At 72.9% G+C, this 115,016-nt stretch carries 95 protein-coding genes, 3 tRNA genes, 1 other RNA gene and 2 pseudogenes (1 of these 101 running past the window's edge); 46 read left to right on the top strand and 55 right to left on the bottom strand.

From position 1 onward, the window contains the following. The 3 genes from tilS to dacB all read right to left on the bottom strand — a co-directional run. Window positions 1-545 carry the 5' portion of a tRNA lysidine(34) synthetase TilS gene (tilS, locus tag V6U82_RS13720; protein WP_334461390.1) on the bottom strand. The gene continues 385 nt to the left of window position 1, outside the view, so only the first 545 of its 930 coding nucleotides appear in the window; the start codon lies at window positions 543-545; the stop codon falls past the left edge of the window. Window positions 546-630: 85 nt separating this feature from the next. Next, complete coding sequence (locus V6U82_RS13715) at window positions 631-1,698, bottom strand: zinc-dependent metalloprotease (protein WP_334461162.1); 1,068 nt, start codon at window positions 1,696-1,698, stop codon at window positions 631-633. Between the two features lie 66 nt (window positions 1,699-1,764). After that, entirely contained in the window at window positions 1,765-3,195 is a 1,431-nt protein-coding gene (gene dacB, locus V6U82_RS13710) for a D-alanyl-D-alanine carboxypeptidase/D-alanyl-D-alanine endopeptidase (RefSeq protein ID WP_334461389.1), read from the bottom strand. A 490-nt stretch (window positions 3,196-3,685) separates the two neighbouring features. Here dacB and V6U82_RS13705 point away from each other — a divergent pair, with 490 nt between their 5' ends. Then, window positions 3,686-4,192 carry an inorganic diphosphatase gene (locus tag V6U82_RS13705; protein ID WP_013288994.1) on the top strand — a complete coding sequence of 169 codons (507 nt, stop codon included), beginning with the start codon at window positions 3,686-3,688 and terminating at the stop codon, window positions 4,190-4,192. A gap of 55 nt (window positions 4,193-4,247) precedes the next feature. Here V6U82_RS13705 and eccD read toward each other — a convergent pair whose 3' ends face one another. Continuing rightward, the gene (gene eccD, locus V6U82_RS13700) at window positions 4,248-5,630 is read right to left on the bottom strand and encodes a type VII secretion integral membrane protein EccD (RefSeq protein ID WP_334461158.1); all 1,383 of its coding nucleotides are present in this window, start codon (window positions 5,628-5,630) and stop codon (window positions 4,248-4,250) included. 105 nt (window positions 5,631-5,735) lie between these two features. On the opposite strand from eccD, the gene eccCa reads away from it, so the two are divergent. From eccCa to V6U82_RS13680, 4 genes are all read left to right on the top strand, one after another. After that, window positions 5,736-9,674 carry a type VII secretion protein EccCa gene (eccCa, locus tag V6U82_RS13695; RefSeq protein ID WP_334461157.1) on the top strand — a complete coding sequence of 1,313 codons (3,939 nt, stop codon included), beginning with the start codon at window positions 5,736-5,738 and terminating at the stop codon, window positions 9,672-9,674. Between the two features lie 88 nt (window positions 9,675-9,762). Continuing rightward, a complete protein-coding gene (gene mycP, locus V6U82_RS13690; protein WP_334461155.1) occupies window positions 9,763-11,076 on the top strand; it encodes a type VII secretion-associated serine protease mycosin in 1,314 nt (437 codons plus the stop codon). A gap of 40 nt (window positions 11,077-11,116) precedes the next feature. Beyond that, window positions 11,117-11,908, top strand: coding sequence for a phosphatase PAP2 family protein (locus V6U82_RS13685; protein WP_128137691.1), 792 nt, complete (start codon window positions 11,117-11,119; stop codon window positions 11,906-11,908). A gap of 30 nt (window positions 11,909-11,938) precedes the next feature. Beyond that, the gene (locus V6U82_RS13680) at window positions 11,939-12,664 is read left to right on the top strand and encodes a phosphatase PAP2 family protein (protein WP_128137690.1); all 726 of its coding nucleotides are present in this window, start codon (window positions 11,939-11,941) and stop codon (window positions 12,662-12,664) included. Between the two features lie 15 nt (window positions 12,665-12,679). Here the strand turns inward: V6U82_RS13680 and V6U82_RS13675 are convergent, their stop codons facing one another. The 6 genes from V6U82_RS13675 to V6U82_RS13650 form a co-directional block, all read right to left on the bottom strand. Beyond that, window positions 12,680-13,858, bottom strand: coding sequence for a MarP family serine protease (locus tag V6U82_RS13675; protein WP_120572775.1), 1,179 nt, complete (start codon window positions 13,856-13,858; stop codon window positions 12,680-12,682). Window positions 13,859-13,934: 76 nt separating this feature from the next. Further along, window positions 13,935-14,627 (bottom strand): NUDIX hydrolase, encoded by a 693-nt coding sequence (locus V6U82_RS13670; RefSeq protein WP_334461153.1) that lies wholly within the window; start codon window positions 14,625-14,627, stop codon window positions 13,935-13,937. Then, window positions 14,624-15,226 carry a TlpA family protein disulfide reductase gene (locus tag V6U82_RS13665; protein ID WP_334461152.1) on the bottom strand — a complete coding sequence of 201 codons (603 nt, stop codon included), beginning with the start codon at window positions 15,224-15,226 and terminating at the stop codon, window positions 14,624-14,626. The genes V6U82_RS13670 and V6U82_RS13665 overlap by 4 nt, the downstream gene beginning before the upstream one ends. Continuing rightward, window positions 15,226-16,068 (bottom strand): endonuclease III, encoded by an 843-nt coding sequence (gene nth, locus V6U82_RS13660; protein ID WP_442933438.1) that lies wholly within the window; start codon window positions 16,066-16,068, stop codon window positions 15,226-15,228. The genes V6U82_RS13665 and nth overlap by 1 nt, the downstream gene beginning before the upstream one ends. Next, window positions 16,065-17,276, bottom strand: coding sequence for a CapA family protein (locus V6U82_RS13655; protein WP_334461150.1), 1,212 nt, complete (start codon window positions 17,274-17,276; stop codon window positions 16,065-16,067). Before V6U82_RS13655 ends, nth begins: the two co-directional genes overlap by 4 nt. 106 nt (window positions 17,277-17,382) lie before the next feature. After that, window positions 17,383-18,069: an adenosylcobinamide amidohydrolase gene (locus V6U82_RS13650; protein WP_334461149.1), complete on the bottom strand. Its 687-nt coding sequence runs from the start codon at window positions 18,067-18,069 to the stop codon at window positions 17,383-17,385. Between the two features lie 219 nt (window positions 18,070-18,288). On the opposite strand from V6U82_RS13650, the gene V6U82_RS13645 reads away from it, so the two are divergent. From V6U82_RS13645 to V6U82_RS13605, 9 genes are all read left to right on the top strand, one after another. Beyond that, entirely contained in the window at window positions 18,289-18,966 is a 678-nt protein-coding gene (locus V6U82_RS13645; protein WP_007466162.1) for a Crp/Fnr family transcriptional regulator, read from the top strand. A gap of 114 nt (window positions 18,967-19,080) precedes the next feature. Beyond that, entirely contained in the window at window positions 19,081-19,824 is a 744-nt protein-coding gene (locus V6U82_RS13640; protein ID WP_334461147.1) for a metallophosphoesterase family protein, read from the top strand. Window positions 19,825-19,993: 169 nt separating this feature from the next. After that, window positions 19,994-20,605 (top strand): TetR/AcrR family transcriptional regulator, encoded by a 612-nt coding sequence (locus V6U82_RS13635; RefSeq protein ID WP_334461146.1) that lies wholly within the window; start codon window positions 19,994-19,996, stop codon window positions 20,603-20,605. A 33-nt stretch (window positions 20,606-20,638) separates the two neighbouring features. After that, a complete protein-coding gene (locus V6U82_RS13630) occupies window positions 20,639-21,430 on the top strand; it encodes a TIGR03084 family metal-binding protein (RefSeq protein ID WP_334461145.1) in 792 nt (263 codons plus the stop codon). Beyond that, a complete protein-coding gene (locus tag V6U82_RS13625) occupies window positions 21,427-23,097 on the top strand; it encodes an acyclic terpene utilization AtuA family protein (protein WP_334461144.1) in 1,671 nt (556 codons plus the stop codon). The genes V6U82_RS13630 and V6U82_RS13625 overlap by 4 nt, the downstream gene beginning before the upstream one ends. After that, window positions 23,094-24,233, top strand: a complete 1,140-nt coding sequence (locus tag V6U82_RS13620; RefSeq protein WP_334461143.1) for an acyl-CoA dehydrogenase family protein — start codon at window positions 23,094-23,096, stop codon at window positions 24,231-24,233. The genes V6U82_RS13625 and V6U82_RS13620 overlap by 4 nt, the downstream gene beginning before the upstream one ends. After that, window positions 24,230-25,837 carry an acyl-CoA carboxylase subunit beta gene (locus V6U82_RS13615; RefSeq protein ID WP_128138827.1) on the top strand — a complete coding sequence of 536 codons (1,608 nt, stop codon included), beginning with the start codon at window positions 24,230-24,232 and terminating at the stop codon, window positions 25,835-25,837. Before V6U82_RS13620 ends, V6U82_RS13615 begins: the two co-directional genes overlap by 4 nt. Before the next feature lie 68 nt (window positions 25,838-25,905). After that, a complete protein-coding gene (locus V6U82_RS13610; RefSeq protein ID WP_334461141.1) occupies window positions 25,906-27,882 on the top strand; it encodes an ATP-binding protein in 1,977 nt (658 codons plus the stop codon). Next, window positions 27,879-29,042, top strand: coding sequence for an acyl-CoA dehydrogenase family protein (locus V6U82_RS13605; protein ID WP_334461140.1), 1,164 nt, complete (start codon window positions 27,879-27,881; stop codon window positions 29,040-29,042). The genes V6U82_RS13610 and V6U82_RS13605 overlap by 4 nt, the downstream gene beginning before the upstream one ends. Before the next feature lie 244 nt (window positions 29,043-29,286). Here the strand turns inward: V6U82_RS13605 and V6U82_RS13600 are convergent, their stop codons facing one another. Continuing rightward, the gene (locus tag V6U82_RS13600) at window positions 29,287-31,065 is read right to left on the bottom strand and encodes an alpha/beta hydrolase (RefSeq protein ID WP_334461139.1); all 1,779 of its coding nucleotides are present in this window, start codon (window positions 31,063-31,065) and stop codon (window positions 29,287-29,289) included. A gap of 235 nt (window positions 31,066-31,300) precedes the next feature. On the opposite strand from V6U82_RS13600, the gene V6U82_RS13595 reads away from it, so the two are divergent. Continuing rightward, window positions 31,301-31,765 (top strand): hypothetical protein, encoded by a 465-nt coding sequence (locus V6U82_RS13595; RefSeq protein WP_128138335.1) that lies wholly within the window; start codon window positions 31,301-31,303, stop codon window positions 31,763-31,765. Here the strand turns inward: V6U82_RS13595 and V6U82_RS13590 are convergent. The 7 genes from V6U82_RS13590 to V6U82_RS13560 form a co-directional block, all read right to left on the bottom strand. Continuing rightward, entirely contained in the window at window positions 31,752-33,227 is a 1,476-nt protein-coding gene (locus V6U82_RS13590; protein ID WP_334461138.1) for a protein kinase domain-containing protein, read from the bottom strand. The two genes, V6U82_RS13595 and V6U82_RS13590, sit on opposite strands and share 14 nt — an antisense overlap. A gap of 30 nt (window positions 33,228-33,257) precedes the next feature. Next, the gene (locus V6U82_RS13585) at window positions 33,258-33,716 is read right to left on the bottom strand and encodes a hypothetical protein (RefSeq protein ID WP_091425823.1); all 459 of its coding nucleotides are present in this window, start codon (window positions 33,714-33,716) and stop codon (window positions 33,258-33,260) included. Between the two features lie 134 nt (window positions 33,717-33,850). After that, the gene (locus V6U82_RS13580) at window positions 33,851-37,432 is read right to left on the bottom strand and encodes an adenylate/guanylate cyclase domain-containing protein (RefSeq protein WP_334461137.1); all 3,582 of its coding nucleotides are present in this window, start codon (window positions 37,430-37,432) and stop codon (window positions 33,851-33,853) included. Further along, entirely contained in the window at window positions 37,429-38,223 is a 795-nt protein-coding gene (locus V6U82_RS13575; RefSeq protein WP_442933437.1) for an MBL fold metallo-hydrolase, read from the bottom strand. The genes V6U82_RS13580 and V6U82_RS13575 overlap by 4 nt, the downstream gene beginning before the upstream one ends. Before the next feature lie 130 nt (window positions 38,224-38,353). Further along, window positions 38,354-38,815 (bottom strand): RidA family protein, encoded by a 462-nt coding sequence (locus V6U82_RS13570; RefSeq protein WP_120572751.1) that lies wholly within the window; start codon window positions 38,813-38,815, stop codon window positions 38,354-38,356. A gap of 5 nt (window positions 38,816-38,820) precedes the next feature. Further along, window positions 38,821-38,976 (bottom strand): DUF4177 domain-containing protein, encoded by a 156-nt coding sequence (locus tag V6U82_RS13565; protein WP_013289021.1) that lies wholly within the window; start codon window positions 38,974-38,976, stop codon window positions 38,821-38,823. A gap of 62 nt (window positions 38,977-39,038) precedes the next feature. Beyond that, window positions 39,039-39,479, bottom strand: a complete 441-nt coding sequence (locus V6U82_RS13560; protein ID WP_128136522.1) for a hypothetical protein — start codon at window positions 39,477-39,479, stop codon at window positions 39,039-39,041. A gap of 336 nt (window positions 39,480-39,815) precedes the next feature. Here V6U82_RS13560 and V6U82_RS13555 point away from each other — a divergent pair, with 336 nt between their 5' ends. From V6U82_RS13555 to V6U82_RS13545, 3 genes are all read left to right on the top strand, one after another. Next, window positions 39,816-40,406, top strand: coding sequence for an Rv0361 family membrane protein (locus V6U82_RS13555; RefSeq protein ID WP_334461134.1), 591 nt, complete (start codon window positions 39,816-39,818; stop codon window positions 40,404-40,406). 72 nt (window positions 40,407-40,478) lie between these two features. Further along, the gene (locus tag V6U82_RS13550) at window positions 40,479-41,453 is read left to right on the top strand and encodes an ArsA-related P-loop ATPase (protein ID WP_030273789.1); all 975 of its coding nucleotides are present in this window, start codon (window positions 40,479-40,481) and stop codon (window positions 41,451-41,453) included. 54 nt (window positions 41,454-41,507) lie between these two features. Beyond that, on the top strand, window positions 41,508-42,656 hold the full coding sequence (locus V6U82_RS13545) for an ArsA family ATPase (RefSeq protein ID WP_334461133.1): 1,149 nt from the start codon (window positions 41,508-41,510) through the stop codon (window positions 42,654-42,656). A gap of 9 nt (window positions 42,657-42,665) precedes the next feature. Here V6U82_RS13545 and V6U82_RS13540 read toward each other — a convergent pair whose 3' ends face one another. Beyond that, entirely contained in the window at window positions 42,666-42,986 is a 321-nt protein-coding gene (locus tag V6U82_RS13540; protein ID WP_128136524.1) for a WhiB family transcriptional regulator, read from the bottom strand. 403 nt (window positions 42,987-43,389) lie between these two features. Between V6U82_RS13540 and V6U82_RS13535 the strand changes: the two genes are divergently transcribed. Continuing rightward, the gene (locus V6U82_RS13535; protein ID WP_334461132.1) at window positions 43,390-45,831 is read left to right on the top strand and encodes a transglycosylase domain-containing protein; all 2,442 of its coding nucleotides are present in this window, start codon (window positions 43,390-43,392) and stop codon (window positions 45,829-45,831) included. Between the two features lie 76 nt (window positions 45,832-45,907). On the opposite strand, the gene V6U82_RS13530 is transcribed toward V6U82_RS13535, so the two are convergent. Then, on the bottom strand, window positions 45,908-46,363 hold the full coding sequence (locus V6U82_RS13530) for a GatB/YqeY domain-containing protein (RefSeq protein ID WP_334461131.1): 456 nt from the start codon (window positions 46,361-46,363) through the stop codon (window positions 45,908-45,910). Between the two features lie 25 nt (window positions 46,364-46,388). On the opposite strand from V6U82_RS13530, the gene V6U82_RS13525 reads away from it, so the two are divergent. The 4 genes from V6U82_RS13525 to V6U82_RS13510 all read left to right on the top strand — a co-directional run bounded on the left by V6U82_RS13525 (window position 46,389) and on the right by V6U82_RS13510 (window position 49,441). Then, the gene (locus V6U82_RS13525) at window positions 46,389-47,282 is read left to right on the top strand and encodes a metallophosphoesterase (RefSeq protein ID WP_151500623.1); all 894 of its coding nucleotides are present in this window, start codon (window positions 46,389-46,391) and stop codon (window positions 47,280-47,282) included. A gap of 147 nt (window positions 47,283-47,429) precedes the next feature. Further along, window positions 47,430-47,506, top strand: a tRNA-Pro gene (locus V6U82_RS13520). An 80-nt stretch (window positions 47,507-47,586) separates the two neighbouring features. Then, window positions 47,587-48,303, top strand: coding sequence for an HAD family hydrolase (locus tag V6U82_RS13515; protein WP_334461127.1), 717 nt, complete (start codon window positions 47,587-47,589; stop codon window positions 48,301-48,303). Between the two features lie 34 nt (window positions 48,304-48,337). Further along, on the top strand, window positions 48,338-49,441 hold the full coding sequence (locus tag V6U82_RS13510) for a calcium:proton antiporter (protein WP_128136534.1): 1,104 nt from the start codon (window positions 48,338-48,340) through the stop codon (window positions 49,439-49,441). Window positions 49,442-49,490: 49 nt separating this feature from the next. Here the strand turns inward: V6U82_RS13510 and V6U82_RS13505 are convergent, their stop codons facing one another. Further along, the gene (locus V6U82_RS13505; protein WP_334461125.1) at window positions 49,491-49,964 is read right to left on the bottom strand and encodes a hypothetical protein; all 474 of its coding nucleotides are present in this window, start codon (window positions 49,962-49,964) and stop codon (window positions 49,491-49,493) included. A 109-nt stretch (window positions 49,965-50,073) separates the two neighbouring features. Between V6U82_RS13505 and V6U82_RS13500 the strand changes: the two genes are divergently transcribed. Then, window positions 50,074-51,363 carry an MFS transporter gene (locus V6U82_RS13500; protein ID WP_334461124.1) on the top strand — a complete coding sequence of 430 codons (1,290 nt, stop codon included), beginning with the start codon at window positions 50,074-50,076 and terminating at the stop codon, window positions 51,361-51,363. Window positions 51,364-51,444: 81 nt separating this feature from the next. On the opposite strand, the gene V6U82_RS13495 is transcribed toward V6U82_RS13500, so the two are convergent. The 3 genes from V6U82_RS13495 to V6U82_RS13485 form a co-directional block, all read right to left on the bottom strand. Then, complete coding sequence (locus tag V6U82_RS13495) at window positions 51,445-53,187, bottom strand: bifunctional metallophosphatase/5'-nucleotidase (protein WP_334461123.1); 1,743 nt, start codon at window positions 53,185-53,187, stop codon at window positions 51,445-51,447. 401 nt (window positions 53,188-53,588) lie between these two features. Beyond that, entirely contained in the window at window positions 53,589-54,281 is a 693-nt protein-coding gene (locus tag V6U82_RS13490) for a histone deacetylase (RefSeq protein ID WP_334461122.1), read from the bottom strand. Between the two features lie 12 nt (window positions 54,282-54,293). Next, on the bottom strand, window positions 54,294-55,073 hold the full coding sequence (locus V6U82_RS13485; RefSeq protein WP_128138617.1) for a phosphodiesterase: 780 nt from the start codon (window positions 55,071-55,073) through the stop codon (window positions 54,294-54,296). 178 nt (window positions 55,074-55,251) lie between these two features. Between V6U82_RS13485 and V6U82_RS13480 the strand changes: the two genes are divergently transcribed. Next, window positions 55,252-56,709, top strand: a complete 1,458-nt coding sequence (locus V6U82_RS13480) for a GGDEF domain-containing protein (protein WP_334461120.1) — start codon at window positions 55,252-55,254, stop codon at window positions 56,707-56,709. 147 nt (window positions 56,710-56,856) lie between these two features. On the opposite strand, the gene V6U82_RS13475 is transcribed toward V6U82_RS13480, so the two are convergent. Beyond that, window positions 56,857-57,918, bottom strand: coding sequence for an aspartate-semialdehyde dehydrogenase (locus V6U82_RS13475; protein WP_334461119.1), 1,062 nt, complete (start codon window positions 57,916-57,918; stop codon window positions 56,857-56,859). 6 nt (window positions 57,919-57,924) lie between these two features. Then, on the bottom strand, window positions 57,925-59,190 hold the full coding sequence (locus tag V6U82_RS13470) for an aspartate kinase (RefSeq protein ID WP_128138643.1): 1,266 nt from the start codon (window positions 59,188-59,190) through the stop codon (window positions 57,925-57,927). A 238-nt stretch (window positions 59,191-59,428) separates the two neighbouring features. Between V6U82_RS13470 and V6U82_RS13465 the strand changes: the two genes are divergently transcribed. Beyond that, window positions 59,429-60,190, top strand: coding sequence for a hypothetical protein (locus tag V6U82_RS13465; RefSeq protein ID WP_334461118.1), 762 nt, complete (start codon window positions 59,429-59,431; stop codon window positions 60,188-60,190). Window positions 60,191-60,200: 10 nt separating this feature from the next. Here the strand turns inward: V6U82_RS13465 and V6U82_RS13460 are convergent, their stop codons facing one another. Next, window positions 60,201-61,187 carry an ArsR/SmtB family transcription factor gene (locus V6U82_RS13460; RefSeq protein WP_334461117.1) on the bottom strand — a complete coding sequence of 329 codons (987 nt, stop codon included), beginning with the start codon at window positions 61,185-61,187 and terminating at the stop codon, window positions 60,201-60,203. A 78-nt stretch (window positions 61,188-61,265) separates the two neighbouring features. On the opposite strand from V6U82_RS13460, the gene V6U82_RS13455 reads away from it, so the two are divergent. Together V6U82_RS13455 and leuA are read left to right on the top strand one after the other, a co-directional pair. Next, the gene (locus tag V6U82_RS13455) at window positions 61,266-62,540 is read left to right on the top strand and encodes an MFS transporter (RefSeq protein WP_334461116.1); all 1,275 of its coding nucleotides are present in this window, start codon (window positions 61,266-61,268) and stop codon (window positions 62,538-62,540) included. Between the two features lie 238 nt (window positions 62,541-62,778). Continuing rightward, complete coding sequence (gene leuA, locus V6U82_RS13450) at window positions 62,779-64,524, top strand: 2-isopropylmalate synthase (protein ID WP_334461115.1); 1,746 nt, start codon at window positions 62,779-62,781, stop codon at window positions 64,522-64,524. A 24-nt stretch (window positions 64,525-64,548) separates the two neighbouring features. On the opposite strand, the gene V6U82_RS13445 is transcribed toward leuA, so the two are convergent. Then, entirely contained in the window at window positions 64,549-65,988 is a 1,440-nt protein-coding gene (locus tag V6U82_RS13445) for an MFS transporter (protein ID WP_334461114.1), read from the bottom strand. Between the two features lie 108 nt (window positions 65,989-66,096). On the opposite strand from V6U82_RS13445, the gene V6U82_RS13440 reads away from it, so the two are divergent. Both V6U82_RS13440 and V6U82_RS13435 read left to right on the top strand, forming a co-directional pair. Beyond that, window positions 66,097-66,756, top strand: a complete 660-nt coding sequence (locus V6U82_RS13440) for an HNH endonuclease family protein (RefSeq protein WP_128138141.1) — start codon at window positions 66,097-66,099, stop codon at window positions 66,754-66,756. Continuing rightward, window positions 66,738-67,190, top strand: coding sequence for a hypothetical protein (locus V6U82_RS13435; protein ID WP_334461113.1), 453 nt, complete (start codon window positions 66,738-66,740; stop codon window positions 67,188-67,190). The genes V6U82_RS13440 and V6U82_RS13435 overlap by 19 nt, the downstream gene beginning before the upstream one ends. 53 nt (window positions 67,191-67,243) lie before the next feature. Here the strand turns inward: V6U82_RS13435 and V6U82_RS13430 are convergent, their stop codons facing one another. The 9 genes from V6U82_RS13430 to ffs form a co-directional block, all read right to left on the bottom strand. Further along, a complete protein-coding gene (locus tag V6U82_RS13430; RefSeq protein ID WP_128137906.1) occupies window positions 67,244-68,347 on the bottom strand; it encodes an ABC transporter ATP-binding protein in 1,104 nt (367 codons plus the stop codon). Beyond that, entirely contained in the window at window positions 68,344-69,459 is a 1,116-nt protein-coding gene (locus V6U82_RS13425) for an ABC transporter ATP-binding protein (RefSeq protein WP_128137905.1), read from the bottom strand. Before V6U82_RS13425 ends, V6U82_RS13430 begins: the two co-directional genes overlap by 4 nt. 7 nt (window positions 69,460-69,466) lie before the next feature. Continuing rightward, complete coding sequence (locus V6U82_RS13420; protein ID WP_128137904.1) at window positions 69,467-70,435, bottom strand: ABC transporter permease; 969 nt, start codon at window positions 70,433-70,435, stop codon at window positions 69,467-69,469. Then, window positions 70,432-71,436 carry an ABC transporter permease gene (locus V6U82_RS13415; protein ID WP_194803309.1) on the bottom strand — a complete coding sequence of 335 codons (1,005 nt, stop codon included), beginning with the start codon at window positions 71,434-71,436 and terminating at the stop codon, window positions 70,432-70,434. Before V6U82_RS13415 ends, V6U82_RS13420 begins: the two co-directional genes overlap by 4 nt. A gap of 78 nt (window positions 71,437-71,514) precedes the next feature. Continuing rightward, entirely contained in the window at window positions 71,515-73,176 is a 1,662-nt protein-coding gene (locus V6U82_RS13410) for an ABC transporter substrate-binding protein (RefSeq protein WP_128137903.1), read from the bottom strand. Between the two features lie 322 nt (window positions 73,177-73,498). Beyond that, window positions 73,499-74,092, bottom strand: coding sequence for a recombination mediator RecR (recR, locus tag V6U82_RS13405; RefSeq protein WP_334461112.1), 594 nt, complete (start codon window positions 74,090-74,092; stop codon window positions 73,499-73,501). 8 nt (window positions 74,093-74,100) lie between these two features. Further along, window positions 74,101-74,409, bottom strand: a complete 309-nt coding sequence (locus V6U82_RS13400; RefSeq protein WP_030502117.1) for a YbaB/EbfC family nucleoid-associated protein — start codon at window positions 74,407-74,409, stop codon at window positions 74,101-74,103. A 108-nt stretch (window positions 74,410-74,517) separates the two neighbouring features. Then, window positions 74,518-77,505: a DNA polymerase III subunit gamma and tau gene (locus V6U82_RS13395; RefSeq protein ID WP_334461111.1), complete on the bottom strand. Its 2,988-nt coding sequence runs from the start codon at window positions 77,503-77,505 to the stop codon at window positions 74,518-74,520. Window positions 77,506-77,612: 107 nt separating this feature from the next. Next, window positions 77,613-77,702: signal recognition particle sRNA small type (gene ffs, locus V6U82_RS13390), an RNA gene on the bottom strand. An 81-nt stretch (window positions 77,703-77,783) separates the two neighbouring features. Here ffs and V6U82_RS13385 point away from each other — a divergent pair. Continuing rightward, a tRNA-Ser gene (locus V6U82_RS13385) sits at window positions 77,784-77,868 on the top strand. Window positions 77,869-77,931: 63 nt separating this feature from the next. Here the strand turns inward: V6U82_RS13385 and V6U82_RS13380 are convergent. Together V6U82_RS13380 and V6U82_RS13375 are read right to left on the bottom strand one after the other, a co-directional pair. Next, on the bottom strand, window positions 77,932-79,152 hold the full coding sequence (locus tag V6U82_RS13380; protein ID WP_334461110.1) for an RNA polymerase sigma factor: 1,221 nt from the start codon (window positions 79,150-79,152) through the stop codon (window positions 77,932-77,934). Continuing rightward, window positions 79,149-79,481, bottom strand: coding sequence for a YciI family protein (locus tag V6U82_RS13375; RefSeq protein WP_334461109.1), 333 nt, complete (start codon window positions 79,479-79,481; stop codon window positions 79,149-79,151). Before V6U82_RS13375 ends, V6U82_RS13380 begins: the two co-directional genes overlap by 4 nt. Window positions 79,482-80,158: 677 nt before the next feature. Between V6U82_RS13375 and V6U82_RS13370 the strand changes: the two genes are divergently transcribed. Genes V6U82_RS13370 through V6U82_RS13360 form a run of 3 tightly spaced genes read left to right on the top strand, consistent with a single transcriptional unit; the run spans window position 80,159 to window position 81,855 of the window. Next, window positions 80,159-80,671, top strand: coding sequence for an NUDIX hydrolase (locus V6U82_RS13370; RefSeq protein WP_334461108.1), 513 nt, complete (start codon window positions 80,159-80,161; stop codon window positions 80,669-80,671). A 51-nt stretch (window positions 80,672-80,722) separates the two neighbouring features. Beyond that, window positions 80,723-81,337, top strand: a complete 615-nt coding sequence (locus V6U82_RS13365) for a hypothetical protein (protein ID WP_128136444.1) — start codon at window positions 80,723-80,725, stop codon at window positions 81,335-81,337. After that, on the top strand, window positions 81,334-81,855 hold the full coding sequence (locus tag V6U82_RS13360) for a hypothetical protein (RefSeq protein ID WP_128136443.1): 522 nt from the start codon (window positions 81,334-81,336) through the stop codon (window positions 81,853-81,855). The genes V6U82_RS13365 and V6U82_RS13360 overlap by 4 nt, the downstream gene beginning before the upstream one ends. A gap of 710 nt (window positions 81,856-82,565) precedes the next feature. On the opposite strand, the gene V6U82_RS13355 is transcribed toward V6U82_RS13360, so the two are convergent. Next, on the bottom strand, window positions 82,566-85,061 hold the full coding sequence (locus V6U82_RS13355) for a hypothetical protein (protein WP_334461107.1): 2,496 nt from the start codon (window positions 85,059-85,061) through the stop codon (window positions 82,566-82,568). Then, window positions 85,062-85,826 (bottom strand): MrcB family domain-containing protein, encoded by a 765-nt coding sequence (locus V6U82_RS13350; protein WP_334461106.1) that lies wholly within the window; start codon window positions 85,824-85,826, stop codon window positions 85,062-85,064. Here V6U82_RS13350 and V6U82_RS13345 point away from each other — a divergent pair. Further along, a pseudogene (locus V6U82_RS13345) lies at window positions 85,823-86,086 on the top strand (tyrosine-type recombinase/integrase); the annotation flags it as partial. The gene V6U82_RS13350 and the pseudogene V6U82_RS13345 sit on opposite strands and share 4 nt — an antisense overlap. Before the next feature lie 91 nt (window positions 86,087-86,177). Here the strand turns inward: V6U82_RS13345 and V6U82_RS13340 are convergent. Continuing rightward, window positions 86,178-86,264: transfer RNA gene (locus V6U82_RS13340), tRNA-Ser, on the bottom strand. Window positions 86,265-86,339: 75 nt separating this feature from the next. Here V6U82_RS13340 and deoD point away from each other — a divergent pair. From deoD to V6U82_RS13325, 3 genes are all read left to right on the top strand, one after another. Next, on the top strand, window positions 86,340-87,047 hold the full coding sequence (gene deoD, locus V6U82_RS13335; protein WP_043327826.1) for a purine-nucleoside phosphorylase: 708 nt from the start codon (window positions 86,340-86,342) through the stop codon (window positions 87,045-87,047). A 111-nt stretch (window positions 87,048-87,158) separates the two neighbouring features. Continuing rightward, complete coding sequence (locus tag V6U82_RS13330) at window positions 87,159-87,797, top strand: TetR/AcrR family transcriptional regulator (protein WP_334461103.1); 639 nt, start codon at window positions 87,159-87,161, stop codon at window positions 87,795-87,797. Beyond that, entirely contained in the window at window positions 87,794-88,261 is a 468-nt protein-coding gene (locus V6U82_RS13325) for an acyl-CoA thioesterase (RefSeq protein ID WP_128137523.1), read from the top strand. Before V6U82_RS13330 ends, V6U82_RS13325 begins: the two co-directional genes overlap by 4 nt. Window positions 88,262-88,278: 17 nt before the next feature. Here the strand turns inward: V6U82_RS13325 and V6U82_RS13320 are convergent, their stop codons facing one another. The 4 genes from V6U82_RS13320 to V6U82_RS13305 form a co-directional block, all read right to left on the bottom strand. After that, a complete protein-coding gene (locus tag V6U82_RS13320; protein WP_334461384.1) occupies window positions 88,279-88,746 on the bottom strand; it encodes a nucleoside deaminase in 468 nt (155 codons plus the stop codon). 148 nt (window positions 88,747-88,894) lie between these two features. Further along, a complete protein-coding gene (locus V6U82_RS13315) occupies window positions 88,895-89,416 on the bottom strand; it encodes a tRNA adenosine deaminase-associated protein (protein WP_334461102.1) in 522 nt (173 codons plus the stop codon). A gap of 122 nt (window positions 89,417-89,538) precedes the next feature. Next, entirely contained in the window at window positions 89,539-89,709 is a 171-nt protein-coding gene (locus V6U82_RS13310) for a hypothetical protein (protein WP_018786529.1), read from the bottom strand. Window positions 89,710-89,781: 72 nt separating this feature from the next. Beyond that, a complete protein-coding gene (locus tag V6U82_RS13305; protein WP_334461101.1) occupies window positions 89,782-90,078 on the bottom strand; it encodes a hypothetical protein in 297 nt (98 codons plus the stop codon). 175 nt (window positions 90,079-90,253) lie between these two features. On the opposite strand from V6U82_RS13305, the gene V6U82_RS13300 reads away from it, so the two are divergent. Next, entirely contained in the window at window positions 90,254-90,994 is a 741-nt protein-coding gene (locus V6U82_RS13300; RefSeq protein WP_334461099.1) for a M23 family metallopeptidase, read from the top strand. A 56-nt stretch (window positions 90,995-91,050) separates the two neighbouring features. Then, window positions 91,051-92,121, top strand: a complete 1,071-nt coding sequence (locus V6U82_RS13295) for a PHP domain-containing protein (RefSeq protein WP_334461098.1) — start codon at window positions 91,051-91,053, stop codon at window positions 92,119-92,121. Between the two features lie 3 nt (window positions 92,122-92,124). Here V6U82_RS13295 and V6U82_RS13290 read toward each other — a convergent pair whose 3' ends face one another. Then, the gene (locus tag V6U82_RS13290; RefSeq protein ID WP_334461097.1) at window positions 92,125-93,099 is read right to left on the bottom strand and encodes a DMT family transporter; all 975 of its coding nucleotides are present in this window, start codon (window positions 93,097-93,099) and stop codon (window positions 92,125-92,127) included. Between the two features lie 73 nt (window positions 93,100-93,172). Here V6U82_RS13290 and V6U82_RS13285 point away from each other — a divergent pair, with 73 nt between their 5' ends. Next, window positions 93,173-94,843 (top strand): DUF885 domain-containing protein, encoded by a 1,671-nt coding sequence (locus V6U82_RS13285; RefSeq protein ID WP_334461095.1) that lies wholly within the window; start codon window positions 93,173-93,175, stop codon window positions 94,841-94,843. A 46-nt stretch (window positions 94,844-94,889) separates the two neighbouring features. On the opposite strand, the gene V6U82_RS13280 is transcribed toward V6U82_RS13285, so the two are convergent. From V6U82_RS13280 to V6U82_RS13270, 3 genes are all read right to left on the bottom strand, one after another. Continuing rightward, window positions 94,890-96,485 (bottom strand): DUF6114 domain-containing protein, encoded by a 1,596-nt coding sequence (locus tag V6U82_RS13280; RefSeq protein WP_334461094.1) that lies wholly within the window; start codon window positions 96,483-96,485, stop codon window positions 94,890-94,892. Between the two features lie 77 nt (window positions 96,486-96,562). Next, entirely contained in the window at window positions 96,563-97,186 is a 624-nt protein-coding gene (locus tag V6U82_RS13275) for a DUF6230 family protein (RefSeq protein ID WP_128138136.1), read from the bottom strand. 394 nt (window positions 97,187-97,580) lie between these two features. Continuing rightward, window positions 97,581-98,738 carry a DUF3068 domain-containing protein gene (locus tag V6U82_RS13270; RefSeq protein ID WP_128138135.1) on the bottom strand — a complete coding sequence of 386 codons (1,158 nt, stop codon included), beginning with the start codon at window positions 98,736-98,738 and terminating at the stop codon, window positions 97,581-97,583. Window positions 98,739-98,851: 113 nt separating this feature from the next. On the opposite strand from V6U82_RS13270, the gene V6U82_RS13265 reads away from it, so the two are divergent. Together V6U82_RS13265 and V6U82_RS13260 are read left to right on the top strand one after the other, a co-directional pair. Further along, window positions 98,852-100,081, top strand: coding sequence for an acyltransferase family protein (locus V6U82_RS13265; protein ID WP_128138134.1), 1,230 nt, complete (start codon window positions 98,852-98,854; stop codon window positions 100,079-100,081). 152 nt (window positions 100,082-100,233) lie between these two features. Then, window positions 100,234-101,412 carry a glycosyltransferase family 4 protein gene (locus V6U82_RS13260; protein ID WP_334461383.1) on the top strand — a complete coding sequence of 393 codons (1,179 nt, stop codon included), beginning with the start codon at window positions 100,234-100,236 and terminating at the stop codon, window positions 101,410-101,412. On the opposite strand, the gene V6U82_RS13255 is transcribed toward V6U82_RS13260, so the two are convergent. Genes V6U82_RS13255 through V6U82_RS13245 form a run of 3 tightly spaced genes read right to left on the bottom strand, consistent with a single transcriptional unit; the run spans window position 101,397 to window position 105,213 of the window. Next, entirely contained in the window at window positions 101,397-101,591 is a 195-nt protein-coding gene (locus tag V6U82_RS13255; protein WP_091425994.1) for a hypothetical protein, read from the bottom strand. The two genes, V6U82_RS13260 and V6U82_RS13255, sit on opposite strands and share 16 nt — an antisense overlap. A 35-nt stretch (window positions 101,592-101,626) precedes the next feature. After that, complete coding sequence (locus V6U82_RS13250) at window positions 101,627-103,336, bottom strand: hypothetical protein (RefSeq protein ID WP_334461090.1); 1,710 nt, start codon at window positions 103,334-103,336, stop codon at window positions 101,627-101,629. Beyond that, complete coding sequence (locus tag V6U82_RS13245; protein ID WP_435122981.1) at window positions 103,336-105,213, bottom strand: hypothetical protein; 1,878 nt, start codon at window positions 105,211-105,213, stop codon at window positions 103,336-103,338. Before V6U82_RS13245 ends, V6U82_RS13250 begins: the two co-directional genes overlap by 1 nt. A gap of 168 nt (window positions 105,214-105,381) precedes the next feature. Between V6U82_RS13245 and V6U82_RS13240 the strand changes: the two genes are divergently transcribed. Both V6U82_RS13240 and V6U82_RS13235 read left to right on the top strand, forming a co-directional pair. Continuing rightward, a complete protein-coding gene (locus tag V6U82_RS13240) occupies window positions 105,382-109,905 on the top strand; it encodes an alpha-(1->3)-arabinofuranosyltransferase (protein WP_334461088.1) in 4,524 nt (1,507 codons plus the stop codon). After that, window positions 109,902-111,191 carry a lipopolysaccharide biosynthesis protein gene (locus V6U82_RS13235; protein ID WP_334461087.1) on the top strand — a complete coding sequence of 430 codons (1,290 nt, stop codon included), beginning with the start codon at window positions 109,902-109,904 and terminating at the stop codon, window positions 111,189-111,191. The genes V6U82_RS13240 and V6U82_RS13235 overlap by 4 nt, the downstream gene beginning before the upstream one ends. Here V6U82_RS13235 and nudC read toward each other — a convergent pair. Further along, window positions 111,082-112,005, bottom strand: a pseudogene (gene nudC / locus V6U82_RS13230) (NAD(+) diphosphatase); the annotation flags it as partial. The gene V6U82_RS13235 and the pseudogene nudC sit on opposite strands and share 110 nt — an antisense overlap. Window positions 112,006-112,191: 186 nt before the next feature. On the opposite strand from nudC, the gene V6U82_RS13225 reads away from it, so the two are divergent. Then, on the top strand, window positions 112,192-114,009 hold the full coding sequence (locus V6U82_RS13225; RefSeq protein ID WP_334461381.1) for a VanW family protein: 1,818 nt from the start codon (window positions 112,192-112,194) through the stop codon (window positions 114,007-114,009). 58 nt (window positions 114,010-114,067) lie between these two features. Here V6U82_RS13225 and V6U82_RS13220 read toward each other — a convergent pair whose 3' ends face one another. After that, complete coding sequence (locus tag V6U82_RS13220) at window positions 114,068-114,694, bottom strand: NADPH-dependent F420 reductase (RefSeq protein WP_334461086.1); 627 nt, start codon at window positions 114,692-114,694, stop codon at window positions 114,068-114,070. Window positions 114,695-115,016: the final 322 nt, after the last annotated feature.

The raw sequence follows: 115,016 nt of genomic DNA, 5'->3' as shown, positions 1-115,016 counted from the left end.
GCGGGGTCGGCGTTGTGCGGGTCCGCCCACGGGTCGAGCCCGAGCGCGGCGCAGGCGGCCCGGGTGTCGGCGCGCGTGACGTCGAGCAGCGGCCGCAGCAGGGGCACCCCGTCGACGTCGCGCCGCTCCGGCATCCCGGACAGCCCGCGCGGTCCGGCGCCCCGGGCCAGCGCCAGCAGGACGGTCTCGGCCTGGTCGTCGCGTGTGTGCCCGAGCAGCACCCCGGCTGCGTCGTACCGGTGGGCGGCGGCGGTCAGCGCCTCGTACCGGGCCTCGCGGGCGGCCGCCTCCGGACCACCGGGCCGGCCGTCCACGCGTACCGGAAGCACGTCGACCGGGTCGAGCCCTTCGGCGCGGGCCCAGCCGGCGACCGCCTCGGCCCGTTCCGCGGACCCGGCCTGCAGGCCGTGGTCGACCGTCACCAGGCCGGCCGGGCGCCCGAGCCGGGGGGCCACGAACGCGGTGGCGGCGGCGAGCGCGAGCGAGTCGGCCCCGCCGGAGCAGGCCACCAGCACCGGGCCGTCACCCGGCAGGCCGGTCAGCATCCGGCGGACGGCCAGCCGCACCGCGGCGACGGCGGGAGCGGGCGACGGCGAGCGGCGCGGGACGGAGCCGTCCGAGCCGGGCGGATCAGCCGACGGGCGGGGTGGCACCGGCGGGCCCGTGTACGCGGGACACCCAGGCGTCCGGGTCGCCCAGCTCGTCCAGGCGGGGCAGCGTCAGGGGGGACGAGAAGATCTTGTTGAAGCCCGCCATCCCCACCCGGTCGACCACGCCGTGCACGAACTTGCGGCCCTCGGCGTACTGGCGCATCTTGACCTCGATGCCGAGCAGCCGACGGATCGCCTTCTCCAGCGGGTTGCCGGACTCGCGGCGACGGTTGAACGCCGCCCGGATCGTCTCGACGCTGGGGATGACCTGCGGTCCCACGCCGTCCATCACGAACTCGGCGTGGCCCTCCAGCAGCGTCATCAGCGCGGTCAGCCGGTCCAGCACGGCGCGCTGGGCCGGGGTCTGCACGATGTCCAGCACGCTGGCCCGGCTCTCCGGGTCCTTGACCGCGTCGGAGAGCGTCGCGACGCCACGCCGGAGCCGTTCCAGCAGGTGCTCGCCGCCCTGGGAGGCGTCCACGAACGCCTGCACCTCGCCGAGGAAGTACGCGCGCATCCACGGCACGGCGGTGAACTGGGTGCGGTGGGTGACCTCGTGCAGGCACACCCAGAGCCGGAAGTCGCGCGAGTCGGCGCCGAGCTTCCGTTCGACCTCGAGGATGTTCGGCGCCACCAGCAGCAGCTGGCCGGGGTCGCCGGCGAAGACCTCGTACTGGCCGAGCACGCGACCGGAGAGGTACGCCAGCACGGTGCCGGCCTGCACACCGGTCACCCGGGAGCCGATCGCCTCGGTGAGCGCACCCGGCCGCTTGTCGCCGGAGAGACGCTCGACCAGCGGGGAGACCACCTCACGCAGCCCGGCGATGTTCGCCGCCGCCCAGTCCCGGCGGTCGACCACGCGTACCGGCGGGTGCGCGACCTGCGCCCGCAGGCCGGTGTAGTCGGCGACGTGACCGGCCGCCTCCTCGGTCAGCCGGCGCAGGTCGCCGACCACGTCGGTGGCCTCGGCGTACGACACCCGGGGGCCCGACTTGCTCAGCGCCCCCGCGGTAGCGGCGGCCAGATCCCAGTCCACGAACTGCGCCATGAACCCACCGTACCCGCGCCGGAACACCCCCACCCGGGCTCGCACCGGCCGATCGACGCCCGTCGGTCAGCGGCAGCCGCACCCGGCCAGCGCGGAGCTGATCCGGTCCAGGGCCGCCCGGGTCTCGTCCAGCGAGCCCTGCGTGCGGTCGGTGAGCACCGCGAACGTGAGCAGTCGGCCGTCGGCCGTGGTCACCGTGCCGGCGATCGCGTTGACGCCGCTCAGCGTGCCGGTCTTGGCCCGGACGACGCCCGCTCCGGCGCGGGTCGCCGCCGCCCGGTAGCGCTCGTCGAGCGTGCCGGACCAGCCGCCGACCGGCAGGCCGCCGAAGATCGCCGCGAGTTCGGGGTGGCTGCCGTTGCCGGCGAGCGTGATCAGGTCGGTGAGCAGCGAAGGGCTGATCCGGTTGGTGCGGGACAGCCCGCTGCCGTCGGCCAGGCTGATCTCGCCCGCCGGCAGGCCCAGCTCGCCGAGGACCTGGTCGGTGGCCGCCGCGCCGCCGGCGAACGAGCCGGGCTTGCCCTTGGCGAGCGCCACCTGGCGGGCCATCGCCTCGGCGATCACGTTGTCGCTGTCGCTGATCATGATGTCGACCAGCCGGATCATCGGCAGGGACTCGACCTTCCCCAGCTCGGCGCCGGGGGCCGTACCCGTGGCGCCGGACGCCGCCGGCGCGGTGCCCCGGGTGACCTGGGCGGCGCCGCCGGTCAGGCCGAGCAGCTTGGCGAACTGCCGGCCGGCGGTCAGGTCGGGCTGCGGCACCCGCTCGGCGGCGTGGTTCGTCTGCTCGGCGGTACGCCGCGCCTCCGCCGCGTTCTTGCGGGCGCCGTCGGTCATCAGCGCGGTGATCGCCGCGCCGAAGCCGCCGGTGGGGATGTCGGAGTCCCAGCCGGGCTCGAAGACGGGGCCGCTGAACAGCGACGAGTCGACGATCACCTTGGTCGGCGCGGTGCCGCCGAGCGCGTCGCGCACCTGGGCGGCGAGGTCGTCCAGGCGGGCCGCGCCCGGGTAGAAGCCGTTCTTGTCCACGGCGAGCGTGGGGTCACCGCCGCCGACCAGGACCACCTCACCCGGGTTGGCCCCGGCCACCGCCCGGGTCGGGATCCGGTGGGCCGGCCCGCGCGCCGCGAGCACCGCCACTCCGGTCGCCAGCTTGGTCACCGAGGCGGGCACGGTGGGGGTGTCCTGGCCGCTGCCGTAGAGCGCCTGGCCGGTGCTCACGTCGGCCACCGACACGTGCACCCGGTCGCCGAGCGCGGCGGCGCGGACCAGCGGGTCCAGGGCGGCGCGGATGCCGGCCTCGGTGGGCAGCGGGGCGTTGCCGTCCGGCCCGCCGAGCACGGCCGCCGGGGACGGCTCGGGCGGCGCGGCGACCGGCGTACCCGTGCTGTCGTCGTCGCCCAGCCACCCGGCGACCGGGCCGGGGCGCAGCACGGCGAGCCCGGCCACCGCCAGGGCCAGCACGAGCACGCAGGCGAGCGCCGCGACGAGCCGCAGGCGGCGTCGCGGTCGAGCCGGGGGCGGCCCGGAGGGTACGGGCGGCGCGGCGCCGACCGGCGGGACCGGCGGGCTGACCGGGGCCGGGTCCGGCGCGCCGGGCCAGTTCAGCGGGGCCGTCGGGTCGTGCGGCGGGCCGACGCGGGCCGAGCCGCTCGCCGGGCCGGAGCCGTGGTGCGGCGGGCCCACGCGGGCGGATCCGGTGGCCGGAGAGGGACGATGAGGGACGTTCGCCCCCGGGACGGACACCCGCCCGGTGGCCCCGCCGGAACCGGAACCGGCGGACCCGCGCCCGTCAACCCTCTCGGGGCGGTAGTGTGAATCTTCCCTCCCCACGGCCCCCTCCTCCCCGCTCGAAATCGCCTTGGGCGACACTACTTCGGTCCGAACACTATGCGGCGGCCGGAGCCGACGGGGGGCGTTCACCCCGCGCCGGGGGTGAGCCGCTGGTTTCCGTTAGCCAGCGTGGGCAAACGAGGGAGCGTGGAAGATGGATTTCGACGTCACGGTTGAGATCCCCAAGGGTCACCGCAACAAGTACGAGGTAGACCACGCGACCGGCCGCATCCGGCTGGACCGCACCCTCTTCACCTCCACGCAGTACCCGGCCGACTACGGGTTCATCGAGGGCACCCTGGGCGAGGACGGCGACCCGCTGGACGCGCTGGTGCTGGTGCCCGAGCCGACGTTCCCGGGCTGCCTGATCCGCTGCCGCACCATCGGCATGTTCCGGATGACGGACGAGAAGGGCGGCGACGACAAGGTCCTCTGCGTGCCCTACGAGGACCCGCGTCAGGAGCACCTGCGCGACATCCACCACCTGGGCGAGTTCGACCGGCTGGAGATCCAGCACTTCTTCGAGGTCTACAAGGACCTGGAGCCGGGCAAGTCGGTCGAGGGCGCGACCTGGGTGGGCCGGGTCGAGGCCGAGGCGGAGATCGCCGCCTCGTACCGGCGCGCCAAGGAGGCCGAGGAGCGCGGCGAGACGCTGCACTGACGATCACGCGTGCTTGAGGCCCGGGTCGCGCTTCGCGACCCGGGCCTCCGCGTGTTCAGGCGAGCAGGTCGCGGGCCCGGTCGTAGAGGCCGAGCACCGCGCAGGCCACCGGCACGACAGCGACCACGAGCGCGGTGTCGGTCAGGTCGGCCAGGCGGCCGAGGTACGGGGAGACCGGGCGCCGGGCGTACGTGGCGCCGGCGGTGACCGCCGTCAGGGCCAGGGCCAGCCCGCCCACTGTCAGCGCGAGCCGGCCACCCGGACCGGCCCGGTCGGCCAGTACCACGCCGAGCAGGGCGAACCCGGTCAGCCCGGCGACGATCGCGGGCGCCCGGTGCCGTACCGCCACGAACAGGCGGGAGCGCAGCAGCAACACTCCGCAGCCGACGGCGGCGAGCAGCAGCCCGGCGGTCCGGCCGACGGAGACGAGCACCGCGATCGCGCCGACCGCGAGCACCGCGTGACCGAGCAGCATCCCGGTGAGCACCTCCTCGGCGCGGGCCACCGCCGCGTGCACCCGGCCCCGGTCCGGCAGGTCGCGGGTGCCGGCCGGGCTGGGCAGGGTGAGCGGCGGCAGCGGCAGCTTGCCGACCCGGATCGCCAGCAGCGGCAGCCCGCCGAGCGCGAACACCAGCACGGCGAGCAGGACGGCGGCGGTGCCGTCCGGGTCGAGCGGCAGCCCGCCGAGCGCCGCTGCCACGCCGGCCACGCCGACCGTCACCCCGGCCACGAAGACGCGGGACCGGCTGGCCACGCCGAGCAGGCCGAGCACCGCCACCAGCAGCAGCGCCACCGAGCCGACGAGCAGTTCCGGGGCGCCCACCCAGCGCAGGCCGGGGACCGGGCCGACCGGATCGCCGGAGGCGACCGCCAGCGCACCGGCCACCGCGGCCCAGGGCAGCGCGTACCCGCCGAGCGTGGCGCCGACCGGGCCGTCCCCGTACGCCCGGGACGCGGCGGTGGCGGTGAGCACCAGGATCAGGGCGACCGCCGCGGCGACCGGCCAGCCACGCGCGCCCGGACCGGCGGCGACCACGGCTACCAGCCCGACCGCGAGGGGCACGGCGGCGCCCGCGAGCGCGGCGGCCCGGGTGGCCTGGCCCGACCAGGCGGTGCCCCGGCGCCGGGCCCCGTCCACTATCGCCTCGACCACGTCGTCGTACTCCAGCTCGGGCCACTGCGCGCGGGCCGGCACCAGGTGCAGCACCTCGCCGTCGCGGACGCCCTGGGGCAGCAGCGCCTGGGCGGTGGCGAGCACCGCGCCGTCGGTGCGGCGCAGCACCCATCCGCCGTGCCGTTCCCCGTCGTCGGCCAGTCCCTCACCGGCGTGCCGGAGCACCTCGGGCAGCAGCTCGGCCAGGGGCACCTGCTCCGGTAGGGCCACGTCCACCCGTCGGCCGGGCGCGCTGATCGTGACCCGGGCGAGCCCGCTTGTCATCGAGGTATCTCCATATCGGGCGGAGGGAGTGGGCTGACGGACGAGAGGACTTTACCTACGATGAGCCAGGCTCGGGTTACCCAGAGCCACTTCCGGGGAGGGTGAGTGTCCACTGTCGTCATCAAGCGGCCGCCACGCCGCCCGGCGCCGGAGATCCCGGTCGGTGAGCTGCCCGTCGAGGCGCCGCCGGAGATCCCCGCCGCTGCCGGTGGGCGCTGGCAGCAGGCGCTGATGGTGCTGCCGATGCTCGGCGGGACGGTGGCCATGGCGATGATGTTCGGCCGCGGCGGCGGGGCCTACTCGTACGTGGTGGGCGGCATGTTCGGTCTCTCCTCGCTGGCGATGCTGGTGACCACCTGGGGCAGCGCCGGGCCGAAGAAGTCCGAGCTGATGGCCGCGCGCCGGGAGTACCTGCGCCACCTCGCCACGCTCCGGCGCCGGGTGCGGGAGACCGCCGGCGCCCAGCGGGCCGGGCTGTCCTACCGCCATCCCGAGCCGGGGCGGCTCTGGTCGACAGTCGACAGTCACCGGGTCTGGGAACGCCGGCCGGGCGACCCGGACTTCGCCGTGGTCCGGGTCGGTGTGGGGCCGCAGACGCTGGCCACCCCGCTGGTCCCGCCGGTCACCCGCCCGCTGGAGGAGCTGGAGCCGATGACGGCCGGGGCGCTGCGGCGTTTCCTGGACGCGTACTCGGTGGTGCCGGACCTGCCGGTGGCGTTGTCGCTGCGCAGTTTCGCCCGGGTCTTCGTGCGCGGGCCGGCCGGCCCGGTACGCGGCGCCGGATCGCCCGCCGCACAGGCACTGGCCCGGGCGGTGCTCACCCAGCTCGCCGTCTTCCACGCGCCGGACGAGCTGCTGATCGCGGTCTGCGCCGGGCCGGAACGCCGGAATGCCTGGGAGTGGGTGAAGTGGCTGCCGCACGCCCACCATCCGGCGCGTATCGACGCGCTGGGCCCGGTGCGGCTGGTCACCAGTTCCGCCGCCGACCTGGAACGGCTGCTCGACGACGTGCTCGGCGCCCGGTCCCGGTTCAGCCCGCACGGCACCGCGACCGACGGGCCACACGTCGTGGTGGTGCTCGACGGCGGTGACCTGACCGGCGCGACCGACCTGGCCGGTGACGGCGGCATCGACGCGGTCACCGTGCTCGACCTGGACACCCCGCCGCCCCGGCTGCTCGACCGGTACGCGCTCCTGCTCGACCTGGTCGACGGACGGCTGCACTCGCACTCCGCGGAGGGGCACGCCGAGGTGGGCGCCGCCGACGCGCTGGCGCCCGCCGACGCCGAGGCGGTGGCCCGGCGGCTCGCGCCGCTGCGGCTCGCCGGCCCGGTACGCGGACCGGACGCGCCGCCCGGCGCCGAGCTGGGCCTGCCCGAGCTGCTGGGTCTCGGCGACCCGGAGAGCTTCACCGCCGAGCAGGGCTGGGCGCCCCGGGCCGCGCGGGACCGGCTGCGGGTGCCGATCGGGGTGGGCGCCGACGGCGGGGCGATCGACCTCGACCTGAAGGAGTCGGCGCAGGACGGCATGGGCCCGCACGGCCTGCTGATCGGCGCGACCGGCTCGGGCAAGTCGGAGCTGTTGCGCACGCTGGTGCTCGGGCTGGCCGCCACGCACAGCTCGGAGCAGCTCAACTTCGTGCTCGTCGACTTCAAGGGCGGCGCCACGTTCGCGCCGTTCGGGCGGCTGCCGCACACCGCCGCCGTGATCACCAACCTGGCCGACGCGCTGCCGCTGGTGGACCGGATGGTGGACGCGATCAACGGTGAGCTGATGCGCCGGCAGGAACTGCTGCGCCGGGCCGGCAACTTCGCGAGCGTGCGCGACTACGAGCGGGCCCGGGCGGCCGGCTCGCCGCTGGCCCCGCTGCCGTCGCTGCTGCTGATCTGCGACGAGTTCTCCGAGCTGCTGTCCGCCAAGCCCGACTTCATCGACCTGTTCGTGCAGATCGGGCGGCTGGGCCGGTCGCTCGGGGTGCACCTGCTGCTGGCGAGCCAGCGGCTGGAGGAGGGGCGGCTGCGCGGGCTGGACACGCACCTGTCGTACCGGATCGGGTTGCGCACGTTCTCGGCGCTGGAGTCCCGGACGGTGCTGGGCGTGCCGGACGCGCACGAGTTGCCGCGCAGTCCCGGGCACGGATACCTGCGCTCGGGCACCGACCCGCTGGTCCGGTTCAAGGCCGCGTACGTCTCCGGGGCGGTCCGCCGCCGCGGCGGCGCGGCGGGCGCGTCCGGCGCCGGTGAGGCGCGCGTGCTCGCGTTCTCCACCCACCTGGTCCCGGTACCCGAGCCGCCCGCGCCCGTCGCCCTGCCCTCCGAGGACGACGGCGGCGAGACGCTCCTCGACCTGCTCGTGGACCGGCTGGCCGGGCAGGGCCCGCCGGCGCACCAGGTGTGGCTGCCGCCGCTGGACGCCTCGCCCGCCCTGGACGAGCTGCTCGGCCCGGTCGGCGCCGACCCGGCACGCGGGCTCACGGTGGCGAATCCGGAGCTGCACGGGGCGCTCCAGGTGCCGGTGGCGGTGGTGGACAAGCCGTTCGAGCAGCGGCGTGACCTGCTCTGGCTCGCGCTGGACGGCGCGGCCGGGCACGTCGCGGTGGTCGGCACCACCCGCAGTGGGCGGTCCAGCCTGCTGCGCACGCTGGTCTGCGCGCTCGCGCTCACCCACACCCCGGCCGAGGTGCAGGTCTACTGCCTCGACTTCGGCAGCGGGACGCTCGGCACGCTGCGCGACCTGCCCCACGTGGGCGGCGTCAGCGGGCGGACCGACGGCACCGCCGTACGCCGTACCGTCGGCGAGGTCGCCGGCCTGCTGTCCGAGCGGGAACGGCGTTTCGCCGAGGCCGGCGTGGAGTCGATGGCCGCGTGGCGACGGCGGCGGGCGGCGGGCGCGCCGGACCCGTTCGGGGACGTGTTCCTGGTGGTGGACGGCTGGAACACGCTGCGCGGCGAGTACGAGGATCTGGAACCGCTGGTCACCGAACTCGCCGTCCGGGGCCTGGCGTACGGGGTGCACGTGGTGGCGAGCGCCCTGCGCTGGTCGGACTTCCGCCCGGCGATCCGTGACCTGTTCGGCTCCCGGCTGGAGTTGCGTCTCGGCGACCCGGCCGACTCGGTGGTGGTCAAGCGGGCGCTGGCGGCCACCGTGCCGGAGGAGCGTCCGGGGCGCGGAATCACGGCGGGCGGACTGCACTTCCTCACCGCCGAACCCCGTGTCGAGGCGCTCGGTGCGGAAACCGCCGATCTGGTCAAGGCGGTCGCCGGCGCGTGGACCGGCCCGTCCGCGCCCCGGGTGCGGCTGCTTCCGCCGGTGCTGCCGTACGCCGAGCTGGACCAGAGCGCGACGAGCGGGCTGGCGTTCCCGATCGGCGTGGCCGAGGCGGACCTGTCCCCGGTGGTGCTGGACTTCGCCACCGAGCCGAACTTCGTGGTCTTCGGCGACGCCGAGTGCGGCAAGTCGTCGTTCCTGCGCGCGCTCGCCACCTCGATCGTCAACCGGTTCACCCCGGAGCAGGCCCGGGTGATGCTTGTGGACTACCGGCGCAGCCTGATGGGCGTGATCGAGACGCCGCACCTGATCGGGTACGGCACTGCCGCGCCGCACACCGCCGAGCTGATCGAGTCGGCCGCCGGCTACCTCCAGGGGCGGCAGCCGGGGCCGGAGGTGACCCCGGCGCAGCTTCGCAGCCGGTCGTGGTGGCAGGGCCCGGAGCTGTTCGTGCTCGTGGACGACTACGACCTGGTGGCCGGCGGGCCGACGAACCCGTTGCGGGCGCTGGAGGAGCACCTGCCGCACGCGCGGGACGTCGGGCTGCACCTGGTGCTGGCGCGGCGTACCGGCGGTGCCGGGCGGACCGCGTACGAGCCGATCGTGCAACGGCTGCGGGAGCTGTCCACGGCCGGGCTGGTGATGTCGGGCGGCCCGGAGGAGGGCGCGCTCGTCGGTCAGGTCAAGGCCGGGCCGCTGCCCCCGGGGCGGGCGCGTCTGGTCACGCGCCGGGAGGGGGTGCGCCTGGTGCAGTTGGCGCATCTCCCGCCCGGGTGATCCGCCTCGCGGAGTTGCCCCGTGACGGTCGGGACAACCGGTAATCTCCGTGCAGCATGTGTCTGACGCGACCGAACGGCTGGGGAATGTGACAGGGGATCGGCAGGGACCGCCCGGTGGGCCGCCCCGGCGTCTCGCCGGACGCGCGTTGCTCGCCGCCGCGTCGGCACTGGTCACCGTGGCCGGTCCGCTGGCGCCGCCGGCCCATGCCGCTCCCGCCGCCCCGGCCACACTGGCGCGGCCGTGGGTGACCCCCGACCGTGTGCTGCGCACCGACCAGGTACGCGACGAGCAGTGGCAACTGGAGGAGTTGCGGGCGAAGACCGCGTGGCGCACCTCGACCGGGCGCGGCGTGGTGGTCGCGGTGATCGACTCCGGTGTGGACGGCACCCACCCCGACCTGGCCGGTCAGGTGCTGCCCGGCCTGGACCTGGTGACGCCGGACGGCTCGGACGGCCCGGACCCGGTGGGGCACGGCACCACGGTGGCCGGGCTGATCGCCGGGCGCGCCGATGACGACCGGGGCGTGCTGGGGCTGGCGCCGGACGCCAAGATCCTTCCGGTCCGGGTCCTCGACGCCGAGAACCGCTACGACGACGCGCTGATCATCGCCAGGGCGGTGCGCTGGGCGGTCGACAACGGCGCCCAGGTGGTCAACCTGTCGCTCGGCGGCAGCAGCGACAATCCGGCGCTGGCCGCGGCGCTCGACTACGCGTTCGCCCGGGACGTGGTGGTCGTCGCCTGCACCGGCAACCTGGCCACCTCGACGACCACCGAGGTCTGGTACCCGGCCCGGGAGCCGGGTGTGCTCGCGGTCGCCGGGCTGGAGCGGACCAGCGAGAACCTCTGGTCCGGCTCGATCACGGGCCACGAGACGGTGCTCAGCGCCCCGGCCACCGGGCTCTACGGCGCCCGGCCGGAGGGTTACTGGCGGGTGCAGGGGACGAGCTTCGCCGCGCCGCTCGTCGCCGCGACGGCCGCCCTGGTCCGGGCGCGTTATCCGAAGATGTCGGCCGGCGACGTGGTCAACCGGCTGATCACCACCGCCCGGGATCTGGGTCCGACCGGCCGGGACGACCGGTTCGGCTACGGCCTGGTGGACCCGGTGGCCGCGCTCACCGCCGACGTGCCGTCGGTGGGCCACAACCCGCTCGACGACAACGCCTCCCCCGGCGTGGTGGGCTTCGGGCCCGCGCCCGGCGACACGCGGGACACCCGGGCCGCCGCGGCGGGCCGGGGCGGCGACCCGCTCGGGCGTACGGCGGAGGGCTGGAACGCCCGGCCGGCGGGACAGACGGACGTCTCCGCCCCGGAGCGGCTCTGGACCGGCCTGGCCCTGTTCGTCGCGCTCGTCACCGGCACCGCGTTGATGGTTCGCCGATTCCGGCAGACCCGTCGCTGAACCGGTCTGATCCCGCCCCCGGATGGGTAGGGGAAGCCTCATGGAGACCACCGGGGCGACGGTCACGCACCGGTCGTGGCGGAGCCGCCGCCTCGACCCCGAGCACTCGCTGGGCCTGCGGCTCACCCTGACCGTGCTCGCGGCGTTCCTGGTGCTGGTGCCGTTCGCCCTGCTCGCGCTGCTGGTGCTCGGCGCCTGGCCGCCCCTGCTGCGGCTGGATGCCTCGATCACCGACGCGTTCCACGGGTACGCGCAGGACCGTCCCGCCTGGGCCGGTGTGATGACGGTCTGGACGCACGTGTTCGGGCCCGGCCCGCTGCGGGTGGCAGCGGTCGTGGTGGTGGTGTGGCTGGTCCGGCGCGGCGCGCCCCGGCTCGCGGTCTGGGTGGTGGTCACCATGGTCGCCGGCGGGCTGCTCGGCGCGCTGCTCAAGCTGCTCGTCGGCCGGGACCGGCCGGATCTGCTGGACCCGGTGGCCCGGGCCGCCGGCTACTCCTTCCCGTCCGGTCACGCGCTCAACGCCACGCTGGCGGCGGGTGTGCTGCTGCTGGTGTTCCTGCCGTTCGTGCGGGACAGCCGCCGGGGCCGGGTCGCGCTGTGGACGGCTGCCCTGCTGGTCACAGTGGTGACCGGGCTCAGCCGGATCGCGCTCGGCGTGCACTGGACCAGCGACGTGGTGGGCGGCTGGGTGCTCGGGGTGGCGGTGGTGGCCGCGACCTCGGCCGCCTTCGCCACCTGGCGCAGCGGATCCGGGCGGCCGTCCGCGCGCCCGCTCCGCGAGGGGGTCGAGCCGGAGCTGGCCGACCAGCGGCCGGAGGGCGGCCGGGCGTAGCCGGACTCTCGCCGGGGTACAGGCGAGCCCATGTCCGACGTCGTGATCCGAGTCACCCGGCGTGTCCTGCTGCCGCTGGCCCTGCTCTTCGCGCTGATGGTGGGCCTGGGCCTGCTGGTGACCCGGGTGCTGGCCCGCACCTGGCCGTTCACCGTGGAGGACACGGTCAACCGGGAGCTGGCCGGCGACCGGACGCCGGGTTGGAACGACGTCTCGCTGGTGTTCAGCACGCTCGCCAGCACCCAGATGATCGTCGTGGTGACGGTGCTGGCGGCGCTGGTGCTGCGGCTGGTGCTGCACCGCTGGCGGGAGCCGCTGTTCCTGTGCGCGGCGGTGACCGCACAGGCGCTGATCTTCCTGTTCACCACGATGGCCATCGACCGGAACCGCCCGGCCGTCGCGCACATGGACGCCTCCCCGCCCACGTCCAGCTTCCCGTCCGGGCACACCTCGGCGGCGACCGCGCTCTACGTCGGCCTCGCGGTGCTGCTGGCGCTGCGGGCGCGCAGCACCCCGGCCAAGGTCGGCTGGTGGGCGCTGCTGGTGCTGGTGCCGCTCGGCGTGGCGCTGACCCGGATGTACCGGGGCATGCACCACCCCAGCGACGTGGTCGCCTCGTTCCTCAACGGCGGCGCGTGCGTGGCGATCATGGCGCGGGCGGTGCTCGACCGCACGCTCACCTGGGGCCGCGCCCGGCTGCCGCTGTCCCGCTCCGGCGACGAGGCGACACCGGCGGGAGCAACGGCGGGTGGCTGAGCACCGCCGGCCGGCTCAGGTGCAGTCGCCGGTGGCCACTCCCCGGGTACGCTCCGCGCCCGCCAGCGCCACCGGTCGCGCCTCGGCCGCGGTCACCGCGAAACCGGTGTTCGGGTCGTCCGCCGCCGCCGCGAAGATCACCCCGAGCACCAGACCGTTCGAGGAGACGAGCGGGCCGCCGGAGTTGCCGCTGCGCACCAGCGCCCGGATCGTGTAGATCTCCCGGTTGACGTCACCGGCCGAGTAGATGTCCGGGCCGGTGATCCGGTCGACGTCCCGGATCCGGGCCGGGCGGGCGTCGTACGGGCCGTCGAGCGGGAAGCCGAGCACGATCGCGTCAGCGCCGGTGGCGGCCGGGCCGGCGGCGAAGCGCAGCGACGGTCCGGGCAGTCCGGGTACGTAGAGCACCGCGAGGTCCCGGTCCGGGTCGTAGACGACGACCTCGCCGTCGTACCGCTCGCCGCGCAGCTCCACGGCCACCGACCGGGTGCCGGCGACCACGTGCGCGTTGGTCATCACCCGGTCGTCGGCGTACACGAAGCCGGAGCCCTCGATGCGGCGCGAGCAGCTCGGCGCGGAGCCGAGCACCTTCACCACCGACCGCCTGCTGTTCTGCACCACCTGGGAGTTGGCCAGCGCCGGGTCGGGCGGGGCGACCTGCCGGGCGCGGGTCGGGGCGAGGTCGCCGAACACGTCCGGGAAGCCGTTGGTGTCGACCGTGTCGCGCAGCGCCGTGGACAGATCCTGTGCCTTGTCCGGCAGCACCTGGTCGACGACGGTGAGCAGCGCGCTGTTGCGCACCGAGGAGGCCAGCCACGGCACCGAGGAGGAGCCGAGCGGCACGGCGACCAGCCACGCCACGAGCATGACCGCGACGACCGAGATGAACGCGCCGCCGACGTCGTCGATCTTCCGCCCGGCCGGCCCGGTGATGGCGGCCCGGAGATTGGAGCCGAGCCAGCCGGCCAGCGCCTGCCCCAGCACCGCGAGCCCGAAGATCGCCACCAGGGAGATCAGCACGCGTGTGCCGCTCGTTGCGAACTGCTGCGCGATCAGCGGCCCGACCTGGAGGCCGAGCAGCGCGCCCAGGAAGAAGCCGGAGAACGACAGGGCCCCGATGACGAAGCCCTGACGGTATCCGCTGATCGCGAACACGAGCATGAGCAGAAGGAGGACGAGATCCACGGCGGACACGCCCCAAGGGTACGGGCACCGGGCCCGCGCTCGGCTCAGCGCTCGCGGAACGTGACCCGGGGATGCGTACGGGTGATCACCGCACCGGGCTCTCGTCGGCCGGTTCGGTGCCCGCCGACGGAGCGGGCGTGGCGTCGACGGGCGGCAGCTCCACCACGCGCGAGTGCGGCCAGGGCCGGGACCAGCCGCCCATCTCCAGCAGCCGGTCGATCACGCCCGCGGTGAAGCCCCAGACGAGCATGCCGCGCGCCGAGAACGCGGGACCGATCCAGCCGCTCGGGTGGCGTACCCGCATGCGGTTGTCCGGGTCGACCAGCTCGGTGACCGGCAGCCGGGCCACGTGCGCGACCTCGGCCGGCTCGCGGGGGTGCACCGGGTGCGGGTCGTGCCACCAGGCGAGCACCGGGGTGACCACGAAGTCGCTGACCGGGATCCAGAGCCGGGGCAGCTCGGCCAGCACGGTGACGCTGCCGGGGTCGAGGCCGACCTCCTCGTTCGCCTCGCGCAGCGCGGTGGCGCGGGCGTCGGCGTCCTCCGGATCGGCCGCCCCGCCCGGGAAGGCCGGCTGCCCGGCGTGGTTGCGCAGCGTCGCGGCGCGCTGGAGGACCAGCACGTCCGGCCCGGCGCCGGGCTCCTCACCGAGCAGCACCAGCACGGCGCTCTCCCGGCCGCCGCTGGACGGCGTGACGATGCGGGTGAAGTCCTCCGCCCGCGCGGTGCCGAGCCGGCCCAGCAGCGGGTCGAACCACACCGGTGGCCGTCGGGTCATACCCGCACCCCGAGGTGACGTTCGAGCAGCGCGGCGAGGCGGGCGTCGTCGAGCGCGCCGGTCGCGTCGGTGTGCCGGATCCGGCCGTCGGCGTCGACGAGCACCGTCAGCGGGAACGCGTTGCGTTCGAGCGCGCGCTGGAACGCGTCGCCCTGGTCGAGCAGCATCGGGAAGTCGACGCCGTAGTCCTCGCCGATGGACTGCGCGCCGCCGCGGCTGTCCCGGCTGTTCACGCCGATCACCTGGAACCGGCCGTCGGCCCGCTCGGCCAGCCGCTGGAACGCGGGCAGTTCCTTGCGGCACGGCGGGCACCAGGACGCCCAGACGTTGATCACCGCCGGGCCCTTGACGTCGCGCAGGTTCACCGGCGTGCCGCCGGTGAAGCAGTTGAGCGTCAGGTCGGGAAGCTGGTCTCCGGCCTTTCCAGCAGGCGCCGGCGACGCGGCGGCGGGCGCGACGGTCAGCGGGGTGCAGTCGGCGAACGGCGAGGGACGCTCGGCCCGGGTCGCCGGCGCCGGACGTTCCGGCTCCTCGGTCGTGGCGGTGCAGCCCGCCGCCGCCAGCAGCAGCGGGACGAGGAGACAGGCGAGCCGGCGCATCACGGCACGTCCGCCGCGGCGGCCTGCTGCGGCACCAGGTCGGGGTCGAGGCCGACGGCCACCGCCAGGTCACGGGCGCGAGGGCCCTTGAGCAGCTTGGCCGCGGCGACCGGCTCGGTCGGCCCGGTGCCGTACGCGGGGCACAGCTTCGCCAGCGTGCACGCGCCGCAGGCGGGCTTGCGGGCGTGGCAGACCCGGCGGCCGTGGAAGATCACCCGGTGCGACAGCATCGTCCAGTCGCGCTTGGGATAGAGCGCGCCGATCGCGTGCTCGATCTTCACCGGGTCGGTCTCGGCGGTGAGCTGCCACCGCTGCACCAGCCGCTGGAAGTGGGTGTCGACGGTGATGCCGGGGACGCCGAAGGCGTTGCCGAGGATGACGTTCGCGGTCTTGCGGCCGATCCCCGGCAGCGTCACCAGGTCGTCCAGCCGGCCGGGCACCTCGCCGTCGTACCGCTCGCAGAGCGCACGCCCGAGGTTGATCAGGGAGCTGGTCTTGTTGCGGTAGAACCCGGTGGGCCGGATCAGCTCCTCCAGCTCGGCGCGGTCCGCCCCGGCGTAGTCGGCGGCGGTGCGGTAGCGGGCGAACAGCTTCGGCGTGACCTCGTTGACCTTCTTGTCGGTGCACTGGGCGGACAGGATCGTCGCCACTGCGAGCTCCAGCGCGTTGGAGTGGTCGAGTTCACAGTGCGCGTCGGGGTGCGTCTCGGTCAGCACGCGGCCGATGCGCCGGGCGCGGCGCGTACGGCCGAGGTCGGTCTCGGGGGAGCGCGTGGTCACGTCGGCCAGCCTACGTCGCGGGGCCGACGCTCCGGCGGCTCGGCGCGGCCGGGGTGCGCTCAGCCACCCGCCGGTGCGGTGATCTTGCCGGTCCCGTCGAGCTTCGCGCCGGTGTCCGGGAAGTCGGACCGGTTCAGGTCGCGGACCAGTCCCAGGCCGCGGTTCTGCCGGTCCACCGACGGACGGCCCACGCCGTTCATCACGGTGGAGGTGAACGTGCCGCCGGCGAACGTCCCGTCGGCGGTGAGCGACACCTTGAGCACGCCGCCCCAGCCGAGCCGGCCCGAGCTGTTCAGCGACTTGCCGCCACCGGCGAAGTTGCCGAGGCTGTACGCGATCAGCCGCCCCTTGTAGAACTCCATCCCGCGCAGCACGTGCGGGCCGTGCCCGATGACCAGGTCCGCGCCGGCGTCGATGACGGTCCGGGAGAAGCGGATCGGGTCGCCGCGGTTCTCGCCGAAGAACATCTCGGTGCCCGGCTTCACCCGGGTCTTGTCCGCCCCCTCGGCGCCCATGTGCACCTGCACCACCACGATCTGGGCCGACTCCTTGGCCATCTCGATCACCTGCTTGGCGGCGTTCAGGTCGACCAGGCTGTTGGACCAGGGGTACGACGAGAAGCCCACCACGGCGACCTTGATGCCCTTGACGTCCACCACGGTGATCTCGCCCGGCGCGCCGGTGTGCTTGAGCCCGTGCGCCTCCAGCGCCGACTGGGTGTTCTCGTAGCCCTGGCGGCCGTAGTCGTAGCCGTGGTTGTTGGCCTGGTTGAGCAGCTGGAACCCGGCCGACCGCAGGTGCGCGGCATAGCCGGGCGGCGCACGGAACTGGTAGCAGTTCTTCGGCTCCGGGCCGCACTTGCCGGCGCCGGTGTCGTCGGTGAGCGGCTCCTCCAGGTTGCCCATCACCAGGTCGCCCTTGAGCGCCGACTTCACGTCGTCGAAGAAGCCCTTGCCGCCGTTGGGCGGCAGCCGGTCCGGCGCGTTGCCCATGATCACGTCGCCGGTCGCGGTGAGCGAGATCGACGGCTCCTTCGCCGGGTCCGACGCGGCGGGCTGCTCGCCGGTGGCCGGTCCGGTCGCACCACCGCCCTGTCCCGCCTGCCACCGGGGGTCGCCGCCGGACCCGCCGGCGTCGCCGCCGCAGCCGGCGACGAACAGGACGGCGACGAGCGCGGCGAACGCGGCCAGGCGCTTGCCGGGCACGGCGCGACGCGGGCCGGGAGCGGCGGTGGGCGGTCCGGCGACAGCGGCGCGGAGGATACGGGGCACAGAACGGGCGGGAGCGTACATCGTCGGCGACGCTACCGTCCCCGGGACGCCGCGACGAGGGCCGATCGGTCGGAAAACCCGGCGCGCCGGACATGGCCGGCGCATGTCAGCCCGCCCGCCGGTCGGACCAGGGCACGACGGTCCCGGCGCCGCCGGAGCGGACTGCGGCGTGCACGGCCCGGGCCAGGGGCGCGCCCCACGCCGACCGGGGACCGCCGTACGGGGCCGGATCGCCGTCGGCCGGGCAGAGGACCGTCACGGCGTCGGTGGGTGTGCCGGTGGCCGGCAGTCCCAGTTCCCAGATCGCCTGCGCCTTCGCCTCGGTGGCGGTGGCCACGGCGTTGACCAGGGCGGCGTCGCCGAGACGCACCGGCACGTACGCGACGATGTTGACGGTGCCGACGCGCTGCGCGGGCCGGGCCGGCTCGGGCGCGGCGGACGATGCCGGCTCGGGCGCGGCGGCCCAGACCGGGGTGCCCAGGCCGACCGTCGCCCAGACCCGGACGCCGCCGTCGGTCCGGCGGACCACCTCGGTCACGTCCACGCCGGTCAGCAGCCCGACCCCGGGGCCGTCCAGGTCGAGGCCGTGCGCCAGTTCGGCCAGGTGCGCGGCGGGGTCGTCACGGTCGTACGACATCGGCACCGTCGCGTTCAGCACCCACCCGCGGACGCCGATCCCCCCGCCCAGCGGCGCGGAGCCGACCGCCAGCAGCGGCGCCTCGGCCCGCCAGGCCAGCATGGGGATGTCCCACCCGGATTCGGACCGGCTGGTCAGGAACGGCTCACACAGCACGCCGGTCACCCTACGATCACAGGAGGGAACGGGTGGCGCCGGGCCGGGCCGGAGGCGGGATCTTAGCTGCTCACCGGGTCGGGCGGGTTACGCCCAACGATCAAGATTCCAGGGGTGCACCTCTGATTCCTACTCATGTGCGCCTAGACTGGCGGCGCGCGAGGGATCAGCGGACGGCGGACCCGGCCGACGGACGGCACGCGCAGGCGGAGGTGCGCGATGGACGAGGTACTGGCCCGCAGCGGGATCTTCCAGGGTGTCGACCCGGAGGCTGCCGAGGCGCTCGCCAAGGAGATGGAGACGATCGAGGTCCGCAAGGGCGAGATCGTGTTCAACGAGGGCGAGCCCGGCGACAGTCTCTACATCCTCCTGTCCGGCAAGATCAAGGTGGGTCGCCGCGCGGCGGACGGCCGGCAGAACCTGATCGCCGTGATGGGCCCGTCGGACATGGTCGGTGAGCTGTCGCTCTTCGACCCCGGTCCGCGTACGGCGACGGCCACGGCGGTCACCGACACCCGCCTGGTCCGGCTGCGCAAGCAGGCGCTGCGGCCGTGGCTGAACAACCGGCCCGAGATCGCCGAGCAGCTGCTGCGGGTGCTGGCCCGCCGGCTGCGCCGGACCAACGACTCGCTCGCCGACCTGATCTTCACTGACGTGCCGGGCCGGGTCGCCAAGAACCTGCTCCAGATGGCCGGCCGGTTCGGCACCCGCGACGGCGGCGTGCTGCGCGTGACGCACGACCTCACCCAGGAGGAGATCGCCCAGCTCGTCGGCGCCTCCCGGGAGACCGTCAACAAGGCGCTGGCCGACTTCGCCTCGCGCGGCTGGCTGCGGCTGGACGGCAAGAGCATCATCATCCTCGACCCGGAGCGCCTGGCCCGCCGCGCGCGGGTCTGATCCTCCGTACCGGCTTCCCGGCCCGGCCCGCCTCGGTGCGAGCCGGGCCGGCGCCGTCTCTGCCCGCCGCAGAATCGCTTGGCCCTCCCGGACCGGTGCCGCCAGGCTGGGACGATGCCTGATCGCGTCGCCGTCCTCTCCGACATCCACGGTGTGCTGCCCGCGCTGGCGGCAGTCCTGGCCGAGCCGGACGTGGCAGCCGCCGACCGGATCGTCCTCACCGGTGACCTGGCGGCCGGTCCGCAGCCGGTCGAGGTGCTGGACCGGTTGGCCGCGCTCGGCGACCGGGCCTGCTGGGTCGGCGGGAACGCCGACCGGGAGCTGGTGCAGGCGCGGGCCGGGAAGGCTTCCCCGATCGAGGTCTCGAACTGGGCCGCCGGTCAGCTCCGCGACGACCAGGTGGCCCGGCTGGCGGCGCTGCCGCCGTCCGTCACGCTGCCGGTCACCGGTCTGGGCGACGTGCTGTTCTGCCACGCGACCCCACGCGACGACGAGGAGGTCGTGCTCGTCGACTCGCGGCTCGACCGCTGGGCCGAGGTCTTCGCCGGTCTCCCGGCCGAGGTCGGCACCGTCGTCTGCGGGCACACGCACATGCCGTTCACCCGCCTGGTCGACCGCCGGCTGGTGGTCAACCCGGGCAGTGTCGGCATGCCGTACGGGGGCGCGGGCGCCTGGTGGGCGCTGCTGGGCCCGGGTGTGCAGTTGCGCCGGACGCGCTTCGACGTGGACGCCGCCTGCGCCCGGATCGCCGCCGGGTCCACGTTCCCGGACGCGGCGGCCTGGGCCGACGAGTACGTCCGCTCCCGCCACTCCGACGCCGACGCCCTCACGGTCTTCGCCCCCCGAGACGGCCGCTGACCCACCCGCCTCCGGACGCCGACCGCCCGCCCGGCCGCTTCCGGGTTGATCAAGGAGTTCGCGTCCGAGAACGGTGCCCGCACGGACACCAACTCCTTGATCAACGCGATGGCGGCGGGCGGAAAAAGTCAGGCTTGACTGCTTGTTTTGGGCGGGGGACGCTGTCAGCGTGTCGAGCCGAGTTCCGCAGCAGGAGCGCAGCCGCGCCACCCAGGCCCGGCTGCTGGAGGCGACTGTCGAGTGCCTGGTGGAGCACGGCTGGTCCGGCACCACGACCACTGTGGTGGCAGCTCACGCCGGCGTCTCCCGGGGTGCCCAGCTGCACCACTACCCCACCAAGACCGCACTGGTGACCGCCGCCGTCACGCACCTGACCGAGCGCCGGGCGGCCGAGCTGCGCGCCGAGGCGGCGGCCCTGCCGTCCGGCCCGCAGCGGCTCGACGGGGTGGTCGACCTGCTCGCCGCCTCCTTCACCGGCCCGCTGTTCGTGGCCGCGCTGGAGCTGTGGGTGGCCGCCCGGACCGACGCCGAGCTGCGGGCCGCGCTGGTGCCGCTGGAGGCGCGGATCGGCCGCGAGATGCACCGGCTCACCGTCGAGCTGCTCGGCGTGGATGAGCGCAAGCCGGGCGTACGCGAGTCGGTGCAGGCCACCCTCGACCTGCTGCGCGGTCTCGGCGTGGCCAACCTGCTCAGCGACGACTCGCCCCGCCGCGCCGCCCTGCTGCACACCTGGAAACGCCAGCTCGCCGCGCTGCTCACCCCCGAGAGCGAGCGGCACTGATCCCCTGACGCCCCAACCCCGCCCGGAGGCACGATGGTCGACCTGACAGCCCTGCTCGCGGATCTGGCCGCCGAGTCCGAACAGCTCGACGCGCTCGTCGCGGACCTGCCGCCGGAGGGATGGGAGCAGCCGACGCCGGCCCCGGGCTGGACCGTCGCGCACCAGGTCGCGCACCTGGCCTGGACCGACCACGTCGCCTACCTGGCGGCCACCGACGAGTCCGCGTTCTTCGCCTCGGTGATGGCCGCGCCGGACCCGTCGCGCCTGGTCGAGGACGGCGCCGAGTCCTTCCTCGCGCCGCCGCCCGCACTGCTGGCCCGCTGGCGTGCCGGCCGGTCGGCGCTCGCCGGGGCGCTCGCCGCCGTGCCGGCCGGGCAGAAGCTTCCCTGGTACGGCACCAGCATGTCGCCCACGTCGATGGCGACCGCCCGCCTGATGGAGACGTGGGCGCACGGCGAGGACGTGGCCGACGCGCTCGGCGTCAGCCGTACCCCGACCGAACGGCTGCGGCACATCGCGCACCTCGGCTTCCGTACCCTCGGGCACGGTTTCGCGGCCCACGGCCGCGAGGTGCCCACGGCGCCGGTGCGGGTCGAGCTGACCGCGCCCGCGGGCGATGCGGTGTGGGAGTTCGGGCCGGCGGAGGCGGCCGACCGGGTGACCGGCCCGGCGCTCGACTTCTGCCTGCTCGTCACGCAGCGCCGGCACCGCGCGGACCTGGCCCTGACCGCCACCGGGCCGGTCGCCGACGAGTGGCTGGACGTGGCCCAGGCGTTCGCCGGCCCGCCCGGCGGCAAGCGTGAGCCGGACGGAGCCTCCTCGTGAGCGTGCTGCGGATCGGGAACGCGTCGGGCTTCTACGGCGACCGCTTCACCGCCTGGCGGGAGATGCTCGACGGCGGCGAGCTGGACGTGCTGACCGGTGACTACCTGGCCGAACTGACCATGCTCATCCTCGGCCGGGACCGGATGCGCGACCCGTCGCTCGGTTACGCGAAGACGTTCCTGCGCCAGGCGGAGGGCGTGCTCGGCACCGCGCTGGAGCGCGGCGTCACGCTTGTCACCAACGCGGGCGGCCTCAACCCGGCCGGGCTGGCCGACGCGATCCGGTCGCTCGGCGACCGGCTCGGCCTCCAGGTCCGGGTCGGGTACGTCGAGGGCGACGCGATCCAGCGGCCGGACGCGCTGACCGCGAACGCCTACCTGGGCGCGTTCGGGATCGCGGCCTGCCTCGACGCGGGCGCGGACGTGGTGGTCACCGGGCGGGTCACCGACGCCTCACTGGTGGTCGGCCCGGCGGTGGCCCGCTTCGGGTGGACCCGCGACGACCTCGACGCGCTGGCCGGCGCCACTGTGGCCGGGCACCTGATCGAGTGCGGCGCGCAGGTCACCGGCGGCAACTTCAGCTTCTTCACCGAGCTGCCGGACGGCGGGCACCGGCCTGGCTTTCCGATCGCCGAGCTGCACCCGGACGGCTCGTCGGTGCTCACCAAGCACACCGGCACCGGCGGCGCGGTCACTGTGGAGACGGTCACCGCCCAGTTGCTGTACGAGGTCGGCGGGCCGGACTACCTCGGGCCGGACGTGGTGACGCGGCTGGACACGGTGCGGCTGGAGCAGGAGGGCCCGGACCGGGTACGCGTGTCCGGGGTGCGCGGCACGCCGCCGCCGGGCACGCTCAAGGTGGGCGTCAACAACCTGGGCGGCTTCCGCAACTCGATGACGTTCGTGCTGTGCGGGCTGGACATCCCGGCCAAGGCGGCACTGGTCCGGGGCCAGATCGAGGAGTCGGTCGGCACGGAAGGGCTGGAGTTCACGCTGGCCCGCACCGACCACCCGGACACCGGCGACACCGAGGCGGCGAGCGCGCTGCTGCACGTGCACCTGCGCGACGGCGACAAGTCGCGGGCCGGGCGGGCGTTCTCGGCGGCGGCGGTGGAGCTGGCGCTCGCCTCCTATCCGGGCTGCACGCTCACCACGCTGCCCGGCGACGCGACGCCGTACGGGGTGTTCACCGCGGACACGATCGCGCAGGACGAGGTCGGGCACGTGGCGGTGCTGCCCTCCGGCGAGCGGGTGCCGATCGCCCCGCCGACGGTCACGGCGACGCCGGTCGAAGCGCCGCCACGGGAGGCCGGCGCCGTACCGGCTCCGGCCGCCACCCGGCGCGGGCCGCTCGGTGAGCTGGTCGGCGCGCGGTCGGGCGACAAGGGCGGCGACGCCAACCTGGGCGTCTGGGCCCGCACCGACGCGACCTGGCCCTGGCTGCGCGACTGGCTGACGGTGGAGCGGCTGGCCGAGCTGCTGCCGGAGACCGCCGCGCTCACTGTCGAGCGGTACGAGCTGCCGAACCTGCGCGCGGTCAACTTCGTGATCCGAGGGCTGCTCGGGCAGGGTGTGGCCGCCTCCACCCGGTTCGACCCCCAGGCCAAGGCGCTCGGCGAGCTGCTGCGCTCGCGGGTGGTCGATCTACCGACGGAGGTACCGGCATGACCATCGTGGACACGCCGGAACGCCGGCAACTGCGCGAGCTGACCCGCTCGTTCGTCACCCGGGAGGTGCTGCCGCACCTGTCCGACTGGGAGCGGGCCGGCGAGGTGCCCCGGTCGCTGCACGAGACCGCGGCGAAGATCGGCCTGCTCGGCGTCGGCTTCCCGGAGTCGGTCGGCGGCAGCGGCGGCGACCTGCTCGACTCGATGGTGGTCACCGAGGAGATCATCCGCTCGGGCGGGTCGTCCGGGCTGGTCGCCGCGCTGTTCACGCACGGGATCGCGCTGCCGCACATGGTGGGCACGCAGGACGAGGCGCTGATCGAGAAGTACGTCCGGCCGGCGCTCGCCGGGACGATGATCGGCGCGCTCGCGATCACCGAGCCGGACGGCGGCTCGGACGTGGCGGGCATCCGCACCTGCGCGGTCCGCGACGGCGACCACTACGTCGTCAACGGCGCCAAGACGTACATCACCAGCGGGGTCCGCGCCGACTTCGTCACCACCGCGGTCTGCACCGACTTCCCCGGATCGGGCTCGGTCAGCCTGCTGGTCATCGACAAGGGCTCACCCGGGTTCACAGTGGGGCGTCGGCTGGAGAAGCTGGGCTGGCACTGCTCGGACACCGCCGAACTGTCCTTCGTCGACGTCCGGGTGCCGGGGACGAACCGGGTCGGGCCGGAGGACACCGGATTCCTCGCCATCATGCAGCAGTTCGCCAACGAGCGGCTGTCGCTCGCCACCCAGGCGTACGCGACCGCGCAGCGCTGCGTGGACCTGGCGGTGCAATGGTGCCGGGACCGCCAGACGTTCGGCCGTCCGCTCGTCGGGCGCCAGGTCGTCCGGCACAGGCTGGCCGAGATGCACAGCCGCACCGACGCGGCGCGGGCGTACGTCCACGACGTCGCCGAGCGGGTGGCCGCCGGGCAGCCGGTGGTGACCGAGGTGGCGATCGCGAAGAACGTGGCGGTGTCCGCGTGCGACTTCGTCGTCGACGCGGCGCTGCAACTGCACGGTGGCTTCGGCTACATGCGCGACGCCGAGGTGGAGCGGCACTACCGCGACGCCCGCCTGCTCGGCATCGGCGGCGGCACCACCGAGATCATGAACGAGATCATCGCGAAGGGCATGGGCCTGTGAGTACGACAGTCCTGCAGAGCACGATCGACCCGTCCGCGCCCGCCTTCACCGCCAACCGGGAGGCGCTGCTGGAGCGCCTGGCCGAGCTGGAGGAGGCGCTCGACCAGGCCCGGGGTGGTGGCGGCGAGAAGTACGTGACCCGCCACCACGGTCGCGGCAAGCTGCTCCCCCGGGAACGCATCGAGCTGCTGCTCGACCCGGACAGCCCGTTCCTGGAGCTGTCGTCGGTGGCCGCGTACGGCACGGACTTCCCGGTCGGCGCCAGCACCGTGACCGGTATCGGCGTGGTCGAGGGCGTCGAGTGCCTGATCGTGGCGAACGACCCGACGGTACGCGGCGGCGCGATCAACCCGTGGTCGCTGGCGAAGACCCGGCGGGCGGGTGAGATCGCGGCGGCCAACCGGCTGCCGATGGTGAACCTGGTCGAGTCGGCCGGCGCGGACCTGCCCACCCAGGCGGAGATCTTCATTCCCGGCGGCCGGGTGTTCCGTGATCTGACCCGGCTCTCCGCGCAGCGGATCCCGACCGTGAGCGTGGTCTTCGGCAACGCCACAGCCGGTGGTGCGTACGTGCCGGGCATGTCCGACTTCACCATCATGATCCGGGACCGTTCGCAGGTCTACCTGGCCGGGCCGCCGCTGGTGAAGATGGCCACCGGCGAGGTCACCGACGACGAGTCGCTCGGTGGCGCGTCGATGCACGCCACCACGTCCGGCCTGGCCGACTTCCTCGCCTCCGACGAGCGCGACGGCATCCGGCTGGCCCGGCAGTGCGTCCGCCGGCTCAACTGGCGCAAGCACGGCCCTCCGCCACGCAACCCGCACCCGCTGCCACCCCGGTACGACCCGGAGGAGCTGCTCGGCATCGCCAGCGCCGACCTGAAGGTGCCGTTCGACCCGCGCGAGGTGCTGGCCCGGGTGCTCGACGACAGCGCGTTCGACGAGTTCAAGCCCGGCTACGGCACCGCGCTGGTCACCGGCTGGGGTGAGCTGCACGGCTACCCGGTCGGTGTGCTGGCGAACGCCCGGGGCGTGCTGTTCAGCGAGGAGGCGCAGAAGGCGGCCCAGTTCATCCAGCTCGCCAACGCGGCGGACACGCCGCTGGTCTTCCTCCAGAACACCACCGGCTACATGGTCGGCACCGAGTACGAGCAGCGCGGCATCATCAAGCACGGCGCCCTGATGATCAACGCGGTGTCGAACTCGACGGTGCCGCACCTGACCGTCAACCTGGGCGCCTCCTACGGCGCCGGCAACTACGGCATGTGCGGCCGGGCGTACGAGCCACGGTTCCTGTTCACCTGGCCGAACGCGAAGTCGGCGGTGATGGGCCCGGCGCAGCTCGCCGGGGTGCTGTCCATCGTGGCCCGGCAGGCCGCCGCCGCCCGGGGACGCGAGTACGACGAGGACACCGACGCCGCCATGCGGATGATGGTCGAGCAGCAGATCGAGTCGCAGTCCGGCGCGCTGTTCCTGTCCGGGCGGCTCTACGACGACGGGGTGATCGACCCCCGGGACACCCGTACCGTCCTCGGGCTCTGCCTGTCGGCGATCCACAACGGACCGGTGAGGGGCGCCGACGGTTTCGGCGTCTTCCGGATGTGACCTGTGAGCGCGAGGAACGCAGCGAAGCGGAGTCCCGCAGTCGCGAACGAAAGGCAGGCTCAGCGCGCATGATTTCGAAACTTCTGGTCGCGAACCGGGGCGAGATCGCCCGCCGGGTCTTCGCCACCTGCCGCGCCCTCGGCGTGGCCACCGTGGCCGTGCACTCCGACGCGGACGCCGACGCACCGTTCGTCGCCGACGCCGACCAGGCCGTGCGACTGCCCGGTAACACGCCGGCCGAGACGTACCTGCGCATCGACGCCGTCCTGGACGCGGCCCGGCGCTCCGGCGCTGACGCCGTCCACCCGGGCTACGGGTTCCTCGCGGAGAACGCCGAGTTCGCGGCGGCGGTGACCGACGCGGGCCTGACCTGGGTCGGTCCGTCCGCCAAGGCGATCGCGGCGATGGGCGACAAGATGGCCGCCAAGGCACTGCTCGCCGACGCGGGCGTGCCGATGCTGCCCACCTGGACCGACCCGGCCGAGGTCACCGCCTTCCCGGTGCTGGTCAAGGCATCGGCAGGCGGCGGCGGCCGGGGCATGCGGATCGTCCGCGACGCCGCCGGGCTGGCCGAGGCCGTCGCGGGCGCGCGCCGCGAGGCGGCGGCGGCGTTCGGCGACGGCACCGTCTTCATCGAGCGGTACGTGGAACGCGGCCGCCACGTCGAGGTGCAGATCTTCGGCGACACCCACGGCACCGTCGTGGCCCTCGGGGTACGCGACTGCTCGATCCAGCGCCGCCACCAGAAGATCGTCGAGGAGGCGCCCGGTGTGCTGCCCGACGACGTGCGCGCGGCGCTGCACGAGGCGGCGGTGGCGGCCGGGCGGGCCGTCGACTACGTCGGCGCGGGAACCGTGGAGTTCCTGCTCGCGCCGGACGGGCAGGTGCACTTCCTGGAGATGAACACCCGCCTCCAGGTGGAACACCCGGTGACCGAGCTGACCACCGGGCTGGACCTGGTCCGGCTGCAACTGCTCGTCGCCGAGGGTGAGCCGCTGCCGGTCACCGCCACGCCGCCCGCCGACGGCCACGCCATCGAGGTACGGCTGTGCGCCGAGGACCCGGCCCAGGGTTTCCGTCCGGCCACCGGCACGCTGCACCGGTTCGCGATCCCCGGGGTCGCCGCCGAGTTCGGCCCGGCGCGTGGGCTGCGCCTGGACTCCGGTGTGGTGGACGGCTCGGCGGTCAGCGTGCACTACGACTCGATGCTGGCGAAGCTCGTCGCCTGGGCGCCCACCCGCACCGAGGCGGCCCGTGCCCTGGCCGGCGCGCTCGCCCGCGCCGAACTGCACGGCGTGGCGACCAACCGGGATCTGCTGGTCCGCGTGCTGCGCAGCGCGGAGTTCGCCGCCGTCGACGTGGACACCGGCTTCCTGGATCGGCACCCGGAGGTGTTCGCGCCGCTGCTGCCGGCCGGGCAGCTTCCGGTGGCGGCGCTGGCGGCGGCGCTGTCCGGGGCCGCCGCGCGCCGGGCCGCCGCGCCGGTGCTGGCCGGGTTGCCGTCGGGCTGGCGCAACGTGCCGGCTTTCCCGCAGGTCACCCGGTTCACCGGCCCGGGCGACGAGGAGATCGAGGTCCGGTACCGGCTCGACCGCACCGGTGGCCTCGCCGAATGGTCGGTGTCCCCGTCCGACGCCGCGCCGGTCGTGACGGTCGTCGACGCCGCCCCGGACCGGGTGCTGCTCGACGTGGACGGGGTGCGGCGGGCTTTCCGCGTACACCGGGTGGGGTCTTCGGTCTTCGTGGACGGCCCGGACGGGGCGGCGAGCCTCACCGAGCTGCCCCGCCTTCCCCTGCCCACCGCGGAGCTGGCGGCCGGGTCGCTGCTCGCGCCGCTACCCGGCGCGGTGACCCGGGTGCATGTGGCGGTCGGTCAGCGGGTCGCCGCCGGTGACCTGCTGCTGACGCTGGAAGCGATGAAGCTCGAACATCCCGTGCTCGCTCCCGCCGACGGCGTGGTGACGGAGCTGCCGGTGCCGGCCGGCGGCCAGGTCGAGACGGGTGCCGTACTTGCCGTGGTGGACCCCGAGGAGGACCCGCAGTGAACTTCGACCTGACCCCCGAGCAGGACCAGCTCCGCGACGCCGTACGGGCGTTGGGCCGCAAGTACGGCCACTCCTACTTCGTCGAGAAGGCCAAGTCCGGTGAGCACACGACCGAGCTGTGGCACGAGGCCGGCCGGCTGGGCTACCTGGGCGTGAACATCCCCACGGAGTACGGCGGCGGGGGCGGCGGCATCACCGAGCTGGCGCTGGTGTGCGAGGAGCTCGCCGCGGCGGGCTGCCCGCTGCTGCTGCTCGTGGTCTCCCCCGCCATCGCCGCCACCGTGATCAACAAGCACGGTACGGAGGAGCAGCGCAAGAAGCACCTTCCCGGTCTCGCCGACGGCTCCCAGAAGATCGTTTTCGCGATCACCGAGCCGGACGCGGGCTCGAACTTCCACCGCCTCGCCACCGTGGCCCGCCGCGACGGCGACGACTGGCTGCTCAGCGGCCGGAAGATCTACATCTCCGGGGTGGACGAGGCCGGGCACGTGCTGGTGGTGGCACGCACCGAGGACTCCTCCACCGGAAAGCTGAAGCCGGCGCTGTTCATCGTGCCGACCGACGCGCCCGGCCTGGAGAAGTCCAAGCTGGACATGGAGATCCTGTCGCCGGAGAACCAGTTCCTGCTCTTCCTCGACGACGTCCGGCTGCCCGCCGACGCGCTCGTCGGCGAGTCGCTCGACGCCGGGCTGCCCGCGCTGTTCGCCGGACTCAATCCGGAGCGCATCACGGTGGCCGCGATGGGCGCGGGCACCGGCCGCTACGCCATCGAGAAGGCGTCCGACTACACCGCCACCCGAAAGGTGTGGGGCGGGCGCTCGATCGGCTCCCACCAGGGGGTGGCGCACCCGCTGGCGCACGCGGCAGTGCAGGTCGAGCTGGCCCGGCTGATGATCCACAAGGCGGCGACGCTCTACGACGCGGGCCGCGACCTGGAAGCCGGCATCTCCGGCAACATGGCCAAGTACGCGGCGGGCGAGGCCGCCGCGCTCGCCGTCGACACCGCCGTCCAGGCGCTCGGCGGGGCCGGCATGACCACCGAGTACGGCGTGGCGACGCTGCTCGGTGCGGTACGCGCGGGACGGATCGCCCCGGTCAGCCGGGAGATGATCCTCAACTTCGTCGCCCAGCACGTCCTGAGCCAGGACAAGTCCTACTGACTCGCGCCGCCCCGCTCGCGCCGCCCGGCCGGGGGCGATCAGTCGACGGTGCGGCAGGCGGCGTCGATGCGGTGGACCGGACGGACCCGCCGGCCCAGCCCTTCCAGCAGCGGACCGGCACGTACCGCACACCACGCGTTCCTGGAGCAGCACCACGTCCACGTCGTCGACAGTGACCACGTGGCCGCGGACGCGACCCGGGGTACGGCGGGTGCCCGATCACCCGCCGTACCCCGGGGGTCCGTCAGCGGACGGTCAGCGTGCCGACCGCCGGGCGCGGCGTCGCCACCGGCGGCAGCCGCTTCGGCTCGCCCCGGCTCGGCTCGCCCGCCCGGGCCAGCGCGCTCTTCGACGCGTCCGCCCGGCTTGCCGCCGCGTCCTCCTGGAACGGCTGCGCGTCACCGACGCAGAGCGTGCCCTTGGCCGGCAGCTTGCCGGTGAGCAGGTACGCGTCGATCCGGCCGGTCGCGCACGCCGACGTGCCGTACGCGGTGTGGCCCCAGCTGTCGCTGCTCAGCAGGCGGCTGTTCGGCAGCAGCCTGGCCGAGCTGACCGCGCCCTGGTAGTTGGTCGCCGGATCCCAGTAGTTGCCGACCACCAGCACCGGGGCGGCGGTGACCCGGTTGAACGGCCCGGTCCACGCGTCCTCGTCCCGCACCGTCCAGGTGTTGCGGGCGCAGGGCGAGGTGCCCCAGGCCCACGCCCGCCCGAAGTAGGGCGCCCGCTTGTCCTCCTTCGCCGACAGCGCCGGCCAGGCGTCGGCGCTCTTCGGGTGGTACGCGTCGGTGCAGTCGACGGTCAGGAACGTCTCCAGCCCGTTGTCGTACGGGAAGTCGTACCCCCGCTGTTGCCGGGCCTGCGCGGCGCGGGCGGCGAGCGCCTTGCGGGCCGGTGCGGTGGCGGCCCTGCCGGCGGCCGGGTCGGTCGCGGCCAGGAGCTGCACGGTGATGTCGACGACCGACTGCCAGCCGTACGGGTCGTAGAGCGCGCCGAGCGTGGCGCCGACGAAGTCCGCGTAGCTGACCGTGAAGGAGCCGAAGTCCGGGTCCTCGATCACCACCGGCTTCTTGCGCAGCCGCTTCGCGACCGTGTCGTACGCGGCGAGCGGATCGCCGGCGGCGGCCAGCGCGCACTGATCGGCGCCGGCCCCGCCGCACCGGGCCAGGATCTCCCGCAGCGCCCGGTAGGCCCCGTCGGCGCTGCGCAGTCGCGTCTCCTGGAGCTGGTTGCGGGCACTGCCCTGGCCGACCCAGGCGTTCGGGTCGAGCACGCCGTCGACGACGAGCGCGCGGAAGCGGTCCGGGAACATGTTGGCGTAGTACTGGCCCAGCGCGGTGCCGTAGCTGAACCCGAGGTAGCTGAGCTTCTTGTCGCCGACCGCGCGGCGCAGCACGTCCATGTCGCGGGCCACCTCGGCGGTGGACGACGCGCCGGTCAGCGGCTTGCCGGTGGTGGAGCACGCCTTGCCGACCGCCTTCGACGCGGCGACGTACGCCTTCTCCTCCGCCCTGGTCGACGGGAACGCGACGTTGAGGCCGGCGTACGCCCGGGTCTGGTCCTTCACCGACCGGAAGCACTTGATGTTCTCGCTGGCCCCGACGCCGCGCGGGTCGACGCCGACGATGTCGAAGCGGTCGAGCAGGTCGTCGCCGAGGAAGTAGGGCGCGGCGAGCGCGATGCTCGTGCCGGAACCACCCGGACCACCCGGGTTGAGGAACAGGCTGCCCAACTTGCGCTGCTGGTCGCGGGCCTTCACCCGGAGCAGCGCGACCTCGGTGGTGGCGCCCTTCGGGTTGTCGTAGTCCAGCGGCAGCCGGACCGTGGCGCACTCGGCGTAGTCGTAGCAGGCGTACCAGTCGAGCTTCGGCGTCGGCACGCGGTCCACCCGGCGCGCCTCGGCGGCGCTGGTGCGGTCGTGCGCGGGTGGTTGCGGAGTCGCCGCCGCGGCGGGCGCGACGGCCGGTACGGCGAGGAGGACGCCGGCGATCCCGGTTGCGGCCAGGGATCGGATTGAACGGGGCATGGAGCTGCCTTCCGTCGGGGAACAGTTCCGTCGAGGAGACCTCGACCCCCGTCACTTTAGGGATCGACGCCCACGTTAGCGGCCCCCAAACCCGGATCGATACGGCAAACAACCAGATGATGTAACGATTTTTTCTCGATCGTCGCTACCCGCGCCTCCGAAGTGGAGGGTCGGTGACGGGAAGCCGTCTCATCCCGCCGGTTGACAGGTGGACGCGCTGGGCCATGCTTGTCGGGTGAGATCGTTCCCGAAGCCCGATGCGCGGGCGAAGGCCGTCGTCGCGTCCTTGGCGACGGTGGCGGCGGTGGTGACCCTCGCCGTGTGGCGTCCGCCCGGCATCCTGTCGGTCGTGCTGGCCCTGGTCTGCGTCCTGCTCGCCATGATCACGGGAGTGACGATCACCGCCGCGCGCCAGTCCGGCGCCGCCGGCGGGCCCGCACCGCAGGCCGAGAACTGGCCGATCCCCCACCAGGGGTACGGAGTGGACGCCGACACGCTGGAGGCCATCGACCCGCGCGCGGTGCGGAACCTGCGCACCCCGGCGGGCCAGCCGATCGACGCGGACACGCTGGAGACGCTGGACCCGCGGGTGGTACGCGGCATGCGGTCGACGACAGCGGTGGACGCCGACACGCTGGAGACGCTCGACCCGCGGTCGGTGCGGCAGGGCCGGACCGCGAACGGGCTCAGCGACCGGTGAGCGTCGGGCCGGCGAGCGCGTTGACGCCCCGGCCGGCCAGGCAACGGTAGGTGCGGTCCGTCTCGGCCTCCGGCGGCAGCACCTCCAGGTTCCACCCGCTCGCCGACTTGCCGCCGCTGACCAGCCGGAACGTGTCGGCGTTGCACACCCGCCCGACGGCCGGGTCGGCCGCCACCGTCTCGTGCCTGGCACCGGCGAGACCGGCCGGCAGGTCACCGGCGGCGTAGGTCTCCCAGGTGTGCTGGCCGTCGCACGGCACCCGGCTCGCCTCGGCCCGGTCGCGGCGCAGCCGTACCGGACCGAAGCACTCCAGCTCCGTCGCGCAGCGGGCCCCGGCGGGCAGCCGCACGTCGGCGGACGCGCAGCCGGGCACCGGCGCCACCCCGGCCACGCCGCTGGGCGCCGGCGTCGGCACGACGGCCGGCGCGTGCCCGGCAGCCACCCAGCCACCCCCGGCCGAGGCGGCGAGCGCCAGCACCCCGGCGCCGCCGAGGAACCAGCGCTTCGGCCAGCGCCGGGCACGCGAGGCAACCGTCGGGTGGTCGTCGTCCGCAGGCGGTCGCGGATTCGGCCCGCCGGTGCGGTGGAGACGGTCCCCGGTGGCACCGTCGTACACACCGCCGGTCGCCGGAGCGCCGTCCAGCGGCAGCGAGGCGAGCAGGCCACGCAGTTCGACCGCGGAGGGCCGCGCACCCGGGTCGTTCGACATGCCCAACCGGAGTACGTCGATCAGCTCACCGGGCACGCCGGGCAGGCCCGGGATCGGCTGCTGGAACATCTCCAGCACGGTGACCAGGCTCGGGTTGCGTTCGGAGTGCCAGCGCGGTGGGCGGCCGTACATCACCGCGTAGAGCGTGGCGCACAGCGAGTAGACGTCGACCGCGGGCGTGGGCGGGCTGTGGTTGAACGTCTCCGGTGGCGCGTACGCCGGGGTGAGCGCCTCCAGCATCACCGAGGAGTCACGGAACTCGGCGAGCACCGCCAGGCCGAAGTCGGCCAGGACGGCCGAGTTGAACTCGGAGTGCAGGATGTTCGCCGGCTTGACGTCGCGGTGCAGGACGCCCGCCGCGTGCGAGTGGGCCAGCGCGTCGGCGATCTTCACGCCCAGGTCGCGGGTCTCCGCCGGGCCCAGCGGCGAGGTGCGCATCCGCTCGGCGTACGAGCCGTCACACAGCTCCATGATGAGGTAGGGGTGCTGGTCGACGGTGACCCCGACGTCGAACAGGTCCACCACGTGCGGGTGCGACGACATCCGCCCGGCGGCACGGGCCTCGCGCAGGAAGCGAGCCTGGTCGCGCTCGCTGTCCAGTGTGCGGTTCTCGATCTTGACCGCGACCTCGCGCCCCACCGAGATCTGGGTGGCCCGGTAGATGGTGGCGTAGCCGCCCCGGGCGAACACCTGCAGATCGGTCAGACCGGGCACGATGGGCAGCCGCAGGGCGCCGGGCGGGGTCTCGGTCACGACTCGAAAATACCCAACGATCCGGACCCGTCAGCGCGCCGCGTCGGTGGCCGGCACCGGACCCGGGACGGAGTCGTCGGTGGCGGCGCCCGCCCGGCGGGCGTCCCACCACAGGCCGGCAGCTGTCGCGACAGCGCCCAGCCCCTCCCACGCGGCGACCGCGAAGAAGCGGTCCGGCGCGACGTCGGAGAGCACCGCGATGGTGAACACGGTGAAGGTGACCAGGCGGAACCACACGGTGAACCGGTAGAACGGCCGCCACTCGGTGGCGACGGCGAGCAGGTAGTAGACCCCCATGTTGAACGAGGCCATCGAGGACGCGGTGAGGAACGTGCCGGTGTAGTCGCCCGGCGCGCGCTCGGCCGGCACCTCGAAGCCGAGCAGGCGCAGCTGCGTCTCCGGCCAGATCAGACCGAGCGCGCCGAGCAGCAGCGCGAGGAGCCCGAAGACCGCGATCGTCCAGCCGGCGCCCGAGCGCGGCAGCCTCATCGTTCCTCCCCAGCGTGGTCTGCCGGTGACGCAGGCGCGCACCGGGAGGCGACAGTCGATCCACGACTGTCGCCGCCCCACGCTAACCGGCCCCACCGACGAACACATCCCCGGAACCGTCAGAACAAGGGCGATCAGCCGCCGGAGAGGCGGACCCGCAACGCGTCCGCAACGATCCGCTCACTGCGCTGCTCGGTGGCGTACGCGAGGCGTACCGCCTCCTCCGCGTTCGTCAGCGCCTCGGCCCGGCGACCGCAGGCGTCGAGCGCCTCGGCCAGCACCAGCAGCGCCACCACCTGGCTGCGCACGTCCTCGGCCGGCGCGGTGACCGACCGCTGCGCCCAGTCGAGCGCCTGCTCGCGCTGGCCGTGGGCGAGCAGCGCGGCGGCGTACCGGGCCATCGTCTGCCGCCGCGAGAACAGCAGCGAGGGCGCGTTCGCAGCGCCGGTGGCCACCGGGGCGAGCAGCCCCACCGCGGTGCCCGGATCCCCCGCCGCGAGGCGGGCCATGGCGAGCAGCACCCGCGGCGCGACCTGGGCCGGCGCCTGCGGGTTGTGCGGTTCCACCCGGGTCAGCACCGACCGCGCCTCCCGCTCGGCGGTCTCGTGGTCGCCCATGTCCAGCGCCACGAAGCCGCGCAGCGTGCCGGCCATGCCGGTGAGCAGCGGGTGGGTGGTCCGGTCGGCGTACTCGAGCGCCTCGGTGAACAGGTCGGCCGCATGTTCCGGCTCGCCCAGCCCGCGCGCCACGACGCCGCGCACCACAAGCGCGAAGCCCTGCCCCCAGTCGTCGCCCACCTCGGCGAAGTCCCGGTACGCGCGCCTCGCCGCCCGGTCCGCCTCGGCCAGGTCGCCCAGTTCGGCGGTGGCGTACGCCTCGACCGCGCGCAGCGTCCCCACCGCCCACGCCTCGCCGACCCGCTCCCCGAACGGCAGGAACACCCGCGCCATCCGGCACGCCTCGCGCAGCCGCCCGGCCAGCAGCCGGGCGAACGCGGTGGTGCCGCGCAGCCAGGCCCGCCCGTACGGGTCCTTCAGCTCGGCGAAGAGCCGGGCGGCCCGGCCGAGCACCGCGTCGGTGCCGGCGAAGTCGCCCCGGGTGGTGGTCACCCAGGCCAGGTTCTGCAACGACCAGGCCTGCCCGCGGGGATCCCGCGCGGCGAGGCTGACCTGGTAGGACGCGGCCAGCCGGCTGCTCGCCTGCCCGAGCCGGCCGGCGATGAAGTCGGCCATGCCGAGCCGCCGCATCGCCGCGGCCCGCAGGGTGGGCAGGTCGGCGTCGGTGGCCACCTGCAGCGCCTCCTGCCAGTTGCACTCGGCCCGCCCGGCGTCGCCGAGGGTCTGCTGGGCCTGCCCGGCGAGCAGCAGCGCCGCGGTCCGGGTGGCCGGGTCGCCGGTGTTCGCGGCGATCTTCTCGGCGAACGCGAGCGCGTCGGCCGGGCGGCCGACCTGGAGCAGCGCCCGGGCGTGCACCACCCGGTCGGCCGGTGGCACCCCGTCGCGGGCCAGCTCGGCCGCGCGCTCGGCGTACTCGACGGCGAGAGCCGGCTCCCCCGACCGCAGCGACCGGCGCGCGGCCCGGCCCAGCGCGGCCACGCCCAGCGGGGTGACCGCCCGGGCCGGCGCGTCCGGGCGCAGCTTGACCGCGTCGGCGAGCGCTGTGGCCCGCTCCACGTGCTCGGCGACGAAGTCGTCCCGGGCCGCCTCGGTGAAGGCGCCGCCGGGGGCGCCGCCGGTCTCGTCAACGCTCTCCGGCGCGGCCCAGCGGGCCAGCGCCGCGTGCCGCTCGGCCAGCTCGGCCTTGCTCACCCCGGCGTACGCGGCCTCCCGCATCAGCGGGGTGGCGAAGGCGAACCCGCTGCGGGTGCGGTGCAGCATGCGCCGTTGCAGCAGCTCCTCCACGGCCCGGTCCAGCTCGACGGCGGCCACCGCGGCGGGCCGTCCGTCCTGTCCGACCCGCTGTTCCCGAAGCGCCTCCAGCGCGCCCGCCGGCACGGTGTCGCCCACCACCGCGGCGTCGCGCAGCGCCGAGCGGGCGTTCGGCGGCAGCGCGTCGATACGCGCCGCGAGCACCGCGGCCAGGTCCCGGGAGAGCAGCCGGCTGCCGAGCGATCCGGGGGCGAGGCGCCAGCCGACGTCAGCGCCCCGGCCCGGACCGGCGGTGAGCGCGCCGCGTTCCATCAGCAGCGTGACCAGCTCGGCCAGGTAGAACGGGTTGCCCTGCGCGGTGGCGAGCAGCCGGTCCGCGTCGGCCTGGGGCATGCGGCCACCGGACAGGTAGCTGGTGAGCAGCCGGGACGCGTCCGCGCCGCGCAGCGGCGGCAGCGCGTGCACCTCGGCGTCCGCGACGCGGGTCAGCGCGCCGGCGGTCCGTACCAGCTCGGGGCGGCCGAGCAGCAGCACCAGCACCGGCCCGCTGAGCCGGTTGAGGGTCAGCGCCAGCGCCTTGAGCGTCTCGGCGGTCGCGTCGTGCAGGTCGTCCACCACGATCACCAGCGGCGCCTCCACGGCGAGCGCGCTGAGCAGGTCCGCGACAGCCGTCGGCACCGCTTCGTCGTCCGGCGGTGGTCCGGCCGCGTTCCACTCGCCGTTCTCCGTGGCGGGCGGGAGTTCGGCGTACCCGAGCAGGGCCAGGAGCTGGTCCGCGGCGATCGGCGGCGGGTCGCCGGGGAGCCGGGACAGGCGCTGGCCGAGGCGGCGCAGCCGCTCCTCGACGGCCGGCCGGGTGACGGCGGTGGCCGCGTCGCCGGGCAGGCCGACGGCGGCCCGGACCAGGTCGGCCAGCGGCGCCAGCCGACGACGCTCGCCGAACGCCGCGCAGCGCACCGAGAGCACCCGGGCGCCGGTGTGCGCCGCGTACCGGCCGGCGCCGACGTCGTAACCGGCGGCGAGGCGTTCCACCTCGGCCGCGAACCGGGACTTGCCGATCCCCGCCTCGGCGGTCATCAGCAGCACCCGGGGCTCACCCCGGTCGATCACCTCGGCGAGCCGGCCGGCCACCCGGCCGATCTCGGTCTCCCGGCCCACGAACGGCGCCTCGTCACCGAGGCCGGACCGGGTGCCGGGCGCGTCGAGCAGGCCCAGCAGCTCGTACGCCTCGACCGGTTCCCGCTTGCCCTTGAGCCGCAGCGGGCGCAGCGCCCGCCAGGAGGCGACGTGCCGGGTGGCGGCGGAGGTCCGCGCCCCGGCGTAGACCGCGCCGACCGCGGCGGCGTCGGCCAGCCGCGCGGCGGTGTTCACCGTGTCGCCGATGACTGTGTACTCGATCGCCGCCTGGATGCCGGCGATCACGTCTCCGGTGTTGAGGCCGACGCGCAGGCCCAGCGGCGCGCCGCCGCCGCGCTCGTCGTCGAGCACCCGCCGCACCGCGCGCTGCATGGACAGCGCCGCGCGGACCGCCCGCTCGGCGTCGTCCTCGTGCGCGACCGGCGCGCCGAAGACCGCCATGATCCCGTCGCCGGTGAGCTTGTCGACGTGCCCGCCGAACGTCTTGACCGCGCCCGCGAGGGCGGCGAGCACCCGGTCGGTGACCGCGCCGACCCGTTCCGGGTCCAGGTCCTCCGACCAGGAGGTGAAGTCGGACAGGTCGCCGAAGAGCACGGTCACCACGCGGCGCTCGGCGGCGGGCAGCGTGGCGGCAGCCGGCAGCGCCGCCCCGCAGTTGTGGCAGAACCGCGCCCCGGGCACGGCTACGGTTCCGCACACCGGGCAGGTCACGGCTGCTCCACCCCGAGGTGTTCGAGCTGGGCCCGGACCGACCACTCGGCGGCCCACCACAGCGACCTGTCGACGTCGGCGTAGACCACGGCGACCACCTCGGCGGCGGTGGTGGCGCCCGCGGCGACGGCGGCGCGCACCTGGTCCAGCCGGGCCCGCCGGTGGGCCAGGTAGAAGTCGGCCGCCACACCGCAGTCGGCCAGCGCCGGGCCGTGGCCCGGCAGCGCCGGGATCCCCCGGTACGCGGAGAGCAGCTCCAGGCTCGACAGGTAGTCGCCGAGGTGCCCGTCCGGGTGGGCGACCACTGTGGTGCCCCGGCCGAGGATGGTGTCACCGGTCAGCACGACGCGCTCGCCGTCGTGCGCGGCGACGAGGCAGACCGAGTCGGCGGTGTGCCCGGGGGTGGGCAGCAGCCGCAGGTCGAGCCCCAGGTCGAAGGTGGTGTCGGCGGTGAGCGGCTGACCTCCGGCGGTGTGCGCCGGGTCGGCGGCGAGCACCGGTACGCCGTCGAGCAGCTCGCGCAGCCGGGGTGCACCCTCGGTGTGGTCGGCGTGCCCGTGCGTGATCAGCACGCACCCGATGCCTCCCTGCGCCGCGACGGCGGCCAGGTGCCCCTCGTCGGCGGGCCCCGGGTCGACCACGACGGCGGGCGCGCCGGGCCCGGCCCGCAGCACCCACGTGTTCGTCCCGTCGAGGGTCATCGGCCCCGGGTTCGGCGCACGCAGCAACGTCACCCACCCCGGCAGCCCGTCCGCGAGTGCCCCCGCCGCACCGGCCATACGCCCACCCATGGCTGCGATCGTACGACTCCGCCCGCCACTCCCCGCGATCTTGCAGTTCCGGCCCGGGGTTTGTCCCCGTCTGGGGCTTCTGCCAGGGCCACAACCGCAAGATCGCGGGCTTCAGCGGCGGGCGGGCGCGTTACGCGACCTCGACGATGACCTCTACCTCTACCGGGGCGTCGAGGGGGAGTTCGGCTACGCCCACGGCGCTGCGGGCGTGGCGGCCGGCCTCGCCGAACACGGCGCCGAACAGGTCGGAGGCGCCGTTGATCACGCCGGGCTGGCCGGTGAAGCCGGGTGCGCTGGCCACGAAGCCGGTCAGCTTCACGACCTTGACCACGTTCTCCAGCCCGACCAGCGCGTCGATCGCGGCGAGCGCGTTGAGCGCGCACCGCTCCGCCAGGTCCTTCGCCTGCTCGGCCGAGACGCCGTTGCCGACCTTCCCGGTGGCGAGCAGCTTGCCCTCGGCCATCGGCAGCTGGCCGGACACGTAGACGTGCTGCCCGGACTGGACGGCCGGCACGTAGCTGGCCACCGGCGGCACCACCTCGGGCAGTGCGAGGCCGAGCTCGGCGAGCTTCGCGTGGGGTCCGTTGCTCATGGAGGTCAGCCCTTCGGACGCTTCAGGTACGCGACGAGCTGCTCCGGGTTCGGGCCGGGTACCACGGAGACCAGTTCCCAGCCGTCCTCGCCCCAGTTGTCGAGGATCTGCTTGGTCGCGTGGACCAGCAGCGGCACCGTGGCGTATTCCCACTTCTGCATCGGAGGAGGGCTCCCTTGCCTGACTTGGACTTCGGTCAGGCACAGCCTACGGTCCGCCGCGGTCACCAGGACGCGGGACGCGGCTCCGGCGCCGGCGGCGGCTCGCCGCACGGGCCCTCGTGCTCGAAGCGCTGCGGGCACCGGCTGCGGTCGGGCAGCAGCAGGTCGCAGAAGACCCGGTGCCTGTTGTTCTGGTCGTCGGCGGTGGAGACGGTGGTCTCGCCCGCGTCCAGCTCCATCAGAAAGCCCAGCGAGGTGGCGACGGTGCCGGCGAGCGCGGTGGCCGCCGCCAGGTCGGGCACCCGGACCTGGAGGTGGATGACGTAGCCGGGCTCGTCCTCGTCCCGCCCCTTCCCGCCGGAACGGGGAAGCGTCCGGATCCCCTCGGCCGCCGAGCCGTAGGAGCGCTCGTTGAACGGCGCACCCGGACCCTCGGCCTCACCCGGCCGTCCGGCCCGGTCACCGGGGAACTGGCCTCGGGGACTGTTCTCCGCGTCGCGCATCCTTCGCCTCCGGGCGTCGTACCTGTTCAACAAACACCGCCATCCGGCTCGGAGCCGTCCCCGGCCCGGCTCTCCGCGTCGGGGACGAACGTAGATCCTGCGACGAGTCCCGGCAACGGGACGCGCACGCCTCGTCACGTCCAGTCACATTTGCGACACAACGCTGGTCGGAAACGCGGTGGCCGCCTTCGTCCGGCGGGGCACGTACGCGGGGCTGGCAAGTGCCCCGCCGACCGCTACCCTTCCGGACTGGACGCGCGCCGACGCGCGCCCGCACACCTCGACCCGTGCCCGTCGCCTGGGGCGGCGACGGGAGCCGCAACCCGGGGGAGACAGATGACCCAACCGCCCGTCGGTGGCGACACCGGCACGCCCGGCGACCCGAATCCGCAACCGCCGCCCACCGGCGGCGCGCCGCCGGGATCCGCACCCACAGCCGGCCCGCCGGCGTACCCGTCCGGCACACAGCCGTATCCGCAGCCGCGCAAGCGACCGGCGGTGCTGATCGTCTCGCTGGTGCTGGCCGCCGCGGTCCTGCTCTGCGGCGGTGGGGGCACGGCCGCGTTCCTCGCGCTGCGCGACAGCGAGGACGGCCAGGGCGCGAAGGAGCCGCAGGTCGCGGTGGACGGCTTCCTCAAGGCCGTCTACCAGGAGCGCGACGCCGAGAAGGCGGCCGCGTTCGTCTGCTCCGCGGCCCGAGACGACGAGAGGATCGCCACCAAGATCACCGAGGTGCAGAAGTACGCCGCGCAGTACCAGAACCCCCGGTTCCGCTGGCCCACCCCGACCGTCGACAACCAGACCGGGGACCGGGCCACCGTCTCCGCCCGGGTGACCATGACCACCGCCGACGAGAAGGTCGCCGAGCAGGCGCTGCGTTTCACGGTGGTGCGGAAGACGGGTTGGTGGGTCTGCGAGGTCGGCTGATCCCACCGGCCGGACAGGGCTGATCCCACCGGCCGGACAGGGCTGGTCCCAACGGCTGGTTAGGCTCGACGGGTGGCAGCGAGTGAGCAGCCGGCCGAGTCCGCCGGCAGATGGCCGGCCCGCCTGCACGTGGTGACCGGCAAGGGTGGCACGGGAAAGACCAGCGTGGCCGCCGCGCTGGCCCTCGGCCTGGCCGCCGGGGGCCGGCGCACCCTGCTGGTGGAGGTGGAGGGCCGGCAGGGCATCGCCCAGCTCTTCGGCACCGATCCGCTGCCGTACGAGGAGCGGCACCTCGCCGACGCGCCCGGCGGCGGTGAGGTGCGGGCGCTGGCGGTCGACGCCGAGGAGGCGCTCCTCGAATACCTGGACATGTTCTACAAGCTCGGCGCCGCCGGCCGGGCGCTGCGCAAGCTCGGCGCGATCGACTTCGCCACCACGATCGCGCCGGGCCTGCGCGACGTGCTGCTCACCGGCAAGGTCAAGGAGGCGACCACCCGGACGAGCGGGTCGCGCCGGACGTACGACGCGGTGGTGCTGGACGCGCCGCCGACCGGGCGGATCGGCCGCTTCCTGAACGTGACGGCGGAGACCGCCCGGCTGGCGAAGGTCGGCCCGATCAAGACCCAGAGCGAGGGCGTCTCCGCGCTGCTCCGGTCGCCGATGACCGCTGTGCACGTGGTCACGCTGCTGGAGGAGATGCCGGTCCAGGAGACGCTCGACGCGGTGGCGGAGCTGACCCAGCTCGGTTTCCCGGTCGGCCGCGTGATCGTCAACGGCGTCCGCCCGCCGGTGCCGGCCGGGCGGGCGGTGACGGCGGCCGAGCTGAAGCGCGGGCTGGCCGCCGCCGGCCTGCCGACCGACGGCCCGACCGTGGCCGGGCTCGTCGAGGAGGCCCGTGACCAGCAGGTACGCCGCGAGCTGGAGGACTCCCTCCGGGGTGACCTGGTGGATCTCGGCCTGCCCCTGGTCGAGTTGCCGCTGCTGCCCGAGGGGGTCGACCGGGCCGGGCTGGAGACGCTCGCCGAGGCCCTCGTCCGGGCGGATTGACTCACACCTGCGGCCGGCACGGAGCAGAGTGCCCCTCGGGACCGATACGCTCGATTGGTGCCTTCCGAAGACGCGGCGCCTCCGCTTGACGTCGACCAGATCCTCGCCGACGACGGCGTACGGATCGTGGTCTGCTGCGGGGCGGGCGGCGTGGGCAAGACGACCACGGCGGCGGCGCTGGCGCTGCGGGCGGCCGAGCGGCACGGCCGGCGCACGGTGGTGCTCACCATCGACCCGGCCCGCCGGCTGGCCCAGTCGCTCGGCCTGACCGAGCTGGACAACACACCCCGGCAGGTCAAGGGCATCGACGTCGAGGCCAGCGGCGGCGAACTGCACGCCATGATGCTCGACATGAAGCGCACGTTCGACGACGTGGTGCTCCAGCACACCGACCCGGCGAAGGCGGCGGAGATCTTCGCCAACCCCTTCTACCAGGCCATGAGTTCCACCTTCGCCGGCACGCAGGAGTACATGGCGATGGAGAAGCTGGGCCAGTTGCACGCCCGGGGCGAGTGGGACCTGATCGTGGTGGACACGCCGCCGTCGCGCTCCGCGCTCGACTTCCTGGACGCGCCGGCCCGGCTGTCCCGGTTCCTCGACGGCCGGATGCTGCGGCTGCTGCTGGCCCCGGCACGCAGCGGCGGGCGGAGCATGTTCAGCCTGGTGACGGCCAGCTTCGGGATGTTCTCGAAGGTGGTGCAGAAGGTGATCGGCGCCCAGCTGCTCACCGACCTGTCCGGCTTCGTGGCCGCCCTCGACTCGATGTTCGGCGGGTTCCGGCAGCGCGCCGAGCAGACGTACCGGATCCTCCAGGCCCGCGAGACGGCGTTCCTGCTGGTCGCGGCGCCGGAGCCGGACGCGGTCCGGGAGGCCGCCTACTTCGCGGGCCGCCTGCGCGAGGAGCGGATGCCGCTGGCCGGGCTGGTGCTCAACCGGGTGCACCGGCCGGCGGCGGGCCTGTCCGCGGCGGAGAGCCTGGCCGCCGCGGAGCGGCTGGCGGGCGTGGGCGGGCACGAGGGCACCGTCGAGGTGTTGCGCGCGCACGCCGCGCTGGCTCAGCAGGCGGTACGCGAGGAGCAGGTGGCGGCCCGGTTCACCGAGGCGTTCCCGGCGGTGCCGGCGGTGTCGGTGACGGCGCAGCCCGCCGACGTGCACGACGTCGACGGGCTGCGGACGATCGGCGAGGCGATCAGCCGGAACTGACCGGAGCGGTCAGTTGGCCGTGGTGACCAGGATCTTGTCCTTGCCGGACTTCTCCTTGGCGTTCTTCTTCATGGCCGCCTCGAACATCTTGCGCCAGCTGGTGACCTGCGGGTGACGGCGCAGCAACGCCCGGCGCTCGCGCTCGGTCATGCCACCCCACACGCCGAACTCGATCCGGTTGTCGAGCGCGTCGGCCAGGCACTCGTACCGAACTGGGCAGCTCCGGCAGATCCTCTTCGCCACGTTCTGTTCGGCGCCCTGTACGAACAACGCGTCCGGGTCTCCGTTCTGACACGCCGCCAGTGACGGCCAGTCAGTGATCATGCCCATCTGTACACGTCCCCCCTTGCAGTACCTACCGACTTCGCGCGTGCAGCCCTCGTACTTCCCCCCGGTCGTTCGCGCCGGCCTCCCCAGGGCGGCACGAACGACTCATGGCTGCGGTCGCCGCCACCATCATGCTGTGTAGTCGCCCGATTACGCAACGTTGTCGGCGAAATCCATCATTCCGGACACTCCCGGCTTCCCGGGCTTTCGCCCCGCGACTACCCCGCCCGAGTACGTGAAAACGCTGCGCCACTCCCGGACTTCGGAGAGACTTCCGCCGGATCTCACGCAACCCCGGACCAGGGCTCGTGCGTTTAGCACAACGAGGCCGGCGCATGCAGGAAATGGGGAAACTTCCCCGCGCGCCCGCCGATTCCTACTCGCGTACCCTGTCGAGGTGACCTGGATGCGGAAACGTGACCACAACGTGCTGACCAACGCCGCATCGCTGCTGATCTGCGGCCTCTTGGCCGGAGTGGTGGTCGCCGCGGCGGCCTTCCCCGTGGCAGCGATGTCCGGCCTGGCCGCCAAGGCCGGGGCGGAGACGTTCGAGGCGCTGCCCAAGGAGCTGACAGTCGCCCGGGCCCCGCAGATCACCAAGCTGCTCGCGTCCGACGGCAAGACGGTGCTGGCCACGATGTACGACGAGAACCGCAAGGACGTCCAGCTCAAGGACATCTCGCCGTACATGCAGAAGGCCATCATCGCGGCCGAGGACCACGACTTCTACAAGCACAACGGCGTGGACATCAACGGTGTGGCGCGGGCCTTCGTCAACAACCAGGCCTCCGGCGCCTCCCGGCAGGGCGCGTCGACGCTCACCATGCAGTACGTCCGCCTGGCCATCTCCTACTCGGCCACGCACCCGGCCGACGTGGTCGCCGCGACCGAGGACACCAGCGGCCGCAAGCTGCGCGAGATGAGCCTCGCGCTCCAGGTCGACAAGGAGCTCTCCAAGGACGAGATCCTGGAGCGCTACCTGAACATCGCCGCGTTCGGCAACGGCGCGTACGGCATCTGGGCGGCCAGCCAGGTCTACTTCAACAAGCCGCCGAGCAAGCTCGACATCCAGGAGTCGGCGATGCTCGCCGGCATGGTGAAGGCACCCACCGCGTTCGACCCCACCACCAAGGCGGGCTACCCGGAGGCGGTCGGCCGGCGCGACTACGTCATCCAGAACATGGTGCAGATCGGCGCGGTCACCCAGCAGGAGGCGGACGCCGCCAAGAAGATCAAGCTCGTGGTCAAGGGCAAGCGCACCCCGAACGGCTGCACCCAGACCACCACCCGCTCCTGGGGCTTCTTCTGCGACTACCTCTACCGCTGGTGGCTCCAGCAGGAGACGTTCGGCGCCACCTCGTACGACCGTGAGCGGCGGCTCAAGAGCGGTGGCTACACCATCGTCTCCACGCTGGACGTCCAGGCGCAGAAGGGCGCCGACAAGGCCGTCCGCAACAAGCTCGGTGAGAGCAGCAAGGCGGCCCGGATGGTGGCCGCCGTCGAACCGGGCACCGGCCGCGTCCGCGCCGTGGCGGTGAACCGGAACTTCAAGCTCGACGACCCGGCCGACCCGCAGAACAAGATCTCCAGCGATCCGAAGAAGGCCAAGAAGAAGATCCGGGGCAACTACCCCAACACGGTGAACCCGCTGGTCACCGGCGGTCCCGGCATCGCCGGCTACCAGGCCGGCTCGACCTTCAAGATCTTCACGCTGGTGGCCGCGCTGGAGAAGGGCTACCCGCTCAGCTACCCCATCAACGCGCAGCCGGTGTTCAAGTCCGACTACCCGGTCGAGTTCAACTCGCCCGCCGCCTGCCCGGGCACCAGCAAGTACTGCCCGAAGAACGCCAACCCGGCGATGGCCGGCATGCACAACATGTGGAGCGGCTTCGGCTACTCCGTCAACACGTTCTTCATCGACCTCCAGCAGCGGGTCGGCGCGGAGAACGTGGTCAAGGCCGCGCAGAAGCTCGGCATCACCTTCCGCTCGTCCAGCGACGCGCAGCTCGCCGCCAACCCGCACCAGTGGGGCGCGTTCAGCCTCGGCGTCTCCCAGACCACCCCGCTGGAGCTGGCGAACGCGTACGCCACGCTCGCCGCCGACGGCAAGTACTGCGAGCCGATCCCGGTGCAGGAGATCCGCGGCCCGGACGGCGAGAAGCTGGACGTCGCCAACCCCCGCTGCGAGCAGCGGGTCAGCACCGAGGTCGCCCGCGCCGCCGTCGACGCCGCGCGCTGCCCGGTCGGTGACCGCTCCTCCACCACCAAGTGCGGCCCCGCCACCGCCGGCAACGTCCGCAACATCGTCGACGCGCCGGTGGCCGGCAAGTCCGGCACCACCGACTCCGACCGCACCTCCGCACTGGTCGCGATGACCAAGCAGTACGCGGTGGCCGGCATCATGGCCGACCCGGACTGGCCGCAGACCAACCAGAAGATGGGCCACGACGAGACGCCCCAGGGCATCAACCCGGCGGTCTACCAGACGCTGCGCGACGCCATGAAGGGCAAGGAGCGGAAGAACTTCACCCCGCCCAGCGGCAAGATCGTCCTGGGCGACCAGCGCTCCATCCCGGGCGTGAAGTGCGAGTCGATCGACACCGCGAAGTCCCGGCTGAAGGGTGCCGGCTTCGAGCCGGTGGTCTCCAGCAACAAGGTGCCGTCGGAGTGCCCGGCCGGCACCGCGGCCGGCACCAGCCCCGACGGGCGCACCATCAAGGGTGGCGTGGTGATGATCGAGGTCAGCTCCGGCCAGGGCACCCCGGAGCAGGGTGGCACCGCGACACCGGACCGGCCGGGTGGCCCGGGCGGACGGGGTAGCGGCAGACGGGGCGGACCGGGGACCTGACCCCGGACAGCAGACAGCGACGGCCACCCCCCGCGGGAGGTGCCCGTCGTCGTTTCCGCGCTACGGGAGCGCCGGGTCAGAGGCCGAGCTGGCGGCGTACCTCGGCGGCGACCCGACCACCCTCGGCCCGGCCGGCCACCGCGGCCTGGGCCGCCTTCATGGCCGGGCCCATCTGCGCCTTGCCGGTGAAGCCGCCCGCGGCGAGCGCCCCCGAGACCAGCTCGGTCAGCTCCTCGTCGGAGAGCTGCTTGGGCAGGTAGCGCTCCAGCACCTCACCCTCGGCGGTCTCCTTGCCGGCCTGCTCGGCGCGCCCCGCGTCGGCGAACGCCACCGCCGCCTCGCGGCGCTTCTTCGCCTCCTTGGTCAGCACGGCGAGCACCTCGTCGTCGCTGAGCTCGCGCTTTTCCCGGCCGGCGACCTCGGCGTTGCCCACGGCGGCCAGGGCCATCCGCAGCGTGGAGGTGGTCAGCTCGTCGCGCGCCTTGAGAGCGGCGCGCATGTCGGCGGTGAGACGGTCCTTCAGCGTGCTCATGGACGGTGAAACTACCCTGAACGCCATGCGAAAGCGCACACTATTCCGGCTCGCGGCCGGAACCGTCGCCGCCGGCGCGGCCACCCTGGCGTACGCGTCGCTCGTCGAGCGCAACATGTTCACCCTTCGCCGGTACGACGTGCCGGTGCTCCCGACCGACGCCGAACCGCTGCGGGTGCTGCACCTCTCCGACCTGCACATGATGCCCGGCCAGCGACGCAAGCAGGACTGGGTGGCCTCGCTGGCCGCACTCGACCCCGACCTGGTCGTGGTCACCGGCGACAACATGGCGCACCCCGAGTCGGTGCCGGGCGTGCTGCGCGCCCTGCAACCGCTGCTCGACCTGCCCGGCGCGTTCGTCTTCGGCTCCAACGACTACACCGGTCCGGTCCTGAAGAACCCCTTCACCTACTTCCTGCCCGACCGGGAGTACACCGAGGGCGTGCCGCTGCCGTACGAGGAACTGCGCGACATCCTCACCGGCGCCGGCTGGGCCGACCTGAACAACGCCCGCACCACGCTCAAGGCCGGCGGGCGGGAGATCGAGCTGGCAGGCGTGGACGACCCGCACATCGAACGGGACGACTACGACGCCGTGGCCGGTCCGGTCAGTGGCGACGCGGCGCTGTCGATCGCGTTGTCCCACTCCCCCGAGCCCGTGGTGCTGGACCGGATGGCCGCCGACGGCTTCGGCCTGCTGCTCGCCGGGCACACCCACGGCGGCCAGGTCTGCGTGCCCGGGTACGGCGCGCTGGTGACCAACTGCGGGCTGCCCCGCTCGATGGCGCGCGGGCTGCACCGCTGGCCCGGCTCGGACTCCTGGCTGCACGTCTCCGCCGGCCTCGGCACCCACCCCACCGCCCCGATCCGCTTCGCCTGCCCGCCCGAGGCCAGCATCCTGACCCTGATCTCCCGCTGACCGCGCGCCGCTCCGGCTGCCCGGCAGATCTTGGTACGCGCCCGCCCCTCGGAGGGCTGATCGGCACCGAGATCTGCCGGGTACGCGGGGCGGGGGGTACCGAGTTTGACCGTGGGGGCGGGTGGGCTACTATTTGTCGGCACGCCTCGGGGTGTGGCGCAGCTTGGTAGCGCGCTTCGTTCGGGACGAAGAGGTCGTCGGTTCGAATCCGGCCACCCCGACCAGAGGTAAGAGGGCACATCCGATCATCGGATGTGCCCTCTGCGTTTCACCGGCCCCGTCACTGTCGCAGTAGGATCCCGCCATGCCTCGGCCGGTCGTCTTCGACCTCTTCCACACCCTGGTCCACGGCGCCGACGACGAGCGGGACCGCGTGGTCGGCGAGATGGCGCTCGTCGTCGGGGTGGATCCGGCGGCGCTCGTCGCCGCGTACCACGCCACCTGGCGGGACCGCCTGGTCCGGTGGAACGCGGCGGAGACCGTACGCATCCTCGCGGCCCGCCTCGGCGGCTCGCCGACCGATGAGCAGGTGGACCGGGCCGCGGCACACCGCCGCGCGCTCGCCCACCGGGTGCTGGGCCGTGTCTCGCCCGCCACGCTGGACGTGCTCGACGCGCTGCGCGAGCGCGGGCACCGGCTGGCCCTGATCAGCAACGCCACCTCCGAGACGGCCGAGGCGTGGGCAGGTGGCCCGCTCGCCCGGCGCTTCGACGTCGCGGTCTTCTCCTGTGCTGTCGGGCTGGCCAAGCCGGACCCGGCGATCTACCGCACCGCCGCGCAGCGGCTGGGCGTCGCGCCGGCCGACTGCGTGTACGTGGGCGACGGCGCGGACGGCGAACTGGTCGGCGCGGCAGCGGCCGGCATGACGGTGCTCCGGACCACGGAACACCAGGACACCGATCCGGGCTGGGTCGGAACCGTGATCGCGAACCTCCGTGAGGTGCTCGCCCACGTGGAGCAACCGGCCTCGATCGAAGAGATCGACGGAACTGCCCGAAGCCACCCCGCCACGCGGCGTTGACGCTGCCCCCTGGCAAAGTATGCGCATGCCGCCGATGATCCGATCCCGCCTGACCGATTGGACCACCGTCGCGCCCCTGGTCGCCGTGCTCGTACTCGTGATGACCTGGGGACGGGAGTTGCCCGGCCCGCTCATCTTCGTGGTGGCGGCCCTGCTCGCGGCGGCTGTGCTGGCCGCGGTGCACCACGCCGAGGTGGTCGCGCACAAGGTCGGTGAACCGTACGGGTCACTCGTGCTCGCGGTGGCGGTCACCGTGATCGAAGTCGGTCTGATCGTCACGCTGATGATCAGCGGTGGCGACAAGACGCAGGCGCTGGCGCGGGACACGGTCTTCGCCGCCGTCATGATCACCTGTAACGGCATCCTCGGCCTGTCGCTGCTGCTCGGCGCACTGCGCCGGCAGGTGGCGGTGTTCAATCCGGAGGGCACCGGCGGGGCGCTCGCCACTGTGGCCACGCTCGCCACGCTCAGCATGGTGGTGCCGACGTTCACCACGAGCCGGCCGGGGCCGGAGTTCTCGCCCGCACAGCTCGCCTTCGCGGCGGTCGCCTCGCTGGCGCTCTACCTGCTGTTCGTCATGGTGCAGACCGGCCGGCACCGCGACTACTTCCTCCCGGTCACCCAGGAGGGCAGCATCCTCGCCGAGGACAAGACCGGCGACGGGCACGCCGAGCCGCCGTCCACGCGTACCGCGCTGGCCAGCCTGGCCCTGCTCGTGGTGGCGCTGGTCGCGGTGGTCGGCGACGCGAAGACCATCTCCCCGGCGATCGAGACGGCGGTCGGCGCGGCCAACCTGCCGCAGGCGTTCGTCGGCGTGATCATCGCGCTGCTGGTGCTGCTGCCGGAGACGCTCGCCGCGGCACGGGCGGCACGGCGGGACCGCGTGCAGATCAGCCTGAATCTCGCGCTCGGCTCGGCCATGGCCAGCATCGGCCTGACCATCCCGGCCATCGCGATCGCCTCGATCTGGCTGGACGGGCCGCTGGTGCTGGGTCTGGGCGGCACCCAGATGACGCTGCTGGCGCTGACCGCGGTGACGGCGGTGCTCACGGTGGTGCCGGGCCGGGCGACTGTGCTCCAGGGCGGCGTGCACCTGGTGCTGCTCGCCGCGTTCGTCTTCCTGGCCGCCAGCCCGTAAGCAAGGCGCGCCCGCAGCCAGCCCGTAAGCCGCCGGACAACAAGGACCGTCAGTCGTGCAGCTCGGTCCGGGCCACCTCGGCGAACGCGGCGGTCAGGTACTCGGCGAACGGGCGCCCGGTGACCGCCAGCAGATCGGCCACCAGCAGCGGCGCGTGCCAGGCGATCGCCGCCGGGTCGGGCGGACTCTCGTCGTCGCCCGGGTCGTAGACGCCGAGCGCACCGGCCAGCAGCACCAGCAGCACGTGCGGGTCGACGTCGGGCCACCACGACGCCGCCGACCGGACGCACTGTTCCAGCACCTGCCGTACGTCGTCGCCGTCCAGCCCGTCCGGGTGCCCCTCCTCCAGCAGCAGCCGGACCACGCCGCCGAGCACCAGCCCGGCCCGGTCGGCGGTGGCCAGCCGTTCGACGGCCGGGGCGTACGCCTCGGCGTCGCGGGCACGCGCGGCGGTCACCGCGTCGGTGGCCGTCTCGGCGATCTCGCGGGCCGGTGCGGGCAGGTGCCGCCAGGTCGTCGTCACCGGGTCAGCATGGCAGAGCACGTGTGATCGCTCACCTTCCGGCCCGGCGACCGCGTCGGTAAGGGGTAAACGGGTCGCGAGAGTCGTACCCGCCGAACAGAATCCCAGCATGCTGCGCCGCGCCCTGCCCGCCCGTCCCGAAGCCCGCCGGATCCTCCTGGGCACGCTGTTCTCCGCTGTCGGGCGCGGCCTCACCCTGCCGTTCCTGTTCATCTACCTCACCGACGTACGCGGTCTGACCGACACCCGGGCCGGGCTGGTGATCGGCTGGTTCGGCGCGGTCACGCTGGCTCTCTCGCCGCTGGCCGGCACGTTCATCGACCGGTTCGGCGCGCGCCGGGTGGTGTTGCCCTGCCTGGTGATCGAGGCGATCGGCACCGGCTCGCTGGCGCTGGTCGACTCGACGGCCTCGGCGTTCGGCGTGATGACGCTCGTCGCCGTCGGCAGCTCGGCGATCTGGGCCGGGCAGAACACGATCCTCGCCTCGCTGACCGACGACGGCGAGCGGCAGCGGGTCTTCGGGCTCAACTTCGCGCTGCTCAACCTCGGTATCGGCACCGGCGGCCTGATCTCCGGCGCGGTGGTCGACGTGGCCCGTCCGATCACCTTCGAGGTGATCTACCTGCTGGACGCGGTGAGCTACCTGACGCCCGCGCTGATCCTGCTGAGCCTGCCGCACGTCGGGCGCCGGCCGGCCGTGGCGACGGGCGCGAAGGCCGACGACCGGAGGACCGGCGGCTACCTGACGGTGCTGCGGGACCGGCCGTTCCGCCGCCTGGTCATCTTCGGCCTGGTGCTCACCACCTGCGGGTACGCGCAGATCGAGGTGGGCTTCGCGGCGTACTCGGTGCGGGTGGTCGAGGTGACGCCCCGGGTGGTGGCGTGGGCGCTGGCCGCGAACACCGTGATGATCGTGCTGTCGCAGCTGCTGGTGATCCGGCGGCTGGAGGGGCGCAGCCGTACCCGTGCACTCGCCGCTGTCGGCGCGGTCTTCGCCGGCGCCTGGCTGGTGCTCGGCGCGGCGGGCGTGGTGGGCAGCGGCAACGCGGTGCTCGCGGCGCTCGGCGTGGTGGCCTGCTCGGCGATCTTCGGGTTCGGCGAGACGATGCTGTCGCCGGTCATGCCGGCCCTGACCAACGCGCTGGCCACCGACGAGCTGCGCGGCCGGTACAACGCGATGAGCTCGATGATCTTCGGGATCAGCGGGGTGGTCGGCCCGGTGACCGCCGGCCCGCTGATCGGCGCGGCGAACGGGCGGGTGTGGGTCGCCGTCGTGGTGGGCGGCTGCCTGGCCGCCTCGGTGCTCGCACTGTCGCTGCGTCCGCTGCTCACCGCCGTGCAGGACGGCCGCCCGGCAACCGCCGCGACGCCGGAGCCCGAGCCCGCGCGGGCGACCTGACACGGAGCGGCAGCCTGAGACGAAGCGCGAACGGGCCCCGGAGCGTCGCTCCGGGGCCCGTTCGGCGGTGCGGGTCGGCCGTCAGCCGACCGCGACCTCGGCGGTCGTGCGGATCCGGTCCAGCGCCGGCGGGGAGACCGGCGACTTCTCGGTCAGGTACGCGGTGAAGGCGTCCAGGTCGATCTGGCCGGTCACCGCGTTGGTGCCACCGGTCAGGACGCTGAAGCCGTCGCCGCCACCGGCGAGGAAGTTGTTCACGGTGACCCGGTAGGTGGTGGTGTCGGTCACCGGGGTGCCGTTGATGGTGAGGCTGCCCCGGACCACCCGGGTGCCGGCGCACGGCGTGCCGGCCGGTGCGGTGGTGCCGTTGACGTCCACGACGTAATTAACCGTCGAGGACGCGTAGAGCACGCGCGCCACAGTGAACTGCTGCTCCAGCATGCAGTAGAGCTGCGCGCCGGTCAGGTCGAGCGTCACCAGGTTGTTGGCGAACGGCTGCACGGTGAACGCCTCGGCGTAGGTGACCGGGCCGGCGTCGAGGTCGGCGCGTACGCCACCGGGGTTCATGAACGCGGCGACCGCGTTCTGCTCGGTGTCGGTCGCGGCGAGCTGCGCGTCGGCGATCAGGTTGCCCAGCGGCGACTCACCGGTCTGGTACGTCGGCTTGCCGTTGGCGTCGACCCCGGTCTGGTACAGGTTCTCCTGGGTCTTGGTGATCGCGGCGGTGGTCTCGCCGACCACCCGGTCGGCCACCGGGCCGAGCGCGGTCTTGTACCGGTTGATCAGGTCGGTCGAGGGCCGGTCCGGCTCGACGTCCCGGGTGACCACCACGTTGTTCGCGGACGCGGTGACCACGTCGCGGGTACGCGGGTCGATCTTCAGGTCGATCTGGGTGACCAGGCGACCGAACGAGCTGGCGCTGGTGACCAGCTTGCCGTTGATGTTGCAGTTGTACGCGGCGTGGGTGTGCCCGCTCACGATCACGTCGATGGACGGGTCCATCCGGTTGGCGATGTCCACGATCGGGCCGCTGAAGCCGGTGCAGTCGTTGATGCCGCCACCGTTCTGCACACCGCCCTCGTGCAGCAGCACGACGATGCTCTTGACCCCGAGCAGGCGCAGGATCTTGGCGTACTTGTTGGCGGTGTCGGCCTCGTCGGTGAACCGCAGGCCGGCGACACCCTGCTGGCTGACGATGTTCGGGGTGCCCTCCAGGGTCATCCCGATGAAGCCGATCGGGACACCCTTGACGATCTTGATGCCGAACGGCTGCATCAGCGGCAGACCGGTGGAGGTCTTGAAGGCGTTCGCCGAGAGGTACGTGAACTTGGCGCCACCGAACGGGGTGCCGTCGGCGCAGCCGTCCACCGGGTGGCAGCCGCCGCGCTGCATGCGCAGCAGCTCGGACGCGCCCTCGTCGAACTCGTGGTTGCCGACGCTCGCGAATTCCAGCCCGACGAGGTTCATCTCCTCGATGGTGGGCTCGTCGTGGAACGCGGCGGACAGCAGCGGCGAGGCGCCGATCAGGTCACCGGCGGCGACGGTGACGGTGCCCTTGCCCTGCTGCTTGGCGGCGGCGCGCATCGACTTCAGGTGGCTGGCCAGGTATTCCGCGCCACCGGCCGGCTGGCCGTCGATGCTGCCGCTGGAACCGGTCGGCGGCTCCAGGTTGCCGTGGAAGTCGTTGATCGCGAGCAACTGGACGTCGACCGGCTTCGGGCGGGCCTCGGCCTGGTCGGGGGTGACGGCGACCGCGGTGAACGCGGTCGCGGCGAGTGCGGCCAGGCCGACGGCGGCCCGGCGTCGCATCCCGGTGACGGACATGGAACTCCTCGTGAGATGCCGGTATGTGGCGTCCGGGCGATGGTTCGCCCGGCGACCCTGATCCGTGCCGTGACAGGTGTCGATCGCGGAGGGCGGTACTCGGGGGAACGCCGCCCCGCCGGGGTAGCTTCTCATCCACCGGCCGCCAGGTCGAACGGGGCGGCATCAGGAATCGTCGTTGCCTCGGGCGGCCCGTACCGGTCTGCCGGACGAGTCGGACATGACGGTCAGGTGAAATTCCGCGCGGCGCACGCTGTCGATGCCGCCCGTCGTCGAAGGCGCCGGCTCCCAGGGACAGGGAGCCGGCGCCGACGCTCATGTCACGCGGAATTCCTTGCGCTGGCAACCGTCCTTGCCGGAATCACCCCCTGCCGGACACCCATCGCGGACCGAACGGTCGTTCATGTCCGACGGCCCGGCACATCGCGCAAACTGTCCGAACTCGACTCATTGCCGGGCGTGCCGGTTGGAGATCCGCTGTGGGCGGCGCAGACCAGCCTGCGCAACGCCGGCCGCGTCCACCGCCCGGCGACCCCCGGCCGGCCCGCCAGGTAGCCGACCGTCCGCGCGGCGTCCCAGCCGTGCGCCTCGCGCAGTCCGCGCGCCAGCATTCCGAGATAGACCGGGGCGGGCCGGGTCCACTGCACCTCCACCGCCCGGTGCGGCGCGGTGAACGTGAGCATCGGCAGGCCCTCGTGGACGCCGACGCGCAGCAGCGTCTCGTAGCGGCCCGGCCCGAGCCTCGCCCGCCCGGTCTCGACCGCCGTGAGGATCCCGGCCAGGTCGGCGCCGGGCGGCCGGTACATCTCCTGCGCGGCGATGTCCGCGAACTGCTCGACGGTCACCAGGTAGCCGCGCGCCGCGGCGCGCCCGGGCAGCAGCGGGTCGTAGAACGCCATGCCGCCGGTCCAGGCCCGCGACTCCCCGGCGAAGTAGACGCCGCCGGGGATCAGCACCGGGACCGTCCGGCGCGGTGGCCGGTGGTCCCGGCAGCCGGGGTACGTGCGCAGCCCGCCCGGTGGACACCCGCCACGCAGGTACCAGTCGAGCCGGGCGGCGTGCAGATTCGAGCCGTACGCGACGTACCAGAGCATCGGCGGTGCGGCTCAGAACCAGCAGGTGCGCCCGGCGGCATGGCTGACCTGGACGGTGTGCGTCACGCAGCCGCCGTCGGCGACGCGGTGCAGCAGGAAGGCGGTGGGCTCGGCGACGAACCCCGGCTCCTCCTCGTCGGTCATGGTCAGGCTCACCTGGATCCAGGTGCTCGGCGCGGTGGTCAGCACCGTACCGGCGAACGCGCTCGTCACCTGGCGGTGCAGGTGGCCCGCGGCGACGCGTACGACATGGGGGTGACGGCCGACCACGGCGGCGAGCGCGTCGGCGTCGGCGAGACCCATCGCGTCCATGCCCGGCACGCCCACCGCGACCGGCGGATGGTGCAGGCACACGACGGCGGGCGCGTCGGTACGCCCGGCGAGCACCCCGTCCAGCCAGGCGAGCTGCTCGTCGCCGAGCCGTCCGCCCGGGCTGCCCGGGGTGAGCGAGTCGAGCACCACGAGCGTCGCGTCCGGCAGGTCGACGTGGTAGTGCGCCGAGAAACCACCGGCCAGGTAGGGGGTGCCGCCGAACGTGTCGAGCAGCGACTCGCGGTCGTCGTGGTTGCCGGTCACCAGGTGCACCGGCAGCGGGAACGCGCCGACGATCTCGCGCAGGGCGAGGTATTCGTCCGGCCGCCCGTTGGCGGTGAGGTCACCGGTGATCACCACGCAGTCGGGCCGGGGACGCAGCGCGAGCACCGTGCCGAGCGCCCGGTGCAGTCCGGACGCCGGGTCGGCCGCGAGCGGGCCGGTGGTCACGTGGGGGTCGCTGAGCTGGGCGATGAGCATCGGCCGCCTCCTCGGGTGCCCGGGCCCTCACGCTATCGCCGCGCACCCTCCCCGCGCAGGCCCGCTCTCGCCCACAGGCTGCGTCCACAGCCTGTGGATAGCACATGTGTACGAAGGTCGGCGGCGGGCGCGCTGAGTACCCTTGATCGCGACCCGACCCCCTCCGAGCAGGAACGACGTGGATCACGAGCGAGTCCTCCGCGACGTCACGGTGCGCCTCCCCACGGCGTCCACCGTCCCGGAGGCGTGCCAGTGGACCGTCGCCGCGCTCGCCCGGCACACCCCGGCGACCGCCACCGTCCTGCTCCGCGTCCACGACCGTCTGCGCTGCGTCGCCGCGACCGGCGCCTGGCAGGTGTTCTCGCACGTGCCGGCGACCGCCGACGGCACCCCGCCGGGCCGGCACCGGCCCGAACCCTCGGTGGTGCGGCGGGTCTACGCCTCCGGGATCACCGCCGCCGTGCCCGACGTCGCCGCCGACCCCGACTACCTCGAGGTCCGCCCGGACGTCACCGCCGAACTCTGTGTGCCGGTACGCGACCCGGACGGCCGTCCGATCGGGGTGCTCGACCTGCAGTGGAGCGAGCCGGTCGTGCTCGCCGCGTGGCGGGAGACCGCCGAACTGGTGGCCGACCGCCTCGGCGGGCGGATCGCCGCGCTCGGCGGGCCACCGGCCGAGAGCCGCAGCGAGAAGCTGCTCCGGCACGCCGCCGCGTTCACCGCCGCCCCGACCGACTGGGACCTGATGACCGCCGCGCTGGCCGCGGCCCGGGACGTGTCGGCGCTCTCCGCCGCCGTGCTGGTGCTCACCGGCCGGCGCGGCCCCCGCCTCGGCGCGCCCACCGGCACCCCGGGTGATCTGGAGGCGCGGATCCGGGCCGAGCTGGACGAGGCCGGACCGGCCGCGCTCGACCGCATGATCGACAGGGCCCACCGGTACGGGTCGGCGTACACGCTGGGCGAGGCGGGCCATCCGCCCACCGAGGAGTACCTGCCGCTGACCCGGGCCGGCGCGCGCACGCTGGTGGCGGTGCCGGTCGGCACAGCGGCCTCCGGCGGCGTACTGCTCGTCGCCGACGAGCAGCGCCTGCGGCCCGACCCGACCACTGTCAACCTGATCGAGCTGCTCGCCGGGCAGGCGTGGACCTGCCTGGACCGGCTGCGTACGCTCGCCCGGCTGCGCGAGCAGGCCAGCTCGGACCCGCTCACCGGACTGCGGCACACCGGCCCGTTCGGGCAGCGGATCGCCACCGCGACGCCGGGGCGTACCGCGCTGCTGGCGATCGACGTGGACGGGTTCAAGGACGTCAACGACACGTACGGCCACCAGGCCGGTGACCGGCTGCTGGTGGGGCTGGCCCGGGCGCTGGAGGGCGCGTTGCGCCAGGGCGACGAGCTGTACCGGACCGGTGGCGACGAGTTCGTGGCGGTGATCGAGGTGAGCCGCCCGGAGGAGGCGGTGCGCATCGCCGAACGGCTCACCGAGGCGGCCCGCCGCACCGGCCGGACGATCAGCGTCGGCGTCGCCCTGCCGAGACCCGGCGAGTCCCCCGAACGCACCCTGCACCGAGCCGACCAGGCCCTCTACGCGGTCAAGCGCCACGGCCGCGACGGAGTCCACCTCAGCGCCGCCTGACCCACCCCCGCCCTCCCTCCTCTCTCCCCCGCGATCTTGCACTTCGGGCCCTGGCAAATGCCGCACATGTCCCACGAGCGGGGCCGAAAGTGCAAGATCAACGCAGCGAGGGCGGCGCCCCCGAGAGAGGGAGGGCGGGACGGCGCGTTATGGGCGGGTCAGGTCCTTGGCCAGGAGTTCGGCGATCTGGGCCGTGTTGAGGGCGGCGCCCTTGCGGAGGTTGTCGCCGGTCACGAACAAATCCAGGGCGCGGGGGTCGTCCACCGCACGGCGGATCCGGCCCACCCAGGACGGGTCGGTGCCGACCGCGTCGATCGGCATCGGGAACTCCCCCGCCGCCGGGTCGTCGACCAGGATCACGCCCGGGGCGTTGCGCAGCACCTCGCGGGCGCCCTCGGCGTCCACCTCGGTGGCGAAGACCGCGTGCACGGCGACCGAGTGACCGGTCACCACCGGCACCCGTACGCAGGTGGCGGACACCTTGAGGTCGGGCAGCCCGAGGATCTTGCGCGACTCGTTGCGCAGCTTCATCTCCTCGGACGACCAGCCGCCGTCGGCGAGCGAGCCCGCCCACGGTACGACGTTGAGCGCCAGCGGCGCCGGGAACGGACCCAGCTCGTCGCCGACGGCCTGTCGCACGTCACCGGCGCGGGAGCCGAGCACCCGGTCGCCGGCGATCTTGCCGAGCTGGAGGTGCAGCGCGTCCACGCCGGCCTGACCCGCCCCGGAGACCGCCTGGTACGACGCGAGCACCAGCTCGCGCAGGCCGTACTCGCGGTGCAGCGGCGCGACCGCCACGATCATCGCCAGCGTCGTGCAGTTGGCGTTGGCGATGATGCCCTTGGGCCGGTTCCGCACCTGCTCGGGGTTGATCTCGGGGACCACGAGCGGCACGTCGCGGTCCATCCGGAAGGCGCCGGAGTTGTCCACCACCACCGCGCCGCGCGCGGCGGCGACCGGGGCCCACTGCGCGGAGACGTCGTCCGGCACGTCGAACATCGCCACGTCGACGCCGTCGAGCGCGTCGGCGGTGAGCGCCTGGACGGTCAGCTCCTCGCCCCGGCACTGCACGCGCCGGCCCGCCGACCGCTCGGAGGCGAGCAGCCGGATCTCGCCCCACACGTTGCGCCGGGAGGAGAGGATCTGGCACATCACCGTACCGACGGCACCTGTCGCCCCGACCACGGCGAGGGTGGGCAGCGACGCCATGACGCGCTACCGCCCGGTGCCGGCGTAGACGACGGCTTCGGTGTCACCACCCAGCTCGAAGGCGTCGTGGATGGCCCGGACCGCCTTGTCGAGGTCGGTGTCGCGGCAGACCACGGAGACCCGGATCTCCGACGTGGAGATCATCTCGATGTTCACACCGGCCGCGCCGAGGGCGGCGAAGAAGCCGGCGGCCACGCCCGGGTGCGAGCGCATGCCCGCGCCGATCAGCGAGACCTTGCCGACGTGGTCGTCGTACAGCAGGCCCTTGAACTTGACCGACTCCTGGATCTTGCTGAGCGCGGTCATCGCGGTCGGACCGTCGGCCTTGGGCAGCGTGAAGGAGATGTCCGTGCGGCCGGTGCCCTCGGTGGACACGTTCTGCACGATCATGTCGATGTTGATCTCCGCGCCGGCCACGGTGTCGAAGATCGACGCGGCGGCGCCCGGCTCGTCGGGCACGCCGACGATCGTGATCTTCGCTTCGCTGCGGTCGTGGGCGACCCCGGTGATCAGTGCCTGTTCCACAGGAAGGTCCTCCATCGATCCGGTGACCATCGTGCCGGTGTTGGTCGAGTATGACGAACGGACGTGGATCGGCAAGCCCGCGCGCCGCGCGTACTCGACGCTGCGCAGGTGCAGCACCTTCGCGCCGCAGGCGGCCAGCTCCAGCATCTCCTCGTAGGTGATCTGCCTGATGTGCCGGGCGTTCGGCACGATGCGCGGGTCGGCGGTGAAGATGCCGTCCACGTCGGTGTAGATCTCGCAGACGTCCGCCTCCAGCGCGGCGGCGAGCGCCACGGCGGTGGTGTCCGAGCCGCCCCGCCCGAGCGTGGTCACGTCCTTGGTGTCCTGCGAGACGCCCTGGAAGCCGGCCACGATGACCACCGCGCCCTCGTCCAGCGCGCCCTTGAGCCGACCCGGGGTCACGTCGATGATCCGGGCCCGGCCGTGCACCGAGGTGGTGATCACGCCGGCCTGCGAACCGGTGAACGAGCGGGCCTCGTACCCCAGGTTGTGGATGGCCATGGCGAGCAGCGCCATGGAGATCCGCTCCCCGGCGGTGAGCAGCATGTCCAGCTCGCGGCCCGGCGGCAGCGGGCTGACCTGGTTGGCCAGGTCGAGCAGCTCGTCGGTGGTGTCGCCCATGGCGGACACCACCACCACCACGTCGTCGCCGGCCTTGCGCGCGGCCACGATGCGCTCGGCCACCCGCTTGATCCGCTCGGCGTTGGCGACGGAGGACCCGCCGTACTTCTGCACCACGAGTGCCACGACGGTGCACTCCCTCCCAGCGACGACCCTGAGCGTGCCGACGCCGCCGGGTCTCTCGGTCCGGCGGCGCGTGTCAGACCGCCTCAGCCTATCGGGCGGGCCGCGACGCCGGGTCGGGTGATCCCACCATCCGGCCCCGGCGTGGGGCGGCTCACCAGCCCGGAAGTACGCGACACGCCAAGCGGTACAGCCGTACGGTGGGCTGACCGGAACCGTGTCCACGACGCAGAATGAGCCGGTGCACGCTCATCGACGTGCGGCCCGCCTGACCGGCGTGGTCGCGCTCACCCTGCCGGTACTGCTGGCCGCCTGCGACGGCGGCCGTCCCGAGGCGGCGCCCACCGGCACCGCCGACCCGGTCCCGGTGCAGGTCGACGCCGCCCGCGAGGAACTGGCCGGGCTGGCCGCCGCGGCGCAGGACCGCCACCTCACCGCCACGTACGCGTTCGCGCCCGCCGACGGCACGCCCCGCACTGTGGCCTTCACCAGCGCCAACGACGGCAGCTGGCGGGTCGACGTGCCCGGCTGGGGGCACGCCGGCACGGTGGACGTCTCGCTCGCCGGCACCTCCGACGGGCTGTTCCAGTGCGCGTTGCCCTCGGCCGGCTGGGCGCAGGCGGCGGCCTGCGTCCGCCTCGGCGACGCCGACGACGCGGTGCCGCGCCGGCTCGACCCCCGCGTTCAGCACCCGTTCACCGACTGGCTGGAGGTGCTGACCGACAGGCGTGCGCCGCTCGCCGTCTCCCCCGCCGAGCCGCTGCCGGGCGCCGACGGCCCGTGCTACACCGTCGACAGCACCTCGGCGTCGCTGAACGCGCCGCTCGACGTGGGCATCTACTGCTTCCGCGAGGACGGCACACCGGCGGCGGTACGGGCCGGATTCGGCACCCTGACGCTGACCGGCGAGCCCGGCGCCGCGCCGGGCACCGTCGAGCTGGCCGGCGCGGTGACCGACGGCGAGCCGGTGAGCCGGGACGCCCCGAGCCCGGCCGCGCCGTGACGCGTCCCGCTCAGCCGCCCCGCGCCGCGCGCAGCAACGCGGCACCGACCTCGGTGTTGCGGTAGAGCACGTGCCGCCCGGACCGGGACCGGACGACGAGACCAGCGGCGTGCAACGCGGAGAGGTGCTGGGACACGTTCCCGGCGGACATCCCGGTGAGCCGGGCGAGGTCCGTGGTGGTCGTCGCCGCGTCGAGCAGGTTCAGCAGGGCGGCCCGGCCGCCGCCGACCACCCGGGCGAGCGCGTCGCCGGCCGGTTCGGGTACGCGTTCCCACAGCGTCCCGACCGCCCGCACCGGGTACGCCCCGGCGGGCATCGAGTCCTCCAGCAGGTTCCACAGCACCCGCCGGTCGGTGAACACGCTCGGGTTCAGCGCCAGTCCCCGCCCCCGCAGGTCGAAGTCCCGCTCGAACGGGTCGTCGCTCACCACGCGGTCGCCGAGCCAGCGCAGGCTCGGGTGCAGCTGCTCGAACAGCCGGCCGGCGCCGCCCTCGGCGAGCTGGGCCGCCCGGTACGCCACATCGGCGTCGAGCAGCGCCCGCATGCGCGGCCAGTCGGGCGCGATCGCCTCCTCGTACCAGACCCGGAGCGCCTCCACCAACTGCGGCAGCAGCCCGCGCGGATCGGCGAGCAGCGCCTGCCCGAACGGGCTCAGTGGACGGCTCGGAACGGTGGCCAGCAGGTCCTGCACCACCACGTCGGGCGGCGTCGCCGCGATCTGGTCGAGCTGGTCCGCCATGTCGGCGTCCGGGCGGGCGGCCGGGGTCAGGAAGTCGGGTAGCCAGCGGCGCGGCCGGGTCAGATCCGTCAACGGGCGGACCCGGTCGGCCACCTCGGGGCGGCGCAGCGTCGTCCGGGCGCGGTCGATCCACTGCAGGTGCACCGCGTAGCGGACCGGCTCGGCCAGCGCCCACATGCTCATCACGGTCTCGTTGGCCGGCGACACCGCGAACCGCACCCCCGCCACGTCGGCCAGGTTGAACCGCAACTCGGACACGCGCACCCCCGGACGCCGGATTCGGCCCACACTAAAAGGTTCGACCGGAGCGCGGGGGGCACGGTTTGCTCACCGGTCATGGGGGCCAGAGAGAGCATCCGCACCGCCGTCCGCGACGTCGTACCACCGGCCGGGCTGACCCGCGCCCTGGCCGTGCAGGCGATGGTCTACGCCGTCGGCACCGGCCTGTTCCAGGCGGGCAGCGCCGTCTTCTTCACCCGGGCGCTCGGGCTGAGCCCGGCCCAGGTGGGGCTCGGCCTCTCACTCGCCGCCGGGGCGTCCCTGCTCGGCACCGTGCCGCTGGGCGGGTTCACCGACCGGTACGGGCCGCAGCGGGTGTGGATCGTCTGCCTGCTGCTCGACGCGGCGCTGTTCGCCGCGTACCCGTTCGTCGGCGGCTTCGCCGGGTTCCTCGCGGTGGTGATCGCGCTGGCCGTGACGGGCGCGGCGACCGGCGTGGCCCGCCAGGTCTACTCGATCAACGTGCTGCGCCCGGAGGAACGGGTCACCGCGATGGCCTACCAGCGCTCCTCGCTGAACGTCGGCTTCGGGATCGGCGCCCTGATCAGCGGCCTGGTGCTGGCCGTCGACACGATCTGGGCGTACCGCGGGATGGTCTGGTTCATCGCCGTGGTCTTCCTGGTGACCGCCGGTTTCGTCCGCCGCCTGCCCCGGCTGCCGGAGGTGACCCGCCCCGCCGAGCCGATGAGCCGGCTGGCGGTGCTGCGGGACCGACCCTTCATGGCCGTCGCGCTGCTCTCCGGGCTGCTCACCGCGCACCAGACGCTCTACCTGACGGTGATGCCGCTGTGGATCCTCACCCACACCGACGCGCCGAAGACGATCATCGCCGGGCTGGTGCTGCTCAACACCGTGCTGATCGTGCTGTTCCAGGTACGCGCCAGCCGGGGCGCGGACGACGCGCCGGGCGCGGCTCGGGCGTCCCGCCGGGGCGCGGTGCTGATCGCCGGGTTCTGCCTGGTCCTGCCGGTTTCCGGTGCGACTCGGGGACCGCTCACCGTGGCGGTGCTGGTGGCCGCCGCGACGCTGCTCATCCTGGCGGAACTGATCGAGTCGGCGGGCGCCTGGGGGCTCACCGCAACGCTGCCGCCCGCAGCCCAGCGCGGCGCGTACGTCGGCGCGTTCGGGCTCGGCTCCCAGTTGCAGTTCCTGATCGCTCCGGCCGGGCTGACCGCGCTCGGCGTGAGCACCGGGGGCTGGGGCTGGTACCCGGCTGCGGCGCTGTTCGTCCTGGTCGGGCTGGTGATCGTGCCCGCGGTGGCCCGGGCCGAGCGGACACCTCGGCTACCGGGCGTGGCGACGTCCACCGACTCGGTGACTCCGGTCCCATAGTCCGGACCAGCCTTCCCACGGCACGTCCCACCACGTAGGGTGACCCTGTCATGTGGCGCGCGTACCTTCTCCTTGGCTGCCGCGACGAGGCCTGACCGGCCGGCACCTCGTCGCGGAGTCGCTACGCGCCGTCCAGCACATCCGATCTTCTTCTCGGCACCGCCGCGCACCGTCGCCCGGCATCCCGCCGACACCTTTCCGATCTGCTGACGCCACATGTTCCAGGGAGCACTCCGAGATGGCTCAACCTGTCACCGAGACCGATCCGTTCGCCCGCCAGCGCCCCAGCCGGATGCCGGTCCACCGCTACGTTCCGTACGACCGTGAGTTCGGCGTCGACCTGCCGGACCGCGCCTGGCCGACCCGCCGCGTCGAGGCCGCGCCCCGCTGGTGCGCAGTCGACCTCCGCGACGGCAACCAGGCCCTGATCGACCCGATGTCGCCCGAGCGCAAGCGGCGGATGTTCCAGCTCCTGGTGCAGATGGGCTACAAGGAGATCGAGGTCGGTTTCCCGTCGGCGAGCCAGACCGACTACGACTTCGTACGGCAGCTGATCGAGCAGGACCTGATCCCCGAGGACGTCACCATCCAGGTGCTGACCCAGTGCCGGGAGCACCTGATCGAGCGGACCTTCGAGTCGCTGCGCGGCGCCCACCGGGCCATCGTGCACTTCTACAACTCCACCTCGACGCTGCAACGCCGGGTGGTCTTCGGCCTGGACCGCGACGGCATCACCGACATCGCCACGCAGGGCGCGCGGCTGTGCCAGAAGTACGCGGAGATCCACACCCCGGACACCGACATCCACTACGAGTACTCGCCGGAGTCGTACACGGGCACCGAGCTGGAGTACGCGCTGGAGGTCTGCTCGGCGGTCATCGACGTGATCGACCCGACGCCGGACCGGAAGCTGATCATCAACCTGCCGGCCACCGTCGAGATGGCGATGCCGAACGTCTACGCCGACTCGATCGAGTGGATGCACCGGCGCCTGCCGCGGCGGGACAGCCTGGTGCTGAGCCTGCACCCGCACAACGACCGGGGCACCGGCGTGGCCGCCGCCGAGCTGGGCCTGCTGGCCGGCGCCGACCGGATCGAGGGCTGCCTGTTCGGCAACGGCGAGCGCACCGGCAACGTCGACCTGGTGACGCTGGGCCTGAACATGTTCTCCCAGGGCATCGACCCGATGATCGACTTCTCGAACATCGACGAGATCAAGCGCGCCGTCGAGTACTGCAACCAGCTGCCGGTGCACGAGCGCCACCCGTACGCGGGCGACCTGGTCTACACCGCGTTCTCCGGCTCGCACCAGGACGCGATCAACAAGGGCTTCGCCGCGCTGAACGCCGACGCGGCGGCGGCCGGGGTGCCGGTGGACGACTTCACCTGGGCGGTGCCCTACCTGCCGATCGACCCGAAGGACCTGGGCCGCACCTACGAGGCGGTCATCCGGGTCAACTCGCAGTCCGGCAAGGGCGGCGTCGCGTACATCATGAAGACCGAGCACCAGCTCGACCTGCCGCGCCGCCTCCAGATCGAGTTCTCGGGCGTGGTGCAGCAGGTCACCGACCACGACGGCGGCGAGGTCGAGCCGGGCGCGATGTGGGAGATCTTCGCCCGCAACTACCTGGTCGACCACCAGGTCGATCCGGCCGTCAAGCTGGCCGAGTACACCATCGGCACCGTCGACGGCAAGGTCGAGATCGACGCCCGCGTCGGCTTCGGCGGCGAGACCCGCGCGCTCACCGCCGTCGGCAACGGCCCGATCGACGCGTACGTCAACGCGTTGCAGTCCCTGGGCGTGGCGGTACGGGTGCTCGACTACCACGAGCACGCGCTGTCCTCCGGCGGTGACGCGCAGGCCGCCGCGTACGTGGAGTGCGAGGTGGACGGCCGCACGGTGTGGGGCGTCGGGGTGGACGCCAACATCGTCACCGCCTCGATCAAGGCGGTCACGAGTGCGGTGAACCGCACCCGCGCCTGATTCCGGCGACGCGGGGGTCCGGCTTCAGGCCGGGCCCCCGCTCTGCTTCGGCGGCCGGTGGATCAGCACGGCGGCGAGCACCGCGCCGGCCAGCAGCAGCCCGGCGCACCACGCCAGCGCCCCCCGGTACGCGTCGGCCAGCGCGCCCTTCTGCTCGTACCCGGTGCCGGAGAGCCCGACCAGCAGCGGCAGCGCGGCCACCGCGAGCAGGCCGCCGGCCCGGGAGGCCGCGTTGTTGAAGCCGCTCGCCACCCCGGCGAACCGGTCCGAGACGGCGCCGAGCACCGACGTGGTCAGCGGCGCGACCACGAGCGTGAGCCCGGCGCCGAACAGCGTCACGCCCGGCAGCACGTCCACCCAGTACGACGCGCCCGGCCCGACCCGGCGCAGCAGCAGCAGACCCACCGCGGCGATCACCGGGCCGACGGTGAGCGGCAGCCGGGGGCCGATGCGGGCCGACAGCGCGCCCGCACGCGGTGAGCCGACCAGCAGCAGCACCGTCATCGGCACCGTGGCCAGGCCGGTGAGCAGCGCCGACCAGCCAACCACGTTCTGCAGGTAGACGGCGAGGAAGAAGGTGAACCCGCCGAGCGCCGCGTACACCACCACCGTGAAGACGTTCAGCACGGAGAACAGCCGGCTGGAGAACAGCCCGGTGGGCAGCATCGCGGTGTCGCCGCGCCGCCGCTCGACGCGCACGAAGACCACCACGGCGGCCACCCCGAGTACCGCCGCGACCAGCACCGCCGGGGAGTCCAGGCCGCGCGCCGGGGCGTCGATCAGCGCGTACGTGATCCCGCCGAGCGCGAGCGCGCCGAGCAGCGCGCCGGCCACGTCGAACCGCCGCCCCTCCCCGGTACGCGACGCCTCCTCGTCCCGGCTCTCCGGCACCCAGCGCAGCGCGGCGAGCACCACGCCGACGGCCAGCGGCAGGTTGACGAAGAAGATCCACCGCCAGGAGAGCGTGTCGATGAGCCAGCCGCCGAGCAGCGGACCGAGCGCTGTGGACACCCCGGACAGCCCCGACCAGGTGCCGATGGCCCGGCCCCGGTCGTCCGGGTGGAAGCTGGCCTGGAGCACCGACAGCGAGCCGGGGGTGAGCAACGCCCCGCCGGCGCCCTGGAGGAACCGGGCGGCGACCAGCCATCCGGTGTCCTGGGCCAGCCCGCAGAGCACCGACGCCACCGCGAACCAGAGCACGCCGAGCAGGAAGACGCGCCGCCGCCCGAACCGGTCCCCGAGCGCGCCGCCGAGCAGCACGAACGCGGCGAGCATCAGCAGGTAGCCGTTCACCGTCCACTGCAGACCGGCGACCGTGGCGTCCAGTTCGGCGCCGAGGCGCGGCAGTGCGACGTTCACGACCGTGCTGTCCAGGAACACCATGCCGGAGGCGAGGATCGCGGCGAGCAGCGTGCCGCGTCCGGCGGCGGAGCCGGTACGCAGCGCGGGAGCGGGTGCGGTCACGTCTCACCACTCTGCCCGTCGCCCACCCTCGACGCCACGAATCGCGGAAACCGCCGCCGGGTACTGTGCGGACTCGCCCGGAGCACGCAAGCTGGAGAGGTGTCGTCTGTGCGTACGAGATCAGGAGCCCGAGCCGGGCTGGCGGCCGCGCTGAGCGCGGTGCTCGCCCTCGGCGTGGCCGGCTGCGACGTGTCGGTCAGCGAGCCGGAGGCGCCGCCGAGCGCCGCCGGGAACGTCAACAAGCAGCTCGGTGAGCTGACCGTGGCCACCGCCGGGTCGATGAAGGGCTACAGCCGCTCCCGCTTCCCGCACTGGCGCGGCACCGGCAAGAACTGCGACGTGCGCGACAGCGTGCTGCAACGCGACGGCGAGGGCATCAAGCTGTCCGGCTGCAACGTGGTGGGCGGCCGGTGGGAGAGCGTCTACGACGGCGTGGTGCTCAACGATCCGTCGGACGTGGACATCGACCACACCGTGCCGCTGGCCGCCGCGTGGCGCTCGGGCGCGGACGAGTGGGACGACTCGAAGCGCGGCGACTTCGCCAACGACCTGACCCGGCCGCAGCTCATCGCGGTTTCGGCGCGGTCCAACCGGGCAAAGGGTGACCAGGATCCGTCCCAGTGGAAGCCGCCGAACCGGTCGTCCTGGTGTCAGTACGCGGCGGACTGGGTGACGGTCAAGCACTACTGGCGGCTGACTGTGACAAGTGCCGAGAAGGCCGCTCTCACCGACATGCTGGAGGGCTGCACATGGGCGAGCAAACCGTGACCGGGCCGGACGCCACACCGGCGCCGGAGGCAGGCGCCGCACCGGCCCCGGAGTCCGCGCCGGCCGGTCCGGCCTCGGCCGGGATGACGGCGGACGGCCGGCAGCCGGCGCCCGCCGACGTCGCCGGGGCGGGCATGACCGCCGACGCGGTGCCGGGTGCGCCGGCCGGGGGCGCGCCGGGCGGACCGGCGGACCGCACCAGTGACATCACCGCCGGTCCGGGCGGGGTCATGACCGACGAGGTGGGCGTGGTGACCGGCGAGTTGACGCTGCGCACCGAGCACGCCGACGGCCGGGTGACGCTGCGGGTGCAGTACAAGGACGCCGACGAGTGGTACGCGGTCACCGGCGGTTCGGCGCCGCTGGCGGACCCGGCCGCGCTCGACGCCGTGCACACGATCGCGGTGGGCCTGCTCAACCGCCCCGAGGGCTGACCGACGAAAAGGCGCGTCCCCACCCGGTCCGGGTGGGGACGCGCCTTTTCGTGTCAGACGTACGATCCGGGCTCGCTGGGCGCGGAGACCACGCCCGGCTCGTCGCCCTCGCCCTCCGGCCGGGTGATCTTCGCGGTCACCTCGTGCGGGCGCAGCTCGCCGGCGGCGATCTGCTCGGCCCAGTGGCAGGCGACCCGGCTGGCGCCGATCTGGCGCAGTTCGGGCCGCTCGTCCGCGCAGCGGGTCGGCTGCGCCCACGGGCAGCGGGTGTGGAACCGGCAGCCCGACGGCGGGTTGGCCGGAGACGGCAGGTCACCGGCGAGCAGGATGCGCTCGCGCCGGTCCTCCACGTCCGGGTCCGGCACCGGCACCGCCGACATCAGCGCCCGGGTGTACGGGTGCAGCGGCTCGGTGTAGAGCCGGTCGCTCGGCGCCTCCTCCACCAGCGCGCCCAGGTACATCACGCCGACGATGTCGGAGATGTGCCGCACCACGGCCAGGTCGTGCGCGATGACCAGGTAGGTCAGTCCGAGGCTGTCCTGGAGTTCGTCGAGCAGGTTCACCACCTGCGCCTGGATCGACACGTCCAGCGCGGAGACCGGCTCGTCGGCGACGATCAGCTCCGGGCCGAGGACGAGCGCACGGGCGATGCCGATGCGCTGGCGCTGGCCGCCGGAAAACTCGTGCGGGTAGCGGGACAGCGCCCACTTCGGCAGGCCGACCGCGTCGAGCGTCTCGCCGATGATCCGCCGCCGGTCGTCCCGGTTCGCGCCGATGCCGTGGGTCTGGAGGCCCTCGGTCAGGATCGACTCGACGTTCTGCCGGGGGTCCAGGCTGGACATCGGATCCTGGAAGATCATCTGCATCCGGCGCCGCATCGAGCGCAGCTTGCCGGCGGGCAGCGTGGTCAGCTCGACGCCGTCGAACTTCACCTCGCCGCTGGTCGGCGGGTTGAGCTGGAGCAGCGCCCGGCCGAGCGTGGACTTGCCGCAACCCGACTCGCCCACCAGCCCGTACGTCTTGCCGCGCGGAATGCTCAGGTCCACCCCGTCGACCGCCTTGACGTGCCCGACGGTCCGGTCGAAGAGCACGCCCCGGCGGATCGGGAAGTGCACCTTCAGGTCGCGGACCTCGACGAGGATGTCGTCGTCGCTCATGGGGTCTCCTCCTCGCGCGGAGCCGGTCCGAAGCCGGGCACGGCGGGCGGGTCGGCCGGCTCGGCCTGGGCCGGCACCGCACCCGGTTCGGTGGTCGTCGGCGCGGTCGCGCGGGCGTCCGCCTCCGGGGTCAGGCCGGGAACCGGCACCGGGTTGACGCAGCGGTAGCTGCGCGCGTCGTGGGTGAGCACCAGCTCCGGCGGCTCGCCCACGCAGGCGTCGACCCGGCGGGCGCAGCGCGGGGCGAACGCGCAGCCGTCCGGCCAGGGCAGCACGTCGCGCACCGAGCCGGGGATGGGGTTGAGCCGTTCGCCGCGTCCGGCGTCCAGGCGGGGTACCGAACCGAGCAACCCCTCGGTGTACGGGTGCCGGGGCTGGCGGAACAGCGGACGGCGGGTGGCCGTCTCCACCACCCGGCCGGCGTAGAGCACGTTGATGGTGTCGCACATGCCGGCGACCACGCCGAGATCGTGGGTGATCATGACCAGGGCGGTACCGGAGTCCCGGACCAGGTCCTTGAGCAGCTCCAGGATCTGCGCCTGGATGGTGACGTCGAGCGCGGTGGTCGGCTCGTCGGCGATCAGCAGCCGGGGCTGGCAGGCGACCGCCATGGCGATCAGCGCCCGCTGCCGCATGCCGCCGGAGAGCTGGTGCGGGTACTCCTTGAGCCGGCGACGCGGGTCCGGGATGCCCACCCGGTCGAGCAGGTCGGCGGCCTCCTTGGTGGCCGCCTCGCCCTTCATGCCCCGGTGCCGGGCGAGCACCTCGGTCACCTGGAGCCCGATCGGGATGACCGGGTTCAGCGAGGACAGCGGATCCTGGAAGATCATCGCGACGTCCCGGCCGCGGATGTCGCGGCGGGACCGGTCGTCGAGCTGGAGCAGGTCGGTGCCGTCGAAGACCGCCTTGCCGCCGACCCGCAGGCCCGGCTGCTTGGGCAGCAGGCCCATGATGGCCAGCGACGTGACGCTCTTGCCGCAGCCGGACTCGCCGACCAGGCCGACCACCTCGCCGGCGTCGACCGAGAAGGACACCCCGTCCACCGCGTGCACGGTGCGCTGCCCACGACGGGCGAACGTGACGGAGAGGTCGTCCACTTCGAGCAGTGCCATTACCGACCTACTTCCGCAGCTTCGGGTCGAGGGCCTCGCGCATCGCCTCACCGAGCAGGGTGAACCCGAGCGCGGTGATGATGATGCCGAGCGCCGGATAGATCGCCAGGCCCGGCCGGATGCCCAGGTACGGCTGCGCGTCGGCGAGCATGACGCCCCACTCCGGGATGGCCGAGTCGGGGTTGCCGAGACCGAGGAAGGACAGCGCGGCCGCCTCGATGATCGCGGTCGCCAGCGTCAGCGTGGCCTGCACGATGACCGGGGCGATCGAGTTCGGCACCACGTGGGTGAGGGCGATCTTGGACCGCTTCACGCCGAGCGACGTCGCGGCCAGCACGTAGTCGCTGTTGGACTGGGCGATCATCGAGCCGCGCAGCAGCCGGGCGAAGATCGGCACAGACACCACACCGACGGCGATCATCACGGTGGTGAGGCTGGCGCCGAGCAGCGCCGCGATGCTCACCGCGAGCAGCAGGCTCGGCATGGCCAGCAGCATGTCGATGAAGCGCATCAGGGTGGTGTCGATCCAGCGGCCCCAGCGCCCGCCGAGGCCGGCCGCGGCACCGGCGACGCCGCCGATCAGCGCGCCGACCGCGAGACCGATCAGGGTGGAGACGACGCCGACGAGCAGCGTCTGCCGGGCGCCGACGATGAGCCGGCTGAACTCGTCCCGGCCCTGGTGGTCGAAGCCGAGCCAGTGGTCGGCGGAGACGCCCGGGATGATGCCCTGGCCGGACTTGACCAGGCCCTCGCGGATGCCGATGGAGTCCGTCGGGCTGTACGGGACGAGGAACGGCCCGATGACCGCGACCAGGACGAAGACCGCCAGGATGACCACGCCGATGACGGCCGCCGGGTTGCGCCGCAGCCGGCGGAACGCCTCCTTCCAGAGGCTCACCCCCTGCTCGTCGTCGCGGGCGGCCAGCTCGGCGAGCCGGTCGATCTTCTCGCGCTTCTTGCCAGTGGTGATGGTCATCGCACCCTCACCCTCGGGTCGATCACGCTGTAGGAGAGGTCGACCAGGAGATTCACCAGCACGTACACCACCGCAATGATCATGATGAAGCCCATCAGCACCGGGTAGTCGCGCTGACTGATCGACTCGGCGACGAACGCGCCGATGCCGCTGAACGCGAACACGGTCTCGGTGAGCACCGCGCCGGAGAGCAGGAGACCGGTCTGGAGACCGATCGAGGTGGCCACCGGCAGCATGGCGTTACGCAGCACGTGCCGGCGCCGTACGGTCCGCTCGGTCAGGCCCTTGGCCTCGGCGGTCCGGACGAAGTCCTCGTTGAGCACCTCCAGCACGCTGGCCCGGGTGATCCGGACGATGATCGCGAGCGGGATGCTGGCGAGCGCGATGCCCGGCAGCACGAGGTGCCAGAGCGCGTCGGCGGCGGCGTCCCACTCGCGGGTCATGAGCCCGTCGAGGACGAAGAAGTTGGTGACCCGGGTCGCCCCGATGGTCGGGTCCTGCCGGCCGCTGGAGGGGAACCAGCCCAGGTTCTCCGCGAAGATCGCCTTGAGCACGTACGCCAGGAAGAAGACCGGGATGCAGATGCCGATGAGCGATCCGCCGACCGAGGCGTGGTCGAGGAACCGGCCGCGACGGCGGGCGGCCAGGTAGCCGAGCGGGATGCCGATGCCGACCGCGAGGATCATGGCCATGATCGTCAGCTCGACGGTGCCGGGGAACCGCTCCACGAACTCCGTGGTTACGGCCCGCTTCGTGCCGGTCGAGGTGCCCAGGTCGAGCCGGATCATCCGCCGCAGGAAGCGGGCGTACTGGACCAGGATCGGCTCGTCGAGGCCGAGGTTGCGCCGGATGGCGGCGCGCGTCTCGGGCGTGCCCCGTTCACCGAGGATCGCGGTCTCGGGCCCGCCGGGAAGTCGGTGGAGCCAGATGAACAGCAGGACGGAGAGCCCGAACAGCGTTGGTATCAGCTGTAGCAGGCGTCTGATGATGAACCGGAACACGGGCGCCTCGGAGGGGGTGCGGAGGGGTGCGGGCGGGCGCTGTGGTCACAGCGCCCGCCCGCGTACGGTGCCTTCAGATCACTTGAACTCTGCGGTCGCGTACCGCTCGTCGGTGAGCGGGCTCGCCTTGATCCCGGTCACGTCCTTGCCGAACACGATCGCCGGCGGGGAGTGCGAGATCGGCACACCCGGCAGGAAGTCCATGATCGACTTGTTCAGTGCCTTGTACTTCTCCGTCCGGGCCGCCGCGTCGGCGGTGGTGTCGGCGTCCTTGAACTGCGCGAAGAGCTGGGGGTTGTTGAAGCCCCACTCGTCCTTCGGGCGGTCGAAGAAGGTGCCGATGAAGTTGTACGCGTCGCCGTAGTCACCGGTCCAGCCGAGGAAGTGCAGGTCGTGCTTGTTCCCGGAGGTGGTGGCGTTGAGGTAGTCCGGGCTCCACTTCAGCGGGATGGCCTGGACGTTGATGCCGACCGCCTTGAGGTCCGCCGAGAGCAGCTCGAAGATGTCCTTCGGGTTCGGCATGTACGGCCGGGTGACCTCGGTCGGGTAGTGGAACTTCAGCGTCAGGTTCGACGCGCCGGCCTCGGCCAGCAGCTGCTTGGCCTTCTCCGGGTTGTAGTCGTACTTGGTGACGTCGCCGTTCCAGCCCTCGACGGTGTCCGGGAAGAAGTTCATCGCGACCTTGGCGCCCGGGGGCAGCTTCGAGTCGACCAGGGCCTGCCGGTTCAGCGCGTGCGCGATGGCCTGCCGGACCTTCAGGTCGGCCAGCTTCGGGTTCCCCTTCTGGTTGATCGCCAGGTAGAGGATGTTGAAGGCGGGCCGGGTGAGGACGTTGAAGCCCTCCTTCTTCAGCGGCTCGACGTCGGCCGGGCCGACCAGGTCGTAGCCCTGGATGTCACCCGAGCGGAGCGCCTGCTTGCGGGCGTTCTCGTCCGAGATCGTCTTGAAGATGATGGTCTTCAGCTTGGCCTTGTCGCCGTAGTAGTCGTCGTTGCGCTCGATGGTGAGCGACTTGTTCGCGACGTCCCACGCCTTGAACTTGAACGGGCCGGTGCCGGTCGGGTGCTCCATCGCGTACGCCGGGTACTTGATGTCCTCGGCGGTGCCGGTCACGTTGCTGGCGTCGTACTGCTCCATCGCCTTGGGGCTCTGGATCGAGAACGACGGCAGCATGAGCGCGGCCGGGATCTTGCTGGAGACCCGGGTGAACGCCAGGTCCACAGTGGTGGCGTCCTTGGCGGTGCAGGACTTGAAGAGGCTCGGCGGCAGGTCCGGGTTCTCGTTCTTGGCGAACCCGCCCATGACGTCCTGCCAGTACGCGGTCACGTCCGGGCTCTGCATGAGGCCCTTGGCGTTGTACCAGCGGTTGAAGTTGACGCAGACGGCCTCGGCGTTGAAGTCGGTGCCGTCGTGGAACTTGACACCCGAGCGGAGCTTGAACGTCCAGGTCGTGCCCGCCGCATCCGGCGTCCAGGACTCGGCGAGGCCCGGCGTCACCTTGGTGCCGCCCTCCTCCGGACGGACCAGGGTCTCGAAGACCTGGCGCGCCACGCGCAGCGACTCACCGTCGCTGGCGAAGCTGGGGTCGAGCACCTTCGGGTCTCCGGCGACGCCGAAGACGAGGGTGTCCTTCTTGCTATCTCCGGAGCCACTCTCACGGTCGCTCTCGGCGCAGCCTGCAACCGCGAGGGCCGCGACCGCGACGGCCGCGATTGCGACCTTCGGCCTGGATGCACGCATGGTGCTTCACCTCGTCCTTGGGGGTACGGACAACGTGGTGACAGGGTCACCGATGTGCGCAGACCTTAGCCCTCGGTTGGACGGCGCGGAAACGGGCGGGGGGCGGGTTGGTATCGAATCGTGTCTGTTCCGCAACGAGGCATACGAATCGAAGGAGAATCCCTTACGTCGCCGAACTTTCGTCGGTTTGAAGGGCAAATTTATTACGTCGATCCGGTCCCGGACGCACGTTCCTGTTAGATCGACGGCCGTCCCGGTCCGGCCCGGAGACACGTCCGGCGGGCACCCCGCAGGGCACCCGCCGGAGGCGGTACGACGGAATTCAGACGGCCCGTCGGCCCTCGAAGGCCCGGCCCAGCGTGATCTCGTCGGCGTACTCCAGGTCGCCGCCGACCGGCAGTCCACTCGCGAGCCGGGTCACCGCGATCCCCATCGGCTTGACCATCAGCGCCAGATAGGTCGCGGTCGCCTCACCCTCCGTGTTCGGGTCGGTGGCGAGGATCAGCTCGCGGACCTCGCCGCCGCCGAGTCGGGTCATCAGCTCACGGATCCGCAGGTTGTCCGGGCCGATGCCCTCCAGCGGATTGATCGCGCCGCCGAGCACGTGGTAGCGCCCGCGGAACTCGCCGGTCCGCTCGATCGCCACCACGTCCTTCGGCTCCTCGACCACACAGAGCACATCGTCGGTACGCCGTGGGTCGCGGCAGATCCGGCACTGCTCCGACTCGGCCACGTTGTAGCAGGTCGTGCAGAACCGGACCAGGTCCTTGACCTTGCGCAGCGCGCCGGCCAGCCGGTTGACGTCGGCCGGATCCGCCGACAGCACGTGGAACGCGATCCGCTGGGCGCTCTTCGGGCCCACGCCCGGCAACCGGCCCAGCTCGTCGATCAGATCCTGGATGGCACCCTCGTACATCTGCCGGCTCAGAACCCGGGCAGGCCGAGGCCGCCCATGCCACCCGCGACCGGGCCCATCTTCTTCTCGGTCAGCTCACGGGCCGCCTCGGCGGCGTTGTGCACGGCCGCGACCACCAGGTCCTCGAGCGTCTCGACGTCCTCCGGGTCGACCGCCTTCGGGTCGATCTTGATCGCCTTCAGCTCACCGGTGCCGGCGACAGTCGCGGTGACCAGGCCACCGCCGGCGGTGCCGGTCAGCTCCGCCTCGGCCAGCTCGGCCTGGGCCTTGGCGATCTGCTGCTGCATCTTCTGCGCCTGTTTCAGCATCTGCTGCATGTTCGGCTGTCCACCTGGGCGCACGGACCGCTCCTTCTTCCACTCGTCTGCTCGGCCGCGCCCAGCCTAGTCGGGCCACGGCACCGCTGAATCGCGGTCGGCGCGCGCTCAGCGCGCGTCCACCTCGTCGATCTTCTCCGCCCCGAACGTCTCACGCAGCAGCTGCACCGCCTGCTCCTCGCTCGACTGCCGGGCGGTCCGCTCGTCGATCACGTCGTCCAGCGGCTCGTCGCCCGGATCGAACCCCTCGTAGGCGGGCGCCGCCGCGGGCGCGCCCCCGCCCCGCACCGGGCCGTCGAAGTCCGGGTCGTAGGGCGGCTCGCCCGCCCACTCGGCATCGGCCGTCTTCCGCGCCGGCTGCGCCGCGCGCGGCCCCTTGCCGGGACCACCACCCGCAGCGGCAGCCGCCGCGGCCGCACGCGCCGCCGCGATCGCGCTGTTCTTCGCCCCCGCCGGCCTCGCCCCACCGGCAGGCGCCGGCGCCGCCGCGGGTGCCGCAGGCTTGGGTACGACGACAGGCGCGGTAGCGGTCGCCGTGCCCCCGCCCGGACGGGCCGCCGCCGGCCAGTCCTCCCCGTCGCCGGTGCTCACGGCCGAGGCGGCGCCGGTGGCCGTGCCGGCCGCCGCGCCACCGGGCCGGGCCGGCTCCGGCCAGTCCTCCTCGCCGGCCTGGTCACCGGCAGCGTTCGCCGCCGTCCGGTGCGAGGCGTCGGCCGAACCCGCGCCGGGTCGGCCCGCCGGTCCTCCGGCCTGGTTCCCCGCGCCTTGGCTGCCGGTGGCCGGGGTGCCCGTGGCTCGGCTGCCCGTGGTGCCGCCCGAGCCGGACACCGGCTGTCCCGGGGCGCCACCGGACGCCGGGTGCCCGACGGCAGCGGAATCCGGGCGCGTCTGAGCGGTGCCGGCCGCACCGGAAGCACGCCGTCCATACCCGGCGTCACCCGCGTCGGCGTCCGGGCGGACACGCCCCACGTCGGCGTCCGGGCGGCCGTGAGCAGTACCTGCCGCCCCGGAATCCGGCCCACCGGACCCGGCGTCGGACGCCGGGCGGGCCGGAGCGCTGTCGGGCGCGTTGCGGCCCGGTGCGGCGTCGGCCTGCGCGCGGCTCGCACCGGACGGGCGGGACGGGCCGCCGAGTGAGGCCGCGCCGCGCTCGCCCGCCACCTCGCAGCGGATCTGCCAGCGACCGCCCAGCTCCTCGTAGAGCGCGTCGGTCAGCACGGCGGCGTGGTCGGCCATCATCTTCGCCAGCACCGTCGACTTCACGGTCAGCACCAGCGTGTCGCCGTCCAGGTCGCGTACCACCGCGTCCCGCATCAACGCGGCGATCCGCTTGTTGCTGCGGTTGACCTTGCCGACCACCTCGGGCCAGACCCGGCGCACCGCGACCGCGTCGAGCGCTCCCGGATTGGCCGCTCCGGGGCGGGGCGGCTCGGGCGTGGCCGGGTCCGGCATCACCGCGGACGGCGGTACCGGGCGTCGGGCAGCGGCCTGACCGGACGTCGTCGAGCCGGCGGCGGCTCGCTCGGCGGCCGGCGCAGGGAACCCGGCGTCCGTGTCGGTGTGCACCCCGGCAGCCTCGGGCGCCACCGGGGCGGGACGCGGGCCGGACTCGGCAGCCGCCGTGCCGGAGTCGGCAACCGCACCGGCCGGGGCGGGACGGGAGCCGGTAGCCGCACCGTCCGAGGCCGGGCGGGAACCGGTGGCGGGGCCGGCCGGACGGAAACCGGTGGCGGTGCTCCGGGCACCTGCCGCAGCGGCGGCAGCGGCACGTGCGGCGGCGGCACCGGTCGGGGCACCGGCAGCCGCCGGCGTGCCGGCGGAATCCGGGTGGACCGCGGCGGCAGCCGCGCCCGGGGCGGGAGCCGCCGGGCGTACCCCCTGGGTCTGGGTGGGCTGCGCGGAGTCGGCGGCGGCCGGCGGCAGCTCGGCGCCCCCGAGCGTCAGCCGGCGCTCCATCCGCTCCAGGCGCTGGAGCAGGCCACCCGAGGAGTCGTCCGCGCCGGGCAGGAGCATGCGCGCGCAGATCAGCTCCAGCAGCAGCCGGGGCGCTGTGGTGCCGCGCATCTCGACCAGGCCGTTGTGCACGATGTCGGCGCAGCGGGACAGCGTGGCCGGGCCGAGGCGCTGGGCCTGGGCGGCCATCCGCTCGATCTGGTCGGCCGGGCCGTCGATGAGGCCCTTGGCTGCGGCGTCCGGGACCTGCTGCAGGACGATCAGGTCGCGGAGGCGTTCCAGCAGGTCGGAGGCGAAGCGGCGCGAGTCGTGCCCGGCCTCGGCGACCCGGTCGACGGTGGCGTACGCGGCGGCGCCGTCACCGGCGGCGAGCGCGTCGCACATCTCGTCGATCAGCGCGGCGTCGGTGACACCGAGCAGCGCGGCGGCCCGGGCGTAGTCGACGCCCTCCGGGCCGGCGCCCGCGATGAGCTGGTCGAGTACGGAGAGGCTGTCGCGCATGCTGCCCCCGCCGGCGCGCACCACCAGCGGGAAGACCGCCGGCTCGACGGTGACGCCCTCGGCCTCGCAGAGCTGCTGCAGGTAGGGGCGGACCACCTTCGGCGGGAACAGCCGGAACGGGTAGTGGTGGGTCCGCGACTTGATCGTGCCGAGGACCTTCTCCGGTTCGGTGGTGGCGAAGATGAACTTGACGTACTCCGGCGGCTCCTCGACCAGCTTGAGCAGCGCGTTGAAGCCGGCCGACGAGACCATGTGCGCCTCGTCGATGATGTAGATCTTGAAGCGGCTGCGGGCCGGCGCGAAGAACGCCTTCTCGCGCAGCTCGCGGGCGTCGTCGACACCACCGTGGCTGGCCGCGTCGATCTCGATGACGTCGATCGAGCCGCCGCCGTCGGGAGCCAGCCCGCGGCACGAGTCGCACTGCCCGCACGGCTCCGGGGTGGGGCCCTGCTCACAGTTGAGGGAGCGGGCCAGGATCCGGGCGCTGGAGGTCTTGCCGCAGCCACGCGGCCCGGAGAAGAGGTAGGCGTGGTTGAGCCGCCCGCTGCGCAGCGCCTGCGACAGCGGCTCGGTGACCTGCTCCTGGCCGATCACCTCGGCGAACGTCCGCGGCCGGTACTTGCGGTAAAGGGCCAGTGCCACCCGTCCCGCCTCCTCTCGACCGAGCCATTCTGCGCCGGTCGGCCCCGGGTGACCACCCACCACCCCGTGACCCGACCCGCAGCGACGTTACCCGGCCCGGGAGACAGAAAGGCCTCCCGTGCACCCGGCAGAGCTCGCTTATCCTTGCTGCCTTCCGGCCCTGGGGAGGTTCACGAGGTACCGCCGCACGGGAGGTGACGCCAAGCCTACCCGAAGGGTTGTGGATCTTCCGGGAGGGTGGGGTGGCCCGCCGTCGGGAGACCTGTATCCTGGCTCGCGGAGGATTCGCCTAGAGGCCTAGGGCGCACGCTTGGAAAGCGTGTTGGGTTCACACCCTCACGAGTTCGAATCTCGTATCCTCCGCTCGCAGACGACAGGGTCGGCTCCCGCACGGGACCGGCCCTGAGTCGTACTGCCCGGCGAGACTCACCGGCCGCCCAGCTGGCCCCGCCGCCGCGTCAGGTACGCCGTCTCCGCGCTGTTGCCCGCCAACTCGGTCGCCCGGTCGTACGCCGCCCGCGCCTCCCCGCCCCGCCCCATCCGGCGCAACAGCTCGGCACGCGTCGCGTGGTACGCGTGGTAACCCTCCAGCGGCAGCCCGTCCACCTCCGCCAGCGCCACCTGCGGCCCGTCCAGTTCGGCGATCGCCACGGCCCGGTTGAGCCGCACGATCGGCGACGGGTCGACACGTACCAGATGGTCGTAGAGCGCGGCGACCTGCGCCCAGTCGGTGTCCCGCGCGTCGCGGGCGTCGGTGTGGACGGCGTTGATCGCGGCGAGGATCTGGTAGCGGCCCGGCGGCCGTCGGGCCGCTATGCACGCGCGGACCAGGGCGTGTCCCTCGGCGATGAGGTCGCGGTCCCACGCGCTGCGGTCCTGCTCGGCGAGGACGACGAGTTCGCCTGTCGCGGACACCCGGGCGGGCCGGCGGGCCTCGGTGAGCAGCATCAGCGCCAGGAGTCCGGCAGCTTCGTGGTCGTCGGGCATCAGCGTACGGACCAGGCGGGTGAGCCGGATCGCCTCGGCGGTGAGATCGGCGCGGACCGCCTCCTTGCCGGGGTCGGAGGCGAGGTAGCCCTCGTTGAAGATCAGGTACAGGACGGCGAGCACGCCGCTGACCCGGGTCGGCAGGTCGTCGCGGGACGGCACCCGGTACGGGATCCCGGCCGCCTTGATCTTCGTCTTGGCCCGGGTGATCCGCCTGCTCATGGCGGCCTCCTGGACGAGGTACGCCCGCGCGATCTCCGGCACGGTGAGCCCGCCGACCAGGCGCAGCGTCAACGCCACCCGCGCCTCCATGGCCAGCGCCGGGTGGCAGCAGGTGAAGATCAGACGGAGCCGGTCGTCGTCGATCACACCGAGCGGTTCCGGGGCGTCGGCCAGCATCAGCGCCTCCCGGTGCTTGTCCTCCCGCCGGCTCTCGCGCCGGATCCGGTCGACGGCCCGCCGGTACGCGGTGGTGGTGAGCCACGCGCCGGGATTCGGCGGTACGCCGTCGGCCGACCACCGTTCGACGGCTGCGGCGAACGCCTCGGCTGTCATCTCCTCGGCCACGTCGAGATCGCCGATGCGCCGGGCGAGCGTGGCGACGACCCGGGCCCACTCCTCGCGGTGGACCCGGGTGAGCGCTTCGCCGACGTCGGTCACGCGCCCAGGAACGGACGCAGCTCGACCCGCCTGTTGCACCGCTGCGACGCCAGCACGGCGAGCGGCAGCGCCACGTCGAAGTCCGGCGCCTCGATGATCCAGAAGCCGCCGACGTACTCCTTCGTCTCCAGGTAGGGCCCGTCGGTGAGCAGCGGGCTCCCGTCCCGCGCGTCCACGACGGTGGCCGTCTCCGGCGCCGCGAGCCCACCGGCGAAGACCCAGTGGCCGTCGGCTCGCAACCGCTCGTTGAACTCACCGATCGCGGCCATCTCCGCGTCGGTGGCCGAGCCGGTCGTGTCGTCGAGTACGGAGATCAGGTACTGCGCCATCGGTCCCTCTTTCGCTCTCGTCGGCCGCCGCCCGGGCCACCGTCACCCCGGCTACGAACGCCGCCACCCCGATCCGACAGCCTCCGACGAGGCCGATCCCGCGATTCTCGTACGTGGCACGTCAAAGCTCTCGCCCTGGTCATGGCCGGTTATGCGTTGCATGTATAACCGACAGTCACTGAGCAGGTTGAATGAGTGAGTGATCGCGGCATCGAGGCCAAGCAGGTGTGCGCGTTGCGGCGCCAACCTGGCTGCCGACAACGGCTCGGGACGGTGCGCTCCCTGTCATCGGGCGGAGCGGGACCGCATCGTCGCTGCTCCCGACGTTCCACCCAGCTTCTGGTCCCACGAACCGCTTCGCCATGCGCTTGCGGATCGGCACCTCGGTCGCGTTGTCCGCGCCTACCGTCACCATCCCTATCACGGGCGACAGCCGCTGCCTCAGACCACTGTCGCTGGCTGGTTCGGGATTACGCAGGCGCAACTGAGCCGCACCGAGAACGGACCAGCGGTGGTGCACCTCGACCGACTGGCGCATTGGGCCCGCGTGCTGCGGATACCCCGTCCGGTACCCGGACGCGCCACAGCTTCTGGACCGGCTTCGCGACACCATCCGGGAGCGGAGATGGTTGACGCTGCCGCTGCCGACGGGGTGAGGACGGCTGACAATCGTCGGTATGGCCGACGAGCGTCCCCTGTACGAGCGAGATCCGGCAGCCTGGCAGGTCCACCTCGCCGAGGGCAACGCACGGCAGCCCCGGAAGCGGGTGGGAGCCGACGTACTGCTGCGCAACGGTGACGGCGACGTCCTGTTGGTAGATCCGCGCTACAAGCCGGACTGGGACCTGCCGGGCGGCATGGCGGAGGCGAACGAGCCGCCGCACCTGGCCGCCGAGCGGGAGGTACGCGAGGAGTTGGGTCTCGACCTGCGCGTCGGGCCGTTGCTGGTGGTGGACTGGGTGGCACCGCACGGCCCCTGGGACGACAGTCTGATGTTCATCTTCGACGGCGGCGCAGTGCCTGCCGCCGAGCCGTTGAAACCGGCTGACGGCGAACTGGCCGACGCACGATTCGTTGCGCTCGATGATGCGCAGGCGCTGCTTCGCCCGTACGTTTGGCATCGGCTGCGTCACGCAGTGGCCGCGCTGAGCGACGGACGCCCGAGGTACCTGACCAACGGAACCACCTGAGGCCGTCGTACACATGTTCCATCCACAGCCTGTGGACGTCGAGAGGACTGGATGAGTTACCAGCTCAGCGCCGTGGTCGCCGACGTCGAACTGCTTCGTGAGCAGACCGCGGACCTGGACCACGCAGTGCTCGCCGCGCTCCGACAGGACTTCGCGCTGCTGCCGGTCACCCCGCAACTGGTGCAGGAACTGACCGGCGGACTGCCGGACTACGCCACCGACGAGCCGCACGCCGAGCGTCCGTTCCGGCTGGTGCTGTCACCGCCGCTCGCGGAGGTGCTGGCCCGCTGGTCGAGGAGCGGCCCGGTGGCGTACCTGGAAGCGGAGTTCGCGGGCGGCCTGGGCCACCAGTCGGCTGTGGTCTGGCTGGGAGGCGAGGTGAGCTGGGGCCCTCGGTACGACGCCGCGCTGGACCGGCCGCGTACCGAGTGGCCGATCAACACCGCGCTCGCCCGTCTCGGCGTGGAGCCGGGCGCGTGGATCGACCCGTTCGCCGAGCTGGGCCTGCACCTGGAGCGCGACACGGACGGCTGGCTGGCGCACGGACGGCGCGGGCTGTCCGCCGACTACTGGGACGAGCTGGCCGAGGAGTGGGAACTACGCCAATCCGACCAACAACAGCAACCTCATCGCCCCGGTCCCGTTGGTGACTGGGGGATTGCATGAAACTACGACAATTCGGCTTTATTGCCGCACTGCTTGCTGCCGCGTCCGCAGCCGGCAGCGGCGTTCATCCACAGTGGCCCACCCGCCCGGTCGGCGCCGCTCAGGTGGTCAGTCTGGAGGGCCTGCGCAACGCGGAGTTCGGCGACACCGAGGCGGACCTGACCCGGCGCGGAGTGCTGCGCGCCGACGAGGAGGCATGCGGGCCCGCGCTGGTCGGGCACGGTGCGGTCAGCCCGATCTTCGTCGACGACCGGCTCGTCCTGCTCTGGCTCGACGACCCGATGAGCACACCCGAAGGCATCAGCGCCGGCACGCCGGTCGGCGAGGTCCGCGCCGCGTACCCGGGCGCCGTCGACCTGCCGGCGCCACCCGGCAGTCACCGCTTCGCCGGGCTGCTCGCCCGCGACGGCGACCGCGCGTACCTGTTCCTGCACGACGGGGTCACCGTCCGGGAGATCATCGCCGGGTACGCGGACTGGGCCCGCCGCCTCTTCGACGAGGGCTACGGCCCCTGCTGACCGTCTACCGGTCTTAGAGATGACGAGCGACAAATCAGGCTGGCGACCCAAGCACTGCAAGCCGGACCAACTGGACTAGGGGTCAGAAGGCGGTTCCGGACTGGACGCGCTCCATGGTTTCAATGACGTAGTGGACGATGCGGCAGCAGTGCGAGCCCAAGTCGAACCAGAACCCGCGCGACCTGCGGTACTCCGGCGGCCATCTCGGCGTTGCAGGGGATCATCGACGACCTGGCCAAGGAGGCAACCGCCCGGCGGCGAGGTGACTGACGAACATCACCGAGCCGCCGGGGCCGCTGCCCACCAAGCGGCATCAGTCGACGGCGACTGGAGAAAGCCGGAAACGACGAAGCGCCCGGATCAGTCCTCCTGGGACTACCGGCGCTGCGCCTCTTCAAAGGCGGTGGCGGCGGGATTTGAACCCGCGGAGGGCGTGAATCCTCACACGCTTTCGAGGTCTGCGATCCGCCGCCCGAGTCGGACCGGAAACCATCGGCGGCCAGCGATGACCATGAGAAACGGCAAGTCAGCGAACGCAGCCAAACGCAAGCGAACGAGACCAGAGCCTAGACCACCGAGACGACCTGCCCAGCCTCCTCGCGCCTGGCGGGTCGCGGCGCTGGCCACCCCTGACGGCTTTCGGCACTTGCACTTGCACTTGCACTTGCACTTGCACTTGCACTTGCGGCTAGTGGACCACACCGTAGACCCTACCGCGGAGCCATCCCCTCTACCAGGTGTATCTGTTTGAGATCGCCCCAGATCCACTCGACGACAAGCTTAGTTGCGGGCAATTGATGAAGCGCCGAGAATCTGTCGCCGCCAGCGAGCGTGTTAATCGTCCAAGATGGCAGCCCCGCCCGGCGAGCCCTCCGCTTGCGGAACTCATCCAGAAATTCATCCGAATGACCCGGGAATTCCTCATCTCCTGCGAAAGGCAGAATTTCGACCTTTTCCTCCGAGCCTTCAACAAGCGGAAGAATCTTGTAACGCACATGTGCACCGAGATCTAGAACCCGGACGTCACCGCTCATCTCAATCGGCCTCAAGCTCTGCCGATTCAACATGGAGGTCATATCGGCGAAAAACTCCGACACGAGTTCGCCGTACCCTGCCAACGCCGCCTGATAGATGGCTGTGAACCGAAGCGCCAAACGATCCGGGGAGTAACCGTTCCACCCCTCCAGATCAAGCGGGGCCCTGTCAGCTCCCGGGTACGGCCCCTCCATCACGCGGGTCAGCTGGGCATCCGACAGATCACAAATTACCTGCAAGAGGTGCCGGCTGTACTTTTTATTGCGCCCGATCTGGACAACGTCAGCATTGCACTCCAACAATATCCCGAGAAGCTCGCCAGCCTTCGATCTGGCCTTCTCAACGGACGCAGCTGCTCCGATCAATGAGGCTTCGATAAACCCGCCCGGAAGCAGCGAGCAGGCGACCTCGCGATACCACTCCGGCTCTAGCGAGGGAACGTCCGGATTGCGCGAAAAATTCTTGATAAATCCTTCAAGCACACGGCTCACGACCGATTGGACGAAACGCCACGGCCAGGCCGGATGACTCGCGCAGCCAATGGCTTGATGCCAGAGCAAACGCTTGGATTGCCCGGAGGTATCGTCTCCAGCGCTCGAATGCGCTTGCCAAATCTGGAAGTCTGCCATGTTGGCGCTTACTGCCAGTTCCACCTGGACCGAACCCCACGAAAGTCCGTAGCGAGCTGCGAGCAGTTCGAAGGGTACGGGCATCGCTTTCTGCCATACGTCGAGCGAAGTTCGAATCCGCTCCTTCAGCACATCGGCCGGTGGCAGGGCAAGGGGGTCGTCTTCTTCCATCGATTCCCCGCGGGACTGCCACTTTGGAACTGTCTCACCGATTAACCACGACGCGATCCCAGGGCTTACCGAGAGAAGCGGGGAAATCAAAGATCGACTCTGCTCCCAGCTTCCGATTGCAACCGCAAGCATCCAGGCCAAACGCCATCGCTCCCAGATGCCCAGGGAACTGAGTTGCCTCTCAATTGGAACCTCGCCCGCAAGTAGGGCCTGCGCGGCGAAGTACTGTTCAATGACAGGGCTGGGAAACCCCAGAAGTCGGTTCCTTCTTACAACCAAGCGAGTAGCGATTAGGGTGTCTCGAACTTCAAGGGGACCAATTTCTGACTCAGGCACCCGCCCTCCGTACTCAGTCGTGCGACAGGCGAGATTGCGGAGGGCTTCGTACACATCAACCCCTGGCCGCTTTTCTCTGGCAAGGACGTCCTCTACCAGGATGGCCAGGAGGCCGGCGGGAGTAACCGACCGCGGCCTGTCTAGAGAGAAGTATCTCCCCGCCAGAATCGCAAAAAGCGGCTTCCGAAGCTCGGGCCGGAGAGACCGAGGGAGCGTGCTCGGATGGAGCCTTCTTCCAGCTACTATCTCTAAGATCTGGCCGATCTGCGTCTCAGAGAGCGGCGGTATTGGAGCCGAGTCGCGCCATCTGACGAAACCGGGCCGTGCGAAAATTACGATCCTGGATCGTGGAGAGCCGAGCGCCAGCGAGCGGGCGTTTTTGAGGATTTCCTCGGCAGCATCTAGGCCAACTTCGTCAAGTCCGTCCACCACCAAGGAAAAGGCCGCGTAACCCTCCGGCAAACTACGTTCGACGATCGCAGTCAGGCCATCCCGCGCAGCGCTTCGCGTATCAACGAGGATGGGCCAGCGCTCGGCGGGATCTCTCAGCGCCGCAGAGATCGCGCGGCGGTGAACAATCTCCGCCAATGTAGACTTTCCGGAGCCAAGGTCTCCGGTAAAAAGCGCGATGCCAGACTGCAACTGCTCCATCGACGGTAACAGTTCCTCAATCTTGAACTCTAGCCCGTCCACGACCTCAGATGGCAGTTGAAGAGACTCCCAACGCTCGCGCATTCGAATAGCCGATTCGTGGGCCATAGCCGCCAGGACCTCCTCTCGTGTGCGGTCACTGGCGGGCTCGGAATTGGACGGCTCACTTTGCTGTTTCGGCGCTTGGGAAAAGACGGTAGCGGCAAGGCTGACGATCAAGTGGAGCAGTATCGCACACACCAGCAAGACGATAGTGGCTAGCTCGGGCCGCCCAGTCGCTACATTGACTGCCGCAGACACTGCAGCTGCAATAAGAACTTCGGAGACAACCTTGGCAAGCCTTACATCCAGGATTGCGCGAGTCAGCTTACGCTTCTTGCTCAATCACACCACATCCGATGCGCTAGCAACTGCGGACGGAAACTTGGTGGCGGCCAATAGCCCGGCGGCCTTGGCTTGCTTCGCGAAGTCGTTTAGCAGAGCCTCATTACGTGGCTTGCGGTCTTGGACAAACGCCTTCATCTGGGCACGGTACCCTGCGGGAGTCTTGGGACGGAACGCTGAGGGCTTGGGCTTAAACTTGGGCTTGGCCTTCACTGAACTGGCCGCCGCCTTGATAAGGCCCGACTCAATTGCCTCTTTCAGGTCGGCTGACACCTTATCGCTGAGGTGCTTGCGCAGCAGAGCCGCGTCCGCCCGGAGCTCGGCCAGAGTCGCCCGGTCCCGCGCGACACCGGCTAGACCGGCCTCTCCGGCGTTCCGCTGATGCTGGGTCGCGCCCTGGTTCATGCTCAGGTAGAGCCGCGAGAGATTCGGCCAGTACAGGTGGACGACGTAGAGCCCTTGCTGTGCCGTAGCGGTCACATTGCTATCGAGGACAGCGATCCACGGCACCACGGGCAAGCTCTGGCCGGCGCTGCTGGCGAGCACCTTCATCCCCGACGGCACGAGCGCTGGCAACTCACGCCGGACCGCCTGTAGGTGCTGCTGCGCAGGCTGGTCCCTCCCCTGCGAGTGCAGGTAGGCCTTCAGTTGAACACAACAGAGTGCGCCCCCAAATCCATAGCAACGGATCTTAGGGAGGTTAACGACAGTACGACTCAGCCAGCCGCCCGCCGTCCCGCCACTAATGGTTGCATGTAGCTCCACTGATCGATTACGACGAGTGGAAGCGGCTGCTCAAACTCGCTGGCTTGCGGGACGGCCGGCTACACGACGCTCGCCACACCGCCGCCAGGGGGGTGCTGATCCTCGGCGTGGCCGAGCGAGCCGTGATGGGCATCATGGGCTGGCCCAATTCCGCGATGGCGGCCCGGTACCAACACCTCACTGCCTAGGTCCGGCGAGACATCGCGCAGCCCGTCGGCGGACTGCTCTGGGACACCCCGCCGGAGAGGCCAAATCGGCCTCTTGAGCACAAACTGAGACCGAAACTGAGACCACAAGCGGAACGCCCGGCCGATCCTCGCGGATCGACCGGGCTTTCTCGCATTTCACGAGCGGTGGCGGCGGGATTTGAACCCGCGGAGGGCGTAAACCCTCACACGCTTTCGAGGCGTGCTCCTTAGGCCACTCGGACACGCCACCGCCGACGAGGGTACAGGACCGCCGGCTTGGACGCCGAACCGGTATCCCTCGGCCCGGCCTGGCAGGATCTTTGCCATGAGTACGCACATCGGCGCTGAGCCGGGAGAGATCGCCGAGCGGGTCCTGATGCCGGGCGACCCGCTGCGGGCCAAGTGGATCGCGGAGACCTACCTGGAGGGGGCCCGCTGCTACACGACGGTGCGCGGCATGCTGGGCTTCACCGGCAAGTGGAACGGCGTCGACGTGTCCGTCCAGGGCTCCGGCATGGGCATGCCGTCCGCCTCCATCTACGCCCACGAGCTGGTCAACGAGTACGGCGTGAAGTCGCTGATCCGGGTCGGCTCCTGCGGCGCGCTGACCGAGGATCTTCAGCTGCGGGACGTCGTGGCGGCCATCGGCTCGTCCACCGACTCGAACATGAACCGGATGCGCTTCGACGGGCTGATCGACTACGCCCCGGTGGCCGACTTCGGGCTGCTGCGTACCTCGGTCGAGGTGGCCGAGCGGCGCGGCATCAGCATGCGGGTGGGGCCGATCCTGGCGGCGGACGCCTTCTACACGGACCGGCCGGACCTGTACGACACGCTCGCCGACTACGGCGTGCTGGCGGTGGAGATGGAGTCGGCGGCGCTCTACACGATCGCGGCGCGTTTCAAGGCCCGCGCGCTGACCATCCTGACCGTGAGCGACCACATCAAGACCGGCGAGAAGACCACGTCGCAGGAGCGCGAGCAGACGTTCGGCCAGATGGTCGAGATCGCGCTGGACACCATCATCGCCTGACCCGATCGATCCTGGGCCGCCCCGTCGCCGCAAGGTGGCGGGGCGGTTCGCGTTACCCGGGTCACAAAAATAAATACGACCGGTCGTGCTTCTTTCCCCTACGCTGACCGCATGACCTCCGACGGCCGCGTCGCCCGCGGCGACCGCACCCGCACCGCGGTGCTGGACACCGCCGTGGCGCTGGCCACCGAGGTCGGCCTGCACGGCCTGTCCCTGGCCCAGCTCGCCGACCGGCTGGAGGTGAGCAAGTCCGGCCTCTTCGCACACTGGCGCTCCAAGGAGGCGCTGCAGCTCGCCACCGTCGACCGGGCGGTCGCGCAGTGGCAGGAGCGGATCGTCGCCCCCGCCCTGCAAGCCCCACTGGGCGTACGCCGGCTGCGCGCGCTGCACGAGGCCCGGATCGACTTCTACGCCGCCCGGGTGCTGCCCGGCGGCTGTTTCTTCGCCAACACCGAGTTCGAGTACAACGCCCGTCCCGGCCCGGTCCGGGACCGGCTCGCCGAGGCGTTCGGCAGGTGGACCGCGTTGCTGGAGCGTCTCGTCCAGGAGGCGGTCGACCTCGGCGAACTCCCCGCCGACCTGGACGTGCCGCTGCTCGCGTACGAGATCGACGCGCTGGGGATCAGCGCGGTGATGCGGTCCCGTCTGCTCGACCCGGACGCCTCCTACCGGCACGCCCGCCAGGGCCTGCTGAACCGGCTGCGGGCGCTCTGCCCGGATCCGGCCCTGCTACCGGAAGGCCAGTCATGAGCCACGCCACCACCGACCGGCCGGTCGCGGAGTTCGGGCACGTCGAGCACGTGCCGGTGCACTTCGACGACCTCGACGCGATGGGCATCCTGCACAACGCCCGCTACGCGGTGCTGCTGGAACGCGCCCTGACGCCCTACTGGGCCGAGCGCGGCGTCGCCTTCCGGGGCGACGTGCACGCCGCCCCGGACGTGTTCCACGCGGTCCGCGAGTTCACCATCACCTACCGGGCGCCGGTCATCGGCGTCGGCGCGGTGGCGGTCCACTTCTGGCTGGAGCACTTCGGCACCAGCAGCGCCCGTTACGCCTTCGAGTTCCGCTCGACCGACGGCGCCACCGTGCACGCCACCGGCACCCGGTCCATCGTCCGGCTGGACCCGGCCACCCTGCGCCCGACCGCCTGGACAGAGGTCGGCCGCGCGATCGCCGCGACCCTGCTCCGCCCCACGCCGACCGGCGCCTGAGACAAGACCAGAACCGCTCAGCGGAAGAAGGCGCGCAGCACCGCCGCGCTCTCGCGTTCCAGCACGCCGCCGTACACCTCGGGGCGGTGCGTGACGCGGCGGTCGCGCAGCACGTCCCAGAGCGACCCGACCGCGCCGGTCTTCGGTTCCCAGGCACCGAACACCACGGTCGAGACGCGGGCCAGCGCGATCGCCCCGGCGCACATGGTGCACGGTTCCAGCGTCACCACCAGCGTGCAGCCGTCCAGCCGCCAGCGGCCCAGCCGCTGCGCGGCCCGGCGCAGCGCCAGCACCTCGGCGTGCGCCGTCGGGTCACCGGTCAACTCCCGCTCGTTGCGCCCGATCGCCAGTTCGGCGCCGTCGGGGCCGTAGAGCACCGCGCCCACCGGCACGTCGTCGGCGTCGGGGTTCGCATCGTCCGGGCCGGTCACCGCGACCTCCAGGGCCCGGCGCATCCACAGCTCGTGCCGCTGCCGGCGGCCCACCGCGCCCGGGTCGGCGAGCGCCTCGTCGGCGCCGGGACCGACGCGAGCGGCCCGGCCAGGAGTGGGCTGCCCCGGGCGTACGGTCTCCAGCGCCGGATCGGTCGCGTCGGCCGGTTCGGCGGCGCCGGGCGTCAGGGACTCCCCGGGCTCAGACCTCACGCAGCTCCTCGACCTCGTCCGCGCAGCCGAGCACCTGGCAGATCTCGGCGGTCACATCGGCCGGCATGGCGCCCTCGTGCGCGCAGAGCGCCAGCAGCTTGTGCGCCGGGATGCCCAGGTCGGCGAGGAGGTCCGCGTCGCCGACCGGGTCTGCCTCCGGGTCCACAGCGGGCTGCTCGGTGTCGTCGTCGCCGGAGGCGCGCGGCTCGTCGACGTCCTCCAGGCCGGTCACCGAGGTCTTCAGGTCACCGACGAGCAGCGCGCCCAGCCGGGACTCCTCCGCGTAGGCCGAGTCCGAGCCGAAGACCCGCAGGTCCTCCCCCTCGTCCAGGCGCAGGACGACCAGGTACGTGTCGTCGGCCTCGACGAACAGCAGCGAGAGGTCGGCGTCCGGCTCGACGTCGCGCAGCCGGTCGGCAACCTCCTCGATGTCGGTGACGCCCCGCAGGCTCACCTCACCGGCGGTCCAGCCGCCGTCGACGCGCGCCACGGCAGCAGCGAAGTACGACACGGTCCCCCCAAATTGGCCTCGGCAGCACGCCGACACGTCACGCGATGCACGTTAACCGGTCGGGTCGGCAGGCGAGCGGTCAACGCCCCGTATGGGCCGGCCGTTCCTTCAGAGAAAGCCGGTCAGCCGACGACGCGCCGGCGGGTGGCGATGAGTTGGCGCAGCCGCTCGGTGCGGGCCCGCTGCGGTCGCTGGCGCTGCTGTACCGCACGGGCACCGGCCAACTCGGCGAGGAGTTGCAGGCGACGGCGGCTCCGGTCGGGGTCGAGCCGCGGCGGTGTGGTCCAGGCCATACCGCGAGCGTGGACCGTCCTCAGGCGTACGTCAAGGTGGCCTTCGCTACGCAGCGAAACCGGCACCGAAGGTCACCAGAGCGGCCAGTCTCCGGTCTGCGCCCACCGGGTCGCGACGATCGCCGCGGCGATGCTCCAGCCACCCGCGGTGACGATCGCCACGCCCGTCGCCACCCCCCGGTCGCCGTGGCGGACCAGCACCGCGGCGGCCAGCCACGCCAGGCCGCCGGCCAGCAGCGTCCACCAGGCGTAACCGGCCACGCCGCTGCCGAGGAGCCCGAACAACAGCAACCAGGCGAACGCGACCAGCGCGCCGACCGCGACGCCGGCACCGGTGACCGGGTACGGCTCGCGGTAGCTGGGCCGCATCGACGTGCTCGACGGAAACAACCCCGAGGGCGTACGCGGCGGTGGCGGGAACGCCCCCGGACCGGTCCCCTCGGGTCCGCCGTGCCATCCGTGCGTCACCGCCGCCCCCTTTCCCGGACCGTCCGTCCCGCGTTCGGCATTCGTCCCTACGGTAGTGGTCTGTCAGGATGACCGGATGCGCTCGCCATCGATCGGACGCCGCACGCTGCCGGCGTACCCGGTCCTGCTGCTCGTCGCGGCACTCGCCGCCGGGTGCGGCTCCCCCACCGGGCGCGCCGACAGGTGGCAGGAACCGAGCCCGATCGCGACCGCCGCGCAGCCCGCCGACCCGGCCTCGCCGGTCGCGTCCTCGTCCGCGGCGCCGTCGCCGGCGCGCACGGACGTGAAGCGGGTCTTCCCGGTACGGGCCGGCAACGTCGACTACCACCCCACGCACGGCGGCTACCCGGGCACCGACGTGTTCGCCGATTGCGGGGAACCGGTGGTGGCGGTCACCGACGGCGTGGTCCTGGAGGTCAGCCGCGTCGACCGGTTCGACAAACGCGGGCCGCTGGGCCCGGACAACGGCGGGCTCTCCGTCTCGCTGCTCGGCGACGACGGGGTGCGCTACTACGGCTCGCACCTGAGCGCGATCACCGCCGGAGTCGACGCCGGGGTACGGGTGCGCGCCGGGCAGCAGCTCGGCAAGGTGGGCCGTACGGGCAACGCCAACAACGTCTGCCACCTGCATTTCGGCCTGTCCCCGAAGTGCACCGGCGCCGACGACTGGTGGATCCGCCGGGGCGTGATCTGGCCGGCGCCGTACCTGAACTCCTGGCGCAAGGGCGGCAACCGCTCGCCGGTCGCCGAGGTCACCGCCTGGCAGCGCAAGCACGGCTGCCCGGCCTCGCCGGGCCGGTCCACCCGCAGCGGCTGACCGACTCGCGCCGCGGGGACACGCGGCGGACGGCGGATGCGCGTAGGTTCCAGGACATGAGTGCCCGGGATCCCATCGCCGACCTGCGCCGGATCGCGTTCCTGCTGGAACGGGCGAACGAGGCCACCTACCGGGTCCGGGCGTTCCGGTCGGCGGCGAAGACGCTCGGCGCGCTGCCCGCCGCCGAGGTGGCCGAGCGGGCCCGCACCGGCAAGCTGACCGAGCTGTCCGGCGTCGGTGACGTCACCGCCCGTTGCGTGGCCGAGTCGCTGGCCGGTGAGGAACCGGTCTACCTGCGCCGGCTGCTGGCGACCGAGGGCACCGACCTGGACGAGGCGGCGGCGAAGCTACGGGACGCGCTGCGCGGCGACTGCCACACCCACTCGGACTGGTCCGACGGCGGCTCACCGATCGAGGAGATGGCGCTGGCGGCGGTCGAGCTGGGCCACGAGTACCTGGTGCTCACCGACCACTCGCCGCGGCTGACTGTGGCCCGGGGTCTGACCGCGGAGCGGCTGCGCAAGCAGCTCGACCACGTCGCCGCGGTCAACGAGGCGCTGCCGAAGGGCTTCCGCCTCCTCACCGGCATCGAGGTCGACATCCTCGCCGACGGCTCGCTCGACCAGGACGAGGACCTGCTGGCCCGCCTGGACGTGGTGGTCGGCTCGGTGCACAGCGGCCTCAACGACGACCGGGCGAAGATGACCCGCCGGATGCTGACCGCGATCGCGAACCCGCACCTGGACATCCTCGGGCACTGCACCGGGCGGATGGTCTCCTCCCGGCCCGCCGGGGTGACCGGGCCCGGCGACCGGGGGCACCGGGCGCGTACCCGCAAGGAGAGCGAGTTCGACGCGGACGCCGTCTTCGCCGCCTGCGCCGAGCACGACGTGGCCGTCGAGATCAACTCCCGGCCGGAGCGGCAGGACCCGCCGAAGCGGCTGATCCGCCTCGCGCTGGAGGCCGGGTGCCGGTTCGCCATCGACACCGACGCCCACGCGCCGGGCCAGCTCGACTGGCAGCGCTTCGGCTGCGAGCGGGCCGCGCTGTGCGGCGTACCGGCGAAGCGGGTGGTGAACACCTGGACCGCCGACCGCCTGGTGAAGTGGACGGCCGGACGCGGCTGAGGGTCAGCCCCGGGTCGCCGGTTCGGCCGCGCGGGCGGCGGGCGCCACCGCCTCCGGGCGGGCACGGCGCCGCCCGAACAGGCCCTGGGCGACCGCCACGCCGACGAGCACCACGAACGCGCCCACCGGCTGGTGCCAGTTCATCCGCTCGCCGAGCACCACCGCGCCGACGAGCACCGCGAACACCGGGATCAGGTACGTCACCGTGGACGCCGTGCTCGCCCCGGCCAGCCGGATGTTGCGCATGTTGATCACGAAGGCGAGCCCGGTGCCGAGCGCGCCGAGCGCCAGCACGCTCGCCGCCACGCGCGGGGAGAGGCCGACCGGCGACGGCGGCGTACCGACGAACGGCGCGACGAGCGCGAGCTGCGCGGTCGCCACCAGCAGCTGGGCCGCCGACAGCGACAGGCCCGAGTACGCGCTGCCCGCGACGAACTTCTTCTGGTAGGGGATCGCCAGCCCGTAGCAGGCAGCCGCGCCGAAGCACATGAGCTGGCCGACGACGTGGGCGCCGCCCACGCCCTCCCAGACGCCGAGCACCACGAGCACGCCGACGAAGCCCAGCGCCAGCCCGACGGCACGCCGGGCGGTCAGCCGCTCGGTGCGGAACACCAGCACCGCCAGCGGCAGCACGATCAGCGGCGTGGTGGCGTTCCAGATGCCGGCGAGCATCGACTCGACCCGCTGCTCGCCGTAGCCGAACAGCGTGAACGGCACAGCGACGCCGAACGCGGCCACCACCAGCATGTGCGCCCACACCCGGGGGTCGCGGGGCAGCCGGTCGCGCAGCACTGCGAGCACCACGAGCAGCGTCAGTGCGCCGGTGGCCACCCGGTAGAGCGTGAGGTGCACCGGGTGCAGCTCGGTCACGCCGACCTTGATGAACAGGAAGCTGGAACCCCAGATGGCGGCGAGCGCGACGAACCCGGGCAGCCAGCTGCGTACCGGCGCGCGGTCAGGAGTGATCTCGACGTTCACCCCTGACACTCTGCCGCAGAGGTACGACGAAGTCGCGCGGTATTCCGGATGCGGCGTCACGTAGGGTCGCCTCGTGGGACGAATCGATGACCTCGCCAACCGGTACGTGGCCGAGTGGGCCCCGCTGAGCCCGACCGGCGCCACCTACGTCGGCATCGCCGGCTACGACGACCAGCTCGACGACCTGTCGCCCGAGGGTTACGCGGCCCGCGCGGAACTGGCCCGTCGCACGCTCGGCGAACTCGACGTGACCGAGCCGGAGACCGAGGCGGAGCGGACCGCCCAGGAGGCCATGCAGGAGCGCCTCGGCCTGGAGCTGGCCCGCTACGACGCGGGCGAGACCGGCAGCGAGGTCAACGTGATCTCCAGCGGGCTGCACGAGATCCGGATGGTCTTCGACCTCATGCCGACCGACGGCGAACAGGCCCGGGCGAACGTGGCCGCCCGGCTCAACCGCTTCGCGTCCGCGCTGGACGGCTACAAGCGCACGCTGCGCGAGGCCGCCGCGGCGGGACGGGTCAGCTCGCGGGTGCAGCTCGTCGAGGTCGCCAAGCAGTGCGAGGTCTGGGTCGACCCGGAGGGCGACAACTTCTTCCACGGGCTGGTCGAGCGGATCGACGCCGACGGCGCGCTCGGCGCGGAGCTGCGCAAGGGCGCCGCCGCCGCGACCGCCGCCACCGCCGAGTTCGGGCAGTTTCTGCGCACCGAACTGGCGCCGGCGGGCCGGGAGAAGCAGGCCGCCGGGCGCGAGCGTTACGAGCTGGCCTCGCAGTACTTCCTCGGCGCGAAGGTCGATCTGGACGAGACGTACGCCTGGGGTTTCGCCGAGCTGGCCCGGCTGGAGGCCGAGATGCGGGCGGTGGCCGCGCGCATCGCCGGGCGTGGCGCCTCGATCGACGACGCGGTACGCGCGCTCGACGCCGACCCTGCACGGACGGTACGCGGCAAGGAGGCGTTCCGGGACTGGATGCAGGCGCTCGCCGACAAGGCGGTCACCGAGCTGAACGGCACCCACTTCGACATCCCGGAGCAGGTACGCCGGATCGAGTGCTGCCTCGCGCCGACGAGCGACGGCGCCATCTACTACACCGGCCCGAGCGAGGACTTCTCCCGGCCGGGACGGATGTGGTGGGCGGTGCCGCAGGGCATCACCGACTTCTCCACCTGGCGCGAGGTGACCACCGTCTACCACGAGGGCGTGCCGGGTCACCACCTCCAGGTCGCGCAGACCGCCGTCCGGGCCGACCTGCTCAACCGCTGGCAGCGGCTGCTGTGCTGGGTCTCCGGGCACGGCGAGGGCTGGGCGCTCTACTCCGAGCGGCTGATGGACGAGCTGGGCTACCTCGACGACCCCGGTGACCGGCTCGGCATGCTCGACGGGCAGGCGCTGCGCGCGGCCCGGGTCATCGTGGACATCGGCATGCACCTGGAGCTGGAGATCCCGAAGGACAACCCGTTCGGCTTCCACCCGGGCGAGCGGTGGACGCCGGAGCTGGGCTGGGAGTTCATGCGGGCGCACTGCCGGGTGCCGGACGAGAACCTGCGCTTCGAGCTGAACCGCTACCTGGGCTGGCCCGGCCAGGCGCCGTCGTACAAGGTGGGCGAGCGGATCTGGTTGCAGGCCCGGGAGGACGCGAAGGCCCGCAAGGGCGCCGACTTCGACCTCAAGGAGTTCCACCGCCAGGCGCTCGACCTGGGTTCGCTGGGGCTCGACCCGCTGCGCAAGGCGCTGGCCCGGATCTGAGCCGAGACCGGGTGCCGGCGGTTGGTCCCGCCGGCACCCGCACGCGTCAGGCGCCGAGCGTCAGCCGCAGCGTCGGCCGGCCGGTGAGCGTGTTGCTGGTGACGTACGCCAGGTCGATGACCGGGTCGGTGAACGTCACCGGGATGGGCAGCGTGACCGGCAGGCCGTCCGGGAACGGCAGGTCCGGGGTCAGCGTCAGCTTGATGCCGGCGAGCTTGCCGACGAACCGGGTGCAGTAGAACGCGACGTCGTCGCGGACCGTGAGACGGTCGGTCGCGTACCGCTGGGTGCGGCCCCGAGGACCGTCGGCGACCAGCAGGAAGTCGTCGGTCACCGCCTCCTTCATGCTGAACTTCAGCACCTTGAGCACGCCCTGCTCGGTCTGGAGGTCGGTGATCCCCTCGAACCGCAGCCCGGTCATGGTCACCTTGGAGCCGGTGAGCTTCGACGGCTGCTGACCCACCTTCGGCAGGCTCGGGTCGGCGGCGATACGCGGCAGCGGCTTGCCCGGTTCCACAGTGCCGGGCTTCGCCGGTTCCTCCTTGCCGGGCTTGCCCGGCACCGGGCAGTCGGTCGAGCCGGGACGGGTCGTCGGCTTGCTCGTCGGGGCCGCCGACCCGCTCGCGGTCGGCGTGGGCGAGGGCGTCGCACTCTTGCCGCTGCCGCCCTTGAACAGGTCGCCGATCCCGTCGAAGAAGTCGGTGATGATGTTGCCCTCCCGCGTCGGGCTCGCGCTCGGCGTCGGGGTGGGCGTCGCGGAGGGTGCGGACGACGGAGTGGCGGGCTTCGACGGGCAGGCGCTCGCGGCGGGCTTGCCCGGGGCGGCCTGCACCGCCCGCGGCTGCACGGCGAGGCCGGCGGCGGCGAGGCCGAGCACCACGAGGACGATGCCGAAGGTACGCGGGTCCGCCGAACGGCCTGCCCACTCCGGGGGACCGCCGTCGGATCCGGCCGCCTGCCCGTTCACCGACTGCCGAGGGACCGGCCGCTCCCCGCCCGGCCGCTCGGCAGTCGGCTGCTCGACGGCCAGCTGCTGGGCAGTCGGCTGCTCGACGGCCGGACGGACGGCGACCGGCACCTCGACGGTCGGCCGCTCGTCCACAGGCCGCTCGTCCACAGGCCGCTCGTCCACAGGCCGCTCGTCCACGGGCTGCGCGTCCACGCCGGTCGAGGACTCGTCGTCCACAGTGGTGCCGGGCTCGTCGGCGTCACGCTCGGTCTCGGCCGTTTCGGCGCCGGCGGGACCGTCCGGAGGGGTCGGCACCCAGGCGAACGCGAGCGCGCTCCCCACGATGCCGAGCAGCAGGCCGACGAAGAAGCCGCCGAGGTTGAGCCCGATCAGGGAGTAGACGGCGGTGATCGCCGCGACGATCGAGTAGAACAGCCGCTGCGCCGGGCTGAGCCAGAGCAGCACCCCGCAGGTCACCAGGATGCCCGGGATCAGCAGGGCGAGCAGGCCGGTGGCTCCGCTGCTGAAGCTCAGGCCGTTGAGGGTCAACCGGGTGGAGGCGAGCATCTCCACCCCGGCCAGGATGATGAACAGGCCGCCCCAGAACGGCCGGCTCCGCTGCCAGCGGCGGAAGGTCCGCCATGCCCGGGCCGCGGTGCCGAGCCGGGCGTGGGACGGTTCGACGGTTGTCACGTACTCCTCCTGGCGGAGCGGGGACGGGGACGGTGGGGCGGGCCCGCGGTGGTCGGCCACCGCGGGCCGTGCTCAGCTCAGAAGCACTCCTTGCCCTTGGCGTCGTCGCCCACGTTGACCTTGAGCCGGAGCCCGACCAGGTTGAACGTCGAGGAGGTGGTGTAGCGGGACACCTGCTTCAGATCACGGATGGTCACCCGGTCGGAGTTCTGGCCGAACGAGCCCCGCTGCGCCGTCGGGTTGAGGTCGCTGGCGTCGCGCCCGATCTGGATGTTGGTGAAGGTCGCGTTGCCCTCGAGCGAGTCCATCGCGATCACGAGGTCCTTGGCCCGGGCGGGGTCCTTGCCCTCACCGGCGTTGATGGTGAGCACCACCGGAAGGCCGGGCAGGTCGGCGCGGACGGACTGGCAGAGCTTGTACAGCTCGGCGCTGCTGATCTCGGCCATCGCGACCGGGCGCGTGGCGCCGGCCTTGCCGTCCTCGCCCTTCTCGCGGACGATGCCGCCGTACTGCTTGAAGCCCTCGCCCTCCAGGCGGTCGGCGCCGATCTTGAACGTCTGCCCGGACACGGTGATGTCGGAGGCGATGGCGCCGGTCGACATGCCGAACAGGATGGCACCGGCGGCGGCCGTGGTGGGCACGATCATGGCGGCGAACCGCCGCCACCGGGTACGACCCTGGTTGTCGAGCCGATTCTGCACGGGGTTCCTCCTCGAACGAATGTGCGCGGCGGCCGGAATCCGAACCGGCGGCCCGCGCCGGGCCCGCCCTCTGTTACCGACGGGTAACGATCGAGCCTGATCGTGCACCCGATGCGGTGCAGCTCACAACCCCCCGATTACCCGGCGGTAACACCGGGGTGAGACGGGAAGGTGACCGCGCGTCACGGAACCCCAGGCCAGCAGGGGCAGAGGGGGCGAAATGTCGCGTGAAACCGGGCATAGATGACGGTGAGCGCGACGGAAAGTCACCGGATACCTCGCCGTTACAATCGAGTAACGAATGTAAAGTACGGTCGCCCGCATGGGAGATCTCCACGACGGAGGGGTGGACCGCAGTGCGGCCCACCCCTCCGTCGTGCTTCCGCCGTACCGGTCAGCGGCGCTCCACCTCACCGGCGCCCGAACGCTGGGCCGGCACCGACGGATCGTCGGACCGCCAGTTCGTCGAAGCCGGCGGGATCTCGTCGTCGAGCGGGCCACCCACGGGCTCCTGGTCCACGCGGGTGGACGTCGGGTCGGAGGTCGGCGCGTCCGCCCGGTGCCGGGCGCTGCCGTCGCCCTTGGGCCGGGTCACCAGCCACACGCCCGCGATCAGGGCGATCAGGCCGAGCACACCGGCGATGATCGGACCCCAGACACTGATCAGGCCGATCTTGAAACGGTTGTCCTTCACCGTCTCGACGCTGCGGCTGATCGTGTCGTCGTTGTAGTTGAAGTCCGCGTCCAGCAGCACGGTCGGGGCGCCGGTGTCCGGGCGCAGCTCCTTGTACTGCTGCTCGCGGACCTTGATGTAGGCGCCGGTCACCGGGTCGACCCAGAGCGTACGGGTGTTGCTGTAGACGATCTGGCCGCTGGTCGCGCCGGGCGCGAACTTGCCCAGCAGCGTCTTGATGCTGTCCTCGGGCGTGTTCAGCGGCTCGTTCTCGATCCGCTGCTCGAAGCGGTAAGTCTCGACGCCCTTGATCTTCTCGGTGCCGGTGAACCGCGCCGGGACCGTCTTCTTCAGGTCGCGGTCGAACACCTGGTAGTCACGCTTGCCGGTGCCGAACGGGAACTTGTAGATCTGGCCGGAGTAACGCACGTTGCCGACCGGGGTCTGCTGCGCGCCGGACTCGTTGAGCCACTGCTCGTCCCACGGCGCCGCCGCGCCGGAGATCCGGTACAGCGCCAGCTCGGTGCTGTACTGGCTGATCACATCCTGGTTGTCACCGCGCTTGACCGTCTGGAAGACGTTCCAGATGACCGCGTCGCCCTTCAGCTCCTTGGGCAAGCGGTCCTTCGTGTCCTCCGGCTGCGGGATGACCTCGATGCTGGACACGAGGTCGGCCTGCGGTACGTCGATGCTCACCGAGCCGTCACCGGCGGTGATCTTCAGGAACTTCGCGCCCTTCGCCTCGGCGACGGACGTCGTTGGTTCCAGGTCATAGGGCAGCTTGGTCACGGCGGGGGCCACGTAGAACGGCAGCCCGGCCGCGAAGACCAGCAACAAGACACCTAGCCCGAAGAGCGCGGCGCCCAAGCGAAGCTTCACTCATCCTCCTGTAACCTGCCGCCCTACGGTCTGTCGTCCGGGGCACCCGATCCTTAGCATTGGCGGGAGGTTACTCCCCAGTCACCTGCAAAAGCGACCCCCTGGATGTCCAGATGTCCACAGCCACCACGCCAACAATCCCGGAGCCATCGGTAACGGGCCGTCTTCCCGCCCTCGACGCGCTGCGAGCGATCGGCGCGGTGGCGGTCGTCGGTCACCACGTCGGCTTCCAGACCGCCGTCACCATGAACACCTCGTGGGGCGGCTGGTTGGCGCGCCTGGACGTGGGCGTGGCGATCTTCTTCGTGCTGTCCGGCTTCCTGCTGTTCCGGCCGTGGGCGCTCAGCGTCGCGACCGGACGGCCGCGGCCCCGCACCGAGCGGTACTTCTGGCGCCGGGCGCTGCGGATCCTGCCCGCGTACTGGCTGGCGGTGGTGGTCTGTCTCGTCGTCCTGCCCGGCAACCACCCGGTGTCGGCAGGCGACTGGCTGCGCCACCTCACGCTCACCCAGATCTACGAAGCCGGCCAGCTCGGGCACGGGCTCAGCCAGACCTGGAGCCTCGCCACCGAGGTCGTCTTCTACCTGCTCCTGCCGCTGTTCGCCGTGCTCGCGGTGGGCCGGACCTGGCGTCCCGTCCGCACCGTGCTGCTCGCCTCCTCCGGGGCGCTGCTGACCCTCGCGTGGGTCGCCATGATGGGCGCAGGCTGGCTCGACGGCGCGCTGCACACGATGTGGTTCCCCTCGTACGGCGCCTGGTTCGGCGGCGGCATGGCGCTCGCCGCGGCGCACGTGGCCCTGCGTACCGGCACCGCGCCGGCCGCCTTCCGCGTGCTCGACGACCTCGCCTCGGCGCCGCTCGCCTGCTGGGCCGCGGCGGTCGCGGTGATGGCGATCGCGACGACGCCGATCGCCGGCCCGCGCGACCTGACCAGCCCGACCGCCGCCGAGTTCGGCACCAAGCTGGCGCTCTACCTCCTGATCGCCGTCCTGATCACGATCCCGGTGGCGTTCGGCGGGCAGACCCGGGCGAAGGACGCCTTCAGCAGCGGGTGGGCGCGGTGGATGGGCCACGTGTCGTACGGCCTGTTCCTCTGGCACCCGCTGGTCATCGAGCTGATCTACCTGCTCGACGATCGGCCGCTGTTCACCGGCGGTTTCGTCAACACCTTCGCCCTGACCATGGTCTTCGGCCTGGCGTACGCGGCGGTCAGCTACTACGGCGTCGAGCGTCCCCTCCAGACGCTCGGCACGCAGCGCCGCCGCCGGCCGACCGGGCGCGGCCAGGCGCCCGGGACACCGGCCGTCCCCGCCACCACGCCGGATGTCGCAGCACCCGCCTAGCTGTCACACACCGATCACCGTCAGTGACCCGGCGACGGCCGGCGGACCGACGCCGCCGGTCGGGGCATTGCCGGGCGCGGGCCCAGCCCCTTAATGTGACGCGCACCGCTAAATTACTTGAGAGTAGGGTTCGCGTGGAGCGTCGCTTCGGCATGCCCGGACACGTGCTGTTCCTCAACTGGCGAGACACTCGCAACCCCGAGGGCGGCGGTTCCGAGGTGTACGTGGAACGGATCGCCGCCGAGCTGGTGGCGCGCGGATTCCGCGCCACCCTGTTCTGCGCCGCGCACCGCGAGGCCCCTGCCGACGAGGTCAACGACGAGGGCATCCGGTTCGTCCGGCGCGGCGGCCGGCACACCGTCTACCTCTGGGCCGCGCTCTGCTACCTGGCCGGGGCGTTCGGCCTCGGCCCGCTCGCCGCGCGCCGGGGCGGCCGGCCGGACATCCTCGTCGACGTCTGCAACGGCCTGCCGTTCCTCTCCCCGCTCTGGGCCCGGCGCCCGGTGGTCAAGCTGATCCACCACGTGCACCGCGAGCAGTGGCCGGTGGTCCTGCCGCAGTGGGCCGCCCGGTTCGGCTGGTGGGTCGAGTCGTCGCTGGCGGTACGCGTCTACCGGCGATGCCGGTACGTCACCGTGTCCGAGGCGACCCGGCGCGAACTCGCCACCCTCGGCGTACCGCCGGAGCAGGTCTCGGTGGTCTACAACGGCACGCCGGAGCTGCCCCGCACCGACGTCGAACGCGCCCCGTTCCCGCTGCTCGTGACGCTGAACCGCCTGGTGCCGCACAAGCGGGTGGAGGTGGCGCTGCGGGCGGTCGCGGCGCTCGCCGACGAGCTGCCCCAGCTCCGGCTGGTGGTCGCCGGTCAGGGCTGGTGGGAGTCGCACCTGCGCGAGGTCGCCGACGAGCTGGACATCGCCGACCGGGTGGACTTCCGGGGCTTCGTGACGGAGGAGGAGAAGGCCGCGCTGCTCGCCTCGGCCTGGGTCGCCCTGACGCCGTCGCTCAAGGAGGGCTGGGGGCTGACGATCGTGGAGGCCGGCGCGGCGGGTACGCCGACAGTGGCGTTCCGGGAGGCGGGCGGCGTCGCGGAGGCGGTGGTCGACGGGCGTACCGGCCTGCTGGCCGACGACATCGACGACTACCTGGCGAAGGTGCGCGCGCTGCTGCACGACGACGAGACGCGTCAGGAGATGGGCGCCCAGGCCCGGCGGCACGCGGCGAACTTCACCTGGCCGGTGGCGGGGGAACGCTTCGCGACCCTGCTGGAGACTGCGGACTCGCCCCGCCCGGTGCAGCGGCGGGGCGACCCGTCCTACCTGTTGCCGTAGACCTCGGGGGCGTACGGGTCCTGCTTACCGGCCCGCTTGGCCGCCTCCGTGGCGTTACGCGCCTCGGTCGCGGCCTCCTCGGCCGTGGCGGTCGCGGCGGCCGAGAGCCCGCCGAGGGCCAGGACCCCGAGCAACGCCGCCACCAGGCCGGACACGACAAGGGTCAAAGCTCTACGCATGCCATTCCTCCGATGGTGAGACGTGCGAGCGGACGTTACCACGCAGTAGCTCGCCGGCGTAGGGTCGAAAAGGCGGCAGCCATGACCGCCAGAACGGCAGTTCCGCACGCGAGCACGACCAGCCGGCGGCCGGCTCCGGCCCGCGGCGACGCGTCCGAGGCGGCCGGGTTCCGGTAGAGGCTCAGCGACTCCCCCTCGTACCGTAGGTCGAGACCGGCCAGAACGGCCGGGTCCACTGTGCTCGGCGTACCGTGCTGCACCACCACCCAGCGCACACCGGTGGCCGAGACCGGCCGCCCCTCGGCGAGCACCCGGCGCACCTCGCGCAGGCGCGGATTCTCCCCGGCCACCGCGACGTCGTCGACCACGAGCGTGTCGTCGGTGAGCACGGTTCCCGGCAGGTAGCGGGGCGCCGGGTCCAGCACCACCCGGCCCGGGTTCCACGGATAGGCCCGGTAGGTGGTCAGCGGCAGGGCGAGGATCTCACCGGGGTCGTCGGGCAGGCGCTCGGCGACCGCCCGCCAGTCCGCCGGGTAGCGCACCGGGCTGATCCGGCCGGCCCCGCCGAACGCCAGGTCCGGCATCGCGGCCACCGGCAGGAGCAGCAGCCCGGCCAGCACGATCCCGCCGACCTCCCGGTCGATCCGGGCCACCAGCCGTTCGGCGCCGAGCGCCGCGCACACCACCAGCACGAGGGCGTACGGCGCGAGGAACTTCTGCCCGTCGCGGAGCAGTCCCGCCCCCGGCACGTGCGCCACCGCCCAGCTCAGCGCCGTGTTCCCGCCGGGCAGCACGGCAAGGGCGGCCAGCAGGTACGCGCCGCCGGCCAGCACGCCCAGCCGTACCGCCGCGCCCGCCGGCAGCCGCCGCCGCAGCAGGGCGGCGCCGACAGCGGCCAGCACCACGAGGACCACCGTCGCCAACGGGGCCAGGATGGCGGACCGGCTGGCCGGAGTGGCCTGCACGTTCCAGATGCCGCCGGTGCCCGCGAGCGCCACCAATGGGCCGGCCCAGTTCTCGGCGCGCGCCGCGAACGCCGCCACCCCGGCCGGGTCGGACGTGCCGCCCGCGCCGGTCACCAGGGCCGCCACGAGCCACGGGGCGTTCAGCAGCGCGACACCGCCCACCGCGACCGCGGACAGCCGGAGCCGGGCCCGGTCCGCCGCCAGCACCAGCACCGTCGCCAGCGCGATCAGGCCGCCGGTCGGGGTGATCGCGGCGGGCGCGGCCAGCAGCACCACCCGGGCGGGCGCGCCGTCGCGGCCCGCCCGCAGGTCCAGCGCCGCCCGCACCAGCCAGGGCAGTGCGGCGTACGCCAGCAGCAGCCCCCACTGCCCGATCAGCAGCCGCTCGGCCAGGTACGGCGTCCACGCGTACGCCACCGCGGCGACCAGTCGCACCGCGCGCCGCTGCGTCGGCACCAGCCGCCCCGCGCCCACTGCGGCGAACAGGACCGCACCGGCCAGCGCCGCCCGCTGCACCACCCAGCCCGGCACGAGCTGGGTCACCAGCGAGACCAGCGCGTCCATCGGCACCGCCCGGGGCAGGCTCTGCGCCGGGGCCACCAGATCCCAGCTCAGCGGCTGCCGGGGGACGAACACCATGTCGTACCGCAGCGCGTAGCCCGGCGCCGCGAACGGGGCCAGGATCGACGCGGTGACGACGACCGCCGCGAGGTACAGCGGCAGCGTCTCCCGCCACCGCCGGACCGCGGGGCCGCCGCCGTCGGCGGGACGTCCGGTCATTACGGCTTCGGCACCGCCCGGCCGATGGTGACCAGGTTGGTGCACAACCGGACGCCCGGCGTGTTCACGGTCAGCTCGACGGCGGACCCGGCGCCCTCCAGCATGAAGAACACGTCGTTCAGGCCGCTCTTGAGCGTGAGTTCACGGGTCGCGTCGCCGAGCTTGAACACCGCCGTCGAGTCACCGGAGCTGACGTAGCCGAAGTGCACCACGTACGGCCACTCCACCAGATAGCCGTCCATCGGGATCCGGGCGGTCCGGCCCCCCTCGGCCAGGTGCCCGCAGCCCTCCACGGTGCCGGGCGCGACCTTGCGTCCCTCGACCACGACCGGACGGATCCGGCCGTTCTCGTCGAACGTCGACGGCTTCTCGCTCATCGTCACGAACGTCGGCCGACGCTGGGCCGGACGGAAGAAGTGGGACTGGAGGTTGTCCGGCCAGAAGTACCCGGCCACCACCCGGTCCGGCACGATCGTGTCGAAGAAGACGGTGCCGGGCGGGGCGGCGGCCAGCTCGGCCTGCGTCGTGGCCAGGTAGTCCCGGCCGTGCTTGGTGCTCCAGTTGTCGCCGAACCTCGCGGTGCTCCACAGCGTGCCCACACCGATGGTGGCCAGCAGCACGACCATCGAGACCAGGCCGACGGCGAAGGCGCCCGGCTCCCGCAGCACGGTCGGCAGCGGCCACGCGGAGACGTCGTCCTCGTCGTGGTCCTTCATCCCGAGCAGCGCCACCCCGACGCAGATCGCGGCCACCAGGACCACGTCCGCGACGTACCGGGGGACGACGCCGACCAGCGGCCCGAGCGGTCCGCCGAGCCGGGTCACCGCGAACAGCGCCGCGACCAGGCCGAGGTAGCAGGCGAGCAGCAGCCAGGCCCGCCCGGCGGACGGCCGCCGCCGCACGGTGACCACGACCAGCGCCGCGAGCACCGCCCAGGACAGCCACTTCGCGATGTCGTACGGGTCGGACAGCGGCGGCCCGTCACCGGCGTACGTCCAGCGCCACGGCCCGCCGAGCAGGCCCGGCACCACCGTGTCGCCGACCAGGTCGCCCAGGAAGGAGAAGACCTGCCCGACCGACGTGGGCTCGTCCAGCCCTCGGGCCGGGCGGGTCAGGTAGTACGCCAGGTACGCCCCGGACAGCACGGTGAGCATCAGCCACGCCGGCCAGAACCGGACGACGGTGGTCACCAGGCTGCGCCACGCGCGGCCTCTGGTGAACAGGAACGCGGTCAGCAGGAACAGCAGCGGCACGATCAGCAGCGCCTTGGTGTCGAAGAGCAGGCCGAACACCAGCCAGAACGCGACCAGGACGAGGTGCCGCCTCCGGCCGGTGCGCACGTACCGGACCTGGGCCGCCACGGCGAGGACCAGGGCGAGTTGCGGTGGCAGCACGAGCAGCCCGACCAGCCACAGCGACGACACCTCGAGCGTCAGCGGGCTGAACAGGAACAGGCTCAGCGGGACGAGCAGCCCCCAGCCGGGCCGCAGCAGGTCACGGAGCAGCCGGTAGAGGGCGATCCCCACCGCCGCCTGCCCGGCCGCCAGCAGCAGGATCCACGGCCAGTCGGCGAACCCGGCCGCCCGGACCATCACCCAGGCGACCGCCAGCCCGGCCGGCATGAGGTGGTTGTTGAACGTGCCCAGCAGGTAGTCCGGGTCCAGCCGGGTGTCGAGCACCTGCGCGGCGATGACGAACTCGTCCTGCGAGAACCAGCCACGGGCGGCCAGCCCGGCGCGCGACGCGACGGACACGATGATGAGGGCGATCGCGACCGCGCGGACGCGGTCGGCGGCTATCCAGCGACCGAGCGGTCCGGGTCCGTCGTCCTCCGCGCCGACGGCTGCCGGATGCGTCTCGGCCGCTGCTTGTGGCATTGACATGGTCGGCAGCCTGCCACACGCTTACACGCCGTGGGGACGGCCGTTCTCCTGATAACGCCCCGCAGCGCCCCCAGGTCGCCGCTGCGCGTCCGGTCCGGATAACGTCGCGCGACACGCGTCATGTTGCAGATGCGCGTACGGCCGGCGAGACAGGAGCCGAAAATGCGTGCGGACGGGACGACAACGTCGCCGACGGGGACGGACACCCCCGCCCGGGAGACAAGCCGTGCCCGGCAGACGGCGCGACGGTTCCGGCACCTGACGATCTGTCTCGCACTCACCGCCCTCGCCTTCCAGCAGGCTCCCGGGCAGGTCGTCCCGGACACCAAGGTCGACCTGAACGTCAATCCGGCCGGGTGGCTGCTGCGCTCGCTGCACCTCTGGGATCCCACCGGGACGTTCGGCCAGCTCCAGAACCAGGCGTACGGATATCTCTGGCCGATGGGCCCGTTCTTCCTGCTCGGGACGGAACTGGGCATCGCGCCGTGGATCGTCCAGCGGTTGTGGTGGGCGCTGCTGTTCTGCGTCGCGTACCTCGGTGTGGTGCGGCTGGCGGGCCGGCTCGGCATCGGCAGCCCCGCCGGCCGGATGATCGCCGGCGTCGCGTTCGCGCTGTCCCCGCGCATCCTGACCCAGCTCGGCTGGTCGTCGGTGGAGTCCTGGCCCAGCGCCGTCGCGCCGTGGGTGCTCATCCCGCTCGTGGGACTCGCCCGGGGCGCCCGGATGCGGCGCGCGGTCGCCGGGTCGGCGATCGCCGTCGCCTGCGCGGGCGGCGTCAACGCCACCGCCGTCGCCGCCGTGGTGCCGCTCGCCCTGCTCTGGCTCGCCACGCTCCGGCCCCTGCGCCGCCGCGTCACCGCCCTCGCGGCCTGGTGCGGCGCGGTCGCCCTGGCCACCGCGTGGTGGCTGATCCCGCTGCTGGTCCTCGGCCGGTACAGCCCGCCGTTCCTGGACTACATCGAGACCGCCCGCAACACCACCAGCGTCACCGACGCGGTGACGACGCTGCGCGGCGCCTCCTACTGGGTCGCGTACCTGGCCTCCCCCTTCGGCGCGACCATCCCGGCCGGCGCGCGGCTGGCCAACGACACGCTGCTCGTCGTGGCCACCCTGACCGTCGCCGTGCTCGGCGTGCTCGGCCTGTCCCGGCGTGGGATGCCGCACCGCCGGTTCCTCATCACCGGCCTGCTGCTCGGCGTCGCACTCGTCGGGCTCGGCCACACCGGCGACCTGCCGAACATCCTCGCCGGGCCGCAGCAGCAGTTCCTCGACGGCATCGGCGCCCCGCTGCGCAACGTGCACAAGTTCGACGTGCTGCTCCGCCTGCCGCTGGCGCTCGGCCTGGCGCACCTGGTCAGCCTCGCCGTACGTGCCGCCCGGACCGCGCCCGGGCAGCGCCGGGGCCGCGCCACGGCCCGGGCCTGGCTCACCGCCGGCACGGCGATGGTCGCGGTAGCGGGCGTCGCCTCACCGGCGCTCGCCGGTGGCCTCGCCACGCCGGGCGCGGTCAAGGACGTGCCCGGCTACTGGCACGAGGCCACCGACTGGCTGGACGCGAACACCGGACGCGGGCGCGTGCTCGTCGTCCCCGGCGCGCGCTTCCCCGCGTACGACTGGGGCAGCACCACCGACGAGATCGCCCAGCCGCTGCTGGACAGCCGGTGGGCGGTCCGCAACGCGATCCCGTTCACCCCGCCCGCCACGATCCGGCTGCTGGACGCGATCGAGTCGACGCTCGCCACCGGGGCCGGGTCGGCCGGCCTGGCCGACCTGCTCGCCCGCTCCGGGATCAGCCACGTCCTGTTCCGCGCCGACCTCGACCACGGCCGCTCGGACACGGCCCGCCCGGCGGTCGTCCGGCAGGCGCTGGAACGCTCGCCCGGGCTGACCCGCGTCGTGTCCTTCGGCCCGGTACGCGGCGGCTCCGACTCCCCGGACGAGTTCCGCGACCAGGGCCTCGACGTCCCCGGACGGGCACTCGAGGTGTACCGGGTGGACCGGCCCGTCCAGCCAGTGGTCGCGTACGACCGCGACGACGTGACCACTGTCGTCGGCGGTCCCGAGTCGCTGCTCGATCTGGCCGCCTCGGGCCAGCTCACCGACGCGCCCACGGTCCTGGCCGGCGACGCGAAGGCCGGCGAGACCAGCGGGCGCGTCGTGATGACCGACGGGCTGCGACGACGCGACGTCTCGTTCGGCCGGCTGCGCGACAACTCCTCGCAGACGCTCACCGCCGACGACACCTTCGCGGTGACCGCGCCCGCGCACGACTACCTGCCCGACTGGGGGCCGGAGTGGTCGACCGTCGCCCGCTTCGAGGGCATCAGCGCGATCCGCGCCTCGACCGCCCGCTCCCAGATCGACGCCGCCGGTGGCGCCCGGCCGGAGTACCAGCCGTACGCGGCGATGGACGGCGACACCGACACGTCCTGGCGGTCGGCGCCGCACTCCCGCAGCGACAGGCAGTGGATCGAGGTGAACCTGGCGAACCCGACCCGGGTCACCCGGGTGGAGGTGTGGTTCGACCTGAAGGCCGACGCCCTGCCCACCACGGTCACCGTGACAGCCGGGTACGAGAGCCGCACCGTCGAACAGTTCGGTGACCACATGGTCTTCGAGCTGCCCGGCGTCCACGCCACCCGCAAGGTCGAGGTCTCCGTCGACGCCGCGTTCGACCTGCGCCCGTTCGGCGACAAGTCGGTCGGCATCACCGAGATCAGGATTCCCGGTGTCGAGACCGGCCGGACGCTCCAGTTGCCCGCCGCCCCCGCCACCGACCAGCCGGCCGGCGTCGTCGTGTCGGCGGCGCCGTCCACGCCCGCCTGCTTCACAGTCGACGGCCGCCCGCGCTGCTCCACCGACGCGATCCGCGGCTCCGAGGACGCCTCCACCATCGACCGCACCTTCACGCTGCCGGTGGCCGGGACGTACGACGCGAAGATGTGGGCGCGGCCGACGCCCGGCCCGGAGCTGAACGCCGCCCTGGACAAGCTGGTCGCCGACGCCCAGCCGCTGCGCCTCGCGCCGCAGGTCACCGCGTCCTCGACGGCGGTACCCGACCCGGCCGGCCGGCCCGGCGCGGTCCTCGACGGCGACCCGGCCACGAGCTGGTCACCGGCGCTGAACGACGAGGCGCCGATCCTGCGCCTCACCTGGCTCGAACCGCAGGTCATCAGCCGGATCCGCTTCACCGTCGAGGACGGGACCGCCGCCACCCGGCTCGGCAGCGTACGAGTGGTCGGCAACGACGGGTTCCGCAGCAACCTGCTCACCGACGACGGTGTGCTCACGCTCGACCCGCCGATGCGAACCGACTCGATCACCATCCAGTTCCTCGACAAGCCGTCCGCCACCAGCATCGACCCGTACGGCCTGCGCCTGCCCGAGCCGCTGCCCGTCGCGGTCGGCGAGGTGACGGTGCTGCCCCTCGGGACCACAGTCGCGCCGCGTCCGGAGACCCCGCTGAAGCTGGCCTGCGGATCGGGTCCGACGCTCCACGTCGGCTCGTCCCGGATCACCACCACGCTCACCGGCACGGTGCGCGACCTGCTGGAGATGCGCGAGATGCCGGTCACCGCCTGCGGCCGGGTCACGCCCGAGCAGCTCGACCTGGGCAGCGGCGAGCACCGCGTCGTCACCACGGCGAGCAAGCTCGCCACCGCCACCCGGGTCGCGCTGGCGCCGCGTACCGCCACGCCCGCCGCGACGGCCACCGCCGGCGACATCGAGGTGGGTTCCTGGTCGGCCACCGAGCGCCGGGTACGGGTGTCCGAGCACCCCGTCGACCGGGTGCTCGCGGTCCGGGAGAACACCAACACGGGCTGGCAGGCGACCATCGGCGGGAAGAGGCTCACCCCGCTCGTGGTGGACGGCTGGCAGCAGGGCTGGATCCTTCCCGCCGGTGTCTCCGGGGACGTGGTGCTGCGCTTCACGCCGGACACCCCGTACCGGACGGGTCTGCTGCTCGGCGGCGTCCTGCTGGCGGTGGTGGTCCTGCTCGCGGTGCTGCCGGACCGCCGGCCGGCCGGGGATCGCGCGGTCGCCGTCGTACCGGCGGCCCGGCGACGGCTCACCCGCTCGCTGCCGCTGCTCGGAGTCGGCGCCGCCGCGCTCGTGCTCCACAGCGGTCTGCTCGGCGCCCTGCTGGTCGCGGCGGGCTTCATGCTCGCCGTACCCGGGCCGCGCCGCCTGCCCTGGACCGGCGACCCACGGCAGGTCAGGAGGATCGCCCGGGCCGCCGAGACGTGGCTTCCCGGCGCGCTCGTGGCGCTGGCCGGGTGGGTGCACCTGGAATCGGCCGACCGGCACACCGACGCGCTGCCGCAACTCCTGACGGTCGCCGCCCTGGGCGCGCTCTGGCTTCCCACGACCGCCCGCCGACGGCCCGTACGCCGGATCAGCCCGGCCTCGGCGGCGACACCGGCCGTGCCGGCCCCCCGGGCGCCCGAGCCGGCCGGACAGCCGACGCCCGTCCCCGCCCTCGCCGCCGCTGCCGTCGCCGCTCCCGCCGCTGCCGTCGCGGCCCACGACGTGGGCCGAGGGCCGGACGGCGAGGCCGAGCCGGATCCGGCCCGGGATGCGGACGTGGACGATCGTCCCGAGCCGGGCTCGGACGACCGGCCCGGTCCGGACGGCGTGCCGGGCTCGGGCGACCGCCCGGCGTCCCGCGTCTCGGAGATCACGTGACCGAGGGCCGGCCGGGCCCCGGGCCGGAGGCGGCGGACGCCCGGACGACCGGGCTGGGCGCGGCGGGCGTCGCCGTCACGCTCGCCGGTGTCCTGGTCAACGGCCTGGCCTACCTGGTGCCGGTGCTCGCCGCCCGGAAGCTCGACGCGGACGACCTCGGCGCGCTCGCCACCGCCCTCGGTCTGGTGGCCATCGCCGGTGTGCCGGGGCTCGGCCTGCAACTGGCGGTCGCCGTGCACCACGCCCGGCACGGCCCGTCCGACACCCGGCGGCTCACCGTGCTGACCGCCGCCCTGTGCGCGGGGGCGCTGCTGGTGGCGACTCCGGTGCTGGTCACCGCGTTGGACCTGCCGGCGGTGGTACCCGCGCTGCTGGCGGTCACCACTGCCTCGGTGGTGCTCTCGTCGCGTTCGCTCGGCGAGTTGCAGGGCGGTCAGCGCTTCCTGCGGCTCGCCACCGCGATGGCGCTGCTGGCCGCCGCCCGCTACGGCGGGGTGATCGTGGGGCTGCTGCTCGGCGCGGGCCTGACCGGCGCGCTCGGGATCGGTGCGCTCACCGCCGCGCTGGCGCCCCCGGCGCTGGCCTGGCTCACCGGTACGCCCCGGCGTCCGTCGGCCGCCCCGCGCCTGACCGTCGCGCAGGTGACCGCCGGATGCGGCGCGACGCTGGCGATGCTCGTCGTCTCCTACGCCGACCTGCTCCTGGCCCGGCAACTGCTGCCACCGTCGGGCTCCGGGGCGTACTCGGTGGGGACGGTCCTGACCAAGGGCGCGCTCTGGGCGCCGCAGGTCGCCGCCGTCCTGGCCCTGCCGCGCCTGGCCCGCGGCGACCGCCGCAGCCGCACCGTCGCGCTCGCGGTGACGGGTGCGTGCGGTCTGGTCCTGGTGGGCGCGTCGGCGGTCGCCGGCGGGCTGGCCTTCCGGCTCGTCGGCGGACCCGGCTACACGTCGCTCGGCCGGTACGCGCCGCTGTTCGCCGCCGTCGGCGCGCTCTACGCGGTGACGTTCGTGCTGCTCAACGACCGTCTCGCCGGGGGCGTCAGGTGGGCGGCGGCACCGCTGTGGCTGGGCACGGCGGCGCTGGTGACGGTCGCCGTGGCCGTGCGCCCGCGTACCGTCGGCGGTCTCGTCGTCGCGGCCCTCGCCACGGCCGTGGTCACGACACTGCTGATGGCCGTGCCGGCGCGTCGGCGGACAGCCAGTCACCCAGCAACAGGTGATCGATCGAGTCCACCCGGCCCAGCGGCCGGCCGGACGCGATCCGCTCCCGCAGCTCCGCCCGGGTGAACCAGCGCGCGTCCAGCAGCTCCACCCCGTCGACGCGGACCTGCTCGGAGGTGGCGACGGCCCGGAAACCCACCATCAGGCCGGCGGGGAACGGCCACGCCTGCGACCCCTGGTAGGTCACGTCGGTGATTGTCACCCCCGCCTCCTCCGCCAGCTCCCGGCGGACCGCGTCCTCCAGGCTCTCACCCACCTCGACGAATCCGGCGAGCGTCGAGAACGAGCCCTCGGGCGCGCCCGCGTGCCGGGCCAGCAGGCAACGCCCCGGCGGGCCGGGCGCCTCGACGAGCACAATGACGGCCGGCTCGATCCGGGGGAACAGAAGCCGCCCGCACTCCGCGTCGGCACAGGTCCGGACGTGCCCGCCACCCCCGGCCACGGCCGCCGCGCCACACGCGCCGCAGTATCGCTGCTGCCGGTGCCACAACAGCAACCCCCGGGCGTACGCCTGCACGGCCGCCCCGGCCGGGTCGAGCCGGCCGGCCAGCGCCCGCAGGTCGACCGCCCGCGTCGCGGCGGCGGCCTCCACGGCGGCCCGCTCGCCCAGCGCGGACAGATCCACGGCGAACACGGCGGCGTCCCCGTCGAGCCCGAGGAAGACGGTCTCGTCCCCAGCGGCCCGGACGGCGGACGCGCGCTCCCCGGTCAGCCGGACCGGGCCGTCCCCGTCGACGAGGCAGCGGTCCCGCCACAGCGGCAGCACCACGCTCGCCGGATCGGTCAGCCGCTCGGCCAGCCAGTCCGCGTCGGCGCGCCGCGCCGCCGCCCGATCCAGCCATCCGCCGCCGTACGCCGGCACCCGATCCTGTGTCCGCACCAGCTCACCGTGCCACGATCCCCGTCCCGGCACGGCCCCGAAACGGGTGATCGGTGCGACACCGGCGGTCAACCGACACGACCGCCGGACCGGACACTCCCGGCGGGCCCGAGCGTTGGTTACCGTAGGTGTCTCCCGCGGGGGAAGCGGTCCCCGCGTGTACTTCCGATCGAGGTTGCAGTGACGATGTACGGCGAGAAGATGCCGGCTGCCGACGACCGTCCCACCATCAAGGTGGCGGCGGTGAGCTGGCCCGGCGTCGAGATGGAGCCGGTCGCCACACCACCCGGAGGCGGCGCGGCCAAGCCGACACGCTCGCGACGGGCCCGGCTGCTGCTGGCCGGGGGGATCGTCGCGGCAGTGCTCGCCGGCGGCGTCGGCCTGGGCGCCTACGCGTACGCCGGTGACGTGCCCCGCGGCACCACGGTGCTCGGCACCGAGCTGGGCGGGCGGAGCCGCGCGGAGGCGGCCCAGGCGCTCCGCGCCGAGCTGGAACGCCGGGCCGACACGTTGAACGCCCCGCTCGCGGTCACAGTCGGGGAGAACAAGGCCGAGCTGAAGCCGTCCGACGTGGGGCTCGCCATCGACGTGGAGGCGACTGTGGCGGCGGCCGCCGAGGCCGACGCGCACGCGGTGAGCCGGCTCGTCGGCTCCCGGGCGGTCGAGCCGGTGGTCACCGTCGACCAGGCCAAGCTGGGGGCGGCCCTGCGCAAGGTGATGGGCGCGCAGGGGCGTGAGATGACCATGCCGGCGATCATCTGGACCGGGACCACACCGAAGCCGGTCTACCCGAAGCCGGCGCTGACGATCGACACCGACGGCGCCACCGCTGTGGTGAAGGCCGGCTGGCTGGCCGCCGAGCCGGTCACCGTGCCGCTCGTCGAGAAGTGGCCGGCCACCAGCCGCGAGGAGGTGGACCGCCTCGTCGCCGAGCTGGCCCGGCCCGCGGTGGCCGCGCCGGTCACGCTCACCACCGACGGCGGTTCGGTCACCGTCCCGCCCGCCGCCATCGCCCGGTCGCTGCGCTTCTCCGCCGACGACGCCGGCACGCTCACCCCGAAGGTCGACGTCAAGCGGCTGCGTACCGCGCTCGGCGACCGGCTGGCGAAGCTCGAGGTCGAGCCGCGGGATGCCGGGCTGACCATCAGCGGCGGCAAGCCGAAGGTGCTGCCCAGCAAGGCCGGACGCCAGGTCGACGCCGCCGCGCTCGGCCCGGCCCTGCTCGCGGTGCTGCCGAAGACCGAGGGCCGTACGGTGATCGCCGAGCTGAAGCCGGCCGCCCCCGAGCTGACCGAGGCGGAGCTGGCGAAGCTCGGCATCAAGGAGCGGGTGTCGACGTTCACCACCCACTTCACCGGTGGCCTGTCGTCGCCGCGCAGCCAGAACATCGTCCGCGCGGCGAAGGACGTGGACGGCGCGCTGGTGAAGCCGGGCGAGACGTTCTCGCTCAACGGGCACACCGGCGAGCGCGGCTACGACCAGGGATACAAGGACGCCCCGACGATCGTCGGCGGCAAGCTGGTGCCGGGCGTCGGCGGTGGCGTCTCCCAGTTCACCACCACGCTGTTCAACGCCACCTACTACGCCGGGCTGGAGGACGTCGAGCACAAGCCGCACTCGTTCTACTTCAGCCGCTACCCGGCGGTGATCGAGTCGACCATCTACTGGCCGCAGCTCGACTTCAAGTTCCGCAACAACACGCCGTACGGCGTACTGATCGACACGTCGTACACGTCCAGCTCGATCACCGTCTCGATCTGGAGCACGAAGATCTACGACAGCGTGAAGACCGAGTACGGCCCGCGCCGCGACATCACCCAGCCGAAGACTGTCTACCTGACGCCGGGGCCGACCTGCATCGCCGCCGCCGGCGCAGTCGGGTTCGCCCAGGACGCGTACCGGGTCATCAAGAAGGACGGCAAGGTGTTCAAGCGGGAGAAGTTCAGCTGGCGCTACGACGCCGAGCCGCGCTTCATCTGCGCCCCGAAGCCGGGCGACGACTGATCCACCGAACGCGAGAAGGCCCCGCCGGACGCATCCGGCGGGGCCTTTCCCATGCTTCTCACGGCCGTGCCGCGGCCAGCCCTTCGCGTACGCCGTCGGCGTCCCGGTCGGTGCCGTAGACGGGCGTGTCCGGCTGCTGCCGCCAGCTCTCGTCCAGGGTGCCCGCGTCGACCGGGTCGAAGCCCAGCTCGTCCACCAGGCCCATGACGGTCCGCTTGGCGTCCGCGTCGTCAGCGGCCACCGGCAGCGCGATCCGGCCTGCCGCACCGGCCGGCTTGCCCTCGTCCATCAGGTGCGCTGCCTGGATGTTGTTGAAGACCTTCACCACCCGCGCGCCCTTGAGGTGGTCGGCGGTCCAGCGGCTGGAGCTGAGGCTGCGGTCCAGCAGCTCGGGAAGGTCGCCGTCCCGCTGGGGGTAGTAGTTGTTGGCGTCGACCACCAGCTTGCCGTCGAAGAGCGCCGCCGGGAGCTGCGGCACCGCCTTCAGCGGGATCGCGATGACCACCAGCTCGGCGCCCTGCACGGCGTCCTCCACCGACACGGCCCGGGCGCCGGTTTCGGCGGCGAGGTCGGCCAGGCTCTCCGGCCCGCGGGAGTTGGCCACCGCGACGTCGTGACCGAGTGAACGCAGACGACGGGTGAGGGTGCCCCCGATGTGCCCCGACCCGATGATTCCGATCTCCATGCCCACTCCTGTACCCCGTGTGGTCGGACCCGATCACGGTCCCGGCGTACGACACGTCACGTTTCGCGCCGCCGGGCAGGCGGGCCGGCGTGCGTCGACGGTCCCGGCTCGACGTTACGAGACTGACGAGGCCGACGTGGTGATTCCCGTCGGCCGGCCCCAAATCCGGGGCGGTGTAGCTCACACGGATAGGCAATGGAGGGCTTGGCTTTCGAATACACGCAATTCAGGGCCACCCCGTGCGGGGGTGGCCCTGAATTGGAAGATTGTCCGGCGGTGTCCTACTCTCCCACACCCTCCCGAGTGCAGTACCATCGGCGCT

The sequence above is a fragment of the Micromonospora sp. CPCC 205554 genome (assembly GCF_036902745.1).
GTDB classification, from domain to species: domain Bacteria; phylum Actinomycetota; class Actinomycetes; order Mycobacteriales; family Micromonosporaceae; genus Micromonospora; species Micromonospora tulbaghiae.
This window is presented reverse-complemented; position numbering and strand designations above follow the sequence as displayed.

What these genes read in the sequence shown, in the direction of transcription:
- V6U82_RS13360 (WP_128136443.1), top strand. Translation starts at nt 81,334, where the DNA reads ATGAAACTACGACAATTCGGCTTTATTGCCGCACTGCTTGCTGCCGCG.
- V6U82_RS13570 (WP_120572751.1), bottom strand. Translation starts at nt 38,815, where the DNA reads ATGAGCAACGGACCCCACGCGAAGCTCGCCGAGCTCGGCCTCGCACTG.
- V6U82_RS13680 (WP_128137690.1), top strand. Translation starts at nt 11,939, where the DNA reads ATGTCCGACGTCGTGATCCGAGTCACCCGGCGTGTCCTGCTGCCGCTG.
- V6U82_RS13300 (WP_334461099.1), top strand. Translation starts at nt 90,254, where the DNA reads ATGCGCTCGCCATCGATCGGACGCCGCACGCTGCCGGCGTACCCGGTC.
- V6U82_RS13220 (WP_334461086.1), bottom strand. Translation starts at nt 114,694, where the DNA reads ATGGAGATCGGAATCATCGGGTCGGGGCACATCGGGGGCACCCTCACC.
- V6U82_RS13375 (WP_334461109.1), bottom strand. Translation starts at nt 79,481, where the DNA reads ATGGCGCAGTACCTGATCTCCGTACTCGACGACACGACCGGCTCGGCC.
- V6U82_RS13370 (WP_334461108.1), top strand. Translation starts at nt 80,159, where the DNA reads ATGGCCGACGAGCGTCCCCTGTACGAGCGAGATCCGGCAGCCTGGCAG.
- V6U82_RS13410 (WP_128137903.1), bottom strand. Translation starts at nt 73,176, where the DNA reads ATGCGTGCATCCAGGCCGAAGGTCGCAATCGCGGCCGTCGCGGTCGCG.
- V6U82_RS13435 (WP_334461113.1), top strand. Translation starts at nt 66,738, where the DNA reads ATGGGCGAGCAAACCGTGACCGGGCCGGACGCCACACCGGCGCCGGAG.
- V6U82_RS13305 (WP_334461101.1), bottom strand. Translation starts at nt 90,078, where the DNA reads ATGCGGCCCAGCTACCGCGAGCCGTACCCGGTCACCGGTGCCGGCGTC.
- deoD (WP_043327826.1), top strand. Translation starts at nt 86,340, where the DNA reads ATGAGTACGCACATCGGCGCTGAGCCGGGAGAGATCGCCGAGCGGGTC.
- V6U82_RS13255 (WP_091425994.1), bottom strand. Translation starts at nt 101,591, where the DNA reads ATGCGTAGAGCTTTGACCCTTGTCGTGTCCGGCCTGGTGGCGGCGTTG.
- V6U82_RS13260 (WP_334461383.1), top strand. Translation starts at nt 100,234, where the DNA reads ATGCCCGGACACGTGCTGTTCCTCAACTGGCGAGACACTCGCAACCCC.
- V6U82_RS13515 (WP_334461127.1), top strand. Translation starts at nt 47,587, where the DNA reads ATGCCTCGGCCGGTCGTCTTCGACCTCTTCCACACCCTGGTCCACGGC.
- V6U82_RS13425 (WP_128137905.1), bottom strand. Translation starts at nt 69,459, where the DNA reads ATGGCACTGCTCGAAGTGGACGACCTCTCCGTCACGTTCGCCCGTCGT.
- V6U82_RS13685 (WP_128137691.1), top strand. Translation starts at nt 11,117, where the DNA reads ATGGAGACCACCGGGGCGACGGTCACGCACCGGTCGTGGCGGAGCCGC.
- V6U82_RS13600 (WP_334461139.1), bottom strand. Translation starts at nt 31,065, where the DNA reads ATGCCCCGTTCAATCCGATCCCTGGCCGCAACCGGGATCGCCGGCGTC.
- V6U82_RS13645 (WP_007466162.1), top strand. Translation starts at nt 18,289, where the DNA reads ATGGACGAGGTACTGGCCCGCAGCGGGATCTTCCAGGGTGTCGACCCG.
- V6U82_RS13240 (WP_334461088.1), top strand. Translation starts at nt 105,382, where the DNA reads ATGCGTGCGGACGGGACGACAACGTCGCCGACGGGGACGGACACCCCC.
- V6U82_RS13295 (WP_334461098.1), top strand. Translation starts at nt 91,051, where the DNA reads ATGAGTGCCCGGGATCCCATCGCCGACCTGCGCCGGATCGCGTTCCTG.
- V6U82_RS13575 (WP_442933437.1), bottom strand. Translation starts at nt 38,223, where the DNA reads ATGGGTGGGCGTATGGCCGGTGCGGCGGGGGCACTCGCGGACGGGCTG.
- V6U82_RS13525 (WP_151500623.1), top strand. Translation starts at nt 46,389, where the DNA reads ATGCGAAAGCGCACACTATTCCGGCTCGCGGCCGGAACCGTCGCCGCC.
- V6U82_RS13565 (WP_013289021.1), bottom strand. Translation starts at nt 38,976, where the DNA reads ATGCAGAAGTGGGAATACGCCACGGTGCCGCTGCTGGTCCACGCGACC.
- V6U82_RS13535 (WP_334461132.1), top strand. Translation starts at nt 43,390, where the DNA reads ATGCGGAAACGTGACCACAACGTGCTGACCAACGCCGCATCGCTGCTG.
- V6U82_RS13555 (WP_334461134.1), top strand. Translation starts at nt 39,816, where the DNA reads ATGACCCAACCGCCCGTCGGTGGCGACACCGGCACGCCCGGCGACCCG.
- V6U82_RS13500 (WP_334461124.1), top strand. Translation starts at nt 50,074, where the DNA reads ATGCTGCGCCGCGCCCTGCCCGCCCGTCCCGAAGCCCGCCGGATCCTC.
- V6U82_RS13310 (WP_018786529.1), bottom strand. Translation starts at nt 89,709, where the DNA reads ATGGCCTGGACCACACCGCCGCGGCTCGACCCCGACCGGAGCCGCCGT.
- V6U82_RS13330 (WP_334461103.1), top strand. Translation starts at nt 87,159, where the DNA reads ATGACCTCCGACGGCCGCGTCGCCCGCGGCGACCGCACCCGCACCGCG.
- leuA (WP_334461115.1), top strand. Translation starts at nt 62,779, where the DNA reads ATGGCTCAACCTGTCACCGAGACCGATCCGTTCGCCCGCCAGCGCCCC.
- V6U82_RS13705 (WP_013288994.1), top strand. Translation starts at nt 3,686, where the DNA reads ATGGATTTCGACGTCACGGTTGAGATCCCCAAGGGTCACCGCAACAAG.
- V6U82_RS13265 (WP_128138134.1), top strand. Translation starts at nt 98,852, where the DNA reads ATGTCCACAGCCACCACGCCAACAATCCCGGAGCCATCGGTAACGGGC.
- V6U82_RS13475 (WP_334461119.1), bottom strand. Translation starts at nt 57,918, where the DNA reads ATGGCGTCGCTGCCCACCCTCGCCGTGGTCGGGGCGACAGGTGCCGTC.
- V6U82_RS13540 (WP_128136524.1), bottom strand. Translation starts at nt 42,986, where the DNA reads ATGGGCATGATCACTGACTGGCCGTCACTGGCGGCGTGTCAGAACGGA.
- V6U82_RS13365 (WP_128136444.1), top strand. Translation starts at nt 80,723, where the DNA reads ATGAGTTACCAGCTCAGCGCCGTGGTCGCCGACGTCGAACTGCTTCGT.
- V6U82_RS13620 (WP_334461143.1), top strand. Translation starts at nt 23,094, where the DNA reads ATGACCATCGTGGACACGCCGGAACGCCGGCAACTGCGCGAGCTGACC.
- V6U82_RS13420 (WP_128137904.1), bottom strand. Translation starts at nt 70,435, where the DNA reads ATGACCATCACCACTGGCAAGAAGCGCGAGAAGATCGACCGGCTCGCC.
- eccD (WP_334461158.1), bottom strand. Translation starts at nt 5,630, where the DNA reads ATGACAAGCGGGCTCGCCCGGGTCACGATCAGCGCGCCCGGCCGACGG.
- V6U82_RS13530 (WP_334461131.1), bottom strand. Translation starts at nt 46,363, where the DNA reads ATGAGCACGCTGAAGGACCGTCTCACCGCCGACATGCGCGCCGCTCTC.
- V6U82_RS13670 (WP_334461153.1), bottom strand. Translation starts at nt 14,627, where the DNA reads ATGACCCGACGGCCACCGGTGTGGTTCGACCCGCTGCTGGGCCGGCTC.
- V6U82_RS13245 (WP_435122981.1), bottom strand. Translation starts at nt 105,213, where the DNA reads ATGCCACAAGCAGCGGCCGAGACGCATCCGGCAGCCGTCGGCGCGGAG.
- V6U82_RS13325 (WP_128137523.1), top strand. Translation starts at nt 87,794, where the DNA reads ATGAGCCACGCCACCACCGACCGGCCGGTCGCGGAGTTCGGGCACGTC.
- V6U82_RS13490 (WP_334461122.1), bottom strand. Translation starts at nt 54,281, where the DNA reads ATGCTCTGGTACGTCGCGTACGGCTCGAATCTGCACGCCGCCCGGCTC.
- V6U82_RS13400 (WP_030502117.1), bottom strand. Translation starts at nt 74,409, where the DNA reads ATGCAGCAGATGCTGAAACAGGCGCAGAAGATGCAGCAGCAGATCGCC.
- recR (WP_334461112.1), bottom strand. Translation starts at nt 74,092, where the DNA reads ATGTACGAGGGTGCCATCCAGGATCTGATCGACGAGCTGGGCCGGTTG.
- V6U82_RS13640 (WP_334461147.1), top strand. Translation starts at nt 19,081, where the DNA reads ATGCCTGATCGCGTCGCCGTCCTCTCCGACATCCACGGTGTGCTGCCC.
- V6U82_RS13630 (WP_334461145.1), top strand. Translation starts at nt 20,639, where the DNA reads ATGGTCGACCTGACAGCCCTGCTCGCGGATCTGGCCGCCGAGTCCGAA.
- V6U82_RS13510 (WP_128136534.1), top strand. Translation starts at nt 48,338, where the DNA reads ATGATCCGATCCCGCCTGACCGATTGGACCACCGTCGCGCCCCTGGTC.
- V6U82_RS13495 (WP_334461123.1), bottom strand. Translation starts at nt 53,187, where the DNA reads ATGTCCGTCACCGGGATGCGACGCCGGGCCGCCGTCGGCCTGGCCGCA.
- V6U82_RS13430 (WP_128137906.1), bottom strand. Translation starts at nt 68,347, where the DNA reads ATGAGCGACGACGACATCCTCGTCGAGGTCCGCGACCTGAAGGTGCAC.
- V6U82_RS13455 (WP_334461116.1), top strand. Translation starts at nt 61,266, where the DNA reads ATGGGGGCCAGAGAGAGCATCCGCACCGCCGTCCGCGACGTCGTACCA.
- V6U82_RS13665 (WP_334461152.1), bottom strand. Translation starts at nt 15,226, where the DNA reads ATGCGCCGGCTCGCCTGTCTCCTCGTCCCGCTGCTGCTGGCGGCGGCG.
- V6U82_RS13610 (WP_334461141.1), top strand. Translation starts at nt 25,906, where the DNA reads ATGATTTCGAAACTTCTGGTCGCGAACCGGGGCGAGATCGCCCGCCGG.
- V6U82_RS13585 (WP_091425823.1), bottom strand. Translation starts at nt 33,716, where the DNA reads ATGAGGCTGCCGCGCTCGGGCGCCGGCTGGACGATCGCGGTCTTCGGG.
- V6U82_RS13715 (WP_334461162.1), bottom strand. Translation starts at nt 1,698, where the DNA reads ATGGCGCAGTTCGTGGACTGGGATCTGGCCGCCGCTACCGCGGGGGCG.
- V6U82_RS13560 (WP_128136522.1), bottom strand. Translation starts at nt 39,479, where the DNA reads ATGCGCGACGCGGAGAACAGTCCCCGAGGCCAGTTCCCCGGTGACCGG.
- V6U82_RS13485 (WP_128138617.1), bottom strand. Translation starts at nt 55,073, where the DNA reads ATGCTCATCGCCCAGCTCAGCGACCCCCACGTGACCACCGGCCCGCTC.
- V6U82_RS13250 (WP_334461090.1), bottom strand. Translation starts at nt 103,336, where the DNA reads ATGACCGGACGTCCCGCCGACGGCGGCGGCCCCGCGGTCCGGCGGTGG.
- V6U82_RS13225 (WP_334461381.1), top strand. Translation starts at nt 112,192, where the DNA reads ATGTACGGCGAGAAGATGCCGGCTGCCGACGACCGTCCCACCATCAAG.